This is a genomic window from Sphingobacteriaceae bacterium GW460-11-11-14-LB5 (genome assembly GCA_002151545.1).
Classification (GTDB): Bacteria; Bacteroidota; Bacteroidia; order Sphingobacteriales; family Sphingobacteriaceae; genus Pedobacter.
The window spans coordinates 807,402-922,744 of sequence record CP021237.1; the positions used below are offsets into that span (position 1 = coordinate 807,402).

Consider the following 115,343-nt stretch of genomic DNA (forward strand, 5'->3'; position numbering starts at 1 on the left):
GCCGACGTGCATCAGGATGTTTATTTAGATAATGAAAAACTAACCAGTGTAGCTTTAGCTTTTGGCGAAACCAGCGATTATGTAAAAATACCTTCAGGCAATAGAAGCGTTTCTTACGCCGGAACAAATAATACAACCACTGATACCTCGTTAAATTTTACACCATCTATTACCTATACTACTTTTTTGGTTACCAATAAAAAAGGAGAGTTGGAAATTGTAAGTTATGAGGATAATTTAAGTAATACAGAGGCCGATAAAGCCAAAGTAAAACTGATTAACCTGACGCCTAATTTTGCTACAGGCATCAATGTTATGGTACAGGGTGGTACCCAGTTTGTAAATGGACTGGCTTTTAAAGAAGCATCGAGCTATTTTACAGTAGATACGGGATTCAATTTAAGATATACGGTAGTCGGTTCTGGTAATGTTAAAACCATTGATAAAACGAGTTTAGAAGGCGGTAAAATTTATACGATTTGGTTCAGTGGTACTACAGCTGCAACATTAGAAGCACATATCATTACCGATAATTAATTTCAATGTTTAATATGCTTTCTGCTATCTTTACGTTTTATTAGCATCAGCGATTAATTATGAAAAACAAAGTATTGTTTCCTAAAATATTTCTTCTTCTTACACTTGCCATTTTAATCAGCTCATGCATCAAAAACGATAATTTAATTGAAGGTGATGCTAAAGTGCGATTTTTTCAAGCTGCTTCGACAGATACAACACAAACCTTCTATTTAAATGGAATCCAAATAGGAACACCCGTTGCTCACGGTACAAATACAAGTTATGTAGTCGTTGCAGGCGATGCTGCTTATAATATAACCACGCGAAATATAAATACTGGTGTTGATGTAGCTGCATTAGGAGATCAAACATTTAAAATCGGACAGAATTATTCTGTTTTTTATTATAAAGAAAAAACTGGCGATCCTGCAAAATTGAAAGTTTATACCGATGATGTAAAACCAGATCTTGATTCAGCTAAACTAACTTTTTTAAACCTTGGTTATACGCTAGGCTCTAGTGTTGTAATTACCGATAGCACAAATACTGCTAAACCTGTAGAATCTACAATTGCGTATGGAGCGATTAAAACTTTCAAGGTTAAAGTTAATAAAAACATGAAATTTGCCTTCAAATTAACTAGTCCTACTGCTACAAACCCTCCGCCTGCGGTATCACGCTTAGATTCTCTTAATATTAATAATGGTCGGGTTTACATTATATTATTTGATGGCGATAAAAAGGGCGAACTTAAAAATAGAATCATTTCATCCAACTAATTTTATTGCAATATACTAGCATTTAATCCCTTTCATATTCATACTTTTGCCCAAAATTAGATAAATGGAACTACTACAGCAGCTCATAGATTTTATTCTTCATATAGACGTACATTTAGCTGAAATTGTTAACGAATATCGTACCTGGACCTACCTCATTTTATTCCTGATCATTTTTGCCGAAACGGGGTTTGTGGTAACACCTTTCCTGCCCGGCGATTCATTGCTTTTTGCAATGGGCGCTTTAATTGCGGGCGAACATGAAACAGGTTTAAATATCTGGATTATGCTCATTATATTAATTGTAGCTGCAATTTTAGGAAATACCCTTAATTATAAACTCGGGAGTTTTTTAGGTGCAGGTGTGTTTAAAGAAAAGAACAAGATTTTAAAGCTTAAATATTATCATCAATCTCACGAATTTTTTGAGAAACATGGTGGTAAGGCCATTATGTTAAGCAGGTTTCTCCCAATTTTCAGAACCATTGCACCATTTGTAGCGGGAATAGCCAAAATGCCTTTCGGTCGTTTTACCTATTATAACATTGTTGGCGGAGTAGCCTGGATATTTGCATTATTGTTAGGGGGCTATCTATTAGGGCAAATCCCGGTAATTAAAAATAACTTCGAACTGGTTATTATTTTTATTGCTGTGGTAACTTTTGTTCCTGCCATCTGGGCAGCCATTAGAAGCCGTTTACAACCTAAAAAGATTGAAGCAATGATTGAAGGAGAGGATCCAAAGGCATAATTAAAGTTCCCTGCCAATGAGGGAACCATTTTGATATTTCCTTTCTACCTCTTCATTTTCTTTATTCTCTTCAGGTAATAATGATGTTTTAATCAGATTTTTAAGCACCGGCTGACCTGCATCAACCCAGGCAGAATACCAGAATGAACCCGTTTTTAATATGGCAGCACGCATTTGCTTTTCTACCATGTTATTCATTTTAGTATGGTAAGCTTTTGAATAGCCTGTAGCATATTGTTTCAATACGGTATGATTACGTTCAGAAAAGCTATACTTTTTGTCGGAAGGAAATGATGCGCTCAGTTCAGCTTCGAAAGTTAATACCGTATCAACTAAACTGTGCGTGTGTTTAAGTATTTTCCAGATTTCTAGCAATGGGTTTTCAATATAATCCGCCTGGCCAACAACAAAATTGTAATGGCTTGAATATAATTCGGGTAAACGGCTTTCCCAAAAAGCGTGGATGCCAACCTGATTGGTGAGTTGCCCGTTATGGTTGGCTGTAGTATGTAAAGGAACATGTGCATCGCCAATGTAATGGCCCAGGTCTGCAGAATATTTTAAAATCTTCACCGAATCACGCATTTTAAAAGCTTTAACTAAAGCATAATAACTACGCTGTACCTGCCAGGGAATAATGCCATCGGTATTCAGTTTTTTCAGGCCATATTTAGCCAGGGCATCATCCCATTTTTCGGGAATGCTATCAATATTTTTCTCGTAGTTTTCCACATCAAGGTAATGCCGTGGTGCTTCAAGGGTATCAGCATACCTGCGTTTATCGGGGTCGACAGCATGTTCGGTAATGTATTTGATATTCTTTTTATAGAAACCGATCATATCAGAAGGCAAAGTGAAAACAGCAAGGTTGTTTATCCTTTGATGCGCAAAGAAACCCCAGGAGGTGCAAAGAAATATAGGGATGATTAACGCGGTTAAAATCGTTAATCTTTTCATATATTGAAGATATGCAATTTTCTTGGTAACGCTCAGGGTTTCAAAGCAAAATATTATGCATTTTCCATTTTTTTCATATCCAGCTTTTTCATCTGCATAACCACTTCCATTACTCTTTTTGCTCTTTCGGGCACTGCCATAAGTTCGCCGATGTTTGATGGAACAATTTGCCATGAAAGTCCGAATTTATCTTTTAGCCATCCGCAAACGCTCTCTGTACCGCCATCATTTATGAAAGTATCCCAGTAATAGTTTATTTCGTCCTGATTATCGCAGTTTACCATCAGAGAAATCGCTTCATCGAATTTAAACTGCGGACCGCCATTAAGGCCCATAAATTTATTTCCATTTAATTCGAAAGTAACAACCATGGGTGTAACCTGCGTAATTTTAGAATCTTTAAAAACTGAACAATAGTATTTTGCTGCTGCTTCGGCTTGTCCGTCAAACCAAAGACATGTTACAAGTGGTTTTGCCATTTTATATATTTTTTTTGTTACTACAAGTTAGGCAAGATTTTTAGACGGTGTAAGGTTTAAAAGTGACGATTTAAGGGGGCGATTTCGACAATAATTTGCGCTTATATTCCCGAAATTTATGCTCCGAATTGTGCTAAATGATGATCCAGGTGTTTATAGAACATGTTGTTCCACTCCGTTTTTGCTAATGGGCCAAATGAATGTGATTCTTTGCCGTCGAAATAATCTTCGCCAAGCTGCTGGGTTTTGTTGATGTAATCGATTAAACGGGTCTTTTCTTTTTCGAAATCTCTATCACCTTTAATCATAAACTGTGGTGCCGTCTGGTTATTTTTAGGATAAGGTTTCTCGTTTACCACTTTGCTTTTAACTAATTTTTTCAGGATAAACTTCATTATTGGGCCTGGTTTTGGATGAATGTCATCATAAACCATTTCGTAAGTTACATTACAATGTGCCAGCATTTGTGCAACATTCATTTTGCCCCAAAGTTGAGTGGTAGCTGGAGTAAGCTGGTTAATTCTGTCAATAATTTCGCTAGTTACCGCGGGTTGGAAAATGTTCTTCATGGTTTGTTTTGTATCTGCTCGTGTGTAATTTTACTTTACTAAATATAAGAATGTATTTCTATTGGGTACAGAAAATTTTGCGAATGGGCTGAGGCAACGCGCTTACCACCCCTTGCCCCTCCTAAAATAGGAGGGAAGTAGGAAGTGCTGAGGCAAAGGTTAGTTCCTGTTGTTGGCGTTTGTAGTTTGAATCCTTTGGCTATACATTTTAATAGATGAAATAACTCTACTCTTTATTATAAGGATGTGCTGGTTAGATGTTAGTATGAACCTTTTTACTGCATATAATCTTAGCAGATAAATCAACTCCCCTCCTTATTTTCAAGGAGGGGTTGGGGGTGGTTATTTGTTTTTAAAATGATTTCTAATCCCTTCATATATCAGTTCTTCAGATTCAAAGACTTCAACATTATCAAATCTAATTACTTTAATTCCTTTGCTGTTTAAAAAGTCAGTTCGTTCTTTGTAGTATATTTCTGATGAATAATCATTATGACTATCACCATCAACTTCAATAGCCAGTTTTTCTGAAGGGCAGTAAAAATCCAAAATATAATTTCCGACACTGTGTTGGCGCCTGAATTTTTTGCCATCAAGTTTAGAATTTTGAAGATATTTCCACATGGTTGCCTCAGCAGGCGTAAGATTGTTCCTTAATTCCTTTCTGTAATTTTTCAGGTATTTGACATTATGGATCACCATGATTCAATATAACTATTTTTAAATTAATTTATAGCTTGTTTACCACCCCCTTGCCCCTCCTAAAACAGGAGGGGAGTAGGAAGTGCTGAGGCAAAGGTTAGTTCCTGTTGTTGGCGTTTGTAGTTTGAATCCTTTGGCTATACATTTTAATAGATGAATTAACTCTACTCTTTATTATAAGGATGTGCTGGTTAGGTGTTAGTATGAACCTTTTGCTGCGTATAATCTTAGTAGATAAATCAACTCCCCTCCTTATTTTCAAGGAGGGGTTGGGGGTGGTTTTTTATTTTTAAAATGATTTCTAATCGCTTCACATATCAGTTCTTCAGATTCAAAGACTTCAACATTATCAAATCTAATTACTTTAATTCCTTTGCTGTTTAAAAAGTCAGTTCGTTCTTTGTCGTATATTTCTGATGAATAATCATTATGACTATCACCATCAACTTCAATAGCCAGTTTTTCTGAAGGGCAGTAAAAATCCAAAATATAATTTCCGACACTATGTTGGCGCCTGAATTTTTTGCCATCAAGTTTAGAATTTTGAAGATATTTCCACATGGTTGCCTCAGCAGGCGTAAGATTGTTCCTTAATTCCTTTCTATAATTTTTCAGGTATTTGATGTTATGGATCACCATGATTCAATATAACTATTTTTAAACTAATTTTTTGCTCGCTTACCACCCCTTGCCCCTCCTAAAACAGGAGGGGAGTAGGAAGTGCTGAGGCAAAGGTTAGTTCCTGTTGTTGGCGTTTGTAATTTGAATCCTTTGGCTATACATTTTAATAGATGAAATAACTCTACTCTTTATTATAAGGATGTGCTGGTTAGGTGTTAGTATGAACCTTTTGCTGCGTATAATCTTAGTAGATAAATCAACTCCCCTCCTTATTTTCAAGGAGGGCTTGGGGGTGGTTTTTTGTTGGATTGTATAGACATTAAATTAATTCGCTAATTTTACGGCAAATTTAGCCCATGGAATTATCTTGCCCGGTATCAGCAGAAAGAGTAAATGAAAATGTAGTGCGGATTATTGCCTTTATGGTCGCAGTAATTGCAATTGCTTGTGTTGTGTTTTCAAATTATTGGGCAATTGTTTTTCTGATCTTTGATTTTGCTTTAAGGGCATTTACATCGGGCAAATTGAGTTTGTTGAAATTTATCGCCGTTAAAATAGCCAATGCATTTTCACTTTCGCCGAAAATGAAAGACCTGGCCCCAAAAAAGTTCGCGGCAACCTTAGGCTTTGGATTTTGCCTTTTGATTACCGCGGTATTTTTATTCAATTATTATAATGCAGCGTTGATTTTTACTTCCATCATGACCATTTTCGCTTTGTTAGAAAGTTTATTTGCCATCTGTGTAGGTTGTTATATCTATTCTTTTTTACAGGTTTTCGCAAAAAAAGACAACGCTTAATTTATTGCTTTAAAGCTTCGCGTACTTTGGGTGCAATCTTGCTTCCGAATAACTCAATTGATTTCATCAAAGCTGCATGCGATGGACCACCTACATCCATGTGTGCAGAGAAACGCGTTAAACCAAAGGTTTCTTCCATGGCTAAAATCTTCTCCACCGATTCGTTTACATCGCCAATAATTAACGCACCGCTACTGCTCCGGCCAGCATCGAACTGATTGCGTTGATAAGGTGCCCAGCCGCGCGATTTGCCAATTCTGTTCATCTGTGCCGAATAAAGCGGGTAATAGTAATCGGCAACTTCACTGCTGTTTTCGCCAAATAAAGAATGCATGTGAACGCCAACTTCAAATTTATCCATATCATGTCCGTAAGCCTGATAAACTTTTTTATAGTAATCGAAAAGGGGCTTAAACTGTATGGGTTGACCGCCAATAATGGCAAACATTACCGGCAAACCTAATCTGCCAGCACGTTCTACTGATTCTGGTGTTCCACCAACGGCCACCCATATTTTTAAATTGTCATTTATAGCTCTTGGTAATACTTCCTGGTTATTCAATTCTGGCCTGAATTTGCCTTTCCAGGTGATTTTAGGTGCTGCATTTATTTTAAGGAGTAAATCTAACTTCTCTTCGTAAAGCTCGTCGTAATCTTGGAGGTTGTAGCCAAACAGGGGAAACGACTCAATAAAACTTCCCCGGCCAGCCATTAATTCGGCCCTGCCATTCGAAATTAAATCTATTGTGGCAAAATTTTGATACAATTTAACCGGATCGGAAGAACTTAAAACCGAAACGGCACTGCTTAGTTTAATATTTTTGGTTACGGTGGCTGCTGCAGCCAATATAATTTCAGGGCTCGATACCGCATAGTCAGGGCGATGATGTTCGCCAATGCCATAAAAATCTAAACCAACTTCGTCCATTAGTTTTATTTCTGCTATAATTTCCTGAAGTCTTTGCTGAGCGGGTTGAATTTCTCCCTTTGCATTGATCTGCAAATCGCCAAACATACCGATACCTAATTCCATCATGATAAATAATTTTAACAAAGTTAAGGGATATGGGCTAAGCCATTTTTGATGTATGGTAAGAAAAGTGAAGAAAATTATTAGTCGGTAAATTTTCCCAGCGTGGTTAAAATGGTTTTTAGCTCATGATTGGAATAATCGAAGTTTGTGGATTCGATTTTAAACTTTTTGCCATTTTGTAAAACAATACTAATGGAAGAATATCTTCTGCGTCCAAATGACTCATCATCAATAGCTTCTATTGTTTTAATTTCAGTCCACTTAAATTTCCCTAGTTTTAATAAGGTGATTTCATTTTCATCCGCTATGATGGCGTATTCCTCTTGCTTAGCTATTAAGTTTTTAAAAAAGAAAATTAGAAAGACAACCGGTATCGACATTGTAATTAATGTTGATTGAAGATAACTCAGGTCAAAGATAAATGTGAGATTAACTAAAAATAATGGGAACAAACCAAAAACATAAAGTAATGGTACTAAATTGCTGTTGTCTTTAACTTTTATCGATTTAATCATAAGAAATGATCGTTATTTTTACAGCTTCATCTAAATAAATGCATTATAAACACCATCTTCTTACTTATTCTTGAGTGTATCGAGGGTTTCTGGCTTGTTTATGGGGTTGTTGTAATAGGAAAACTATTAATTAATTTCCAGGGGCTTTCGTCTACTTGTTCAATCAAAGTTATCTCATTAAAACTTATTTCATGAGGTAATTTATAATTTTTTATCTGTTTGAAAATTTCATCAGTACACTGCGAATTTCTAGGGTGCATGAGCGTAATGTGAGGCAGCTGGAATCGTGGTGGGCTGATTATTCCTTTTAAGATAGAAGCCCTTAATTGGTCGAAATCATGATTATGGTTTTTACCGGGAATAAACACACCTTGCCCATTTTGGAACCGTTGAACAGCTTGAAGCTTAATTTTGATGGGATTGTTAAGTTTAATCGACACTATATTCGTTATAACCTTTTCCAACGCTTCAATTTCATCTTCCCTGCACAAAGTAATGTGGGCCGGAATTAAATGGTATTGAATGGGATTATACTCTGCCCTGATCTTCTCGATATTTTCGTTTTGTTCGGTGAGAAATAATGTAAGCTGGCGTCTGATTTTAGGCATAACCGAAGATAAAGTGAGCTGAACTGTTAATTTCCTAATTTAAGTATTCATTCTGATTTGAAAACGAAAGTTCTGTAGTTGTTGGCCTTTATAACCGAACGGTTAGCTCCTGATATGGTGCCAAAAGAATCCCAACTTGGTTACTAAAGCAATTGTAGTGGTTCTCATTTGTCACCAGAAGGAACAGAACTTTAGGAACCGATAAGCATTGGTATTGCTTTCCAAATAAAGAAAATGTATCGATCCTAATGGCAGGAAAGATTCTGAGACAAGCTCAGAATGACGTATCTGTAGAAACAAGTTCAGCATGACGATCTCTGGCCCAAAACTAACAACTGGTAACTGTAGCAATAAACTGGCAATTGAAAACTGCCAACCAGTTACTCGATCTTCTTTCCCTTCATGGCCGTAGAAATCGCTGCATCCATTACACGCTCAGCAAAGGGACGCGTAAATTCGTTCAGTTCATCTGCTCTTTTCAGAATGGTATCTTTTTCCTGCGTAGCTAAAGCGGTTCTGAGCGCTTCTATATGTACTTTGGTTTCTGCAATTTCGGTTTCTGTTAAATGCTCAGCATGTTTTTCGATAAAACGTTCGGCGGTGTAAAGCAATTGTTCGCCCTCGCTTCTCGCTTCAATAAGCATACGTTGTTCTACATCACTTTTAGCATGTTCTATACTATCCAGGAGCATTTTCTCCACGGTATCGTCACTTAAGCCATAACTTGGTGTAATTTCGATCTCCTGTTTAACGCCAGAGCGTAATTCTATCGCCTGAACGGTTAAAATTCCGTCGGCATTCAATAAAAAATTAATGTCTACTTTCGGCAAACCGGCAGGCATTGCAGGAATTCCCTTTAAGTCGAACTCGGCCAATTTTCTATTTTCTTTCACTAAATCGCGCTCGCCCTGATAAACAGAAATTTTCATATTTACCTGTCCATCTATTGAAGTGGTGTACTGGCGACCCGCTTTAGTTGGTACTTTGCTGTTGCGGGCAATAATTACATCCATCAGGCCACCCATGGTTTCGATACCCAAAGAAAGAGGGGTTACGTCTAACAACAAGATATCAGAGCGGTTTCCGGCCAGAACATCAGCCTGAATTGCTGCACCAAGTGCTACCACCTCATCAGGATTGATATTATCCTGTGGTTTTTTGCCGAAGAAATTTTCTACCGCCTGTTTTACATAAGGCGTACGGGTAGAGCCACCCACTAAAATCACTTCGTCTATATCGCTTGCCGATAGATCAGCATCGCTTAATGCATTTTTACATGCGGTTATGGTTTCTTCAACTTTTGCCGAAATTAACTGCTCAAAGGTTTGTTTATCCAATGTGCACCAGATTTCGCCAACCTGCTCGTTATATAAATTTTGGGTAGATAATGCTTTTTTAGCAGCCTCAGCTTGTAGGCGTAAGGTTTGCATCAAAATATTGTCTTGGGCAACTACGGCTACATCGAGGTTGTTTTTCTCCAGCCAGTAATTTAAAATGGCCCGGTCAAAATCGTCACCACCTAAATAGGTATTGCCGTTGGTCGCCAACACTTCAAATATTCCGTTCTGGATCTGTAAAATAGAAACATCAAATGTTCCACCGCCTAAATCGTAAACTGCAATGGTTTTTTGTTGTGTTGGATCTAAACCAATTCCGTATGCCAAACTTGCTGCAGTGGGTTCATTTACAATACGCATCACGTCCAGGCCGGCCAGTTTTCCGGCATCTCTTGTGGCCTGGCGCTGGCTATCATTAAAATATGCCGGAACAGTGATTACCGCTCTGTTGACAGGCGTTTTTAAAGCGTGTTCTGCTCTTGCTTTAAGCTCTTTCAAAATTTCTCCCGATAATTCGATGGGCGTATAAAAGCGGTCGCCGGCATGGATTTTTACCAATGCATCGCTATCGTCGTCTATAATTTTGTAAGAGAAAATATCTTTATGTTCGGCCACATCTTTATAAGAGCGGCCCAGTAATCTTTTTACCGAAAAAATGGTGTTTGAAGGATCGGTGGTTAAAAATTCTTTCGCCTCATTCCCCACAATGGCTTCGTTCTGGTTATTAAAATAAACCACTGATGGTACCAAAATCCCTTTACCTGCATCGTTAATTACCTGCGGATTTTTATCGGGATTGATAAAAGCCACCAAACTATTGGTTGTACCTAAATCTATTCCAACTATAATTTCTTCCTTCTGAAACGAACCTGTAGCAAGGTTAATCGATATTTTTGCCATGGGCACAAAAGTAAGCAAATGTTGTACTAAAATTGTTGAAATGTTGTAAAGTTGAAATGTTAAATAGATTAAATTTGATTTCTTTCAAATACGGTTAGTATTAGGTAATGAACGCTCCGGTAATTCTTTGGTTGCAGCAGCCCTGCTGTCCCTCCCGCCGATTGAAGGATCGGCTCCGTACCATCAGGTTTATTTAACGAGGGTGCTGTTACCCGAGCGAAATTCGTCACAGATAAAATTTACTCCCGAATCTATACTAATGTTATGTTCAATATAAAAAGGCGCATATAATGTCCAGTAAATTCTGCAGAAAAGCGCTGATTTGTCATTGTATGCTGCGTTAATCTGTGTGATCAGCGGGAAATGAATAGCCACTATAAAATTAACTTATCACTAGTGGTCTTTGAGACACAGACCACGGAATCAGAATCTATACTAATTTCTTCTTCAAGCCACTATACTTCGGACCTCAGACTCCCGACTTCGGACTCTCGACTAAAGACTCCGGACTACTTTTTATTCTTCTCTTCGATCCACAAACTCATGTATTTGGTGCTCTGTACCGTGTGATGATTTAGGATTTGTCCGAAAAAGTTATTTTGTCGGTGTGTAATTAAATTTGAAGCCAATCTTTCAACTTCTTTAATAAATGGATCGGCAAAATATTTTGCTGAATACCTTTGGTTAATAATCTGTACGCCATTTTGCTGTGCCATTTGCCATGTATTTTTATCCTGATAGAGTTTTACAGCTTCTTCGATAAAAAGGTCCAGATCATCTTCGATACTGCCGTTCCAATCTAAATCTCCTTTCATGGCTTCTGCACCAACGGATGTGGTAACCGACGGCGTACCCACCTGCATGGCATCAATAAATTTACCTTTTACACCCGCGCCAAACTGAATGGGGGCAAGTAATATTCGATGTTTAGCAATGGTATCTTTGGCATCTAGAGCCCTTCCCTTAATTAAAAACTTTTCGTTTTTGTTATCCAACTGCAACACTTTTTGCGATGCATAAGATCCGTATACATTTAAATTAACATTTGGAAGCCTTTTTCTGAGTGTAGGCCAGATTTTGGTTTTTAAAACCTGTACGGTGTTCCAGTTGGGTTCGTGAAGGAAATTGCCAATGAAAACAAAATCTGCCCGATCTTCAAAAGGGATCCAGTTTTCGATCGCCTGCTGATCGATTTCGTTTTCCAGAAAGGGTAAATAATAAATCAGCGACGAATCAATTTTGAACTGCGTTTTCAGGATATTCATTTCCACTTCAGAAATGATCAAAGATAAATCGCAGCGTAAAATGGAAGCAATTTCTCTCTTCGCCGTATCCGAGAATAAATCTAAGGCTTGTTTCTTCTTGTCGCTTTGCTGGCGGGCACTCCTCAGGCAGTGTAAATCTTCAGTATCTAAAATTCTAAGGGCATTTGGGCATTCCTGCTGAACCCTCCAGCCATATTGTTCTTCTACCATAAAACGGTCGAACAGCACTATTTCCGGATTTAATTCTTTCAGAAATACGTTGAAGCTTTCGTCGTTCAGTTTGATTTGTTGTTCAACAACGCTAGTCTTACTAAAATCAAAACTGAAATCGCTTTTTGATGCTGCCGATGCAAATGTGATTTGATAACCTTCAGACAGAAATAGATCAACCAACTGGACCATCCTTGTACCGGCTGCCGATGAAGTGGGCTCGGGCCAGACAAATCCAATAATCAATAATTTCTTAACACTTGTATTCATTTACCTGCAAAATAAGTTCTTTTTTTTCGGCTCCCGCAGATAAATCTGATTTTCGTGGAGTGAAATGTAAAACCTGCATCATCTTTTAAATCTGCGGGAGATATTAAACGTATCTGAAATATTCCTAATTTTGCAGTTCAATTACAAGCACTACATGTTAGGATTAAAATTATTGACAGACCCACGTTGGGCAAATATTGCGGAATCGAATTTAGAAGAAATTTTATCTGACCATGCCTGGTGCGAACAAAAAGCGGCAACCAATGCCATTACGTTAATCACTCAAAACTCTGAACATCAGGATCTGGTAGATGAATTAACTGCGATTGCCATTGAAGAGATGCAACATTTCCAGATGGTTATTGAAATTATAAAAAAACGTGGTTATACCTTAAGCCGCGAGCGGAAAGATGATTATGTAGGCCGTTTGGTGAAATTCAGTAAAAAAGACGGAAGCCGCAATATGGCTTTTATTGACAGGTTATTGTTTGCGGCAATGATTGAAGCCAGAAGTTGTGAGCGTTTCAGGGTGCTTTCGTTAAATATAAAAGATCAGGAACTGGCTAAATTTTATCATGAGCTAATGGTTTCTGAAGCCGGACATTATACTACATTTTTAAATTTTGCCCGTAAATATAGTACCGATGTGGATGTAGATAAACGCTGGAAGGAATGGTTAGATTTTGAAGGAGAACTGATCCAGAGTTTCGGAACGAGAGAAGCGATACACGGATAATTCAGTTTGCAATTTTCAGTTTTTCATAACCAACTGAAAACATGATTAATTGCGTTGAAGATCTTTAGTGATCCAATTTTCTGATGAACCTCGGGATAAGCTTTTTTCTAAATCTTTTTTATGGTAGTTGTATAACCAGAGTACAATATCCTGATAGCTGTTAATTCCTTTTTTCTGGTTGTTTAGTTTCAATAACCGATCAAAAGCTACGCTCATATATTTCGACATATCGGAATTATTTTTTAGCCAGAATTGGTTTTCGGTTTTAAAATCTGCTAATACTGTAGGAGCAATGCGCTCAAAAATCATTTGGTAATCGTTTGGGGATTTTACTCTGATTTCCCACAAAATACTGCGGAACATACAATAATAACCCGCATATTGGAAATTGATATCATCGCTTTTGATGGCCGTGATATAGCCTAATAAATTGGCTTCATCTTCTTTTGCAATACCTGTTTGATGTGCAATCTCATGGCAAATGGTAAAAGGTAAAATAAATGGAGGTAGATTCATATTAATGTTAGCCTCTCCACTTAATGGGTTGTAATAACCTTCAATGCCACTTTTTGCTACGTAACCGGCAAATAAACACGGTTTTACGCTGGTTATAGCATAGTTAAAAGCAGTATTCTGTTTAGCTTGTAGTTGATAGCTTAGCGCTGCTGTTTTTGATAGACCCGCAACCGAATATAACTTTGGCCTGCTATTCATACTATCTATCTTAAGCTTTAAGTGCGTAATCCTGATGAGAAAGTATTTTCCTAACGTTACCAGCTGGGCAGTGTTGTATTTTTCGTTGGCTATACCCAGTTTTGTTGCTATTGCTGGTCGCGAGTAGTTTAAGGCCCAGCTTAATTTGAAAACAAGATAAAGTACTAAAATAAGGTTGAGGCATTTAATCCCAATCTGTTTTAAGCTGATTGCTTTTGCCCGATACTTTTTGAAGGTTTTGAAAAAATACCACAATAAATATGCAACCAACAGGATGTAGAGTATATCGCCAATGGCGAAGGGGAAAGGGGAGCTTAAAAACCTTAGCAGTTTAGAAATTAACGGATAGAAGTTGTTGAAATAAATTTTTTCGGTTAAGTTTTCACTTAATCCGATCAGAAAAACTAAAAAAGCGGCTGTTGCAATGATAAACGTTTTAGAACGAACTAACTTTTTAAATGAGATCAAATCACTTGTAGATTATAAAAAACAATAATATGGCAAGCAACAGGAAGAGTAATATTTTTCTGAACCATCGCTGCTGTTCTGCTTTTCTAAGGTATCCATCTTTTTTTAATTCCCAAGAAAAAATAATTTCGATAAAAGTTATCGGCTCAAAGATAAAATCAAAAACTGAGTACGATTCTTTTGCTCTTTTTAATTCTTCTAATTTAACTTTTTGTTTGGACAGGTGTTTGGCCTGTTTGATTTTTGATTCATCAACCTTCCTTAAAATTAGCACTGATTGAGCTTCCTGTAAAGCTGTTTCATTCCATTCATCGGGAGCGCCTACAATTAACAGGAGTTCTTCCGTTGTTCTATCTTTTATGGGTGGGGTGAAAGGGGGCATAACAAGAAATCACCTTAGTTTCTATTGTCGCATATAGGTTAAGCTAAGCAAATCTATCTTGCAAAAGTTAGGCGTTTTCCGATCTGATCGGTCGTGAATTTGCCATTTTGATAAGCTAAATTTCCTGATACGAAAGTGTGGCTAATACTGGCCTGGAAGGTATCTCCATCAAAGGGGCTCCAGCCGCACTTATAGAAATTATTAAGTTTAGTTACTTTCCACGAATCTTTCAGGTTTACCAGGACTAAATCTGCCCAGTAGCCTTCACGGATGAAACCGCGTTTTTCGATATCAAAACAGATAGCCAGATTGTGCGCGGTTTTTTCGACAATTTTCTCCAGAGAGATTTTACCCTGTAGATGCATTTCCAGCAAAGCGGGCAATGCATGTTGCACTAACGGACCACCAGATGGCGCTTGTGAATAAGGCTGCTGTTTTTCTGCCAGTGTATGTGGGGCATGATCTGTTGCAATCACATCGATATAATTTTCAAGAACACCTCTGAGTACGCCTTTTTGATCATCTTCCGTTTTTACTGCAGGGTTCCATTTGATGAAATTTCCTTTCGAAGCATAATCCTGGTCATTAAACCAAAGGTGATGTACGCAAGCCTCAGCCGTAATTTTTTTGTCTTTTAGTGGCGTAATGTTATCAAATAAAGCAATTTCTTTTGCTGTAGAAATGTGGAGGATATGCAGACGCGTTTGATAAGTTTTTGCCAGTTCGACTGCTAGTGATGATGATTTATAACAAGCCTCCGCGCTTCGGATTAAAGGATGCATCTCTATCGTTAAATCTTCACCGTATTTGGCTTTAAATTCGGCCAGATTATGGCGAATGGTCGCTTCATCTTCGCAATGGGTAGCCACCAATATTGGTGCTTTGCTAAAAATGTTTTCTAAAGTTTTTTCGTTATCCACTAGCATATTCCCGGTTGATGAACCCATAAAAACTTTAATGCCGCAAACATTTTTAGGATCGGTTTTTAAAACTTCTTCAATATTGTCGTTACTGGCGCCCATGTAAAAGGAATAATTGGCCAATGAGGTTTGGGCAGCAATTTCGTATTTATCAGCTAATAAATCCTGTGTTAAAGTATTGGGCACAGTGTTGGGCATTTCCATAAAAGAGGTAATCCCGCCAGCTACAGCGGCCATACTTTCGGTAAAAATATCGGCTTTATGGGTTAAACCGGGCTCACGAAAATGGACCTGGTCATCAATCATTCCTGGTAAAAGGTATTGTCCTTCTGCATTAATTTCTTGTGCATCAGGTGCAGACAGATTTTGGCCGATTTTGGCTATCAATCCATCTTTTATCAATACATCGGCAACAATTTTTTGTCCTTCGTTTACAATTGTAGCGGCTTTTATCAGGTAAGTATTCATGGTTTCAAAGGTAGTAATTTAGTGTTAAGTAGCTAGTATCAGGTATCAAGATTTTGATACTGTGGAAAGGGGAAATTGAGTTTTTATGCTAAGTTTTGAGTTAAATAAACCTGATAAAGTGGAAATACTTTTTGGTGCAGGTCTTCGACAAGCTCAGACTGACCATCGCAAAAAGATTGAAACGATAGCAGGACTATCAGAACCGAAGAATTACTGAAATTGTTTTACTCCCAATTCTGATAAAACGAAGCTTCAATTCTGCATGGGATTGAAACCTTCTGCCTTACGCCTTCAAACCCTCAACCTTAATCACTATCTTTGTGCGCTATGGCAAAATCGTTCGAAGAATTTAAGTTAAACAGGCAAATTTTAAATGCAGTTGCCGATGCAGGTTATACCGTTGCCACACCGATACAGGAAAAAGCAATTGCGCCAGTATTATCTGGACAAGATATTTTTGGTATCGCCGAAACCGGTACCGGAAAAACCGCTGCTTTTGTTTTGCCCATTTTAATGCAGTTAAAATATGCTCAGGGCGACAATCCAAGAGCACTTATTTTATCTCCAACGCGCGAACTGGCGATGCAGATTGCAGAACAGGTAAAGTTATTTTCTACCTATACCGATTTACGTTCTTTAGTGATTTTTGGTGGAATAGGTCCGAAAACGCAGAAAGAGCAAATTGCAAAAGGCGTTGATATTTTAATTGCTACGCCCGGAAGATTCCTGGATTTATATTTGGCAGGTGATATTAATACGCAGAGCTTAAAATTTTTGGTGCTGGATGAAGCCGATAAAATGATGGATATGGGTTTTATTGGCTCAATTCACCGGATTTTGGAAATTGTACCGCGTAAACGCCAGAATTTGTTGTTCTCGGCTACAATGAGCGACCTGGTGCAGAAAATTGCCGGCGATTTCTTGAATAATCCGCTTGTGATTGAGGCATCTGCGCAAGCAACCCCTGCTGCAAACGTAACGCAGGCTTTGTATTACGTTCCGAATTTCAAAACGAAAATTAACCTATTGCAGCATTTGCTGAAGAATGATGAGGCTTTTAACCGCCTGATTATTTTCTGTAAAACCAAAACGGTTGCAGATAACATTTACAGTTTTATTGAACGCAGATATGGTGCTGAGCATGTTCGTGTAATCCACGCCAATAAAGGGCAAAATACCAGGATTAACTCTATCAATAGTTTCAAGGAAGGTAATGTCAGGGTTTTAGTGGCTACAGATGTGGCGAGTAGGGGCATTGATGTAAGTGATGTAAGTCATGTAATTAATTTTGATGTGCCGATCATTATCGAAGATTATGTACACCGTATCGGCCGTACCGGTAGGGCTTTTGCCAAAGGTGATGCGATTACCTTTGCCACCGATGCCGAAAAATATTATATCCGCAAGATTGAAAAATTAATCCGCCAATATATTCCTGTCGCCGAAATTCCGGAAGGTGTTTTTATTGATGAAACCCCTTACGAGGAACGTCAACATATTGCGAAGGAAATTGATATGCAGAAACGCAAGGATGATCCTGATTTTAAAGGAGCCTTCCATGAGAAAAAACATGCTGCGGCGATAGAGAAAAAGGTGAGGGAAAAAGCCAAAGCAAAAGCCGGCAAGCAGGTAAAGAGTTTTAAAAAAGGTAAAAAATTCGATAAGAAAAAGTAATGAAGCTAAGGATTACCCCTTTAAATATTGTTACATCGCTCGCTGTGGCATTTCTGGTGGCTAGTATTTTTCAAAGCAAACCGGCTGGTCAGCATTTTGACCTGAGTGCTTTTTACAAATTCATTTTAGGGTGTTTAATTCTGGTTACTTTTATTACCGATTTAATTTTCCGCTTCACTTTAAAAGATATTAAGCGTATTTGGATAATTGAGCTGATTTTCATCTTCATTGCCGCAGTACTCATGTTAATCCTGCAGAAGTTAGCGTAATTAAACCGTAAAAATATCTGTACAATTCTGATCTGTTCAATCTACTCATCTGTGTAATCAAATTAAATAAGCATCTTTGCATCCGGAAAAATTAGTCGGTTTATATCGGAGGAATCTGTTAAATCGATGAAATCAATATGAATATGAAAAAAGCAGAAATAAAAATAACTGTTGAGTTAGACGAAGGAAATAATCCCGATAATATACTTTGGGAGAGTACAGATGCAGGAAATGCTGATAAAGTGCCAGCAAAGGCAATGTTTTTATCAGTTTGGGACCATAATTATAAAAATACTTTAAAGATAGATCTTTGGACAAAAGATATGCCCGTTGACGAGATGAAACGTTTTTTCTACGAAACCTTGCAAACCATGGGCGATAGCTTTTTAAAAGCCACAAATGAAACTTTGATCGTTGAAGATTTACGCGATTATTGTGCCCATTTTGCTGATAAGATGGGGATTATTGAAGGGCAATAGTTCAGTCATTAGTCATTAGTCATTAGTCATTAGTCATTAGTCATTAGTCATTAGTCATTAGTCATTAGTCATTAGTCATTAGTCATTAAAAAATGCCAGACAAGGTAGCGATTAAACCATTACTTCCATTACAAACAATTAACCAATTTATCCAGTTAACCGATTAACCAAAAAGATGTTAGTATTAAATAAATTCAGGGCCTGGTTAGGCATTTTGTTATGCGTTATTGCAGGTTTCTGCCCGATATTAAAAGTGCCGATTAAAGGCAACTGGAACTTGTATCAATCTGATGCACGTTTGTTTATGATTACTTATGCCATTATCGCCATTTCAGTGTTGTTTCTGTTTATTAGAAAAGTAGGGGCATTTAGGTTTATGAGTTTTGTAATGGCTATTTGGTACGTTTTAGCGGTGGTTGCTGTTTATTTTACCGCAAATAATTATACTAAATATGGCTTCGCCAATAAACTTATCGGTAAAGTTGTTCATTTCCAATGGGGATGGATCGTACTTTTAGTTGGCGTAATATTGATGCTTTTTAGTGTTAAACGCGGAGAGAAGATTAGCGCCTAAGCCTTTTCGTGCAACTGAGAGGTGAGTTTTGAAACCTCGTATCCCTTTGCCTTACACCTGGCTACAATTTCATCATGGGTTTTCTTCGGCATAGTCTGATTACGGCTCATGATGAACAAAAATTTGTGATCGGGGTGTCCTACCACCACATAAGAGTAATCATCTGCCAGTTCAATGATCCAGTAATCAACCTTTATCGGCCAAATAAACTGTGCCTGTAACTCTCCTTTATCTCCTTCTTCTGATGGATACATTTTAGAATTCCTGGAATAAACTTTATCATCGCCCGGTTTTTTATAGGTAGTTAAAACATTATAATAACCATCCTTATTCAAAGTGTATTTAGTAGTGGTTTCACGGCTCCCTTTATCAAAAATGGTAGGAATAGAATATAATGAGTACCAGGTTCCCGAATATTTTTTTAAATCTAATTTAGCCACAGGAATATTTTTTTCCATTGGCAGGTGAGTTAAAAAAATAAACAGGAATAAGCAGACCGTTTTCATAATATCAGGAGTTTTGATATGATTTACGAAACGGATAAAAAAACAGATTTTTTAGAATTTATTTTTTGCTTTCCAGATGAAGCCATCGAGCACATAATGTGTAGCTTGTGGTAAAGCTAGAAGTGGAACCAGCAGCGATAATAATTCCGTGTTGGTAACCTGCGGTAAGCCGGAAAAAAGTTTGAAAACCGATTGATGTTCTTTCCATACCAAGCCATCCCAAAGGCCTTCTTCCATGTACGCGAAAAGTACGAGAATCAATAAGAAATATAATATTCCGAATTTTCCGAAACAGAGATCCATGATTTTATTCTTAGCGGTTTGGCCTCCGATTTTTTTCTTTTCAAAAAACCAGACCAATGCCATATACGGAATACCATGCGAAATTACGTTTAAGGTAGTAAAGGCCATATCACCATTAAAATAAACGATACCGAAATACCAGGATAAAAATGTTCCGATTACGATTAAGTTGCGCGGAATATTAATCCACTTTTTGTTAATGATGAATAAAATTTCTTTGACGATATAAATGGCGATAATTAAGATGTACACCATGCTGGAGTATGTTAATAGCATATCGTTCTTAAAAGTAAAGAAATCGCCTTCTACAAACCAGTTGAAATTTCGCCCGCTGTTTAAATGCCAGAAAAGCAAAGGATATAAAGTTGCGGTATAAATGGCAATTTTATCAATAGTTGTTAACAGCCTGGTTGATTTTTCGTTACGGGAATACAGGCGCATAAAGCCATATTGCTGCCTGATAAAATGATAAACGGCCAAATAAGCCAGGATTCTCCAAAACCATAAACCATCAAAACGATAGAGCATAACACCTATAACATAACAGGCCAACGGAATAGAGATGAGCAATGTATACTGCTTTTTGAAATTACCCCGATTAAAATAGGTTCGGTATAAGGTGCTGTAAACATGTGCAACATCAATAAAAACAATTAAAAATACCCAATAGGCTAATGGAATACCTGTTGCGTTTTGAAACTGATCTGGAAAAAGTAAAACCAGCAATAAAGAGAGAAATGCCGGCGATATAATAAAAATAATATCAGTCCATGCCGAGTGAAGCCAGGGTTGGGTTGGTTTATGAGATAACATTTAAAACCTGTTTTGCTGCGTTTACGCCTTGATGAAAAGCTTCTTCAAATATAGAAACCCCACTCAGATCGCTGTGGGCAAAGAAAATTTTATGATCTATTGGTGCTCTGGCTTTTGCCAGGTTTTCACTCCAAACAAAATCTGTTGTAGGTGCAATCATCCCATGCCCCCAAACCCAGAAATCTATATTTTCAATAGCCGCTGTAATTCCCGGATGAATCATTTCCAATTCAGGAACAACAATATCAAGCCATTGTTCGTAACTCCTGGTATATGCAGCTAAGCGTGCAATTGCCGGTTCAAAATCGCACAGCGGCAGATAATAAGTAATTACTTTTTTATTCTCCGTGAGTTTTAAATGCTGCTGGGCCGAATTTACATAGCCAACAGATGCTGTATTATAGGCAACATTATCCCAGCAAAGATTAATACCTTTTGATTCCGGTAATTCGTTGATGGTAATATTTGCGATTAGCCAGGGCGAATAACTAAAAGACTGATAATTTATATGGCGGTTAAAGTTTTGGAGTAAACGGTTGTTTACAAATTGGGGTGCGCATAAAATAATCTTTGCAGCTGTTATTTCTTCGGTGATATTGGCTTGCATATTGAATATGGAAACAGTTATATCTCCATTGGCCAGCGATTTTAAACCATAACATAAGGTTGAGGTTTTGATATGATCTTTAAGCTGACTGGCAAGTTGTTTCATGATCCAGCCATTGCCTTCTGGCCAGGTGATTATGGCATTTTGTTCTGCATTTGCAGCTTTTCCTCTACGCGAAGCAAAATAGTGCAAACCAGCCCAGGCTGATATTTTATCTGTTTTCTGACCATAATCATCTTTGCAGGCATAATTCAAATACCATAGGAGATATTTCGAATCGTATCCTTTTTCTTCGAGATAGGCCTGAAAAGAAATCTTATCCAGTTTTCTGTAATTTGGATCGCTTGATGATGAACTTAACGGAATATTGAACAGGAACTTTCCATCGTTCCCTTTGGTATTTTTTAACTGATCTACCTCCAGTAAAAAACGCTTGATTTGTTCTTTATCGCTTGCAGGGACACCAAAATCTGGCACCAAACCTTCCTGCCACTCGCCATTAATCAGTAACCTTTCCTCCGGATCGAAAGTCAGGTAATAATCGTTGTAGTAGGGGAGTTCGTTTTCGAAGTGGGTGATGACATTAATTTCCTGCAAAAAATCGATAAGCAGATGATCATCATTGTTTGCGACAGTAATATAATGGGCGCCTAGAGGGTATGAGGATATATTATTGGTGCCAAAATAAGAATTTCCACCAGTATGATTTTCCAGTTCCAGAATCTCGAAATCTGTTTCTCCATTCTTTTTTAACCACCTGCCAGCTGATAAACCCGAGATTCCACCGCCGATAATTAGTGTTTTTACCTTTCTTGTTTTACTTGAGGGGGCTAGCTTGATCTTATCGCGTAAAATATGACCAGCTTTTGCATTCGGTCCCTGTAAAGTTCCTTTGATATTGTATTTGGTAGATCTGATTTTTTTATAACAGCTATTCAAAAAAATACCGCCAGTAATCAGGCCTATCCTCAAAAGAAAAGCACGTCGTTTTAAATATGCCGATAAATCATCTTTATAAAACGTTTGCCCACTCATCTTCGAAATATTTCACCAAAATCTGATTATTTAATTTATTTACATCAGTTTCTACCCTTGCCATATCTTTTGGAAAGAAGAGCATCAGGTCTAAACTTTCTTTCGAAACGAACCTTAAACTAGGTAAGTATTGCTGCGGTTTTTTGTAAACATTATCCGGATCGGTAGCCATAATGTAACCCCACTCGCCGAAAGAGGGCACATAATTGTGATACGGAATGGTTTTTAAACCCACACTTTCAAGGGTTTTGTTTACCGTCCAAAAAGATTTTGGCGCAACGTAAGGTGAAGTAGATTGGACAACCATTAAACCTTTAGGAGCAAGTATGCCCTTAACCAGTTTATAAAAAGCGTTGGTATATAACTTGCCAACGGCATAATTTGAAGGGTCTGGGAAATCGATTACAATGAAGTCGAATTTTTTATGCTGTGCTTTAATCCAGCTAAAGGCATCGGCATTAATTACTTTTACCTTAGGCGATAAGAGTGCGTTTTTATTTAAACCTAAAAGAATCTTGTTCGATTGAAAAAGGCTCGTCATCCCTTTGTCCAGGTCTACCAATATTACCGAATCTACATTAGGGTATTTTAGTATTTCCCGAACTGCAAGTCCATCTCCACCGCCCATTACCAGTACATGTTTTGCAAAAGGTAATGCCTGCAGTCCAGGATGTACCAATGCCTCGTGATACCGGTACTCATCATCAGAGCTAAACTGAAGATTTCCGTTTAAGAAAAGTCGTAAAACTTTATTTTTTTTAGTCAGGATTATGCGTTGATAAGGCGTGCTTTTCGAATATATGATGGTATCGCTATAGGTCTGACTTTCGGAGAAACTTGTAATTTTATCTGCATAAACAAAACCTGCCAACAGCAAAATAATACTGATAACGGACGCACTTTGTAAGTATTTGGAAGCCCTGATTTCTTTTTTGAAACTTAAGCATACAATTAAAGCCACTGCCACATTGAGCATCCCGAACAGATAAGCGGTTTTAACCAGTCCTAAATGGGGGATAAGCAGGAGTGGGAAAATGAGTGAGGCCAGTAGCGCGCCGATATAGTCGAATGTAAAAACCTTCGAAACCAGATCTTTAAATTCATAACGATCTTTAAGGATGCGCATCAACAGTGGGATTTCTAAACCCACAAGGATACCGGTCAGACTCACAAAGCCATACAACACAATTCGGAATGAAGCAATGCTTTCAAAAACGAGGAATAAAACCGTTGAGCTAAAACCCCCAACCAGGCCGACTAAAATTTCGATCTGAATAAACCACGAAAGGATATTTTTTTCGAAATACTTAGATATCCACGAGCCTATACCCATAGAAAAAAGGTAAACGCCAATGATGGTGGAGAATTGGGTAACTGAATCGCCAAGTAAATAGCTGGCCAGTGTACCCGCAATCAACTCGTATATAAGCCCGCAGGTTGCAACAACAAAAACAGAAATTAATAAAAGTGCCGGTAGCTTTTTGTTCATGCTAACTATGAATGGCTGAACTTATAATAATTGCTATTGCAATAATAAAAGCTGCAAAAACGATTGCCAATGCTAGATTTTGCTTTTCCAGTATCTCTTTCCAAAGGTTTTCTGGTGTAATTTTTTCAATAATCCAGAAAGCAATAAAAAGAACAATGATGCCCAATACGGAATAAACCAGTGATGCAATAATGTACTTGATGTTAATTAATTCATTTAAACTCATAATGTTCTTATTTATGGTAAAATCTATTTATGTGACCTGAATGACTTTTATTGCCATTAAATTCTGTGTTTTTTTCTGCTTTATCTGGAAAATAAGCATGCCCCTTTAAACCACTGTAGCCATAAAAACCTATAACAGCCAACAATACGATCAGGTAATATTTTATCGGTTTCAAATTCATTTATTCTCCGTTTACAAAAGGTGAAAAATCGCTGTTATTCCATCTTCTTTTTTCATAATCTCGCATTAAAAGCCAGCAGATTGCCGGAAAAATACAAAGCAATAATAGGGTGGTTACCGTATTGCCCCACATGGTTACATTGCTCACCGCTTTGATGTAAAGGTTATTTCTAAATATATCGCCTGATGATGGATACACATTTAAATGGTATTTTCCCTTAGGTATTTCTGATAGTGTAATCGATTCTCTTGTCGAACCCTCCGACCAGCTTTCGCCATCTTCAGTACCGTGATAATATTCGATCCCCTTGCTTACTTCCCAGGTTTTGTTATCGCTTTCATTAACCAATACAATGGTGGTTTCGAGCCAGTTATTATCAACTGCTGATGCAATTTCGAATTCAATATTTGATGATTCATCATCAAGCGTAAAAGATGGCGTAATAAATGATTTGAAAGTATCAGGACCACCTTTCGTATCGTAGACAATTAAAAAATCATCATTGATCAGCTCTTTTTCAGGTTTTACCAGGTTAAACAATAGATGGAAAACCAGGACTAAAACAATAGCTACACCGGATATATTTAACGAGGCTGTCCACCTTTCAAAAGCTTTTGATGGCTGGTTTGCACCAATACCAATTTGCTCGGGTAGGTCGTTTTTATCAATGTTGAATGCATTTGCAATCACTTCAGCATCTAGATATTCGCCAATGTAATAGTCGGTTTGGTGGCTGGTTTTGCCAACCTCCTTTACCACCATAAAAGGCGGGGCGATATACTCGGTAGCTTTAACCTTTTCATTCACTACATCCCAATCCACTTCACCAAGCATAGCGGTGACTACAGGTGTATATCTATTGAAAAGTTTGTACTCCACATCTTTATAACCAATACTTAACCCATACGATATAGGTTCTTTAAAGTCTGGAAGAAAATCTTTGCTGGCAATAAAATTCCAATGCCCATCGAATTCGGATAAGGTAACGTAACCTTTATCATGGCTGGTTAAGATATATTCCCTCCAATGGTAATCCGTTCCTGCTTCTTTTTTTTCGAGATAAGCAATTACCTTGAATGCTGTACCATGAATATTTCCTGTTGAGCCCAGTTTTAATACCAAAACTTTTTCAGGTTGATCTAATTTTCTATTCAACCTTGTTTCTGTCCTGGTAAAAATACGCAGGTAGGAAAAACAAGATGGGCAGACGATGTACTCGCTTTTAGCTGGCTCATAAAGCACAATATCTTGTTTGCAAATCGAACAAGTAATGGTCTCTGATAATTTAAAAAATGATTTTACTGAATTCTCCATTAGCGAACAACTTCAGTTTTTTGTATTTCTATACCCTCAAAAAATTGGAGTACAGCTTCATAAATATCTTTAACCTTTTGGGTATTGTCTTTTTGGTAGTTTGATAAAAAGATATCAAAAGTTGCCAGTTTAAACTCCGGCCATGTATGGATAGACAGATGCGATTCTGTTAAACAGATTACAGCCGTAAAACCCCCATTTGGAAAATCGTGATAAACCTCGCCAACTTTTTCCAGCGTATTTGACTTAATTAAGCTGTTAAATAGTGCTTTACAATCGTGAAAAGAAGAAAGTTGTTCAGTTTTTTCAGACGAGAACTCTGATAAAATATGTAAGCCAGGATTGTAGTTCATTGAGCGTTTGATATCTTCCAAAAATATAAATTATTTTAGATGTAAGAAGATTTTAAGAAGAGAATTTAAAATGGGCTGTCTGCGGTAAAATAATCGTCGGTATCATCTTCCAATGGAATGTAGATTCTTTCCCATTCATTGCCATCAACAACTTCCCAGGTGTGCCCTTCTCCGGCCGTATCATTGGCAATGAGGATAATGCCCGGCTCGATGATAAAAGTATCGCCATTACTTACTGTAAACCGGAGTTTGCCCTTGAGGGTAATTACATATTGACGCCTTGGTGCAGGGTGGGGGATTTTCTCTAAAGTTGATACATCGGTTTGAGCGAAAAAATAATTCGCATTAATATGCTGACGGATTGGGATTGTACCCGTTTCAAAGGCACATTTGTCACCTTCAATATTAATTAAGCGGATGGCTTTTATGTAATTTTTGGTTTCGGCTTGATCTGTATTCATCTGCAAAAAAAAGTATGTTTTTAAAATTTTAATTCGGTTTGTCCTTTTTGGGCAATTTCACGTTCGTGTTGTAGCAGCCATTGTTTACGCCATAAACCACCTGCATAACCAACCAGTTTACCATTACTGCCAATTACCCTATGGCATGGCACTATAATGGCGATATTGTTTTTTCCGTTTGCAGCAGCGATAGCCCGTATGGCTAGTGGATGGTGAGCAGAAAATTTGGCGTAGGAAGTGGTTTCGCCAAAAGGTATGGTTAATAAATGCTGCCAAACCTCCTGTTGAAATTCGGTTCCTTTTTGTTTCATCGGGAAATCGAAATCCTTTAAATCGCCCTTAAAATAATCCTTTAACTGATTGGCTACCTTTACCGTAAGTTCGTTTTCTGGTAATCCTGAGATGTCTTTCTCGGCAAAAGTAACTACATGCACAAATTCATCATCAGCTAAGATGGTTATTTTGCCAACCGGCGATGTTATAACTGATGCGTAGTTCATGTTTTTTTACCCCAGATTTTCACAAATAAACACAGATTTTTTAGTTAAAAGATAACTACTTAAAAAAACAGCTGTATCTAACACTTTTATCGGTTTTCTGTGTTTCTGTGGCTTATCTATAAACAAAATTACAACAATACAACAATTTAAGCGTGCAATATTTATCAATAAAAGTATCTTTGCGGTTATGCAATTGGCCAAAGAGGTTAAATATTTAATTCACAAGGAAGTATTGTTAGAGTGGCGCTCCAAATATACCATTAACGGTGTATTGCTCTATGTGGTTTCGACCATTTTTACCTGTTACCTCTCTTTTGTTAGCCTGGGCGATAAACTAACATGGAATGCCTTATTTTGGATCATCATGCTTTTTGCCTCCATTAATGGCGTATCGAAGAGTTTTTTGCAGGAAACTAAAGGCCAGCAGTTGTATAGTTATATCTTGGCAAGTCCTGCAGCGGTGTTAATCTCTAAAACAGTTTACAATACGCTTCTGATGTTGGTGCTCACCACAATTGCCTTAGGTTTTTATACACTGGTTTTCGATTCTTTTACCCCACCCGATTTAGCAATGTATTACGTTGCCGTGGTGCTGGGCAGTATCAGTTTTTCTACAGTATTTACAATGGTTTCGGCCATAGCAAGTAAAGCTGGTAACGGTGGAATGTTGATGGCGATTTTAAGCTTCCCAATTATTATTCCGGTGCTGATTTTATTAATTAAACTGGCTAAAAATGCTGTTGATGGCTTGCCATGGGAGAATAGTTACGATGAAATAGCGATGTTACTCGTGGTGAATGTACTGATGGTGGCAACGTCTTTATTGTTATTTCCTTACCTTTGGAGGGATTAAAAATGGAAGATGGAAAATGGATGATGGAATGAAAAAGCAACGATTCCCTCAGCCATTCAAAACTCAATAATTAAATAAACGTATGAATAAAACTTGGTGGAAAATTTTAGGTTCAGTTTTGGTGATTTATACTGCGATAGCGGGTTTGTTACTTGGTGTGCCACATCTGGCTATTTTGAACGAAACCATCCGTAATCTGTATTTCCATGTTCCGATGTGGTTTGCCATGATTGTCCTTTTTTCGATCTCTGTTTTTTACAGCGTAAAATCGTTGAGTACCAAAAGTGAAATCGACGATATTAAAGCGGTAGAGAGTGTAAATGCCGGGATTGTTTTTGGTGTTTTAGGTTTAGTAACAGGTGCCATCTGGGCTAAATATACCTGGGGGCAGTTTTGGAGTTTCGATCCTAAACAAAATTTTGCCGCCATTTCCATTTTGCTCTACTTTGCTTACCTTATTTTGCGTAATGCAATAGATGAGGAACAGAAAAGAGCTAAGATTTCGGCCATTTACAATATTTTTGCCTTCCCGATGATGGTGGTATTACTTTTTGTTTTACCCCGGTTAAAAGACTCCCTACACCCGGGTAACGGTGGTAATCCTGGCTTTAACAGTTACGATTTAGATAGCCGCATGCGGATGGTATTTTATCCTGCATGTTTGGGTTGGATATTAATTGGTTACTGGGTTTATACCATCCGTTTCAGAATACGTACTATAGAAAACAAACAACAACATAACTAAAATGAAGAAGATATTTTTCTCCCTGATATTAATGATGACAGCCCTGCAGTTATTTGCGCAGGATAATGGTGTAGAAATGGCTGATAGCCTTCGGAGCAATGGAAAGATATATGTTGTGGTAATCTGTATTGTGATTATCCTTGTCGGTTTGCTGGCCTATCTGTTCTCTATAGATAAGAGATTAAAGAAAATCGAAAAAGAAAACCAAACTGATAAATAATAGCGTAAACAAGAATTTTTGCTAAAATCCTAGTTGATTTTTAAAATGGATAAAAGTGCTATTTTAGAAGGATAAAAGATGCAATTATCGAAATTTATCTTGTTTATCTCGTTGTAATAGAGGTTTTTGCCGATTCAGAAATCCCTAATTAAAAATACAAACCAGTACATAACCAAAATACCTACATCACAGTATTGTTTTTTGGTAATTTATTGATCAAGTTTGGTTAGTTATAAATTAAATCAACGGGACGATTTAGATTAACTTTAAGAAGGTGATCAATACAATTGGTCACTTTTTTTTATGCCTTATTTTTGGTGTAAAACCCGTAATGAACCCAATTTTAAACCCGTTGAATTTTTTCTTTCTTAATTGCGCTTGCAAAACCTGGTTTTAAATATTTTTTTTATACTTTTTTTTAAATCATAATACGCCATAAAAAGCCGGTTAAAACGCTGCTTTAATCAAAGTATTGTTTTGTTATATCTGCCTTTAAATATGTTTAAATATTGTTTTTGTACATTCCCCCAAAACGGTATAAAATGGCCTTAACAGCCAAAATAAGGTGGTGTTTGCTTTACACTAAGTCTTTTTTCATTTGGATATGTGCGGTTTTTTTAGGCAATTTTGCAGCGAAAACTTATTCATAAAAAAAATAAATAATGGCTAATCTAGCAGACGAGAACAAGTTCTTTGCAGATGTTTGTAAGAACTTTGACAGTGCGGCTCAATTCACCAATCATCCAGAAGGTTTATTGAACCAGATTAAAACATGTAATAGTGTGTATCGTTTCCAGTTCCCAATCCGCCGCGGAAACGGTTTTGAAGTAATTGATGCCTGGCGTGTAGAACACTCTCACCACATGAGCCCTACCAAGGGTGGTATCCGTTACAGTGAAATGGTAAACGAAGATGAGGTTATGGCCCTTGCTGCCTTAATGACTTACAAGTGTGCCATTGTTAACGTTCCATTTGGTGGCGCAAAAGGTGGTATTAAAATTAATACTAAACAGTACAGTGTTGCCGAGTTAGAAACCATCACCCGCCGTTATACTACAGAATTAATTAAGAAAAACTTTATTGGCCCCGGTATTGATGTTCCTGCTCCTGATTATGGATCGGGTGAACGCGAAATGAGCTGGATTGCTGATACTTATATGACCATGAATCCTGGTCAGTTAGATGCTCTAGGTTGTGTAACGGGTAAACCAATTGCTTTACATGGTATCCGTGGCCGTAAAGAAGCCACCGGACGTGGTGTTGCCTATGCCGTACGCGAATGTGTAGAAGTGGCAGAAGATATGGCTAAAATTGGTTTTAAAGCTGGTTTAGGCGATAAAAGGGTAATTGTTCAGGGTTTAGGTAATGTGGGTTACCACTCGGCTAAATTCTTAGCAGAATTTGGCGCTACCATTGTAGGTTTATGCGAATTTGAGGGTGCCATTTACAATCCTAACGGATTAAATGTTGATGAAGTTTTTGCACACCGTAAAAACACAGGTTCAATTTTAGGTTTCCCGGGCGCTAAAGACTTTAAAAACTCGATGGAAGGTTTAGAGCAAGATTGCGATATCATTGTTCCTGCTGCTTTAGAAAACCAATTCACTGAGCTTAATATCCGTAATATCAAAGCGAAAATTATTGCTGAAGGTGCAAATGGTCCAACTACACCAGAAGCCGAAACCATATTTACCGAAATGGGTGGTATCATCATTCCTGATATGTATTGTAATGCAGGTGGTGTTACGGTTTCTTATTTCGAATGGTTGAAAAACCTTTCTCACGTGGCTTTTGGTCGTATGGAGAACCGTTATGCAGCCAATTCAAATGCCAATCTAATTAATACTTTAGAAAACTTAACGGGTAAAACGATCCTTCCTGAGCATCGTTTAATGATTGTTAAAGGGGCGTCTGAAATGGAACTGGTAAACTCTGGTTTAGAAGATACCATGATTCATTCTTATCACGAAATCCGCGAAACATTAATGAACAAACCAGCAACCCAAACATTAAGAACAGCTGCTTTTGTAAATTCAATTGATAAAATTGCAGTTTCTTACATGAACCTGGGCGTTTGGCCATAATACTCTTAGCTAGTCATCCTGAGCTTGCCGAAGGATAATGATCTAAATCAAAGCCCTACAGGATTTAAAACTGCAGGGCTTTTTTGTGCCCAAATCATTATTACCATTTAGGTTTGGTGGCTCCGCAGACCAAAGAGAATAAAATTGGCCATTGTCATCCTGGGCCTGTCGAAGGATAATATTGATATTATGAGGTTTCCGTAATTTTTTTTGGAAATGACGGGCCTGTGGTTCTTGGAAGGCGCCAGTCCTGCTTTACGCTTTATCCCGATGAAACCTGTGAAACAAGCAAGCACACCATAAAAAGCAAAAAAAACAGTGCTTTAAATCGGGATGTTCGCTCCAATCAGGTTTAGGAACAAGGGTTTGTGCACCTTGCAACCCGGCAAAAGAAATACTGCCGTGTCTCTTTAGCCCCCTGCCCGAAGCAGGCGGGCGGGTGAAGCGTTACCCTGTAGCAACGAGGCATGAGGAAGCGAAGCGTAAAAGCGCAAAACGGAATGAAACTTTTTGTTTTGTACTGGCCCTGTGCTTCGTAAATCTCCTTAAATCTGCGGGAAATACACTACCTACTTGCCGGCGTACCAACTGAGAAGTTAAAATTTAACGAACTATTGAAGCCATTTCTAAACGTTTTTAAAAGCTGGATCAAGGCGTTGGCATCTTCATTTAAAAATAAAAGTTCCGACTCCAGTTTGATTTTGTCTTTGCCTATACTTTTTGCTTTGATTTCCAACTGACTAAAAGTAGCCAGTTTATCTGCAATTAAGGGCATTGGTGTTTGTTTAATCAACTTTTTTAAATCTGCTTTAAAATAAAAGAAATCGTCGGATGATTCCCTTTTTTGATCGGGTTGAATGCTTGGCAGAGTACTCAATTGAACATGACCATTATTGCCTTTAAAGTAAACCTGGTACAATGGAATCATAGCACTGCTGATCTTTCCGGTAGATTGATCCAATGCGCCCAGCGATTTGAGATAATTACCCACTGCTTTATCATCAGCGCTTAGATTGATAACAATTGAAGGAATCTTCCGGTCCTGGAGTATTTTTTTCTCCACCTGCTCAAAATCATCATTGTATTCGTAGCCTACAATGGTATCTATCTGCGTAATGGTATTTGTCCACTCAAAATCCACGTAATCTTTGTAAAACCTGAAAAAATTATATTTCGAAAGGAGGGAAGGGCTTACGGTCTGATTTTGCTGAGGTGACTGGGCTTTAAATTTGGCGTTTAGCCACATGCTTACCGTACTTTCCGGATTTAGCGCCCGGTGCTGCGGCTTCGCGGCTGGTTCGATCATCTTATTGATAAATTCATTGCTGAAATTAATTTTTCCGTCAGTAAAATTAATTTTGCTAAAGTTTTCAATGTTTTGAAACGAAACATGATCGGAAAGATTTACCAGTTCTTTAAACTGGCTATCGCCAACTTTAATCATGTTTTTGCGGTTCAGTATTTCGGTCAGAACAGTTTTAACCTGTTCTTTTTGTGGTGTATAGGCTAACGCGACAGTTGTTTTGTTAAATAAGATACAAAGGGTCGAATCTTTGGATTGAAAGAAATTACTATCTGTTTTAATCAATGGCAAAGCAGATTTCTTTTGGATAAAACGGTTAAACGCTGCAGCATCTGCTATTTCAAAGCTCGAGAAAAAGGTAGTTTTTGCCTTTCCTTTTAAACCATACAGGTAAATGTTTGCCGGGATTTTCAATCCAGTGTTTAAATCATCTACCTTTTCCTTAATCCCTTTTTTATCTGCTCCAGCATATTGATTTGGATGTTTGATATAACTCAGCGCAATGGTTTTGTACAGTTCGTCAACATTTATTTTGAGTAAGGCATTCGTCGAAACAGGGATAGATACATTATTGGCCTGGATTTGTCTGTACTTGAAAAAGCCGAAATAACAAATAAGCAGCAATATTACTATCGCTGCTGTTATTTTTAAAAATTTCTTCATAGAAAAGGTTAACTGTTTAAGTGGGTTAACTGTATACGGCCAACTGATAATTGCCAGCTAAACTACTTAGCTGCATTTTCAATTAGCGAAAACAAGTATTTCAATGCATTTTCATGTCCGTTCGGAATCTCTGCACTAATATCAGCTGAAACCAATCTGCCCTTAATCGGGTTCGATTTCATGTAAACATTACCCATTTTTTCTAAAGTGCTGTTAAATTTCTTAGCGGTTTCTTCTCCACCAATTTCCGAATCCGGCACTTTGCCTACCAGGTTTTTGGCATTAAACAGAAAACTGAAATTGTTTTTGCTCAATAGTTGTTTATGCAGTTTACTTAATTTATTGCTGTTGTATTGATTATTGCTAATGCCCTGCATTTCGGTTAAGGAATTACCAAAAAATACAATGCCATCTTTAATCATAAAGTAAATATCAATCGGACTTTTCTTTTCCTGTATTTTATAAATGTTGTTCTCAACAGATACATAATTTTTGTTTACACCATATTTAATCAGTTTATTGATCAATCTGGTATCTTCAGAAGAAAACATGAAAAGGAAATCAGGCAAAGTTTCTTTTTTGGTTTTAACTATTTCTTTCTGTTTGTAATCATCATCATATTCGTAGGTGGTATAAGTAACATCTTTGGTGTTTAGTCCGTTAATTACAAATAGGGCATCACCTTTAACCACTTTGCTTACCGCTTCTTCATCTAATAAAAGAGAAATCAATTCTGCACCCAGGTCAATTTCTTCGTCCATTTTAGCACCCAGAAAAGAACCATAAGCCTGTTTCATTAATTTAGGGAATTCTTCGAGATACGCTTTGGTATCGATGGAGTAGCTCATAAAACCAAGGGCTTTTTCGCTGTTTACATATTTCAAAAAGTTTTTGTTTAACTTTCTGTTCATGATTTTTTTATAAGCATCTGCCTGTTCCTGGGCCAATTCCAAGCCTGTAGAGATGCGGAAACTTTTGTCATCCATAAAAAGTTTCGCATTTAAACTGCCATAACCTTTCATTAATCCCGCCTTACCATAAGCACCGAACTCGGGAGAAACCGCATTATAAACATCTTGAAGACTCGACACCCAAAGCTCTGCAATGGCTTTGTTATCTAAACTGGCTGTATATGATTTATTGTTTTCGATAGACTCGTAAGTACCATTAAAAATCTGATCCGCCTGGGCGGTCATCCAGGTAAAAGCCAATCTTTTTTTCTTTGCGTCTTGTTCTAAACGCTCTTGCTGGTAAGCATCGTATTGTTCATCAACAATGCCGTGAACAGGAGTCATGCTTGCAGTATCGACTGCGAATTCTCTTGTCTCTTCAAAATCCGGATCAGTTTTGGCGATTTTTTTAGATTTTTTGGCTGTTTTCTTTTTGCCGGTTTTTTTCGTTGCAACCGTTTTTTTAGTGTTCTTTTTAGCAACCGGCTTTTTCTGAACCTTCACTTTTGCTACAGGTGGGGCAGGCACTTCTTCATCCATCGATACTGTTGTAGCTACAGAATCTACAACTACTGCAGTGCTATCAATAGCTATTGCATCATCATTCTGGAACCTGATGTCCTTAATCCCATAACGGGCAGATTTAACTGAATCAGCAAAAAAAGAACTGCTGATGCTTCCTGTTACAAAATACAGCATATTGTTGTTCCATTTAATAATGCTGGTGCTATCAGGCAAAACCATCGTACGGATATCGCCCTGCTGGGTAAACTTTTTTTCTTTATTGTCAATCAGACTTTCAAATTTTTTAGCATCTTTTATCGGAATAAGAAAACAGTTATATGTAATGCTATCGCTTAACTGATTGAAGTAATACATATTTTTCTCCAGGTTTATACCGAAGTCTTCTATGCTGGTAAAGCTTTTATCAAGTGATTTTGAAGTTTCAGTCAATAATTTCTTGCCTAGAAAAGATTCGTTAAAATCTTTCACAAACATTAACTTAAATATATTATCACCTTTAATTGTGGCTACTGTGAAGGCATTAGATGGTATTTTCTTAACTAAATCCTGAGCTTTGGCCAGGTTAAACGATAAGAAAAGAGCGATGGCAATTAGAATTTTTTTCATTATGTAATTTGTTTTCAGTAAAGATGAAACTATCGTGAATTAGATATTGGTTTCATTTATTTAGATAGTTGTATGGAATTAGATACGTTAATTTTTCCGTTAATTAAATCCATGATGCTGCTTTTTAACATCACGGCTTTTTTAGATTTTGATACATTTGATGCCGGATTGGTACTACTTGTTACAAGCGATTCGAAACGATAAATGCTGGTGTAGGTTGCGCCGTTAAAAACGGCTTTATCTTTTGCTTTTAATTTATTGAATTCTGTTTTAGCGGTACCAATGGCCTGATATTTTCGGCTAAAGGTTTTAGTGGCCTTGTTATACGTATACGATGACGTGTTAGTCGCCTTAATTTTTTGCTGGGCAAGAATGTTTTTGGTGATGTTATTGATGTTTGAAACATCTTTAAAAGAAAAACTGATGGTGGCGATGTAATTATTAAAATCGCTCGTGCTTTTTACATTCGAAATTCCCTCCGATTTTCTTAAATAAGCAACGGCTTCATTTAATTCCTGTTGAATTTTTTGCTTACTGGGTACTTTATAGCCTTGTACGCTATCCAAAAGCATTACCGAAGCTACCTTGGTTTTGCTCTGGCTCAGGTTTATGGTAAGTACCACATCGCCGGTTCCATCATTTTTCAGGGCAATTTCTTCAATTACTTCAAAACATGAGCTTAAAAATGGGATCAAGACGATAAATGACAAAAGCTTATAAAACTGCTTTAATTTCATGTTAATCTGGTTTAGGTTTTACTGTGGGATGTAAAAAAGGAATGATTATCTGACAGGCCAAACTTAATAATTTCAGTCCGGATATTTAAACGAATTGAGATATTCCTTAAGATCGGTTATAAATAGTGGCTTTCGGAAAAATATTTTCCTTCAAAAATCAGATAATTGTCAATATAAAGACAAGAAAAATGTAAAAGAATGCTGGCTAAGCCGATTTTTCTATCTTTGTTGCCAGCTTTTACAATAAGTATAACCATGAAGAAAAGTGCAATCATTGGATTGATTACCATCGCGATTTCCGTAGGGATTTTATTTAGCTTAAACGCTAATACCGACACCTACTCTAATTTCAAACAGGCAGCTCTTTCCGAGAAAGAAGAACATGTGATGGGCTATTGGGTAAAATCAATGGGTACTTACTACGACGCCGTAAAAGATGCTAACCATTTTTCATTCCACATGAAAGATGAAAAAGGAGAAGTGAGAGAGGTAATTTACGCAGGTACCAAACCGCAGGATTTCGAAAAATCAGAAAAATTGGTGTTGATCGGCAAGATGAACAAAGACAAATTTTACGCATCGAAAATTTTAATGAAATGCCCGTCCAAATATAACGATAACCTTGTCGAAATAAATAAAGATGGTAAAGTAGACACCGTAGGTAAGTACGGCGAGAAAAAATATAACTAATTTTAATGGATATTCAATTTGTAGGCGAAAACCTGCTGCCGGGTAAAATCGGTCAGTTTTTTATTGTGCTGGCGTTTAGTGCATCGTTACTTTCAACCATCGCATACTTTTATGCCAGTCGCGAGAAAAATTTAGAAGATAAATCTTGGCGAAACTTAGGTCGGATTGGATTTCTCGTTAACTTTTGTTGTGTAATCGGTATCGGAGCAATTTTGTTCTACCTGGTACTGGGCCACTACAATGAGTACAGTTATATTTATTGGCACTCTTCAAAACAGCTTCCAATTCATTATATTATTTCTGCTTTCTGGGAAGGGCAGGAAGGAAGTTTCTTGCTTTGGGCTTTCTGGCAATCGTTTCTGGGTACTTTATTAATCTGGAAAGCGAAAACCTGGGAGCGCCCGGTAATGACAGTTGTTGCCTTCTCTCAAGTATTTTTAACTTCAATGCTTTTAGGGGTTGAGATTTTTGGTGAGCGCATCGGAAGTTCTCCGTTTATCCTGTTAAGAGATTCTCTTGATTTGAAATCAATGGCGCCTGTAGTTTTCGCAAACCCTGAAAACTTCGCTAATTATTTAAAGTTTATTACCGATGGTAGAGGATTAAATCCTTTGCTGCAGAACTATTGGATGGTGATTCACCCACCAACCTTGTTTTTAGGTTTTGCCAGTATGATTGTGCCTTTTGCTTATGGAATTGCGGCTTTATGGCAAAAAAGATATAAAGAATGGATTAAACCAGCTATGCCATGGGCACTTTTTGCCGTAATGGTTTTGGGTACAGGTATTATTATGGGCTCGTTCTGGGCTTACGAAGCGTTAAACTTTGGCGGTTTCTGGGCCTGGGATCCTGTAGAAAATGCTTCTTTAATTCCGTGGTTAACCCTAATTGGTGCAGTACACGTGATGATTGCCTATAAAAATACTGGCCATGCTTATTTCACTGCAATTGCTTTAGTATTCTTAAGTTTCTTACTGGTGCTTTATGCATCTTTTTTAACCCGAAGCGGAATTTTAGGTGATACATCAGTTCACTCATTTACCGATATGGGGATGTTTGGTCACCTGATTTTATACAATGTAGTTTTCGCTGTTTTAGCGATAGTGCTTATTGTAATCAGATGGAAAGAATTACCCATCACCACCAAAGATGAAGAAACCTATTCCCGCGAATTCTGGATGTTTATTGGCGCTTTAGTGGTAACCATCGCTTGTATCCAAGTCATATTCTCCACTTCAGTACCCGTATTCAACAAGGCTTTCGGAACAAACTTTTCTCCGCCAATTGATGCTGTGAAATATTACAACCAGTGGCAGGCACCATTTGCGGTATTAATTACGTTAATTTCAGGTTTCTCTCAATACTTAAAATATAAAAGGACTGATCCACGCAAATTTTATAGTAGCCTGGTTTCTGCAATTATTTTCTCTGTTGTGTTAACAGCCGGTTTGGTATATGTGGCTAACATATACACCAACACCATGTATATCCTGATTACCTTCAGTTGTTTATTTGCTGTGCTTTCTAACGCAGCGGTATTATATCAGGCTTTCGGTGGTAAGGCAAAACTGGCCGGATCGGCAATTGCACACATTGGTTTTGCTTTCTTAATTCTTGGTGCATTAATTTCTGCTGCTACCAACAAACCTTTATCGATCAATTCAAATAATTTTATCCCCGTAAAGGATTTCGAGAAAACAGAGAAGCCTGGCGAAAACATCATGTTATATAAAAACGAACCTAAAAAAATGGGTAAGTATACCGTAACCTATGTAGCCGATACCACAGTAGCACCCAATACGATTTATACCCTTAATTTTAAGGTTTTAGATAAAGAAGGAAAGGTTAAGGAAGATTTTAACTTGCATCCACATGTGCAGGATAACGAAAAAATGGGCTTAATTGCTTCTCCTGATACCAAACATTATTTAACCTATGATGTGTATACGCACATTACCAGTGCCGCTATTAAACAGGAATCGCATGGCGATCACGAAGGTCACTCTGATGATGAAAATTACAAAGCGCCACGGATTGTAAAAGTTTCGGTAGGCGATACCATTCATACCTCAAGTGGTATTGTTACGGTTAAAGATTTAAACAGAAAACCAACCGCTAAAGATTTAGTTTTAGGCCAGGGCGATTATGCTGTGGGTTTACCATTGGAAGTTAATGCTGCCGGCAAAATTTATAACACTGAGCCTATTTTCTTGATTAAAGGAAATAACACTTTCGATTTCGCCCGTAAGGTAGATGAGTTGGATTTGAAATTCCGTTTCTCCAGAGTATTGCCAGATGAGAAAAAAGTGGAGCTTCAGATTTTTGAAAAACCTCAGCAGGCTAAAGACTGGGTGGTTTTTAAAGCAATAGAATTTCCTTTCATTAATTTATATTGGGCAGGTACCATTATCATGGTTGTTGGTTTCTTACTTTCAATTTTTAGAAGGAGAAAAGAGGCCAAAGCCGCATAAAATCATGAAGATTGTTTTATTAGGTTCGGGAAATGTTGCCACACACTTAGCAAAAGCATTAAAAGCGAAAGGTGAAGATGTGGTACAGGTGTACAGCCCCAATCTCAATAATGCAAGGTTACTGGCTGATTTAATCGCAGCAGAAGCCGTAAACGATTTAAATGCGGTTTACCAGCATGCTGATTTATACATTATCTCAGTAAAAGACGATGCCATTGAAGAAGTGGCCAAATCATTAAAAAACGTAACCGGTTTGGTGGTGCATACCTCAGGAACTACAGATATCAGTATTTTATCAACGTATGTGAAAAAAGCTGGTGTTTTTTATCCTTTGCAAACTTTTTCAAAAGGTAAAGAAGTTTCATTTGAAAATATCCCGCTTTGTATCGAAGCGAATGATGAAAGCGAATTAACGATTTTAAATAAACTGGCAGCAAAAATTAGCCGTCAGGTATATCAGTTAGATGGCGATAAGAGAAAAGTATTACACCTGGCAGCAGTTTTTGCCTGTAATTTTCCGAATCACCTGTACGCTTTAGCCAATAAGATTTTAAACCAGAATGGTTTAGATTTCGAAATCATCAGGCCATTAATTGCCGAAACAGCCGATAAGGTGATGAGCAATCTACCTGAAAATGTGCAGACTGGGCCAGCAGTTAGGGCCGACGAAAGCACTTTAAATAAACATTTGAGCATGTTAACAGATATGCCCGAATTGCAGAACATTTATCAAACATTGAGCGATAGCATAAAATTAACGCTGAAATAGCATAATTACGGCTTTTGCTTATTACTTTTGCAAAATAATTATGAGCATTTTTAAACTAAAAATAAATTTTGAAGAAGCAGATCACGAATCTATTGAATTACCAATAGCAGCCGGCGAATCTGTTTTAGATGTTTGCCTGGATAACGGAATCGAATTACAACACAACTGTGGTGGTGTTTGTGGTTGCAGTACCTGCCATGTATACGTAACAAAGGGTATGGATAATATCGAAGAGATTTCTGATAAAGAAGAAGACTTTATCGATAGAGCTGTTCGTCCAAAAATTACTTCCCGCCTGGGCTGCCAGTGTGTAGTGATTAACGGCGATATCGAAGTAACTATTCCAGATCAGTCTGACTTTATGGGGCACTAGTTAGTCTGGAGTCCAAAGTCTTTAGTCGGGAGTCGATTAACCATATAGAACAGTTAACCGATTAACCAGTTCAAACAATTAACCAAAACAACAACAAACAAAACATGAATAACGATAAATTTGCTTTACCTTTTTACTGGAACGATTATGAAGATATTGCAATGTCTTTATATGAGAAATTTGGTGATGATTTTACAGAAGCCAAAATCTACCGTATCCGTTTTACCGAACTTTTAGATTGGGTTTTATCATTGCCTAACTTTAAAGGAACCCGTGAGGAAAGCAGTGAAGGACATTTAGAGCAAATTCAATCTGCCTGGGTATACGAGTGGAGAGATAATCAGTAATTAGTCCTGAGTTCGGAGTCCTCAGTCTTGAGTCAGCACCGAGCGCTTAACCCTAAACGCCAAACGCGCCAATGTTTCTCCAAAAGCTAAAAGAGATTACCACTTTCATTTTTGATGTAGATGGTGTGCTTACCGATGGATCTGTTCAGGTAACTGATAATGGTCAGTCCTTACGCACTTTTAACATTAAAGATGGTTATGCCATGCAGTTGGCGGTTAAAAGAGGCTACAACATCTGCATCATATCTGGTGGGGATGGTATTGCCATGGGGAAGCGTTTTTTTAACCTGGGGGTTACCGATGTTTTCCTCGGAACAGGTGATAAGGTGGCCATCTTTAATCAATATCTTCAGGATAAAAACATTACTGCAGGAGAAGTGCTTTACATGGGCGACGATATCCCTGATTTAAAAGTAATGAAACTCGTAGGCCTTCCAACCTGCCCGGCCGATGCCGTAGAAGAGATAAAAGCGATATCTACATTCGTTTCTCCTTACAATGGGGGTAAAACTTCCGTTCGCGACATTATCGAAAAGGTAATGAAAGTACAGGGCAGATGGCATGATGAAAATCCAAACGCCGCCGATTCGGGGATGTAGGTGGTTCATTAGTTCAGTTGTCATTAGTGCATTAGTAGAAAGTCTCTCGGCGAATCGTCATCCTGAACTTGTTTCAGGATCTTTCTGGCGATAAATTCTTCACTACGTTCAAAATGACAGCATATTCAGAATGACGTTACCATTATAAATCTCAATCATTAAAATTTGCAATAAACCGTATTATATGCGAAATTTACATTGATAAATTAATCAATCGATTGATTAATTTATCAATGTAAAAAACGTTAATTTTAATCATATGAGCACATACCTTGTACCAGTAGATTTTTCGAACACGGCAGATCATGCAGCCAAATATGCTGCCAGGTTGAGTTTTGCGATGACGAACGCAAAAATTATCTTGCTTAATGCCTATTATGTTTCTGCATACGAAAGCATTCTGCCAACACCTGATTTAATTGTTACTACAGATGTTCATATTGCTGATGAAATGACCAGAAGGCTTGAAGCACTCGAAAAACTGAAGGTAAAAATGTTAGCGATTAACCCCAGTGCTGAAATAGAAATTTACCTCACCAGAGAAACACTCTTGCGTTCTATCATCGATCGGGTAAATAGGGAGGAAATAGAACTGATCATTATCGGCAGCAACGGTAAAAAAGCGAAAGATGAAAGCGATATCGGCTCTAATGCCATCAAAATTTCTAAATCAAGTCCGGTTCCTGTGTTGGTTGTTCCGCCAAAGGCCGATTATCAATCGATTCGAAAAGCCATTTTGGCCTGCGATTTTAAAAAGGTTAAAGAGGTGATTCCCATGCACGCACTTAAAAATATTTTAAGCAAACATGCCATAAAACTTTTGGTACTCAATATTAATTCAGGTCATGTTATTGACGCGCAGGAAGAACACTTTTTACACCAAATGCTCAAAGATTTTTCTCCCGAATATCATTATGCTGATCATCCCGATGCGATTAAAGGAATCGTAAAATTTGCCAAAAGTGAAGAAGCCCAGCTGATTATTGCGCTGCCTAAGAAATATAGTTTTTTCGAAAGTTTATTGCATGAAAGTGTATCTCAAAAGCTAACCATTAAATCGCATGTGCCGGTATTATTGCTGAAAGATTAAGCCATTTCATTTTGCAACAGCTAAGTTACATAGCATCGTTAAACTTTTATTTTCTTTTGCACTCCAACTAGCTCAATTTTCAACCAAAAACAACAAAAAGAACAACATGAAAAAATTAATGATGATTTGCGGATTAATGCTAGGTATAGCTGGTTTCGCTAACGCGCAACAAGGTGGTGGACAAGGAAGAATGATGATGAAACCTGAAGAAAGAGTAAAACAGTTAGACGAAAAATTAAAATTATCTGATGATCAAAAAACAAAATTAACCACTGTTTTTACTGAGCAGGCAGAAACCATGAAAAAAATGCGTGAAGAAATGCAAGGTGGTGGCGATAGAGATGCAATGAGAGAGAAAATGCAAAAAATGCGTGCTGATAATGATGCAAAAGTAACTGCAGTATTAACTGACGATCAGAAAAAAACTTACGAAGCTTGGCAAAAAGAGCAACGCGCCGAGATGGAAAAACGTAGACAAGGTGGTGGAAATAACTAATCCTGGTAAAATATCAAATAAGAAAAGCGGCTTTATGTCGCTTTTCTTATTTTAGCAAAAAAAATAAAATATGCCTGCCAATTTCCCTCCCATTATTTTAGCATCTAAATCGCCACGTAGACAGGAACTTTTAACCCTTATGGGCTTAGATTTTAAAGTCGAACTCAAAGATGTAGATGAAAGCTACCCGCCAGATTTAAGTCCTGCAGAAATTGCAGTTTACATTTCAGAAAAGAAGGCTAAGGCTTTTACAGCTGATGGTGAAATCGTGATTACAGCCGATACCATAGTTGCCTTAAACGGAGAAATTTTAGGTAAACCCGAAGATAGGTCCCACGCACAGGAAATGTTAGCTAAACTCTCAGGCAGCAAACATGAAGTTTTTACCGGTGTAACACTTGTTAAAGGCGACAAAATTCATTCGTTTTACGATAGAACAGCAGTTTACTGTAAATCGGTTACCGTTGATGAAATCGACTTCTATATCGATAATTATAAACCTTTTGATAAGGCCGGAAGTTATGGCGTGCAAGATTGGTGGGGTATTGTAGTGGTAGAATGCATAGAAGGCTCTTATACAAATGTTATGGGTTTGCCAACAGAAAAACTTTACAACGAACTGTTGAAATTTATTTAAACCGTCTTGTGGAATTCTCGTAAAAGTTTCATCATCTAAGAAAATCAGCACGATGAAAACGAGAATTAACGAAGTTACCATAGCCGAACCCTGTTTACAGAACTGGGATGAAATGGATAAAGGAGAGGGTTTTAATTTCTGTAAAGCCTGCAGCAAAAATGTAATCGATTTTTCAGGTTATACCAATGCCCAAATCATAGGGGTTTTGGCTAATGCCAGTGGTTCGATATGTGGTCGCTTAAGTCAAACCCAATTAAACCAGCTCAATTATCATTTATCCATTGTTCCTACCAGCAATAGAAACTGGATGAAATACCTGGGCGTATTGGCCATAGGGATGAGCATTTTTGTAATGGATGCCAAAGCAGAAAAATCGAAAGTACCAATTGAAATCACAAGAAGCATAAATAGCATACCAGCGATTAAAAAGTCGGTTATACCCAAAAAAATATATGGTTATGTTCTTGGAGCAGATCGTAAGCCAGCAGCAGGAATAAGATTGGTTATTGTTAATACAAAGTTTTTCGGGGTGACGGACAAAAATGGCCGCTATGAAATTACTTTAGATGAGAAATTTGATGTCAGTAATAATCAATTGGTGGTTGATAGCATCCAGTATAATGCTTTTATAACACTCAATTTTTCTAACGAAAAACAAAATAATCTGACCCTTAAAAAAGCTGAACACATGATTGTGGGCAAGATAATGATTGCACCGAAAAAGAAATAGCCTACGTGAATAGAGGTTAATACTTAAAGTGGTTTATACATTAAATATAGAATTGTCATCCTGAGCTTATCGAAGGATTTAATTAAATACCTTTTATGTGGTTCGATTACTTGTCTCGGTAAAATAGGGAGGATCAACAGGATAAAATCTGAGGAGAAACTACCTTTGTAATCTCACTCATTTTACATCAGGCTAGCCAAAACACCCATTTTTAAATCGTAAGTAGAAAGCGTTAAGCGATTAATTTTACACCGGCCTAATACATAATTGGTAATTAAGGAGGCAATCACAATCATATCTACCCTCAGGGAGATCATGCCTGGCATTGCGGCTCTCTCTTCATGTGTAGCATTCAATAGCCTGATGGAAGTTTCGATATAATTGTCGAAATTGAATGCGAAAGTTTTGGCAGTACTGATATCTGCTTTCAGGTTATTTTTTCGGATAATGAGTTCGGCAAAGGTTTCAAAGGCTCCCGCCGAACCAATTAAGGTTTTGGGCTGGTATTTTTCACAGATGTCGAAAAGATCGCTCAGTTGATTTTGAATGTGAAATAAAATGGCATTCTTTTCCTCGTCGGCTATAGGATCTGATTTGAAGAACTGCTGCATTAAACGTGCTGCGCCAATATTATAACTTTTCTTCCAGATCAGTTTTTCAGGATCACACAGAATAAATTCGACGCTTCCACCACCAATGTCCATAATCAGCGATCGCTCAGCAATAGCTCCGCTCAGTTTTACACCCTGGTAAATTAATTCAGCTTCTACCTCACCACTAATCGTTTCAATGTTTATCCCGGTTCTTTCTTTTACCACATCTACAAAATCCTGACCGTTTTCAGCACTTCTCACGGCTGAAGTTGCGGTAGCCCTCACCTGATCAACCTGGTATTCAGCAATGGTATGGCTAAAGGTTTCAAGGCAATTCAGGCCTCTTTCAAAGGCTGCCGGGATAATGATATTGTCGTTTATTCTCCCTTCGCCCAGCTTAACGGGAACGTTGGTTTTGTATAAAATTTCCAGCTGGTTTCCTGCTGTTTCAGCAATGAGTAAGTGGAAGGTGTTTGTACCGAGGTCGATAACAGCAATGCGCATATTTGATGTTTTTGTTTTTTTGAAAAGCAAGGTCAGCAGCTCTTGGGTGCCGATTTCCTGCTATCCATTAAATTTCGTTAACGTTTTTGCTAAATTAAGGGTAGTAATGCGAAATACCATTGCGATTAGGTTTATTTTATTCAGGTTTGTAGTACTTCGGTAAAAAATCAAGTCGCTTAGGTTTTTTTCATAAATCCCTGCTGTCAGATACTACCGTCAAATAGCTTTGATGTTTGGTTTTTTGAAAAGCAAGGTCAGCAGCTCTTTTGTAACTGTAGCCCTGCTATCCATTAAATTTCGTTAACGTTTTTGCTAAATTAAGGGTAGTAGAGCGAAATACCATTGCGATCCAGGTTTATTTTATTGAGGTCTGTGGGGTTTGGCAAGATAGCGAAGTGCTCAAATGCTTACTGGCCTGACTACGCAACTATTTTGTTAAGTCCTGCAGTTGTTTCGCGTTATGTAATGCACCAACGCCCCAGGTATTATTAAAATAGACAAACACTTCATTTACGCTAGCTTCAATCTGGTTTTTGAAACCTTCTATAACATTAATATCGTATTCTGATTTATATAATACAGGCTTTCCGTGAAAACGGTAATAAACGGTTTCTGTGTTCCGGATTACATCATCAGGCAGGGCAGAAGGGTAGCTCTGGCCACTAAAAATGATATTGTTTTCGGCGAGTTTTTTATAAATTTCTTCTTCAAACCAGCTGATGTGGCGAAATTCTACTACATTTTTAAAATCTGGATTTAAGTTTTCCATCAACAGATTTAACCGTTCTGCACTATAATCGAATTTTGGCGGAAACTGAAAGAGTACACAGCCTAATTTCTCTTTTAGTCCGGTTTGAATAGCCTCGTAAAAATCGCTGATGAGTTGCTCACATTCATTGAGCTGTTTATAATGTGTAATTAGTCGCGGGGCCTTAATCGTAAATAAAAAACCATCAGGACTTTCATTATACCATTTATCAAACGATTTTTGAGTTGGCATTTTATAAAAGGTAGAATTGATTTCTATGGTATTGAAATGTTCACAATAATATTTGAACCAATCTTTTTGTACCAAGCCTTTAGGGTAAAAAACCTCTTTCCATTCGCGGTAATAGAAACCCGAACAACCAATTCTCCATTTCATGCATATAAAACAGGTTATATGAGGAAAGGTTTATCATCAGTTATAAATGGCAATAAAAATATAAGTGAAATACCGTTAATTTGTTATAAAACAAAAAACCGATGCTTGTGGCACCGGTTTTTCAATTTATATTTAATTAATTACTCGAAGTATTCTTTCATTCTTTCGAAGAAACTCTTATCATTTTTACCTGGCTGAGGCTTAAAGTTTGGCGATTCGCGTAATTTCTCTAAAGCATTACGTTCGTCGCTACTTAAAGCTTTTGGTGTCCAGATATTGATGTGGATAATCTCATCACCTCTGTGGTATGAGTTTACTTCAGGCAAACCTTTACCTTTTAAGCGCAATAATTTTCCGCTTTGGGTACCTGGTTCTATTTTTATTTTTGCTTTACCATCAATGGTTGGTACTTCGATACTCATTCCTAAAGCAGCATCAACAAAACTTAAATGTAAATCGTACACAATGTTATTGCCTTCGCGTTTTAAAGTTTCGTGCGGGGTTTCTTCAATTAAGATAATTAAATCGCCCGGGATACCGCCATTAGGTGCCGCATTTCCTTTTCCGCTCATGCTTAACTGCATACCTTCACTTACACCTGCAGGAATATTGATGGTAATGGTTTCTTCGCCACGTACCACACCATCGCCATGGCAAACTGAACATTTAGCCGTAATTTGTTGACCGCTACCGTTACAGGTAGGGCAGGTAGATGCCGTTTGCATCTGGCCTAAAATGGTATTGGTTACTCTACGCACCTGGCCGCTGCCACCGCAGGTACCACAGGTACTTACCGATGATTTATCTTTTGCGCCAGAGCCATCGCAGGTTTTACAAACGATTAGTTTATTAACCTTGATTTTCTTTTCTGCACCATGTGCAATTTCTTCAAGTGTTAATTTAACTTTTATGCGCAGGTTGGAACCTTTAGCTACCCGACGACCGCCACGTTGCTGACCGCCACCGCCGCCACCAAAAAAGCTTTCGAAAGGATTGTGACCACCAAAAACATCGCCGAAATTGCTAAAAATATCGTCCATGTTCATGCTGCCACCGCCGTAGCCGCCACCGCTTGCGCCACCAACACCAGCATGACCATATTGATCATAACGCTGTTTTTTCTCCGCACTACTTAAAACCTCGTAAGCTTCGGCAGCTTCCTTGAATTTATCTTCAGCAGCTTTATCTCCCGGGTTTTTATCTGGGTGATATTTAATCGCCATCTTGCGATAAGCTTTCTTTATCTCATCAGCGGCTGCGCCCCTAGTTACGCCTAATACGTCGTAATAATCTCTTTTACTCATCTTCTTTATAAAATGATTAAATGATTGAGTAATGGCATGAGAGAATGTTAATTCAATCATTCAAAATTCAATCATTCAATAATTATTTCTTACGCTCCAACTACAACTTTGGCGAAGCGGATTACATTATCATTTAAGGTATAACCTTTTTCAACTTCATCAATCACTTTCCCTTTAAGATCATCGCTAGGCGCAGGGATATTGGTAATTGCTTCGTGGAAATCGGTATTGAAAGGCTGACTAATACTTTCTACATCTTTCAAACCTTTTTGTGCTAAGGTGTTTTTAAGCTTGGTGCTTACCAGTAAAATACCTTCTTTAACCGGGGCAACGTCAGCAGCAGTTTCCATTGCTTTTAATGCGCGGTCGAAATCATCTAAAACAGGTAAAAGTGACACAATTACATCTTTACCAGCAGTTTGTAATAATTCTACGCGTTCTTTTTGTGTACGACGTTTATAATTATCAAACTCAGCATATAAACGTAAATATTTGTCGTTAAGCTGTTGAACTTCGGCTTGCAACTTTTCTTCTGCAGATAGTTCAGGTGCCTGTTCTGTTTCAGCGGTAGGAGCATCAGTATTCTCTACATTCTCAGCAGTATTTTCTGATGTATTTTCAGGATTCATTATATTTTCTTCTTTATCGTTATTTTTCTTCTTATTAAACATAATACTGGGCTGAATTTTTTTGTGTTAATCTCAACTATTTTGCCATAAACGGAAATCAGCCAAGCTGTCAGATTTATTTGTATTTATCTGAACAGATTGGCTGATTAGCTGACGGATGTCAGAATTTTTTATACGATTTGTGCATCTTCATGCACCACTCCATTCTCACATTTAATAATGCGCGAAGGGAAAGTGCGGATGATGTGGTAATCGTGTGTAGCCATTAACACCGCAGTTCCGGCCTGGCTGATTTGTTTTAATAGGGTTACAATTTCTTCTGATGTTTCCGGATCTAAATTCCCGGTAGGCTCATCAGCCAGGATTATTTCCGGATCATTTAACAAAGCCCTGGCTATAACAATACGTTGCTGCTCACCACCAGAAATTTCGTGCGGCATTTTTTTGATTTTAGAACGTAAACCTACTTTGTCCAAAACATCTTTAATGCGCTCATTAATTAGTTTTTCATCTTTCCAGCCTGTTGCCTTAAGCACAAATTCAAGGTTTTTTTCGATGGTTCTGTCGGTAAGCAATTGAAAATCCTGGAAAACTACACCCAATTTACGGCGTAAAAACGGCACCTGACTTTCTTTTAGGTTTTTAAGGTCGAAACCGGCAATATTGCCTTCACCATTACCAATATGTAGGTCGCCATATAATATTTTAAGCAAACTACTCTTGCCCGAACCTGTTTGACCGATTAAGAACACAAATTCGTCTTTTTCGATGTGTAAATTTACGTTTGAGAGGACTAAATGTTTTTGTTGAAAAACATCAACATTGCTTAAATGAATTACTGAGTTGCCTGCCATATTATATTTCTAATTTTGCAATCTGCCCGAAAGGCAAATCTTTAACCATTTCCATAATGTAATCTTGCTTGTCGCCAAGTCCGAGTTTTTCCAGCGATTTATCAGGTCTGTCCACCCTAAAATAAGCTAAAAGTGTAAACTTGTCATCTCTTAACTGTACGTAATCTGGAATTTTGGCTATGCCTTTAACTTTAACGATATACATTGTGTCCAAAAATAGCATTTCCAAATGATAAGCGAAAGTAAGAAGTCCTTTTTATCTCATCAGCATTACCCAGCCGGTATAGGTTTTAAAATCTTTATTTAAATAAATGCTGTAATAATAGGTTGCCGGAGGAAGATCTTTTCCATTCATTTTACCATCCCAGGGCTTAAAGGTACCTGTACTTTGATATACTAGCTGACCATAACGGTTGCTTACTCTTACAATCGGATTCGGGAAAGACGAAACAGTTGGAATATTCCAGGTATCGTTTACATTATCACCGTTCGGACTAAATGTGTTGGGAATGACTACTTTTGGATAAACCTTGATGAAAACCTCATCATTGCTACTGTTACAGCCTAAATTTGAACTGGCATGTAAAGTATAGGTAATGTCTTCAGTTGGGGTAGCAATGGGATGGAGTTTGGTCGGGTCGTCAAGATAATCTGATGGTGTCCAATAATAACTGACGTTATCACCGCTTATTTTGCCATTTAAGGTGATGTTTTGTCCAGTTACGATCTTCTGATCTGTACCTGCATCAGCTTTTGCATTTTTATTTACATTGACGGTAATTTCTGCTTCAGCCGAACATCGTCCGTCTGAAACCTCAACAGTATAGGTAGTTGTTTCAGTTGGTGAGGCTATTGGGTTTGCGATTTGAGGATCTGACAAACCTTTTGATGGGCGCCAAAGATAGGTTGAGCCACCTGACGCTTCTAACTGAACAGATTTACCTTCACAAATGCTTGCTGTTTGGATGTTGGTTATTGGGATTATTGGATCTAAAACCTCAACAATTGTTGTTGCCGGAGATGTACACCCATTTGTAGTCACCTGAACAGTGTATGTACCTGCCATTAATTTGGTTGCATTGGCAATTGTTGGATTTTTCTCTGCAGAAAGAAATTGACCATCCGGACCATACCATTTATAACTTGTTCCGCCAGATGCATTTAGCTGGATGGTACCACCACTGCAAACTGGACTAATATTTTCTGCTTTGGCTATTGGAAGTGGGTTTACCGTAACCTTTATCGGCTCCGATATTGCCCTGCAGTAAGTTCTGTCAATATTGCCATTCATAGCTGTAATTAACCGATATTGATAAGTGCCTGGTATTCGATTTGAAAAATCTATCGAAGCTTGTTTGGTGGTTTTGCCAACGATGTCAGTCCAGCCGCTACCCGTATTTTCCTGCCATTGGTAAACTGCGTTTGCATAACCTGCAGTAATATTCGCATCTAAAATGAAATTGCTGGTATTTCCTTCACACATACTTAATAATGAGACATTCGAGTTGAAAAATGGGGCGATGGCTGGACCGCAAGCTTGTACGGTGATATCATCCAAAGCAAAATCGTTGCCGCTATTTGTTGGTGTTCTGTTAATGAGTTGTAAGGTTATGGTGGAGCTGTTGCCATTGGTAAAGTCGATAGAATATTGATGCCATGTAAGATCTGCGGGTACATTTCCGGTGGGTTGCTCGTTTAATACATTGCCATTGGGATCGGTGATCCGCAAGCTCATGTTTGGGGTTTGGGCATTGGCAGTCGGCGAATTTGCATTTAACACCCAGATTGATAAGCGCAAAATAGTATTTGGACAAAGATTATCCATTTGCTGCTCAAAAAATACAGTTTGCGTAGCAATTCCATCAATTAGAAGCATCAAACCATTAGGATCTCCGGTATGATCGGCATGCGGCTGCCAATAAATGGGGTATGGATTACCAGGAGTAGCAGGTGTTTTAACCAAGCCCGATTGGTTGGCCGTTAAATTACGTGGGCTTACTCCCGGAGGACCAACAAAAGTTGTATAAGTAGAGGCGCCTGGTGCATATTGTGCTAATGGGCCATACCAGCTATCTGTACTATTTCCCTGCCCAAAGGTTTGACTAATAAGCGGTGATCCGAAAGTCCCACTACAAAGCTGCGCTTTTGCAAAATTTGCAAACAGGAGGATAGTAAGAAAACATAACGCTTTTAATAGAGAGTGCATCTACTGGCTCAGGTTTATGCAATATTAAATAAATTTAGAATTTAAATTGCCATCAATAAGCAAAGTCACTCAGCAATATTAGTTTAAACCATTCAAAAACGCTACGGTATTTACATTATCTGCATAATCCCAAAGTTTTGGATGCTGGCTTTGACCAAAACCAAAAGTGTTTAAATTTAAAGGCAATTGGCTTATCACACACTGGATGTTCTCTAATTTATCCTTTAATTTATCTTCTACTTGCTGGAGGTTATCATATTCTTCATAAAAAAGAACGGCTAAAGGTGATGTTAGGCTTTCATCTTCTTTTAATAACAAAAAACCATTATCGAAGTGTTTAGCCGCATTAACGAGATAGATCGACTTATTGTAATCGTAGTTATTATTGTATTTAAAGTGGTTAATAATTGGCTGAAAACTTTCTATGCCTTCGTAAAAATTAGCAATATGGTACCCTTTTGGGAAATAGATTTTAGAAACATTTCTACAGCCTAAACCAAAATAATCAAAAATATCGTTGCCCAGGTTTTGAATATCTTCGAAACTTTCCGAGCCATCTAAAACTGCAACACTGTTTCTGTTTTTTCGGATAATGTTGGGTACTTTACTGAAATAATAATCAAAATAGCGTGATGAGTTATTGCTTCCGGTAGCGATAACAGCATCAAAGTCTTTTAAACGCTCCACATATTCTATTCTATCTTCGAAAGATGGTTCTATTTTAATGAGTTCAGCAATTACAGCTTTAATTAATTTATCATCGGCTGAAGAAAGTTTGATTAAAGCAATATTACCTGTGGCCAATACACTTAAAACATCATGCAAACCCACCAGTGGGATATTGCCTGCCAGGATTAAACCAACCTTTTTTGGGGATGTGCTAAACCTGATCGATTTAAACCAAACCGTCAAATCGACATCATTTAACTGCTCAGCAAAAGATAAAATAGATTTTTTTATGTTTTCTGCAGTAAACCATGCATTAGTGCTTTCAGCACTATAAAACGCATTTCCTAGTATGTCAGTAGGGTTTGTAAGCAATTTACCTAGTTTGCTAAATGCGGTTATTGCTTTTTCTTGAGTTAATGCTGACATATTTAGAATTATTATTAAGTGATTATATATTATATTTGCATCGCAAAGGTAAACTAAGCAAAAGAATTAGACGAAAACATGGCGATTAAAATAACAGATGAGTGTATAAATTGTGGGGCTTGCGAACCGGAATGTCCTAACAACGCAATTTACGATGCCGGTACTGCATGGCGTTTTTCTGATGGTACTAACTTAAATGGTATCATTGATTTTGGTAATCAACAAATTGAAGCTGATGCCGCTCAGGAAGCAGTTTCTGATGAAGTTTATTACATTGTATCCGACAAGTGTACAGAATGTAAGGGCTTTCATGATGAGCCTCAGTGTGCGGCAGTTTGCCCGGTTGATTGTTGTGTAGATGACGAAGACATCCGCGAAACAGAAGAAGAATTATTGGCTAAAAAAGCCTGGTTACACCAGGAAGGATAAGCCTTTATTAAATATTTACAAGGAAAGTCTCGCATAATGTGAGACTTTTTTGTTTAAGAGAATTGGAGGTTTTCAGTTTGCCGTTTTCAGTTAGCAGTTTGCAATTTAGCTAAAACAGACTCACAAATTAACAAGGAGGTGTTTTTCTGTCATGCTAACTTACAAATGACAATGTTCAATGCCATCACTAAACCTTAATGTTCTTAACTTCTTAATGGTCAAAGATTGAAACAGCAACTAATAAGGAATAAAGCAGTTTTCAGTAAGCAGTTTGCAATTGGCAGTTTAAAGTTACCATAACTAATGGCTAATGAACCAATGAACTAATCTACATCACATTTATTCGGGATAATCAAAACAGGGCAGGCAGATTTACGTGCTACGTGTTCCGCAACGCTACCCATTAAAAAGTGATACAAACCCGTACGGCCATAAGTACCGATTACAATTAAATCAGATCCCCACTCATCAGATTGCTGAATAATGCCATGTGCTGCGGTATCAACAATACTTAAATATGTGGTTTTTGCACCTTTACTGTATTTGGTCTCCATTTCTTTCAGCAGAATATGGCTGTTCTCTTCGCTGTTATCATAAGTTTCCAAAAAAACCGGTGCCAGGGTTAAATCAGGATTTACATTAGCCGGGATAGGTTCGATAATATTAACCAAAGCTACTTCTGCTCCAAATTTTTCAGCCATGTCGTAACCGGCTTTTGCCGCTTTTTCTGAGCAGGTACTATTATCAACGGCAATTAATATTTTTTTAAAATTCATGGCGAGCATATTTAAAAGGTGATCATCATAAAAATAACAAATTTGCAGGCAAAATGTTAGGCAATGGATGTATTTTATTAGTTTTACAATAGTTTCACGAGCATATTTAAATGGAAAATCAATACGGTATTTGCAGGGTTGCTGTAGCACCCTTAAGAGCTGATGCATCAGATAAAGCAGAAATTGTTTCGCAATTGTTATTCGGCGATCATGTAGAAGTTATTCAGAAGGAAGATCGCTGGTGGCTCATTCAAAATGGCTATGATGGTTATAAGGGTTGGATGGATTTCAGACAATTGGCTCCGATTTCAGAAAACCAGTTTGCAGCAATGCACGATTGTAAATTACTTGCTCCGCTCAGCTTCAATAATGTGTTAACCGCGGCCGATGGAAGTTCGTATCATTTAAGTCCGGCAAGTAACCTCCCTTTTTTAAAAGATGGTTCTTGTTATGCAGGTGAAGAAAAATTTAAAGTGAATTTCGAAGCATACGATAATAGTGCTGTTAATTTTACTGATCAGGTAACCGAAACAGCTAAATTCTTTCAAAACATTCCATATTTATGGGGCGGAAGGCATTTGTTTGGCTTAGATTGCTCTGGTTTTGTACAAACCGTATTTAAAATGTTAGGCATTAAGTTAAATCGCGATGCTTCACAACAGGCAGAACAAGGCGAATTAGTGGGCTTTCTGGCCGAATGTAAAGCCGGTGATGTTGCTTTTTTTGATAACGATGAAGGCCGGATTACCCATGTGGGCATTATGTTGAGCCCGAATGAAATTATCCACTCCTCAGCAAAGGTTAAAATTGATCCGATTGATGACCAGGGGATTTTTAATAAAGAACTGGGTAAATATTCTCACAAGCTGAGAATTATTAAACGCTTTGTGGAATAGTAGGGGATAAAGCGACCTCACCCTGGATTTATTTCAGGGTCTTTATTATATCAGGAAAGATGCTGAACTAAATTCAGCATGACGATAGCTTATCGATATTACAATAACTAGCCTTCCATTTCCCAAATCATTACCTGTCTGTCGTCTCCAGTAGAAATGAGGCATTTACCATCGTGGCTCCAGATAATTTTATTAATAGAATGGGTATGACCGGTACCTGCCTTTTCTAAGCTTAAAATCTTGTACAATTTAAAATTTTCTGCATCCCACAGTTTAATGCTTTTATCCTGACTGCTTGTAGCGAAATAGGGAAGGGAAGGATGAAAGGCAATGTCGTAGACAGTAAACATGTGCGCCGGAACGGTTTCCCTAAGTTCGTAATTGGGCAGATCCCATATTTTTAATTGGGCATCCCTGCTTCCCGAAATCAGGTATTTACCCGTTGGATGATAAGCCAAAGAAGTAACAGGTAATGAATGTCCTTCCAGAGATTGTTTTAAGCTGTAGTCTGCGAGGTTATAAATCCTGATCAGATGATCCTTACAACCAAAAGCCACTTCGCTTTCATTAGGTGTAATGGCAATGGCCCTAACCGTATCATAGGCCACCTGAAAACGGTAGATCTCCGTGAAATCGTTCAGCGACCAAACCGCAACCGTTCCATCTTCGCCGGTGGTTAAAAGTTCATTTTTACCTTTTACCGTTTGTATGTTGAAAATGGGTTTGGTATGCGCATTTATTCTGGCAATTACTTTCTGATCATTGAAGTCATAAACGCTAAAAGCACCACTACGTTCTCCAATAAATAATTGCTTATTGTAATAATGTAAACAATAAACCGAGCTCTGTACTGGCATTTTCACCTTTACAAAAGCCATGGTATGTAATGACCACTCTACAACACCCTTATCGTTCCCTGCGCTAAAAAATATACCATCCTCATCCGAATTGGCTAAAGCGTAAACAGGGTTTTGGTGTCCGGGAAGGGTTTGTAGGTGTTTGAGCATTTCTTGAGGTTTAGGGTTTAAGGTTTAGGCTATAAGGTTAGGCAGCTAGCACCTTAAACCTTAGGCCTTTTACCTCAAACCTTTATTGGTGTCTTTTTTCTAAATTCTTAGCTATATCCTGGATAGATAAGCCTTTTTCTTTCAATAAAAACAATAGGTGAAAAACAAGATCTGATGCTTCTCCAATGAGTTCTTCTTCCGTTTCAGCAAGTGCAGCAATAACCGTTTCTACACCTTCTTCCCCAACTTTTTGGGCAATCTTATTCAAACCTTTGTTGCGCATTTTGTTGATATAAGATCCTTCAACGGGGTTTTCGTATCGATCGTTGATGATGTTTTCGAGTTCGAAAATGAAATTCTGGTTGTAATCCGTTTTAAAACAGCTGCGGCTACCTGTATGGCAGGTTGGACCAACAGCGTCGGCTTTAATCAGGATTGTATCATGATCACAATCTACAAAAAGCTCTTTTACATAAAGAAAATTGTTGCTGGTTTCACCTTTAGTCCAAAGGCGGTTTTTAGAGCGTGAGAAGAATGTTACTTTGCCTTCGGCCTGTGTTTTTTCCAGCGCTTCGGCATTCATATAGCCCAGCATTAAAACCTCCAAAGTTTTGTAATCCTGAATGATTACAGGGAGTAAGCCAGCTGTTTTATCCCAATCAAGAGATGATGTATCGATATTCATTTTTATGATGTTTCCGTCATTGCGAGGCACGAAGCAATCTTACTACTTTTGCAGGTTTCGAACCCATAGCATTAGGATTGCTTCGTGCCTCGCAATGACGAGTTAACTATTATATTCTTACCGGAATGTTATTCCTTTTTAATTCTTGTTTTAAATCAGGGATCAGGATTTCGCCGTAATGAAATACCGAAGCTGCAAGTGCGGCATCAACATTGGCTTTTTGAAAAACCTCGGTAAAATGCGCCATGTTGCCTGCTCCACCTGATGCTATAATCGGGATATTGATCATTTGGTTTACTTTACTAAGCAATCCACAATCAAAACCAGCTTTGGTACCATCGTGATCCATCGAAGTTAAGAGGATTTCTCCTGCGCCTAAATCTTCTGCCTGTTTAATCCAGTTTTCGGTTTCCAGCTCGGTAATTAGCCTTCCTCCATTTAAGTGAACCATGTTTTTACCATCCACATATTTGGTGTCGACAGCTAAAACCACAAATTGTACCCCGAAAGTTTTAGCGAGGTCTTCAATTAACTTTGGATTTCTAACCGCGGCCGAATTGATACTGATTTTATCTGCACCCGCATTTAATAAAGCTTCGGCATCAGCAATTTCGGTTATTCCCCCGCCAATGGTAAAAGGAATGTTTAATTGCCTCGCAACCGATTTAACCATTTCAATCATCGTTTTACGACGCTCGTGCGTAGCCGTAATATCCAGGAAAACCAATTCGTCGGCACCTTGTTGTGCATATTGCGCCGCCAATTCAACCGGATCACCAGCATCGCGTAAATCAACAAAGTTTACACCTTTTACCGTACGGCCATCTTTAACGTCTAAACAAGGGATTATTCTTTTACTAAGCCCCCCGCCCCCTAAAGGGGGAGATGCAAATTGCTTAGCCTGTATGGCTTCTTTTATCTTTTCCAAAACTGAGTCTAAATTATTGTAAAGTTCAGCGTTTTTAAATCTAATTACCCTAATCCCAAATTGCTCCAGAGCTTTTTGCCTTTCAATATCATTATTGAGGACTTCTGGCAGGTCATGAATGCTCCCGTCTAATTCAATGATTAATTTTGCTTCATGACAGTAAAAATCAGCTATAAAGTATGAAATAGGGTGTTGTCTTCTAAATTTAACGCCTAATTGCTTGTTACTGATTACTTGCCATAGTAAATTTTCGGCTTCAGTGACCTTATTTCTTAAGCGTTTCGCATTTTCAAAAATTATATGTGACGCACCATAAAACATATTGGGCTCATTAACTTGTAAAAAATCAAAATCGTCCTCATATATTTCGTAGTTCATCTTTTGTTGATGCTATTAGCTCCCCCTTCAGGGGGCTGGGGGGGTTAGATACTAGACAACGCCTTCAAATTCCACTCTTTAATCTCTTCGATGGTAATGCGGTCTTCGTAAATTGCTTTTCCAACTACTACACTTCTAATCGGGTACTTGGCCAGGTCGTAGATATCCTGCATCGAACTTACACCACCTGAAGCAATCAGTTTAATCATCGGCGAATGTTCAAGCAGTTTTTCGTATAAATCGATAGCAGCCCCGCCTAATTTTCCATCTTTGCTGATATCAGTACATAAGAAACGGAAAAAGCCTAGCGAGAGACATTTGTCAACGTAATCCATCAGTTTAATCGGCGAACTTTCCATCCAGCCAGAATATTTTATGACTTCATCCAAAACATCAATTGCAATCACAATACGGTTGGCGTAATCGTCTTTTTTAGCAAAAGCCTCGCTGAGTTGAGGTAAGAAATCAGGATTGGTAATGGCCTGTGTACCTACAATTACGCGGTGAATACCAGCATCAAGCAAATTGGTCACCTGCTCTATGGTTCTGATCCCACCACCATACTGCACTTTCATTTCGGTTTTTTTAATAATCTCGAAAAGTGTTTTTTGATTGCTAAAATCTCCTTTGGCGCCGTTTAAATCGATAATATGAATGAAATCGGTGCCATTTGAACGGTATTTCTCTATCATTTCGGGGATAGAAACAGCATACTCTGTTTTTTGGTTGTAATCGCCTTCACGAAGACGGACAACTTTTCCATCCAAAATATCAATAGCAGGTATTATGTACATTTTATAAGCTTAAATTTGAAAAATTTTTTAATACTAGTTCGCCGGCTTTTCCCGATTTTTCGGGGTGAAATTGAACGCCGTAAAAATTATCTTTTTGTACCGCTGCCGAAAACTTTAAACCATAATCAGCAGATGCGATGTCAAAAGTAGGGTTATATTCAATAAAGTACGAATGCACAAAGTAAAATTGTGTATTATCTTCAACACCTTCAAATAATGAATTGTTTTTCGGACTCACGGCATTCCAACCCATGTGTGGTATTTTGATATTCAGTGATTTATCGAATTTTTTGGTTTTAACCGGAACGATATTTAAAAGCGCGGCATCGCCCTCTTCCGAATGTTCGGTAATGAGCTGCATGCCCACACAGATACCGAGGACTGGTTTTGTTAGTTTTTTAATCGCCTCTACCAAACCTGTTCCTTTCAGTTTTTCCATGGCAGCACCCGCATGACCAACACCAGGGATGATGATGTGGCTATATTTTTCGAGGTCACTTTCTGTATTTACCATGCCATAGGTTACATTTAAGCGATCTAAAGCTGCGGTAAGGGAGAAAATGTTGCCCGCTCCGTAATTTACTATTCCAACCCCTAAATCCCCTGAAGGGGACTTTGAATTTCTATCGTTCATGTTATTGTTTATAACGAATTTATCTTAACGTCAATTTGCTGTCTTCTCCCCTTTAGGGGCTGGGGGTTACAAGAGTCCCTTTGTGCTCGGCAATACCATTTTCTCGGCATCGCGTTTAATGGCCATTTTAATGGCTTTGGCGAAGGCTTTAAAAATAGCTTCAATTTTATGGTGCTCGTTATCGCCTTCTGCTTTCACATTTAAGTTGCATTTTGCGGCATCGCTAAACGATTTAAAGAAGTGATAGAACATTTCTGTCGGCATATCGCCAACTTTTTCGCGTTTAAATTCAGCATCCCAAACAATCCAGTTTCTTCCACCAAAATCAATGGCTACCTGTGCCAGGCAATCGTCCATTGGTAAGCAAAAACCATACCTTTCAATGCCTAATTTGTTGCCTAAACCTTTGGCAAAGGCTTCGCCTAAGGCAATACCCGTGTCTTCTATGGTGTGGTGCTCGTCAATATGTAAGTCGCCTTTTGCAATTACTTCTAAATCTACACTTCCATGTCTGGCAATCTGATCAAGCATGTGATCGAAAAAGTTTAAACCCGTTTCAATCTTGGCCTTTCCTGTGCCATCCAGATCGAGGTTGATGGTAATATCAGTTTCATTGGTTTTGCGTTCGTGGTGAATTTTTCTGCTTCCTGCTTTTAACAGGTTGTAGATATCTTCCCATTTCTTGGTTTCCAGAATGATCACATCCAATAAAGTTTCGTGTTTATCCAAGGCTTCTGTCGAACCTAAGGCATCATTCTGGCGGAGGAAAATTGCTTTAGCGCCTAAGTTTTTGGCCAAAACCACATCATTCAAACGATCGCCGATCACGAAAGAGTTTTTCAGGTCGTAATCTTCACTGAAATATTTGGTTAATAAGGCCGTACCTGGTTTACGCGTAGGGGCATTGTCTTTAGCAAAAGTTCTATCAATTACAATCTCACTGAAATGAACGCCTTCACCTTCAAAAGTATCCAACATAAAATTGTGGATCGGCCAGAAATTTTCTTCAGGATTTGAAAGTGTTCCCAATCCATCCTGATTGGTCACCATCACCAGTTCGTAATCTAATTCGGCCGCAATTTTCGATAAATAATATAAAGAGCGCGGATAAAATTTAAGCTTTGCAAAACTATCTACCTGTTCATCATCAGGCTCGATGTTTAACGTACCATCGCGGTCTATAAATAATACTTTCTTCATTTTAAAAATTTTCTAGAACAGTTAATAGTTTATCGTTTTCTTCTTTTGTACCCACGGTAATCCTTAAACAGCCTTCGCATAAAGTTACTTTAGAACGGTCGCGAACGATGATGCCCTGATCAACCAATGTATCGTAAATTTTTAATGCATCGGTAACTTCTGTCAGGATAAAATTAGCATCAGAAGGATATACTTTTTTAACAATATTGAGTGCAGTTAAAGCCTTACTTAAACGGTCTCTTTCTGCCACAGATTCTTTAATCCAATCGTTCACCTGAGCGATGTTTTTTAAGGCTTCAAAAGCTAAATCCTGAGTGGCCTGATTGATGTTGTAAGGTGGTTTGATTTTGTTCAAAACATCGATCACTTTCGTGGAAGAAAATGCCATGCCTAAACGTAATGCGGCAAGTCCCCAGGCTTTCGAAAAAGTTTGTAAAACCACCAGGTTTCCGTACTCGGTTAGCTCCTGAATAAAGGTCTTCTGACGGGCGTAATTAATGTACGCTTCATCCACCACAACGATGCCATTAAAGTTGGCTAAAATGGTTTCAATATCTTCACGGTTTATCGAATTTCCGGTTGGATTATTTGGCGAACAAATGAAGATTAATTTGGTGTTTTTATCAATCGTTTCTGCAATCTTTTCCATGTCAAGTTGGAAGTTAGGAAGCAGGCTCACTTTGCGTATTTCAACATCATTTATGTTAGCCGAAACTTCATACATTCCATAGGTTGGTGGCAGCACAATGACATTGTCTTTTCCAGGGTTACAAAAAGCGCGGAACAATAAATCTATCGCTTCATCGCTACCGTTTCCTAAAAAAGTGTTCTCAATGGGCACGCCTTTTATTTTGCTGATTGCATCCTTCAAATCCAGTTGTAATGGATCAGGATAACGATTATAATTTGCTGGTAATGGCGAACCATAACTGTTTTCGTTTGCATCTAAAAATACTGATGCCTGACCTTTGAATTCGTCCCTGGCGGTAGAGTAGGGGCGAAGGTTTTTTATATTTTCTCTTACTAAATCGTTAATGTCCATTTTAATATTTTTATTCCTCACCCTGAATTTAGTTCAGGGTCTTTTTATTATATAGATGCTGAAATAAATTCAGCATGACGGCCTCACTATATAGGTTTACCTTAATTTAATTCTTCAATCTAATACTCACCGCATTCTTATGCGCTTCTAGTCCTTCTGCTGCGGCAAGTATCTCAACTGTACGGCCTATGTTGTTTAATCCTGTTGCAGAAAGGTGCTGAAAGGTGATTTTTTTCAGAAAAGCATCAGTAGATACACCCGAATAAGCCTTTGCGAAACCACTGGTTGGTAAGGTATGGTTCGTTCCGGAAGCATAATCGCCAGCACTTTCTGGTGTAAGGTTACCCAAAAACACCGATCCTGCATTGGTAATCAATGGAATAAGGCTTTGAAAATGTTCAGTAGCCAATATTAAATGCTCTGGTGCATATTCATTTGAAAATTGCATCGCCTCTTCCAGGTTTTTAGCTAAAACCGCATATGAATTGGCTATTGCCTTAGCTGCAATATCCTTTCTAGGGAGCACATTAAGCTGATTTTCAATTTCTTTTAAGGTTTCAGCGATGATCTGATAAGAAGTAGCCACTAAAATAGCCTGACTATCAGTTCCGTGTTCTGCCTGTGCAAGCAGATCAGCAGCAATAAATGAAGGGTTGGCAGTCTCATCAGCGATAACCAGTACCTCTGATGGTCCGGCAGGCATATCGATAGCTACTTTATTTTGAACCATTGTTTTTGCTGTAGTGACATAACGGTTGCCGGGACCGAAGATCTTATATACCTGTGGTACGCTTTCCGTTCCGAAAGCCATTGCAGCAACCGCTTGTGCGCCGCCAATTAAGAATACTTTTTCGATACCCAAAAGCACCGCGCAGTAGGCCAGATAACAATTGGTTTTGCCATCATTTTGTGGAGGAGAACATACCACAATTTCTTTACAGCCGGCAATGATTGCAGGGGTAGCCAGCATTAAAAAAGTACTCGGTAAAACGGCTGTTCCTCCCGGGATATAAAGGCCCACTTTTTCAATTGGCCTCGATTCGCGCCAACACATAACGCCTGGCATCGTTTCGATTTTATCTTCAGTTTTTAACTGCGACTGGTGAAAAGTTTTAATGTTTTGATAGGCCGTATCAATCGCTTTTTTTGCTTCAGCCGGAATGTTAGAGGCAATTGATTTTAATTCTTCAGCATCCAAAAACAGCTTCTCCAAATCAACTTTATCAAACGCTTTTGCGAAGTTGAAAAGTGCCTGGTCGCCATCTTTTTTTACCGTGCTGATGATGTCGGTTACCCGTTCTTCAACCAGTTTGTCGTCTTCAATCTGCCTTGAACAAAGTTCTTCAATTTTTGATTTAGATAAATCTGTATAATTGTAGATTTTCAATGTTTTATAATTTAAAATTAACTAATAGTTAATGTGAATTTAAACGATTTTATCTGATTATTTTCTCGATTGGCATTACTAAAATACCCTCAGCACCTGCTGCTTTTAAACTGTTGATTTTATCCCAGAAGTCTTCTTCAGCAATTACAGAATGAACGGCTACCCAGTTCGGTTCGAAGAGTGGAACCACGGTTGGACTTTTTACACCTGGCAGTAAATCGACTACCTTTTGAAGGTTATCTTTTGATACATTTAGTACCACGTATTTGTTCGATTTTGCACTAAGTACAGAGCGGATGCGTTGAAGCAATTCTGCAACTTCAGGATTATCAGCTATCGATTTATTTCCAATTAAAACGGCTTCCGATTGCATTACATCAGCGAATGGTTTTAGGCCATTGCTCTTTAATGTTCCACCGGTTGATACGATATCAAAAATGGCATCACTTAAGCCTAAACCCGGACCAATTTCTACCGATCCTGAAATGGTTCTGATATCAGATTTGATACCTTTTTCCTGTAAGAATTTTTCGAGGATTACGGGATAAGATGTCGCAATAGCTTTGCCATTTAACTCCTCTAATTTTTGGATATTACTGGTGGCCTGAACCGCGATTTTTAAAGTGCATTTTCCGAAACCTAATTTTTGCAGATAATCAACTTCTGCTTTGGTTTCTACAATTACATTTTCGCCAACGATACCCAGATCGGCAATGCCATCTTGTACATATTCAGGAATATCATCATCGCGAAGGAAAAGAATTTCTAAAGGAAAATTGGTAACGGTTGAGATGAGTGAGCTTTTGTAGTTTTCGAAAGATAAACCACAGTTTTTAAGTATTTCTACAGATTTTTCGTTTAACCTACCCGACTTTTGGATAGCGATTTTAAGTGTTTTCAAAGTATTGAATATAGAGTGAACAAGAAATTATTTTACGGAAAAAAGTTTTGAAGTACAAAACAAACATATCATATCGCCTATCGGCGATGGTGTAAATGTAAGTGATGGTTCAAAGTTAAATTCATAAATTATTTCTGCCAGTATCAATGCTTTAGCTGATAAGCGCTGGCAAATATAGTGTTTGAAATGGGAAAACAAAAAATAATGGCACTTAATTTGCCATTATGCTGTTTTTATTGCCAATAACCCTTATTTTGTATTAAAATTTTACGTATTTGAAAAAGTTCCGCTTTCTAATTCTGCCCTTTATTTTATTTATTTCTGCCTGTGGATGGTTTAAAAGCCCACCAGAGATTGGGAAAGTACTGTCTGAACATTTTAAGAATAAAATCTACAAAGATTTCGATACTGTAGCTTATGATAGCATTTTTGTGAAAACAATGGACAGTCTTTCGGGTAAATTCGTTAATCCGAAAACTATTAAAGCTTTTTATGCCGATAATTATGCTCAACCTAAGCTGGTTACACAATTTTATATTAATGGTGAGCTGGATTCGTTAGTGAACTATTTAGATCAGAGTGAGGTGCATGGCTTTAATCCAAAGATTTTTAAAGGAGATGAAATTAAAAGCTTGTTAGCCGTATTAACAGCCAATAAGTTTAAAAAGGTAGAGGAAAGTTATCCCGTAATCGCGAAATTAGAGTTATTGTCGGCTAATGCTTATCTGAATTATAATAATTACCTTAAATATGGGGTGGTAAATCCCCGCACCATTTTTTCACGTTATTACATTAAAGTTAGGCGTCCGGATAGCTTAGGAATGTCTAATCTTTTAAATGGTAAAAGTCTTGTGGATACCTTAAGATCCGTTCAGCCAAAATCAGTTCAGTATAAAGCATTGCAGTCGGCCTATTTAAATGCAGATGCTGAAAGTGAGAAGCGGATTTTACTGTTGAACATGGAACGTTTCCGCTGGAAAATGCCGGAGACCGGAGACAATTATGTGCAGGTAAATATTCCTGATTTTAGGTTGACCTGGCTGGACAAAACCGATACGGTAATTACGATGAAAGTTTGTGTGGGTGGGAAGCGTGAAAACGGTTATGAAGATAAGCTAAAAGCCTTTGCAAAATCTGGTAATTTAGATGACAAACCGAAGAACCATGAGACGCCTTTATTGTTCAGTAAAATCAACTCCATTCAGGCCAATCCGATCTGGAATATTCCGGTAAGTATTGCGCAAAGTGAGATCTATTGGATGGCTCGAAAAGATCCATATTATTTATCAAATAGCAACATCAAAGTTTACTATAAAGACAAACTAATTGGTGAGCCTGATACCATCAATTGGAACAGGTATTCGCGTGATAAATTACCCTTTAAATTTAAACAAGGATCTGGTGGAGGAAACGCTTTAGGAAAGTTCAAATTTATCTTCGATAACAGCTCGAGTATTTACCTGCACGATACCAATAACAAGAACGGTTTTAACTTAAGCAATCGGGCAATCAGTCATGGTTGTGTTCGTATTGAGAAGCCTTTGGAATTTGCCGAACTTTTGGTGAAAGATTCTTACACTTATGATAAACTCAGGGCTGAAGTAGATTTGCCGCCGATAGATAGTACACATGTAAAATGGTATAAAAAACGCATGGCACAAAAGGCTGATACGCTTAAAACTTTTCAATTAAAACCAGCTTGGTTTGCGCCAAAGAAAAATGTTCCGTTAATTATTACCTATATCACGGCATGGGCTCAAAACGATAGGATCGAATACAGGCCTGATGTTTATGGCATGGACGAAAAACTTTGGGTTGCGATGAAGAAGTTTAGGTAGAATTTAATCAACAGTTTCAATCTTCTTCGTTAAAAGGATTAACTTTGTGTTGTTTTAACACAAATTAAGAATGATCGATCAAAATATCAAAATCGCTGTTGATGCTATTGTTTTTGGCTATGAAAAAGGAACGCTTTATGTACTGGCTGTTCAGCAACGTTTTGGTAAGTTAGCCGATCGCTGGGTTTTACCAGGTGGATTTATTTTAAATGATGAGCCTTTAATAAGCGCTGTAGAGCGGGAGCTGAAAGAAGAGGCGGGTATAACCGTAAATTATCTTGAACAGTTAGGAACTTTTGGTGATGATATCAATCGTGATGAACGCTTCAGGGTAATTTCTGTAACCTATTTTGCTTTAGTAAATCCGAAAAACTTTGTGTTAAAGGCCGATACTGACGCCAAAGATGCCAGGTGGTTTCCGGTTGATGAAATTCCACAGTTGGGTTATGATCATAATGAAATGGTCAACCTGGCGCACCAGCGGCTAAAAAGCAAATTGACGTATCAGCCAATCGGATTTGACTTATTGGATCAGGAATTCCTCTTCTCCGATCTGGAGAATTTATACTGTTCCATTTTAGAAAGAGATATCGACAGAAGAAATTTCAGAAAAAAAATTCTAAGTTTTGGAATTGTTAAAGAAACTGATAAAGTGGTTAAAATCGGAGTTAGTGGTAGACCAGGGAAGCTTTTTACTTTCGATAAGCCGAAATATAACCAACTTTTAAAAGAAAATTTCCAGTTTGACATTAGGTTTGCGTAAAATAAACACAAATTATTTTTTGGATTCTGAAAATGATTTTTATATTTGTGTAAATAATACGCAAATATATGTTAAATCTAAATCCGGGTTTTACTCCGCTAGGCGAAAATAACTTAATCGAATACAAATCTTTCTTGTTTGCAGGTGGCGAACCACATATTAAAATTTCAAATAATTTTGATGCTGCCCTGCCTATTACCATTACGCACCGAATAAATTCCTTTAACGATTTAGGCCTGATCTGTATTACAGTTGATGCGCTCAAAAGAATGGGGGTGAAGGAGATTCATCTTTTTATACCATATTTTCCTGCAGCGAGACAAGATCGCGTCATGATTCCAGGCGAGCCCTTGTCGGTAAAAGTGTATGCCGATATTATTAATGCAATGGCATTGGCAAATGTTACCATTTTTGATCCGCATAGCGAAGTAAGCCCGGCATTGCTCAATAACTGTGTTACCATTTCAAACCATGAATTTATAAAACAGGTAATTGCAAAAATTGGAACTGATGTAAAACTTATATCTCCAGATGGTGGCGCGTTAAAGAAAATTTATAAAGTTTCTGAGTTTTTAGATGGTGCAGAAGTGATAGAATGTTCAAAAAGCCGGGATGTGAAAACAGGAAAGCTTTCAGGATTTAAAGTATATGCCGAAGATTTAGCCGGTGCTGATTGTTTAATCGTAGATGATATTTGTGATGGTGGTGGGACTTTTATTGGTCTGAGTGAAGCGCTAAAGGCTAAAAATGCTGGGAAATTATATTTAGCCATCAGTCACGGTATATTTAGCAAAGGCTTTGATGAACTAGACAAATACTTTGAGCAGATTTTTACTACTGATTCGATCAAAGAGGTTGATCATAAAGGGGTAACACAGATAAAATTACAGAAGATATTGTAAGCCTAAATATATTACTTAAGTAACATGAAATGAAAAGCAAAATTGTTCATAATGCCCTCTTTGGTTTAGCTGTTGGTGATGCACTTGGTGTTCCTGTAGAATTTAAATCGAGAGCATATCTAACGCAAAACCCTGTTGAAGATATGAAAGGTTATGGAACCCATAATCAGCCTACTGGAACTTGGAGCGATGATAGTTCACTCACCTTTTGCTTAGCTGAAAGCCTCAGCTATGGGTATGATTTGCAGGATATATCCCAGAAATTTCTGAAATGGTACAATGGTAATATCTGGACCCCACATGGAGAAGTATTTGATATTGGGATTGCAACCGGCAAGGCAATACGGGAAATTGCTAAAGGAGTTGATCCGGTTTTATGTGGAGGTAGTGGAGAAACGGATAATGGAAATGGATCTTTAATGAGAATTCTGCCTCTGCTATTTTATCTTCAAGGTAAAAACGACTTGCAGTATATTTTTCAGCTGGTGAAAGAAGTTTCATCCATTACTCATGCGCACTTTCGGTCGGTTTTTGCTTGCTTTATTTATATCATTTATGGTGTGGAGCTGTTGGAAGGTAATGATAAGGATCAAGCATATCATAATATGAAGTTTAAGCTCAAAGATTTTATTGCACAAAATAATTTCGAGTCAAAGGAAATCAATCTATTTAATAGAATTTTAATAGATGATATATCAACAGTCACTGAAAATGAGATTTATTGTTCAGGTTATGTGTTACACAGTCTCGAAGCTAGCTTATGGTGTATTCTTACTACTAAATCTTATGAGGATGCTGTTCTAAAAGCAGTTAATCTTGGTGACGATACCGATACAACTGCGGCTATTGCAGGTGGTTTAGCAGGTTTGGTTTATGGTTTTGAAGCTATACCTGAAAAATGGATAAGCATGCTAGTAAGAAAAGGTGATATTGAAAATCTATGTAACAAGTTACAGAGTAAATATGAGCAGATGCAAAGCTATACAATAGCGAAACTGGTATCAAACACAAAAAACAAGAGTATTTTTTCTTTTGGGGGCATCAGGTTTCAAAAGATGGTGTTCTTTCTAAAGCTTGCTTAAGCCAGTGGTGGCATTCTCCTTTTGTGGTACATAAGATTAAATATAAAACTGCTGAACATTGGATGATGAGTAAAAAAGCTGAATTATTTAACGACAGTGAAACATTAAATAAAATTTTAGCTTCAAAATCCCCGGAAGAAGTTAAAAAACTGGGACGTGAGGTTAAAAATTATGATGAATCCATTTGGTCAAAAAACAGATATGAAATTGTGAAAGAGGGCAACTTTCATAAATTTAATCAAAATAAAGAGCTAAAAGAGTTTTTAATCCATACAGGAGATAAGATTTTAGCCGAGGCCAGTCCGGTTGATACGATTTGGTGAATTGGGTTGGCAGAAGACAATGCTGATGCAAAAATACCCAAGAATTGGAAAGGATTAAACCTTTTGGGCTTTGCATTGATGGAAGTTAGGGATGAGTTGTATAGGTAACTTTAAATAAAAAATAATGATCTTAGAAGTAATCAAAGCCGATATAACAGAAATTAAGGCTGATGCAATCGTTAATGCGGCAAACAGTTCTTTGCTTGGCGGCGGTGGGGTAGATGGTGCCATTCACAGAAAAGGTGGTAAAGCCATTTTAGAAGCTTGCGTGGCCATCAGAGATAAACAGGGAAAGTGCAAAACTGGGCATGCCGTAATTACCACGGCAGGCAATTTACCGGCAAAATATGTGATCCATACGGTTGGGCCTGTTTGGAATGGTGATAGCGAAGAAAAAAATGCTTTGCTTGCAGATTGCTATCGCAACAGTTTAACCTTAGCCGTTGAAAATGATGTTAAGATTATTGCTTTTCCAAACATCAGTACAGGGATTTATCATTTCCCTAAAGATATAGCAGCAGATATTGCCATTACCACGGTAAATAATTTTGCTGAAAAAGAAAAAATAGAAAAGGTAATCTTCGTTTGCTTCGACGATGAGAATTACAGGCTCTATGATGAGAAACTCAATCGCATTAAACAATGATATGAGTTGTTAATAGAATTACAAAATGAAAATAACAGTAAAAAAATATAAAGAACAGCTATTAGAATGGCCAACTTCAGGATGCCATATTATGGCGCAGTATGATGATGAAAAAATAATCGTTTATCAGGCTTACCGAAAAGAAATCGGTGAATTTGCAGTCAAAAATCAATTTTTTGGAGGTGAATTCAGTTTAAGCAGAATGACATGGATCAAACCTAATTTTCTATGGATGATGTACAGAAGTGGTTGGGGCAAAAAAGAAGGACAAGAAGTTACTTTAGCAATACACCTTAAAATTTCTGCATTTCGTAATTATTTAGAAAATGCGGTGTACTCTTCTTACGATCAAACGAAGGGAATTTCTCACGAAGAGTGGAGAAATGAACTGGAAAACTCTAATATTCGACTTCAATGGGATCCGGATCACGATCCTTATGGTGCAAAGCAGGAAAGAAGGGCAATTCAGATCGGATTGAGAGATAAATTCATTAATTCTTTCGCTAAAAATGATATTTTGTTAATAGAAGATATTAGCATGTTTGTAAAGGAACAACATGCATTTGTTCAGAATCATCAGCTGGAGAATTTAATGATCCCGATAGAAAAACCTTTTGTCTTTGAAGATGATGCATTGAACAAAAAGTTGAAAATTAATCTGATAGCTCATGGACAATAAAATAACAAAAGGAATTAGTAAGCTTTTAAGTTACGTTTTGAGGCATTCACCAGAAACCATAAGTCTAAAACTGGATGAAAATGGCTGGGCAGATGTGAATGAGCTCATAATCAAACTCAACCTCTATGATAATCGAATAGATTTTGAACTGCTTGAGTACATTGTTGAAAATAACGACAAAAAAAGATTTGCCTTCAATGATGATAAAACTAAAATAAGGGCAAATCAGGGACACTCTATTCCTGTTGAATTAAACTTGAATGAAACAGAGCCATTAGCATCCTTATATCATGGTACAGTTGAAAAATTCTTATCAGCTATTAAAGCGCAGGGCTTGCAAAAAATGGGCAGACAGCACGTGCATTTAAGCGCTGACAGAGAAACGGCGAATAAAGTAGGCAGTAGGAGAGGAAAACCCGTTATACTCACCATTAACAGTGGGGCTATGCACAAGGCCGGGTACAAATTTTACTTATCAGATAACAATGTCTGGCTTACAGATGTTGTGCCTGCTGAATTTATAGCGTTTTAGAGATGGGCAGAACATTAGTAATAGGAGATATTCACGGCGGATTGAAAGGCCTAAGCCAGTTATTCGAGCGTGCAGAAGTAACAAAAGCTGACAAACTGATTTTTCTTGGCGATTATGTGGACGGATGGAGCGAATCGGCACAGGTAATTGATTATCTGATCCAATTGGAAGAAAACCATCAAGGCATTTTTATCAAAGGTAATCATGATGCCTGGTGTATCGATTGGCTCGAAAAAGGTATTGTAGATGAGGTTTGGTTTGTTCATGGTGGTAAATTAACTATGGAGAGTTACCAAGATACTTCTGATGCGATCAGGCAGGAACACTTAAACTTTTTTAGGCGGATGAAAGATTATTACGTGGATGAGCATAACAACCTCTTTATTCACGCTGGTTTTTCTTCCATGCATGGTCCTGAAAAAGAACGTTATTCTTCCAATTATTCGTGGGATAGAACGCTTTGGGAAATGGCCCTGACTATGGATAAGAGGATCAAAAAAGATTCGGTACTTTATCCTAAACGTTTATTGCTCTATCATGAAATCTACATCGGCCATACCCCAACGCTCTATTATAATATGAACGTACCCATGCAGGGTTGTAATGTTTGGAATATCGATACCGGTGCTGCATTTACAGGAAAATTAACTTGTTTGGATATCGAAACCAAAGAATTTTGGCAAAGCGATACTCTACAAAGCCTGTATCCAAACGAAAAAGGAAGAAATAAATAATTAATAATAACATAAAATACCATGATGAACCCATTATTATTAACAGACGGATACAAAGTAGATCACCGCAGACAATACCCTGAACATACCACATTGGTTTATTCTAACTGGACACCCAGAAAAAGCAGGCTCGCAAACGTAAACCATGTGGTACTTTTTGGTTTGCAATATTTTATCAAAAAGTACATTATTGAAGATTTTAACCAAAATTTCTTTAAACAGCCAAAAGAAGAAATTTTGAAAAAATACGCCCGTAGGATCAATAATTACCTGGGAGAAAATTTAGTAGGTACGCAGCACATCGGCGATTTACACGATTTGGGCTATATTCCTATGGTTTTTAAATCACTACCAGAGGGGGCTGAAGTGCCATTGCGTGTACCCATGTTTACCATGTACAATACCAAACCTGAATTTTTCTGGTTAACTAACTATTTCGAAACATTATTATCAGCTGTGGTTTGGTTGCCATGCAATTCTGCTACCATCGCTAAACAATACCGGCTCATTTTGGATAAATATGCAGCAGAAACTTCATCCGTACCAGAATTTGTAGATTGGCAGGGACACGATTTCTCTATGCGTGGCATGGGTGGGATAGAAGCTGCAGTAACTTCAGCAGCTGGCCATTTACTGAGCTTCACCGGGACGGATACCATTCCGGCTATTGACTTTTTAGAAGAATATTATCATGCAGATTCGGATAAAGAGCTCATCGGTGGCTCCGTAGCCGCTACGGAACATTCTGTGATGTGCATGGGAACCAACACCGGGGAACTTGAAACCTTTAAACGCTTGATTTTAGAAGTTTACCCAAAAGGAATTGTATCCATCGTTTCCGATACCTGGGATTTATGGAAAGTACTGACCGAATATCTTCCAGTTTTAAAACATGATATTACCGCTCGTTCAGGTAAAGTAGTAATCAGGCCAGACTCGGGTGATCCGGTTGATATCATCTGCGGAAACCCCAACGGTAAAAACGAAAACGAGAAAAAAGGTGTAATCGAGTTGCTTTGGGGTGTATTTGGAGGGAAAGTTAATGATAAAGGCTTTAAGGAGCTTGTCCCACAAATTGGTGCCATTTATGGCGATAGTATCACCACAGAAAGAGCTACTCAGATTTGCGAACGCTTAAAATCGAAAGGTTTTGCCTCTACCAACGTAGTTTTTGGTATTGGTTCATTTACGTATCAGTACAATACACGCGATACTTTTGGTTTTGCCATGAAAGCTACATATGGTGAGGTAGATGGTATTGGACGTGAAATATTTAAAGATCCGATTACCGACGACGGAACCAAGAAATCGGCGAAGGGATTATTGCAGATTTTTAAAAACGACAAAGGTGAATATGAGCTGAAAGACCAATGCACCTGGGAGGAGGAAGCACAAGGCGAATTGAAAGAAATTTTTAGAGATGGAAAGTTATTGTCCGATTATTCTCTCGCAGAAATTAGAGAAAGGCTAAAGAATAATTAACTTCGCCAAGTTTTTAATCGACTAGTCAAAAGCTAGTCGGTTAATTTTTAAAGATACAATGCAGAGCAACCCCACATTTAACCATCAGGCTGATATCGTAAATAGTGCCATTAGGTTTATAAACGCATGGTTTAAGCAATCTAAGGCTATTACCGACGAATTGAATGATTTTTTTATCCTTCCAGGTAATAAAATAATCGGTAAAGATGTAATTATCGGGAGATTGAAAGGTATTTTTGGTCAATCTGATGAATATGTTGGTGGCCGGTACGATATTATTGATGTTAATTTTGAACTGCTGAACGATGGTAAGGGCATGGGCTTTGTTGAAGGCGTTGCGGGTTACAGAGATGTGATTCGAAAACAATCGAAAATCGTTAGTGGACCCTTTAAACTGTATTTTGCGTTGCATAACAATAGCTGGAAAATTGTAAATATCGAATTTCCTGGATTTGCATATTGAAAATCGAATTGTTAGATAAATTATTATTAAAAAAATTTCCATGCTTTCTTTTTTTAATAAAATAGTAGACGTACTCCATGAAAATAATATTCCCTACATGCTTTCGGGGAGTATTGCGATGGGTGTGTATATAGTTCCAAGAGCTACCCGTGATTTTGATTTTGTTGTTCACCTGCAACCTAAAGATATAGATGGTTTTGTTGCTAACTTTAAGGATGGTTATTACTGTAATATTAATTCAGTAAAGGATGCTGTAAGGCAGCAAAGTTTGTTTAATATAATAGATCATACATCAGGGTATAAAGCTGATTTTGTAATCTTAAAGAATGAAGATTTTCGACAAGAAGAATTTAATAGAAGAGTCGAAATGGAATACTTTGGAAAATCAGTATATTTGGTTACAGTTGAAGATTTATTAATATCAAAATTGATTTGGATTCAAGTTTTGCAATCTGCAATTCAAATTCAAGATATAAAAAATCTAGCTGAATTAAATACATTGGATTGGGAGTACATCAACAAATGGGTAAAAGTACTTAAGCTTGCAACATTTAATCTGTTAAAGAAATGAAAGATACTTCAGAAGAAATTAAAGAATTACAGCTTAAATTATGGTTATCAAAAACACCAGATCAAAGATTGTATCAAATGTTGATTGATAATGAATCATTATTTAAGTTTTGGAATAATATAAAACCTGTTATTAAAAAGTAACATTGATAATAATAAATAAGGAATGTTATACCCAATTCCATAATTTTTCTATCTTTGGTTTTTAATGAATTTCCTTTATCCGGGCTTTCTTTTCGCACTAATATCGGTTGCCATCCCGGTTATCATTCATTTATTCAATTTCAGGAAGTTTAAAAAGGTTTATTTCTCTAATGTTCAGCTTTTAAAAGAAGTTGAGCAACAAAACTCTTCTAAAGAAAAACTTAAAAACCTGCTCATACTGTTGTCGCGGATTTTGGCGATTATCTTTTTGGTGCTGGCATTTGCCCAGCCCTACATCCCGGTGCACAACCAAAAAACGACGGCTTTAAACAATATAGTAAGCATTTATATCGATAATTCTTACAGTATGGAAGCCATTAATAAAGATGGCAACCTGCTCGATGAAGCCAAGCGCAGGGCAAAAGAACTGGTTAAAGGTTTCGGTATGAACGATCGTTTTCAGTTATTAACCAATAATTTTGAAGGAAAGCATCAACGCCTGTTAAATGAAGAAGCGTTTTTAAAAGCGCTTGATGATGTTAAAATCTCTGCAGCAAACCGAAACCTGCAACAGATACTAAACAGACAGGGCAATATTTTAACCGGTTCTGCAAATAAGTATAGCTTTTTGATCTCCGATTTTCAAAAGAATATTTCAACCACCAATAAACTCGATACAAAAGCCGACATTCAATATTCATTTTTGAAACTGAATGCCAATACGCTGCCCAATATTGCTGTAGATAGTGTTTGGACGCTTTCCCCGAATCATCAACCAGGTGCGAATGAACGATTAGTCGTACAGTTAAAAAATTACTCAGAAGAAGAAGCGAAAAATATTCCCTTAAAGCTGAGTATCAATAATCAGCAAAAGGGATTAGGGGCAGTAACGATTCCGGGCGGTAAAACAGTTAAGGATACCTTGAACTTTTCGGGACTGAGCGCAGGATGGCAAAAAGGCGTGATCAGCATTAAAGATTTTCCGGTGACTTTTGATGATACACTTTCTTTCAGTTTTAAAGTAGATGAAAGCTTCCCGGTTTTAAGCGTCAATGGCACTAATGCCGGTAATTATATTAAAGCATTGTTTGCAGCCGACCCTTATTATAAACTTACTGAAAATGCCGAGAGTAATGTAAATTATAGCAATTTTGCCAGTTATGGGCTGATTGTGTTAAACGGATTAAAAAATCCGTCAACAGGTTTGGCGCAGCAGCTAAAAACCTATCTGAATGCAGGTGGTACGGTGGTGCTTTTCCCTGATTTAGATGCCGATATTCAAACTTACAATTCGTTTTTAGGTGGATTGTCACTCCCTGCCATTCAAACACTAAATACCTCAGCAAGCAAGGTTGACCAGATTGACCTGCAAAATCCCATTTTCAAGACCGTTTTTGAAGAAATACCTAAAAATTTAGATTTACCAGCTGTTTCGCGCTACTATTCATTTGTAGAAAAAAATATCTCGGCCAGGGAGGATATTATGCTATTGCCGGGCAGGAAGCCTTTTTTCTCTAAATATGGGGTCGGGAACGGACAGGTTTATTTATCAGCTTCAGGATTAAATACAAGTGATGGGAATTTGGCCCGTCATCCGGTTTTTGTACCCTTAATCTACCGTATTGCACTTAGTGGTGGAAATGAAACTCCATTATACTACAATCTTGGCAATGATAATGCCTTAGCGAGTAAAAAGATCACACTTGGTAAAAACCAAAGCTTAAAAATAACAGCCGATCGTTTTGAGGCCATTCCTGAAATCCGACAGGCAGATGGAAAAACATTGATTTACATTGCCGATCAGATAAAAAGTGCAGGCTTTTATAACCTGAAGCTTGCAGATTCCCTGCTTGCCGTTTATAGTTTCAATAATGGCAGAACAGAATCTGATATGCATTATTTAAGCAAAACCGAACTCGATCAGTTGGCTGACAAAAGTAACCTCAAAGTTTTCGATACCGATAAAGATGCTGTTAAATTAATTGCGGGCACCGATAAAATCGGGCAGACTTTATGGAAACTTTGTCTAATTTTGTCGCTGATTTTTATTGCAGCAGAAATTTTGCTCATCCGATTTTTTAACAACACAAAAAAAACAATATGAATCTCCTAGTTAAAAATGTAACCATTGCCGATCCGCAAAGTAAATTTAATAACCAGCAATGCGATGTTCGGGTAGATAATGGTAAAATTAAAAACATAGGTAAATTAACTGCCGATAAAAACGAAACTGTTTTTGATGCTCAGGGTGCTTTTTTAACGCCAGGTTTTTTCGATTTAAACTGCGTAGCCGGCGATCCAGGTTTCGAAACTAAGGAAGATATTCAAACGTTAACGGCAACGGCAAAAGCTGGTGGTTTTACAGGTTTAGCTTTATTGCCGCAAACCAGTCCGGTTGTACAGTCAAAATCCCAAGTAGAATACATTATCAATAGGGCCAAAAACAATTTGGTTGATGTGTTGCCAGTTGGGGCCATAAGCCAGAACCGCGAAGCGAAAGAACTTGCCGAACTTTTCGATATGCAACAGGCTGGTGCAGTAGCTTTCTCTGATGGGGATAGGGCTTTGCAGGATGATGGTTTTATGAGTCGTGCTTTACAATATGCCAAAGGTTTCGATGCACTTTTAATGGTTTATCCCGAAAATAAATCGATAGCTGGCAAATCTCAGATTAACGAAAGTAAAAACTCTGTTCTCTTGGGCATGAAAGGTTTACCTGCATTGGCCGAAGAAATGCACATCGCCCGCGATATTTTCCTGGCTTCTTATAATGAAACCAAAATCCACATCAGTAATATTTCAACTGCAGGGGCTGTGGCTTTGATCCGTAAGGCAAAGAAAGATGGCATTCAGGTTTCCTGCGATGTAACAGCGCATCACCTGGTGTTTACAGAAGAACTTTTAAACGATTTTGATAGCAACTACAAGGTTAAGCCACCACTGCGTGGAAAAGCAGATGTAAAGGCATTATTGGCTGGTTTAAAAGATGGAACCATCGATGCCATTACTTCACAGCACCGTCCGGAGGAAATCGAATTTAAAAATGTAGAGTTCGAAATTGCCCACTATGGCATTATTGCTTTGCAAACTGTATTGCCATTGTTATTAAAGGCCGGATTGGATATCACTTTAATTGCGGAGAAATTGGCTATTAATCCACGTAAATTGTTAAATTTAGCTGTTCCGCTAGTCGAAGAAGGCGCTGAAGCCAACTTTACTGTTTTTAACGCAACAGAAAAATGGTTATACAATGCCGCAAATAACCATTCAAAATCGGCAAATAGTCCGTTAATAAATACAGAACTAACGGGAAAAGTAAAATTGGTTTATAACAATAATCAGTACTGGGAGAATTAGTTAAAAATAACTTATAAATGCTGAACCCGAAGTTTCGGGACAGCATGACTATTGATGTAATAATCCTTAAATACTAAAAATATTGATCCTATGGATAACAGAGTAAAAAAAGCACTAAGTGCAGCCATTAATAAGTACGCTGAAGTTTCGGCTACCAATGTAGACGGTTTTGAAACAGAATTATTGGCTGCTTTTGAACTTGATGTTAACTTTTTAGATAAGGCTACTGCTTTTGATGCTGTTTTCGATTCTCATCCGAAATTTGAAGAATTACGCGAAGTATTTTTCGATTTATTGATGGTGAATTTCTTTAGCAGTGATGTGCAGAAACTGGAAGACGACTATTTAGAAAGTGATGAGTGGGCGAATATTGAAGAAGAAACCATTGACAGAGGTACGGAATTGTTAAATCTTTTGCTTTACATTAAAGAGTGTAAGGACGAAGATTTGGATCCTGAGTTGGGCGATTTCCTAAAGGAGTTTTTATTGGTAGAAGACGATGAGTTTCAGGATGAATTCGAAATTTATGAAGAACTGATCAGCAACCAGCAATTGGCAGAAACTAGCGTGGAAGAAATCTGCAAAACAGCAGCGAAGTTGAATGTCAGTGAAGAAATGCAAGAATTATTTGTACCTTTTATGATCTTTTTCCTTGATGTTGAGGGAAGTGCAGAAACAACTAAAGAAATAATTCAGTATAGTAGTAACAAATCGTTCGATTCTGCTACTTATATATTAATTACAACAATTAATAATTAAACTAAAATTTAAAATTATGGACAAAAGTGCTCTTATTTCCAAATTAGCTATTAAAAATGGATTAATGCTCGCTGCGGTTTCGATAATTGTATCGTTAACCCTGCATTTTATAGATCCGGTATTGATTTACACAAGTTTTGTGGCTCAGATAGGTATATTCGTTTTATTCATAGCACTATTAGTAGTGGTGGGCATAAATATCCGCAAAGAAATAGGTGGGTTTTGGACGTTTGGAGAAGCTTTTAAAGCATTTTTAATCATCTCCCTTATTCTGGCCTTAACCGCAACACTTTACAATGTGATACTCATGAAATTTATTGATCCCGATCTTCCGCAAAAGGCTGCTGCTGCAATTGAAAGTGCACAGCGGGCAATGATGGAAAAATTTGGAATGGCTAGTGAACAAATTGATGAGGCAATAGCTAAAGGTGGCAATATGCAGGAGAAACTTGAGCCTACTTTTAAAAACATCTTCACCAGTTTTGGAGTTTCACTGGCATTATATGGCGTTCTTTCTTTAATCCTTTCCGCTATCTTGAAGAAAAAACAACCTGTTGTATTCGACTCGTTCCCGAAAGAATCTTAATTTCCTTTATAAAATTTTGAACGTGCAGGTTTTATCATTTAATTTGATGAAATTTGCACGTTTTTAATAATGCGTCATTGCGAACGAAGCGCGGAAAGCGCATAGGGGTGTAGCAATCTTATAATAGATTGCTTCGTCGTTCCTCCTCGCAATGACGATAATACTCAAAAATGGATATATCAGTTGTAGTACCCTTATTTAATGAAGATGAATCTTTGCCGGAATTAACGGCCTGGATTGATAAAGTGATGATTGCCAATAATTTCAGTTACGAAATTATTTTGGTTGATGATGGTAGTACCGATAGATCATGGGAGGTGATTGAAGATTTAAGACTTCAAAACCCTGCAATAAAAGGCATTAAATTTAGGAGGAACTACGGTAAATCTGCAGCCTTAAATGTTGGTTTCGAAGCTACTCAGGGCGATGTGGTCATTACCATGGATGCTGACCTGCAGGATAGTCCGGATGAAATTCCTGAATTGTACCGCCGGATAAAAGAAGAAAAACTTGATATCATCTCAGGTTGGAAAAAGAAACGTTACGATCCGATCACAAAAACTATCCCGACTAAATTGTTCAACGCCGCTACGCGCAAAATGAGCGGCATAGAACTGAACGATTTTAACTGCGGGTTGAAAGCTTACCGTAGCGATGTAATCAAAACGATCGAAGTTTATGGCGAAATGCACCGTTATATCCCGGTAATTGCTAAATGGGCCGGATTTAGTAAAATAGCCGAGCAGGTGGTAGAACACCGTGCACGTAAATATGGCACAACCAAATTTGGCTTCAGCAGGTTTATAAACGGATTTTTAGATTTACTCTCTATTTTCTTTGTGGGTAAATTCGGCAAGCGCCCGATGCACTTTTTTGGTTCATTAGGCGTTTTAAGTTTCTTTATCGGCATCATCATGGCGCTATATATTTTATTCGAAAAGAAATATTTGATATGGCAAGGCCAGGCTTACCGTGATGTAACCGATCAGCCCTTGTTTTATTTATCACTGGTTGCCATTGTAGTAGGTTCGCAGATGTTCCTGGCAGGTTTTATTGCCGAATTATTATCGCGTAACGCGCCAGAAAGAAATCAATATTTAATCGAGAAGAGGGTATAAGGCAAAAGGTTTAAGGCGTAAGGTTTTATACGCCATAAACCCTCAACCTTTTACCTTCTGCCTTTTACCTTTAAAAGCATGTTTTTCTCCATCATCATTCCACTTTACAATCGTCCTCAGGAAATTGACGAACTATTAAACACCCTAACCAAACAAACTTATTTACAGTTTGAGGTTTTGGTTATTGAAGATGGTTCGAAAAACGATGCAAAGGCTATTGTTGCCTCTTATGCTGATAAACTGGATATTAAATATTACTTTAAGGAAAACGCCGGACAAGGTTTTGCCCGTAATTTTGGTTTCGAAAGGGCTACTGGTGATTACTTTGTTATTTTCGATTCAGATTGTTTAATTCCTGCAAATTACCTCGAAACAGTTAAAAACTATTTGTACGAGCATCATTTAGATGCTTACGGAGGTCCTGACGCTGCACATGACAGTTTCACGCCTGTACAAAAAGCCATCAGTTATGCCATGACTTCGCCTTTCACCACTGGTGGTATCCGTGGAAACAAGCAACACGTAGGACAATTTCATCCACGTAGTTTTAACATGGGGGTTTCACGCCAGGCCTGGGAGAAGGTAGGAGGCTTTATTTTAACCAGATTGGGTGAAGATATTGAATATAGTATCCGCATCCACGAGAACGGTTTCAAGATTGGTTTGATCCCAGATGCAAAGGTTTACCATAAGCGCCGGACAAGCTTCAGTCAGTTTTACAAACAATTACATTTTTTCGGGAGAGCAAGGATCAATATTTACAAACATTTCCCAAAAGAATTAAAACTCGTACACTTTTTTCCAGCCTTGTTCACATTGGGTTTTGGTTTTACTATTTTATGTAACTTTATATATCCTCCATTGGCATATGTTTGTAACTTCTTCTTATTGATTTACTTTATGTTGATATTTTTTCATTCATGGTCTGTAAATAAATCGTTAAAAGTTGCATTTTTGAGCATTATATCTTCATTTATCCAGTTAACTGCTTATGGTTTAGGATTTATACAGGATTTATTTAAACGTGTGGTATTCAAACAACAATGATAAATTATCTAAAAGAAAGTACGTTCGCCGTTAATGATGTAATTCAAAAGGCATGGAGCATTACCAAGAAACACTATTTCTCGATTGCTACGCTATGTTTTTTGATGTTTATCACTGCAAGTGCATCGAGCTTAATGGCCTTTTTTATTAAAGACGTAAGCAAAGCTTTAAGCGTTATAATGGTGATTATTTTCGTTTTGCTCTACTTTACCATCAACCTTTCGCTGTTTAAATATATTTTCCATTTAATGGACGATGAAGAAAACGACGTTAAAATCGTGGATACGCTTCCAACCAGACAACAGATTATTAGATTCTTGCTTGCTACCCTTTATTTTGTGGCCTGTATCCTTGGTGTTTACCTGGTGGTAATTCTGGTTGCTTTTCCTTTTATTTATACAGGAATTAATGTAACCATTGTTAAAAACGTAGCCATTTCAGTAGGAATTATTGCGATTTTTATCACCTGGTTAAGAATTTCATTCTTCCCGTTTTTTATCATTGATAAAGGTGCAACGCCATTCGATTCGATCAAATTGAGTTTGGCTACTACTAAAGGAAATTTCACCAAAATTTTATTGTTATTGGTCGTTTTAGGAGGCGGATATTTAATTTATCTATTGCTCAACTACCTGCAATGGCCATTAATCGCCTTTATTGTAAATATTTTAAGTTCATTTATCATCGTTCCGTTATCGAGTGTAGCCTTAACGGTTGCATACCGAAAAATTTCGAGCGAATATAAAGGCGATGAGCATCCGGATATTTTACATAATATCGTTTAACCCCCAGCCCCTGAAGGGGAGTTAAAAATCAGATTTAAATTTATGGAAAAAGAAAAGAACGGTAGAAAGGGAAAGTCTCCTTCAGGGGGTTGGGGGCTTAAAGCAGCACTAAGTAAACCCTTTGCGGCATTTGCGGTTTGGCAGATTAACAAATGGAAAAATAATGCCGTTAATGCTCAGCATAAAATATTAAGGAAGCTGGTTGACGAAGCTAAGCATACTGCTTTTGGGAAAGACCATCATTTCGCTGAGATTAAAACCTATGCCGATTTTAAAAAACATGTTCCGGTTCAGGATTATGAAGGATTAAAACCTTATGTAGACCGTGTAGTAGCAGGTGAAGCTGATGTGCTTTGGAAAGGAAAGCCGCTTTATTTTGCCAAAACCTCAGGTACCACTTCGGGGGTAAAATACATTCCATTATCTAAAGAATCGATGCCCGAGCACATAAAAGCTGCCCGGAATGCCATTTTAACTTATATTAATGAAACAGGTAAGGCCGATTTTGTAAACGGAAAGATGATTTTTCTGCAAGGGAGTCCGGTTTTAAGTGTAAAACATGGAATCAATGTAGGGCGTTTATCAGGCATAGTAGCACACCATGTGCCAGCCTATCTGCAAAAGAACCGATTACCTTCTTACGAAACCAACATTATCGAAGATTGGGAACAAAAAGTTGATGCCATTGTTGAGGAAACCATCAATGAAAACATGACTTTGATTTCGGGCATCCCGCCCTGGGTACAAATGTATTTCGATAAACTTTCGGAGAAATCGGGCGGAAAGAAAATCGCTGAAATATTCAGAAATTTTAGCCTGTTTATTTATGGTGGTGTAAATTTTGAACCTTACCGGGCAAAAATTGAACAGAGTATCGGTAAAAAGATCGATGCTATCGAAACTTACCCGGCTTCAGAAGGCTTTATCGCCTATCAGGATTCGCAGCAAGATAAAGGACTATTGTTATTGGCTGATGCAGGGATTTTTTACGAATTTGTTCCGGCAGATGAATACTACAATGATAAGCCAACCAGATTATCGCTGGGGGAGGTAGAACTAGATACGAATTATGCCCTGATTTTAAATACCAATGCAGGTTTGTGGGGTTATAGTATTGGCGATACCGTGAAATTTGTTTCAAAAAATCCTTACAAAATCGTAGTCACCGGACGGATAAAACATTTTATTTCTGCTTTTGGCGAACACGTAATAGGAGAAGAGGTAGAGCAGGCGATTTTGAGTGTAGCCAACGAAGAACAGGTCGAAATTACCGAATTTACCGTTGCGCCTCAGGTTAACCCAGATGCCGGACAATTGCCTTATCACGAATGGTTTGTCGAATTTTCATCTGCCCCAAAAGATATGGCTGCTTTTAGCAAAAAGGTAGATGAGGCTTTGCAAAAGAAAAATATTTATTACTTTGACCTGATTGAAGGAAACATCCTCCAGCCGTTGATTATACGTACTTTGCAAAAAGAGGCTTTTGTAAACTACATGAAAAGTGAAGGAAAGTTAGGCGGACAGAATAAAGTACCGCGTTTGAGCAATGATAGGAAGCTGGCTGACGCTTTGGAAAGGTATATTGTTTAATTGCTGCATTACTAAGCAATGAGTTTTAAGCATGGCAGATAGAATATTGTTGAATTGTTTAGCGTGAGCTACATGAAAATTGCTAAATTGTTAGTAATAAAATTCGTCAATAAATGGAAAGGAATTATTTACAATTAAATCAGATAACGGCTTATACAAAATCCTTTCATCTGAGCAATTTTGTATGGGATTTGGTATCTGGTTGGGAAAGCTTTGCAAAATATACCGTCGGGCAGCAGTTTGTTGATGCTCTTGATTCGATTTCAGCTAATATTGCTGAAGGTTTTGGCCGATATCATAAAAAAGATAAGGTCAAGTTTTATTATTATAGCTTTGGTTCGGTTAAGGAATGCCTAGACTGGAACGAAAAAGCAAGAGTTAGAAAGTTGGTGAATGAAGAAGCATATTCAAAGATTTTTGCAACTTTGGAAACTTTGCCGAAAGAAATTCATCAACTAATAAAATTTACAAATGAAAAATTGAAGATTTAATTAAAAGCTACTAAAGCAATTAAATTTTTAGTACGAGAGAAAGAAAACAATTGAGCAATATAACAATACAGCAATCTGTAAGAAGAATAACCATATTAGGTTCTACAGGAAGTGTAGGTACACAAGCACTGGAAGTGGTAAGGGATCATCCCTCAACATTTAAAGTTGTTGTCCTATCTGCATTAAAGAATTCGGAATTACTGATTCAACAGGCAAAGGAATTTAAACCAGCTATTGTTGTGATCTGTGATGAAAACAAGTACAATGAAGTAAAAAATGCTTTATCTGCTTTTGATATTAAAGTTTTAGCGGGTGAAGATGCTTTATCAGAAGTTGCGGCTTATGGTGACAGCGATGTCGTGTTGACCGCATTAATGGGCTCGGTAGGACTAAAGCCTACTATTGCTGCTATTAAGGCAGGAAAAAATATTGCTTTGGCCAACAAAGAAACCTTAGTGGTTGCTGGTGAACTAATTACACAACTGGCAACAGAACATCAGGTTGAAATTTTACCAGTCGATTCGGAGCATTCGGCCATATTTCAATGTCTGGTGGGTGAGGAGCAGAATGAAATCGAGAAAATTTATTTAACAGCTTCTGGCGGGCCATTTCTAGGCAAAACAAAAGATTTCTTATCTACAGTAAAAAAGGAGCAGGCTTTAAAACATCCCAACTGGGTGATGGGCGCAAAAATCACGATCGATTCCGCATCCCTAATGAATAAAGGTTTGGAAGTAATTGAGGCAAAGTGGTTATTTAACCTGGATGTAGATCAGATTGATGTGATTGTTCACCCGCAGTCTATCATTCATTCAATTGTTCAGTTTACCGATGGCTCCATGAAGGCGCAGATGGGCGTTCCGGATATGAAACTGCCCATTCAGTATGCTTTAAATTATCCCGATAGGCTAAAAAACAATTTTAAGCGTTTTAACTTCTTAGATTATCCAAACTTTAGCTTTCAAAAGGCCGACATGGAAACATTCAGGAATTTAAATCTGGCATTCACTTCTTTGCGAAAAGGGGGGAATATGCCATGTATTTTAAATGCGGCGAATGAAATTGTTGTAGATGCATTTTTGAAGGATAAAATTGGTTTTCTGCAGATGAGTGAGGTTATAGAACAGTGTATGGAAGAAATCAGTTTTATTGAAAAACCTCAATTGAGTGATTATTTAGAAACTGACAAACATAGCCGTATCTTAGCCGGCGAATTAGTAACAAAAAGTATAGTTTAACATCTAACATAAAAATTTTATAAGAAAATATGAATGGATTGATTATGGCGGGGCAGCTGCTGCTCGGATTGTCTTTATTGGTAATATTACACGAATTAGGGCATTTCCTGGCAGCCAGAGCATTTGGTATTAAAGTAGAAAAGTTTTATTTATTTTTTGATGCATGGGGTTTCAAGCTTTTTAGTTTCAAAAAAGGTGATGTTGAATATGGAGTGGGATGGTTACCACTTGGTGGTTATGTGAAAATAGCCGGAATGATTGATGAGAGTATGGACACAGAGCAAATGGCTCAACCTGCTCAACCCTGGGAATTCCGTTCTAAACCAGCCTGGCAACGTTTAATCGTGATGTTAGGTGGTATTATTGTTAATGTGATTGTAGGTATTTTTATCTTCTGGATGTTAACCTTCAACATCGGACAAAATTATACCGTTAATGGCAAGCTAAACAATGGTATTTCTGTAGGTGCAATTGGTAAAGAAATCGGTTTAAAAAATGGAGATAAAATTTTGGCTATCAATGGCAATAAATTAATCCGTTTTGAAGATGCGATATCGAGCAAAGTATTGTTTGATGGTGCACAATTAACCATCTTAAGAGAGAATAAAACCCTTTACATCTCTGTTCCCGATACCATTTTAAATAAAATATCGAAGAACGATAAAGAGAATTTCATCACGCCGCGATATATCATGGAGCGTGTTGATAAGGTCAGTGCACCTGATGAAAAGGCTGATAAACCATCATTTTTTGATAAACTGTTTGGCAGAAAGTTCGAGAAACCGGTATATCCGGCTTATGCCGCAGGTATTAAACCCGGCGATAGTATTTTAGCCGTTAATGGTAAGCAGATTACTTTCTTCGATCAGTTTAAAGAAGAGGTTTCTACAAATAAGTTAAAACCTATTACCGTTAAAGCATTGCGCAAAGGTAAGGAGGTAACATTCGACCTTAAAGTAAGTAAAGAGGGGACAATTGGTATTATCCCTAACCTGAAGATGCCAGAAACTGCACATGTAGATTTTGGCTTCATAGAGTCGTTACCAGTTGGCGCCAGCATGGCATGGAGCACTTTTGTAGATAATGCAAAAGGTATTGGTAAAATGATAACCGGAAAGTTAAGTGCACGTAATATCAGCAGCCCGATTGGGATTGCAAAGGTTTATGGCAGTACTTTCGACTGGGTTAAATTCTGGACTTTAACAGGTTTGATTTCGATGGCCCTGGCCTTCATGAATTTATTGCCTATTCCAGGCTTAGATGGAGGTCACGTCGTGTTTCTTTTGATCGAAATGGTACAACGTAAGCCGGTAAGCGAAAAAGTGCTGGAAAAAGCACAGATTGTAGGTTTTGTAATCTTAATCTGTTTGATGGTGTTTGCTTTTGGTAATGATATTCTAAAATCCTTCGGTAAGTAAAACCAAATTTATATCATTGCCGCAGATGCGCAGATTTGACCATTCGGATCTGTACATCTGCGGCTTTTTAATTTAATACATCATGAGTGTTGTAGCATCAGATACTAATTATTTCGATTTTTACGAGTTACCGATTCTGTTTAATCCAGATCAGAATGCGGTAAAAGCAAAGTTTTATGCTTTAAGCAAACAGTTTCACCCCGATTTTTATGCCAATGAAAGCGAAGAGAAGCAGCAGGAAGTGCTTAATCTGTCAACGCTGAACAACAAGGCCTATCAAACACTAAGCAATGCTAAGAAACGCTTAAAATACGTACTGGAATTAAAAGGGATTGTAGAAGCTGATGAAGCTTATCAATTGCCACAATCTTTTCTGATGGAAATGATGGATATTAACGAGGCTTTAATGGATTTGGAATTTGAGCCAGATGCCGAAAAGAGCGCACAGGTCAAACGCGATGTTGAAGTGATAGAAAAGGATTTAGCCGATGAACTAAAGGATCTGATGAGTCAGTTCGACAGCAACCCTCAAGAATCAGATGCACTGTTGCCTGCTATAAAAGATAATTTTTACCGACAAAAGTATATCGATCGGATTAGAGAACGATTGGTGAAATAGAATTAAGTCCGAAGACGGGAGTCGGAGGTCCGAAGATAATGATGCAAAACGCTAGGTGCCTGAGCTTGTAATCGCTATCTCTTTGTTCAGTGTTTCCGTGGCAAATAACAACAGCGGATTGTAAAATCATTTTTTAGTTTTTGACAGGTAAAAGCTTTGTTCTACTTTCGGAGCAAACAATCAGATCAATGAATAGCTCCCTTTCTATTTTCCGTAAAGTAGCCGTAGCAGAAGGAATATCCTACCTGCTTTTATTATTTGTAGCCATGCCTTTAAAATACTTCGCAGATCTTCCTTTGTATGTAAAGTATACCGGATGGGCACACGGTTTGTTATTTGTATTGTATGCCGCTACCTTAATTTTGGCCTGGCAAGAGCAAAAATGGAAGTTTGGCAAAGCTGTTTTAATTTTCCTGGCTTCTTTACTTCCTTTCGCACCTTTTATCGTCGACCGAAAGCTAAAAGACGAAAAAGCACTAAACTAATTGTCCATTACACAAATTACTTACCTTAGGGTTATATGTGTTTGACAAATGATCGCCAGGGGTAGGTTAGATATTCGTTTTACCGAACTTTTTAAGGGTGCATTATACTGTATAGGCAGTGCTTGCGGTTTTAAAAAAGAACAGCTCTTTTTCTCTGAAGGGCAGTTGCCTTGTCTCTCTGTTCGTACAGGCTTACATCTCGTATTAGACTCACTAAATCTTGAGCCTGGTGACGAAATACTGGTTGCAGATATTAACATCCCGGATATGTTTGCCATTATCGCTGCCCATCAGCTAAAAGTGGTACCTCTAGCTATAGATAAAAACACGCTTGGCCTATCCACTGAGCAGATAGCGGCTGCTGTTACGCCCAAAACGAAACTGCTGCTAATTACCCATTTATTTGGTGCCATAATGGATACTGAAGCACTGCTTCACGTAGCCAAACTGCATAACCTGATCGTAGTAGAGGATTGTGCACAAGCTTATGACGGAGTTTATGAGGGTAATGTGAAATCAGATGTAGTATTGTTCAGTTTCGGACTAATTAAGACGAATACCGCTTTAAGCGGCGCGATACTTTGTATTCGAAATGAAGAACTATTTGCTGCGGTAAAAACATTAAACAACAGGCTGCCGGTACAAAAAGGTAATCGATACTTCAAAAAAATAATCATTGCTACCCTGATTAACATCCTAACCGCAAGATGGCTATTTACCCTGGCTTATTGGCTTTGCAGGCAATTTGGTAAAGACTTTGATGCTTTTATTACGGGTTTTACAAGAGGTTTTCCAGGTGCGGATGTAATGAAGAAAATTAAATACAGACCATGTTATGCTAATTTGCGGATGTTGCAGCATAAATTGAGTAATTTTAATCAAGCTCATATTCATAAAAGAAAGATCCTGGCAAATCAATTATTGCAGGATGTAGATTCGCGAAATATTATTGGAGGTGGAAACCTAAGGCATACACATTGGGTAATCCCGATCGTGGTGGCTAATCCATCACTGTTAATCGATAAATTAAGGGCAAAAGGATTCGATGCCACGTCAAAAGCCTCCAGTTTAGTTAAGATCGGTTTCACCAGTTTGTTGTCAAAAACCTCAAATGAGCTAACACTTCAAAATTTAGTTTATCTGCCAATGAATATGGAAATGACTAAAAAAGAAGTTAAACAATTGAATCAGTTGTTATTAGATAATCTGTTAAACTGAAGGTATCCTCTTAAATCAGATTAAAAATAAAAAGAAGCAAATAAAATTTGCGAATGAATTGCTTAATTTATACATTTGCATCCCGCTGAATAAGCAAATGCCCAGCTGGCGGAATTGGTAGACGCGCTGGTCTCAAACACCTGTGGGAAACCGTGCCGGTTCGACTCCGGCGCTGGGTACAAACCCTCTTTACATTGCGTAGAGAGGGTTTTGTTTTTTAGAACAAGTTCTCAGCAGGAAGATTAATCCTAAACGCCAATTTCAAGCCTGTATCCTTTGCCCCGTATCACAACAATGTTGATATTGGGATCGGGCTCCAGTTTTTTTCTAAGTTTTGATATGAACATATCCAGACTACGTCCCACGATCACCCCTTCATCTTCCCATATCTCTTTTTGTAGTCGGTTTCGAGCGATGGTTTCGTTAGGCGACAGTGCAAAAATGAGCATTAAACGGGTTTCAGTTCCGGTTAAGTCTGTTGGTTTTCCATTTAAGATAAGCTTACGGTTTTTCGCATCAAACAAAACTGAACCCAAGGTAATTATATCTGAATGCTGATCATCATCCGATATAGTTCTTCGCGGCTTAACAGATCTCAAAAAAATAAAACCAATAAATGCTAAAAATGGCAGACTGCCCAGCAAATACCCATTCTTTGCGGTGATTATGCCGGTAGGTTTGAATTTAATATTGATCATGTAACATGCTTTGGGTTGCTTTCTTCCCAGGCATGTTACAATATCATCTTTTTTATTTTGGGATATCGCATAGCTGTAAGCTACACTGGAATTGCCACAATTCAGCACTTTAACAACATAATCATCTGCCATTGGGTCTTTGGCCAGCACGCGACTGGTAATATTCACCAGCGCACCTGGTTGAAAAGTTAGCGCATGTTCAAACCCAACCTGGTATTCATTTGCCGCGATCTTTTTTACCGGCAGCACCCTTGATGTACTGTCGCCCGACTGTAAGAGGAGTTCATGTCCTATTCTGCGAAGTAAAACTTCTCTCCTGGCCATATCAAAATCGTCACTGCCGGTTATACTGAAGGCTGCGCAAATTACAGCAATACATAAAAGCATGAATCCAAATAGATACTTGCTATTACCGGATAGTAGATTTCGACTAAGATGCATAGTGTCAATATTTTATTTTACAAAGTTTACATTTTTATTTACAATAAAAGTTACGCAGGCCGAAAAATATCAAAGTAATTTTACTGAATCAAGTTTGATCGCATATGAAAAATAAATGATGGCTTATCCGATCTGACTGATCAAGAAAATTTATATAATTTAATAAACCCATAAAAATGATGAAAAAAGTAATTTATGCGCTGATATTACCATTGGTTGTGGTGAGCGGACTAGTATTTGCGAATCGTGAAATCAAGAATGAAACGACTAATAAACCATCGCCAAAGCCGCTTTCTGCTGCTGAAAGGAATGCCGAAAAGAAAAAGTGGGAGGCTAGTCCTGATGGTATAAAGTTCAAATCATGGGAAGCGTCTCCCGGAGGGCAAAAAGTGCTTAACGGTGCTGCTAAAATAAGGGAACATCTCAGCGCTTTTAGCAATATGGAGGCTGTGGTAACCTCGCTTTCTCTTCCGCCAGGATCAAGATTAGGTTTCGGTGTTATGGCCAGGATTAATGGTGACGATTATATTGTAAAATTTGAGCCGGAAAAATCTCAGCTGGAGCAATTGCATAGCCTGAAAGTTAACGACAAAATAATAATAAGAAGCCATGTCGTATCGTACGCACCTAAGTATTCCTATCCGATAGTATCCTGCGAATATGCAGAACGAGATAGCAAAGTGATTTTTAAACGTATCCCCCGCAAAGGCGGTTGCTAAATAAATTAAATAACGTTAGAGAGTATTTACTCCCATAAATGGATCTTACTACTAATTTGTTTAAATGAAAAAAGCCAAGTGATTACTTGGCTTTTTCTAGTGTTTCAAAGCGCTGCTTCAGCCTGCGCTTCAAAATAGATGTCAAATCGTTAATATCACTAAGCCCAGTATATGGATTAGTTAGTACAAGTCTGTCTTTTAGTGACTTCGGTAGGTCATTTAGTGATTTGTCATCATCTATAATAACCAAATCTTGATACCTTATATTATTTTTCATAATCCATTGTTCAATCTCCATTTTACGATTGATTCTTGTGGAAGTAGAATAACTGGTCTGAATAATGGATATATGGTTCATCTCTATGCCCCTAGATTCAAATATCTCTTTCCATCTTAGGGTTGAAAATTTGAACCTATGTGATGTAGACAGAATTACCTCATCCTTTGTCTTATAAAGAACACATTTTAAAATGGTTACAGCGAGCGCATTGAATTTATAAAATCCATCATCCTCTAATTCTACAGGACGATGTGGATTAGCGTGAACCATTACACCATCAATGTCTAAGAAAAATTTCATATGACTTTAATAACTCTAGTTAATTCATTTAAGTGCTCATCACTTTTACATTTCCTGCCATGTTCGGTAAAATCATCCCAGTCATGTATTTCATCTATCTCAACAGTACCATAATGCCTTTTCATGTCACAATGAGAACTTGTATAGTCAGATTCATCATTCAAGATACCAGCTAGGGAATAAGAAATATAGGTATGATTTCCATCCACTACCATGTTTTTATATCTACAAATTCGAATTTGCCCAAATCTATATCCTTGACATACACGCCTGTACATACGCTTTATTATCGCAAAACACAGTCGTTGTTGCGCCGTTTGATATTTATGTTCGTTATTGTTCAGGAAATCCCTTAAGTATTCTATTGTAAGTTCTTTAAATTCGTCCAAAAGCGTTTTATAATTTTATTAAAATTATAAAGAATCTTTTAAAGATACACTAAAACTATGCCATATCAATATTAGATCTATAATAACTTCTCTAGGTGCTGTCAGGTCTTTTGTCTTTTTTGTATAGTGATAACGATTTAAAGTGATTAATTCAGGTGTCTATAGTTTGGCATCTCAGTAACAGACGATATATTGAAAGCCGTCACAATATTCATAGCTTTGTAAAGACAAATAGGTAAAAAACTACTATCCATTAAACTGTCAGTACGAAGATCTCTCACTATGGAGCTTCATAAGGAAAAAAATCTTTTAAATATTGAAAGTTCCAATTATGATTACCTACAGGGTAGAAAGTTTTTCGAAACATTCACCTTGTTAACCAGATTTTTACTCGTAAGTTTTATCAATCAAAAACGAAATAGCATCTTCAATTTCCGATCTTCCTTCCTTACTTTTTACGTCCAATCCGCAGAAAGTGCAGTCATTTGTAGTGGCGTAAATGTCTAAATAGTAAATTCCCGATATCAGGAGCGCAATAATGGCCCGGTATCTTTTCGCATTTTCCTTAAAATGTGGATCGGTAATGCTTTCAAACAAGAGGGCACCATTTTCTTCGCGGTCATTTGCGAGTTTTTTTAACGATTTCCTGTTCTCTATTAATCCCCAGAGCAGGATTTTCTGCAGCTCCTTATTTTTGAAAACATAATCGAATTGGGAGCGCAACATGGCTTTAGAAAATGCTTTTCCGCCATCATTCAACATAGTACCTCCCGATTCATCTTTTACATTGCTCCAGAAATCCTGCGAGCGGATATATTCATCAATGAGTTCATCCTTTCCCCCAAAATAGTTATAGATCAGTTTTTTGTCCAGGCCTGCAGTGCGTGCGATATCGTTAACCTTGAGACCTGAGAAACCTTTGGTATGGAGTATTTTCTCCACCGCATCTAAAAATTTCTGTTTACTTTTTTCCTTGTTTCTTAAGGATTTAACCCCTGTTTGTTGTTCCATATGATGAAAAATAAGCGTGCTGGAAAATTACACAATCAATTTTAAATATTTTTGTCACCAATTGGTGATATATTGTATATTTGTTCGGCAAAAGAGGCATGCGGAATAATTGTATAGCTCTTTGCGATAACCAAACGACGTTAAATCACCACAAACGATATGAAAAAGGCCATTCCGATTACCGAATTATCTGTACAAGAATTATATAAAAAGAAGCAAAGTTTGCAAGGCGTGATGATTGGACTAGGCCTGGTGCTGCTTGCTGCCAGTGTGATCATACTTTATCTTGCCTTCTCATCCAAAATGCCCAAAGTGCTTATTATAGTTCCTATTTGTTGTTCGCTAACCTTTTTACCGGCTTTTATTAGCCTGGGGCAGATTAATACTGAAATTAAAAACAGGGACGCTAAAAAATAGTTATCGATGTTAACTGATTGTCTAAATTGTGCTGCTCCGGTTACGCAGAATTATTGTGCGAACTGCGGACAAAAATCTACTACACACCGTTATTCCATTAAACATTTCCTTGCACATGATTTTATTCATGGTGTTTGGCATGTAGATAAAGGCATCTTATTTACCCTAAAAGGCCTTTTCACCCGGCCAGGGCACAGTGTCCGCGAATTTATTCAGGGTAAAAGGGTACCGTATTTTAGTTTTGTGACGCTCATCCTGCTCATACTGACGGTATCAGGTCTTATTGCGCCGTATACACACGGCAATATGTCTGATCTGATGCCTCAGGGAAGCAGATCGATGATGAATGATCTTGAAAAATTTATCTCTGGTCATCCCAAGCTGGTCCTCATTATTGCCATTCCTGTTTAATCTTTTTTTAGTTTTATCTGGTTCAGAAAAGCGAAACTTAATTTTTCCGAACACCTGGTTCTAAATTCAAACCGGATTATCGTTGAACTGATCATTGGCCTGTTTGTTGCTGCACTGATCATTTTTTACACCAATACCAAAGTGCTGGTATTTTTGTATTTCGGAGTATTGAGCTTTTTTGGCTTTTTTTATAGCATCTGGTTTTATTATCAGTTTTTTTCCGGATTTAACTATAGTAAAAAAGCATTGTTATTCAGAAGTATCCTCGTTCCGGCTTCATACTACGTTTTGTCATTTTTGATCGGCGTGGTATTTGCCATTGTTAAAATGAGCCATTAATAATTTTTCATCTACCTATGAAAATTATGCTGCAAGTTTCAGGCTTGCATTTTGGTGAGGCTATATTATAAATAGATTGTCATCCTGAGCCTGTCGAAGGATCGGTAAATCCACACCTTATGATACAGCCTCTATTTTAATTTTAGCATTCGCAACCTGACTAATAACGTTGCTCCATTCATTTTCCATCTCCTTTTTTCGTAACTTCTATTCAAAATTGGTATTTTTCGTTGATGGATGTGATTGCAAATTTTCCGACACTGGATATCAGTGAATTTTGGCCCCGGGAAGATTCGGGAAATAATTTGCTTTATCATGAAATAATTGGGGAAAGGCATATCGAAAAACCGCACAAGCATGATTTTTTTCTTTTTATGCTTTTTGAGCAGGGAAGTGGCCTGCATACCATCGATTTTTCAGATCATCAGGTTGCCGGTGGTCAGTTGCACTTATTGTTTCCTGAACAGATCCATAAATGGGAATTGGGGAAAGAAACCCATGCCCATCAGCTTATGATTAGTAGGAGCATATTCGAAACGCTGGCCAATTCTTTACGTTTTTCATTGATCTTATATCAAAATTATCCGGTTATCAACTTAAGTGCCGAAGCTTACGGAAAAATCCTGCACGAATTTCGGAGCATCAAATTGGAACTCGCAAAACCTGCGATACTTTGGGAAATTATCAATACCAGGATCAGGCTTATTGCCCTGATGCTTAGTCAGGAAGCAGAAACGTTGTTCAATAACCAAACGGTTTACCAAAGCAAACCTGTGTTGTTTAAATACCGCTCGCTGATTGATCTGCATTATAAAAAGGAAAAACTTGTGGCATTTTACGCCGATCAATTGAATATTTCGGCAAATTACCTGAACATGCTCTGCAAAAAGCATTTTCATGTATCCGCTACCGCCTTGATTCACGAACGTTTAATCCTCGAAGCAAAACGGATTTTACTCACCACCGAAAGGCCCATTAAAGCCATTGCCTTCGATCTGGGTTTTTATGATGTGGCCTATTTTTCTAAATTCTTTAAAAACCAAACCCGTATGACACCTCGCGCATTTCGCGAACAGTTATGAATTGCACAAAATATAGCCTGAAAAACCGATCAATGAACACAGGTAGTTATAAATCGTACAATTTTTAATATAAATCCTACCATTCATAAACATAACAGAACGTTATTTTTGTAGGAAAGAAATCCTGTTATGATAAACCCAAATTCGATCTCAAGAAAAGATTTTATTAAAAGCTCATCTATTTTGCTTGCCAGTAGTTGTTTACTATCAACAGAACAGGCAATTGCCGAAGAAAATGTAGCAAGTAATTTTGCTGGAAAAACCCTGACCCTAAAAAATGTAAGGCTTGAAACAGGATTTGAGTATGATGAAGATGAAGTAATCAAAACAAAAACCGATCTTTTTATCATCGAGATCGAAGATGGTAAGGTGAAGAATGTGCTTCCCAATAATGCTCAGGCAAAAGCGATTGATGCAAAAGGATTGTTAATGCTTCCTGCTTTCAGAGATATGCACATCCACCTGGATAAAACCTATTATGGATTGCCCTGGCAGGCACATTTGAAGAAAAACAGATCAGTGAAAGATATGATCGCTTTCGAACAGCAGATCATCCCTGAGCTGTTAAAAACTTCTATACCACGATCCGAAAAATTGATTGAATTGCTCCAGTCGTACGGAACCAGTTACGCCCGTTCGCATGTAAATATTGATCCTACCTCGGGATTAGATTCCCTGAAACATTTAGAAACCGCGTTATTGCATAAAAAGAAATCATTTCAGGCAGAACTTGTGGCTTTTCCTCAACATGGAATTTATTATACCAAATCGGCAGATTTATTGAAGGAAGCTGCACAAATGGATATCGATTTTATTGGGGGTTTAGATCCGACTTCTATTGACGGTGGCATTGAAAAACACATGGATTTTGTGATACAGCTGGCGCTGGACCATGGAAAGGGGATAGATATCCATCTTCATGAATCGGGCGAATCGGGTGTAAAAACAATCGAATACCTGATTGATAAAGTGATGGAAAACCCGGCATTGAAAGGAAAAACCTATGTGAGTCATGCTTTTGCACTGCGGTATCTCGACAAAATCAAAACGGAAGAAATAGCCGAAAAGCTTGGTGCGGCAAAAATGGGAATAGCTTCAACCATTCCGCTTTCTGGTAACCCGATGCCTATCCCCGCATTGTACAAACATGGTGTAGAAGTGGTGGCAGGTAATGATTGTATTGTCGATCATTGGAATACTTTTGGTACTGGAAGCATTCTGCAAAAGGCCAATATCGCTGCCCAGATTTACGGCTATCGTACAGAATTTGAACTTTCTAGGATACTGAAACTGGCTACCGGCAATATTCTTCCTTTGGATGACAAAGGGAAAAAACAGTGGCCAAAAGCGGGGGATAAAGCGAATGTGGTACTGGTTGATGCCAGTTGCTCTGCAGAGGCTGTATCCAGAGTATCACCAGTTAAAAGCTTAATTCATGATGGTAATTTAGTTTTCTGATCAGGTCAAAATGAATTGCAATATTTCCGATAGAATGAAGCGGTAACCCTAGTCTTTCGTAGAAAAATCTTATCTTGATTTTACACACAAATAAATCTTAAGGATATGAAAATTACATTAGACACAAAATCCCTTTTGCTGGGATTTCTGGGCGCAGGCTTAATGTTTACCGCCATCAGTTTTAAAAATGGACAAGATCAGAGTATTGGAAGATATCGCACCCAGGTAGGGGCGAGTGATTTAGTCGTAATTCTGGATTCTCAAACAGGAAATTACATTATTGCGCCTGGTATACGAGATTTTGGAAAAGTACAATGGGTAAAGGGAGAGTTTGATAAAACATTTGGCACTGCGATAGACAATAAAAGAGAGGCGAAATAATTGTTATGGACAGTGTTGATGATTGAAGTATAATATTTCGATTATTTTACGCTTATCCGCTCAACAATAGCTTTTCCTGTCGATTCTTCAATGCCTTCAATTTCGCCATATTTTACATTCGGGAGCCAGAAGCTGCCGCCTTGAATCCTGATAAACAACCGCGTAACTCTGATTATCCGGTTGTTTATCGTTACCGAAACATGGTAACTTTTATCGCTATACTTTTGCAGGTAAAAAGGCAGTTTTTTATGTGATACAAACCTAAATTCATATTTATCAGCTCCAAGCGCTTTCGTATCGATGCCGTAGGCGAACTTTCGTTGGATATAACCGAGTTCTTTTTTCTGTCCTTTTTCACCATAACGGATCCAGTAAACCTGAATAGGCGCATCAGGATTAATGCTGCCGTTTTCCTTGAGGTTTAAGGCATAAATTAAGGTATTGGTATTTGGATCGCGCTGGAGGTAAAATAACATATGATCTACATTTTTAGGCGTAGGAAAACTGAGGGGGGATGGATCTTTCGATTGCGCCCTGCTTTGATTGGGAAAATGAAAGAAAATTAAAGTGATTAGAAATATTTTAATTACCGTTCGAATTTTATGGTTTACTGAATGCATGCTAGGTTTTTAATTTATAGATAAGCGCGATTGTATCGATTTCAAGTGTCTGTATTTTGTTCATCTTGATCATGAATTTCTTCTTCAGTTTGCTTTAACTGCTCATTGTAAAGCCGATCTGATTCGGCCCTACAATTTTCATAATCATCTAATTTTTCTTTCGAAGTGTTTCCATGGATCTCAAAAAAATCCCTGATCGATGGATAATCAAAATATACCGACATATGAATGAATTTTAATTACAAGTTTCAGAAAGGATAGCCATTGATCGTCCGTCGAATACAGTAAATACCTGCGTTCAAACTCATCTTTTCTGCAATTGCAGAAGGAATTAGCACCTTGTAGGGTAACAGGTTGCTAAGACATCAAAGGGCCATTCCCTCCGTCTTTCTTGATAAGTGTATTAAACAATTAAAATGTTTAGACGTCATGGACGGAATCGAACCGCCGTACCAGGTTTTGCAGACCTTTACCTAACCACTCGGCCACATGACTATAAATCTCTTCTATATACCCCTAAAAGCAGCTATTTGAATAAGATAAAACAAAGGTATAAAATAATTACTATAAAATCTATAGAAATAGTAGTTTTATTTATATTGGTCTGAAAATCTGAATAATATCTATGCTAATTAGCGTTTTGGACAGCGTGAAAAGCCTTCGTATAGAAACACCAAAGGACAAATCTATTAAGCTTTGTCCTTTGGTGTTGATGAAGCAAAAAGACGAGTTTTAGCCTAACTTTCTGCCGGTATTAATTACGTTAACCCCATTAAACCGGGTGGTGGCACTTCCGTGCGAAACCGCACTGACTTGCCCGGGCTGGCCTTTTCCATCGGAAAATGTACCACCTAGCCGGTAATCGTTTTTATCACAACGTTGCACGCAGGAGTTCCAGAATTCCTGGGTATTGGCCTGGTAGGCCGCGTCTTTAAGCATGCCAACAATTTTACCTTCTTTAATTTCGTAAGCCAGCTGTGCGCTGAACTGGAAATTATATCGCTGCTGATCGATGGAATAGGAATTCCTCCCGAACATGTAAATGCCTTTCTCCACATTTTTCACCATATCAGCCGCACTTAAAGCCGCATTCCCAGGTGCCAGTGAAACATTTGGCATTCTTTGAAACTGGATACTTTCCCAGCTATCGGCATAACAGCAGCCTTGCGATTCTTTCAATCCTAAAATATGCGCCTGGTCGCGGATGGTCTGGTAATTCACCAAAATCCCATCTTTAATGATATCCCACTGCCCACATTTTACACCTTCATCATCGTAACCTACTGCACCTAAGGAGCCAACTTCGAGCTTATCGGCAATGATGTTTACCTCTTTGCTGCCGAAGTTGAATTTTTTACTTTCCCATTTATCCAGGGTTAAGAAACTGGTGCCCGCATAATTGGCTTCGTAACCCAAAACGCGGTCTAATTCGGTTGGGTGACCAACAGATTCGTGGATGGTTAAAAACAGGTGAGAGGGGTCTAAAACCAGGTCATATTTGCCTGGAGCGATGGGTTTTGCTTTTAGCTTTTCGTCAACGTGTGCGGCGGCTTCGCGTACATCTTCCAGCATATCGTAACGCTTTTTGTACATCGTAACCGGGCCACCTTTAATTTTTTCTTCGTCTTTTGGTTTCAGGTATTCAAAACCCATACCCATTGGAGCGCTTAAGGCATTTCTGGTTTCGAATTTGCCACTTGCTGCATCCGTTTTGGTTAAGGTAAAGGTTGGCCATATCCTGTGGATATCCTGATCGATATAGGAGCCTTCGGTTGAAGCAAAGTATTTCTGCTCATTAATCATAAAGAGGTTGGAACTGATGTACTTTGCCCCACCTTTCATGGCCTCGCTATTTACTTTTAGAAGGAGATCAACTTTATCTGCAATAGGTACTTCAAAGGCATTAATTTCAACTGGTGTTTTCCAGCTTACGTCGCCATATCCTTTTTGCGCGGCCAGTTGGACCGGTTGATCCATCAGTTTTGAATTTCCTTTTGCAATGGCTACGGCAGCCTCGGCAGCTTTGGCAATACTGCTATTATCCAGGTTATTGGTTGCCGCAAAACCCCAGCTTCCATTGGCGATAACACGAACACCTAAACCATAAGATTCGGAATTAGAGATGTTTTCTACCCTGGTTTCTCTGGTGGCCACTACCTGATTTAAATACCGGCCTATACGTACATCAGCATAAGTTGCGCCTTTGCTTTTTGCAGCGTTGAGCGCAACATCGGCCATTTTTTTCTTTAGTGCAACATCAACAGGTGTTAAAGATTCTTCAACAGAAATTATTTTGCCAAAAGCAGGTATATTGGGCACCATGCTGGCACCGAGGCCAACACCTGTCATATATAAAAAATCTCTTCTTCTCAATTTTGTATATTTTTAATAAAAAGGTCGTCATCTCGACTGGAACGCAGTGGAAAGGAGAGATCTATCTAGGCAGATCTCTCGACTTCGCTGCACTCCGCTCGAGATGACGGTATTTAGAGGGAATTCCTTAAATCGCATCTGATAACGAAGTGAACGTAAAATCGCGGATTTTCATCGGCGGAATTAAGCCACTTCCTGTTCTCACTGGTTTACCTAAGGCTTCAACATTGTTGAGCATAATGACCGGACTTTCGTTGAACCTGAAATTTTTAATCGGGAATTTTATCTCACCATTTTCGATATAAAAAGTACCATCACGGGTTAATCCGGTCAGTAATAATGTCTGTGGATCCACTGAGCGGATATACCAGAAACGGGTAACCAATATTCCTTTTTCCGTACTTTTGATTAAGTCTTCCAGGGATTGTGTTCCGCCTTCGATAATTACACTGCGGCTAAATGGAATAGGCTCGACATTTTTTTGTGCTGCCCAATACCTCGAATAGGAAAGATTTTTTACAATCCCTTTTTCTACCCATTGTGTGCGCTTTACGGGCAAACCATCTCCATTCCATGTTGCTGATGGGATTTCAGTATTCATGGGATCAGAGTAAATGTTTACATTCTCCGAAAACAACTGTTCTCCTAAGCGCGTCCCACCGCCCTTTTTGCTCATAAAACTTCTGCCTTCATCAGCACTTCTGGCATCGAAACCCCTAAACATATTGCTTAAGATGTCGCTGGCTGCGAGAGGCTCTAAAATCACCGTATACTTGCCCGGCTCAATGGCTTTTGCACCTGCAGAGCCATTGGCTTTACCTGCCGCAATTTTACTTAGCGCAAGTGTATCCATTTTGTCTAAATCGTTGAAATCCTGCTCCACATAACCCGAACCGGTACCTTGCTTATTTCTAACCGTTACCGAGAAAGAAACGTTTGTACCCTTGTTGTAAGCGAATAAACCTTTGGAGTTCATGATGGCATTAAAACGGGTTGCATTTTCCAGGAAACCTGCGGCATCTAATCCGGCAGCTTTTGATACGCTTAAACTTTTACCCACCATTTCGGCCCTGGTATCGGGTGTCATGGCAGCTGTTTTTGCATTATAGGTATTTGATTCTGCAAAGGTTTGCGGACCTAAAAGGGGCATAAACTCTGGGTTTTCTGGTGCCAGCATCGCCAATTCTTCTGCTCTTTTTACTACTTTTTGCAAAGAGGCATCATCAAATTCGTTTATTGTGGCTGAGCCAGTTTTTTTACCAAAGGTTGAACTTACGCCTAAACTCATGGTGCTGATCTGACCTGCGGTAGAAACTGCATTACGGGCGTAACGGATATTTCCACCGTCAGAACCGTTTAAACCTACTTCGCAGAAATCGGCTTTCGAATATCCGATTACTTTTTTTAATATCGCCTGGGCTTCTTCTTTACTTAATATGGCCATAATTATATTTTTCTTGCTGTATTGATAACATTAACTCCATTAAACCGGGTAGTGGCACTGCCATGCGAAACAGCACTGCTTTGCGAAGGCTGCCCTTTTCCATCATTGAACGAACCGCCTAAACGATAATCGCTTTCATCGCAAATGGCATTGCACGAATTCCAGAACTCCTGGGTATTGGCCTGATAGGCCACATCGTTAAGCATGCCTGCAATTTTACCTTCCTTAATTTCATAGAAAATTTGTCCGCCGAACTGGAAATTGTAACGTTGCTGATCGATAGAAAAACTTCCATCGCCGATGATGTAAATGCCTTTTTCAACGTTTTTGATCATATCATCCACACTTAGTTTTTCTTTGCCTGGCTGTAATGAAACATTTGGCATGCGCTGAAACTGAACATCATCCCAGCCCTGCGAATAACAGCAGCCATTAGATTCTGTTAAACCGATAATGTGCGCCTGATCGCGGATGGCCTGATAGCTTGTTAATACGCCGTTTTTGATCAGGTCCCATTTTTTGCATTTTACACCTTCATCATCGTAACCAACAGCGCCCAGCGATCCAACCTGGGTTTTATCGGCCACAATATTTACTTTATCGCTGCCAAACTTAAATTTTTTCGATTCCCATTTGTCTAATGTAAGGAAACTGGTACCCGCGTAATTGGCTTCGTAGCCTAAAACACGGTCTAATTCAGTCGGGTGACCCACAGATTCGTGGATGGTTAACCAAAGGTGGGAAGGATCTAAAACCAGATCATATTTACCCGGCTCAACGGATTTAGCTTTTACTTTTTCGGTTGCTACTCGGGCGGCCTCTTTTACATCTTCCAGCATATCGTAACGACCTTTGTAGCGGGTTACAATCCCGGTAACCTTATCCTCAGGGCGGGCATGCATATATTCATATCCTTTGCCTGAGGGCGCACTCAATGCATTACGGGTTTTAAATTTACCCGATTCGCGATCGACTTTGGTTACATTAAAAGTTGGGTAAATGCGGTGAACATCCTGATCGATGTAAGAACCATCAGTAGAAGCGAAGTATTTTTGTTCATTAACCGCGAAAATAACGGAGTTTACAAAATTGGCTCCATTCTGCATGGCCACGTCGTTCACATTCAAAAGCAGGTCTACTTTTTCCTTTACCGGAACTTCGAAAGCATTAATTTCGATCGGTGTTTTCCAGCTTACCTCACCATAACCTTTTTGGGGAGCCAGCTGAACCGGTTCGCCCTGTATTTTAGCATTGGCTTTTGCAACGGCCACCGCTTGTTCAGCGGCTTTGGCAATGGCATCTTTGGTTACATTGTTTGTGGCAGCAAAGCCCCAGCAACCATTGGCTAAAACGCGAATACCCACACCATACGATTCGGTATTGGCTACGCCTTGAACACGTTTTTCGCGGGTGGCTACAAACTGGTTCAAATAACGGCCTATGCGGATATCGGCATAAGTTGCACCTTTTGATTTTGCTGCATTTAAAGCAACATCAGCCAGTTCTTTTTTAATTTTTACATCTACTCCATCTAGGGCCTGTAAAGGGTCTATGGGAGTTCCGAATGCAGAAAGGTCGGGCAGGAGCAGGGCACCCATACCCATTCCGGATAAGTAGAGGAAGTCTTTTCTTTTCAATTGGTTGAATTTAGTTAGTTTACGATTTCAATATAGCCAATTATGAGGCTAAAACTGGAAATTGATTATAACATTTTAGTTTCAAAGGCCGATATTTAAGTATAAATGATTTATTAGGTGATTTTAGCGACTAATAAACGCAGGTTTTAGTGCCTTAGGTATGGTATTTGGTTTTTTTTGCCACGGAAACACTGAAAGCACGGAGCTGATTTGTATGGTATTGCGGCGGTTTGTGATAGTGTGCAACGACCAATCATGTTGCTAAGTAGATTTTTCAAGAAGTCAAGTTTTAAAAACTTGACTTCTTTCTCGGAAATAGCCATACAATTTAAACAGTCAAAATCCTTGCTTCGTACCATAAAAAAGCAGCAGCAAGCACAAAACCTGTAAAGAACCACCAGAGTGATATTTCCTTCTCCAGAATGGTGTCTGTTAATTTGTTATTGGCTTCAGTAGTATTCTGGTTTTTGATAAACTGACGGGTCTCGTCTAATTTTTGCTGATTTTTGTGTGCTTTCCAATCGGTTTTTTTATAAATGTATACTGGCTCGATGGTTTGATTTATTTCCAGGTTTGTCCAGCCTGAATTTTGAGGCCAGTATAAAGCATCCCATTGGAAAGGAAGTGCCATATTTTGCCGCGGACTAAGTGAAATGTTATCAATTTTTAATACTGGTACCTTATTTGACGCTGCCAGATCTGCAATAATCTTCGTTTTTTGATGAATAACGGGAAATTGAGGAATGAAGCTTACAGACTGAATATCGTTTCTTTTTCTTGCGGCGTTAGCCAAAAGTTTAGACCAATAGCTTGCATAATCAGTTTTTTGCCCAGATAATAGCCAATTGTATGTAGCGGAAAGTGTAGAGACCAATACTTTACCAGAACCGCTGATGTTGCTATTGACCACTGTTTTACCATTGGCATCAACAATAAGTGGTTGATCACTTTGATTGGCCTTTAAAAACAATGTTTGCTCGAGGGGCAATGGATTAAACTTCAGGTGAGCTTCTACAAGCGTTAAATTTAGCGGTTTCCCTTTTAAGACAGGCGATTCGAATCGGCTAAACCTGCCACTGAGTGTAGTTGTAGCCTTTAAATTAGTCACCCTGATTAATAAACCCATTCCGTTATTAACGGCAAAATCTATTGAAAACCGTTCGCTGGGGCTGATGGCCGCTAACTCTTCTTCATCAATGATCATCATGTCGAATTTTTTTAATGACGATGCATTGATGCGATTAAGGTTAACGCTATCGATGTTCAGAAAGTCGAAAGCATATTTATTTTTACTGATCTGACTTCTGAAAGCCAGCGGGTATTGATTTTCGTATAACCAGTTTTTTAAAAATTTGTATTCGAAATCAGGAAAAGATGCCAGGATTAAAACTTTCATGGGCTCCTGGTCGCCAAGTTGTACAGGAACCGGTTCTTTAGCCAAAGTATCCTTTTTATTTAAGGATATTAATTCGTAAACTGCCTTTCCTGTTTGCTTTGGGAAAGTTTTAAAGGAGAAGGTTTTGTTCGCTTTGGCTTCAATACTGATTGAATCTACGGTTTTGCCTAAACCTTTGAGCAAAAGTTTAATTGTTTCATCGCCTGAATTTTGATAAGTGCCCTGAACCTGTAATAATTCGGTCGTTTTTAATTGAGCTGGCCAATTTGCCGCGATGATTCCTCGAGGATTGGCGGTAGGGTGGAAAGTGATCTGATATCCTTCCAGCAGCTCCAATTCAGCAGCATTTAAGCCATAACCATAAATATTCAGTTTTCGGATATTGGGGTTCGATTTTAGGAAATAAGAAAGATCGGGAATAATTATGGCCTTCGTATTTTTTAAATCTGGAGAATAAAGCGCATATTTCTTTCCTTTTAGGCTGCCAATCGAAGCAGGATTAGCACCTTCGGTGAGTAAGATGATTTCATCGGTGTTTTGTGGCAGGTGTGTTTCGTATTTGATCGGCACGATTAATAAGACAAAACAACTCACGGCAATTATACTTGCTATAATCCGCCACACTAATCTGGCCCGATTGGTTCTGCGTACCTCTTTGTATAGCAAAAATGCCAATAAAATTAACCCAGTCAGAATAGCGATGTATTTAAATTCCATATCTATCTGCCGGTTTTGTTGAGGTTATTAAAATAGTTTTGGTACAAAGCCGAAGCCGGGCCAGCGCTTTGTGTCTGTGGTTTGGCCGATTCGGTATTGATCATTTTTTGTATGGCTTGCTGAACCAGGTCGATGTCTTTAACCACCAGCTTATTACCCGTACTTAACTTCCTTAAACTACTTAAGGCATTTAAATAAGTAGCAGGATGATCGGCTGCAGCCCCAATCATGTATTTCTCTGTTTCGCTGAGTAAAAATTGATCCTGTTCACTAAACTTTTTGCCTGCTTTTCTGCTTTCCAGCAAGGCAAGTACTGTTTTTAAGGAAGCGGTCCTTTTTTCTTTTTGCTCAAACGACATTTTCTGTACGGGTTGCGTAATCTTATCCAGTTCGCCGGTTAAGCGTTTTTCGGGTTTTAATGCCGATGTTTTTACGGTAGTTTTAGCCACATAAGCACGGGATTTTTGTTGCAGGTCTTTGAGCAGCCTCAGCGCTTTATATTCGTATGGTAATGCTTCCTGGGGTTTATAGGTTCTCAAACGAAGTTCGGCATTCCACATTTCAGTTAAAACAGCCTTTAACTGTGCCTTCATTTCCGGTTCAAAAAAGGTAGCATCTTCGGCAATGTCATGTTTGTGGGCGTATTTATCCATAATTTCAGTCACATCCCCAAATTTTTCACCCTCTCCCTTTTGTCCGGCATGTTCATCGTGGTCATCATGATCGCCGCCGATTTCGGTTTCGTTTTCTTCACCCAAAAACTGTCCATACCGCAATCGCAACAGCTTTTGATCGATACCCAGATCATTGCTTCTGGTTTTGAAAGTTGCAACAGGCAGCGTCGATTGTTCTTTGAGCAATTTTTCAGTATCAATAATGATTTGCCTTTCGCTTCTGAAATATTCCGGAACCAGGTTAACACCATTGGTCATGCCTGCTAAACTCATTAACTCTGCGGTATCCACAATTGAAACAAAATAAACATCCGACCGGCTCGACTGACCATGGTTATCCATCGCTTTGATGAAAAAGTAAAGCTCATCACCGGGTTTCATGCCGAGGCTTTTCAGGTCAATTAATCTACCTAACGAAATGTTCTTCCGGTTGTCAAAACTGGTATTGAAGGATAATTTTTTTTCGGTAAAACTCACGCCCTCGCCTTTGCCACTGGCCATGGTTGCCGATATAAAGGCATCGCTAATACCGTAATCATCTGTAAGTGATACCTGTAGGTTAATTTTTTGTGGCTGACCGATATCAATTGTGGTATGCTGTTTGGGTTGTGTAATTTTAATCGTAACGGGCAAATCGGGGATGATCTCCATCTGGTAGAGATCTGATTTTTTGCCATCCAGTTCCAATTGATAAAAGCCTGATTTATTAATGGTTTTGGCATAAACCCATTGTGTATTTGATTTATTTAAAGGTTTTAACGAAACAATTTCATTGTCGTTAAAGATCAGTTTCAGTTTTTTGATGCCAATATTCGTCTCTATTTTCCAGTTTATTTGAGCACCTGTTTCGGCGGTGATGGTAAATTGTTTCTGTTTGCGTTCTCCTTTCCCAGTATAGGCTGGGGGAATAATGGTTGCGCTGAAATCGGAAATCTCAGCCGGGATATTTTCTTTGATTGTGGGAATTTGGTTAAGCTTTTCGTGAAAGTTTAAAGGTTCTTTTTTGAGCAGGGGGATTTTGCTAATCCCAAAGCTGATGAATAAAGCCGCAAGCAAAATGCCCAAACCCAGATATAATTTCTTGGCTGGTTCTTTAGGTTGTGGAAGGCCTGGGAGGATATTTTCAATCTTATTGCGTTGCAATTGTTGTAAGATCGATAATTCAGTCTCCTGCTGAAGCAACAGATCGGCACTTTCTTCCAGTTCAGGATATTGATTATTGACGAATCTCGAAACATCATGGTTGGTGGTTTTCCAAATGGGTTTCCTGAACAAAAGAACAGCCAGAGCCGCAGGAAAAACAATTGCAAAAAGCCATGGTGAAAAATGCAGCAGGTACACGCCAATAACCGATATAACCAGTGCGATAGCCAATGCAATTGCAAAGGTGCTGATCAGGTAAAAGCTAATCCACTTTTTCCTTAGGTTACTGATCCAGTTTTGTCCTTCAGCTTTTAACATAATTCGGTTTTTTTCTGAATGATAAAATACGTTCGGTAACCAAAATCAATAAGGCAGCGATCCAAAATAAAGTGCCAAGCGCTTTATTTTGAGTACTTTTTGTGGCCGATTGGGCTTTGTTGATCTCGAAGACATTATTTTGAGCGGTAGATAAACGTCGCTGATCATTAGGATGGTCTTCAAAACCAAAATCATTTGGGGTTTTATCTTGTAAAAGCAGGGGCATTAATGCTTTTACAAATATACCATCCCAAACCAGTTCATTCCATTGCGGATTAAACCGGCTATAAAAATGAAATGTATTTAGATTATTTACCTTTTCATTGGTCAATATTGCATTTCCAAAGCCGTCGGTCCATATTTTTTCTGATTGATTATTCGAAACAACCTTTTTACTCCATTTAATGTGGCGACCATAAAGGTTAAGGGCAGATGGTGAGGTGATTACTTTCCCTTTTTCATATTGAAACAAGTTTCCACTGGCTGCGATTGAAGATTTAAAAATTGGAGTAACCGGATCATCCGATAACCAGAAACCAATAGCTACCTTTCCGGAAACAGGATTAATGATGATTTTCCGTTTCGTAAAGCTGCCAATGGCCTTTAAAGCCGCAATGAGGTATTTACCATCTTCAATGCCTGAGCCTTCATGTATAGCGATGTTTACTGGCACTTCATCTGCCGGGTTTAAAGCTTCGTAGGTGGTATTGGATGGATTCGATTTTGCCTCATATTTCTTTCCTGCGTAGCTGGCAATCCAGCTGCTCAGGGTATCCGTTTGGTTTAAGGGGATGTATTTGAGTTTGCAGCTAAGGCTTGGCCATTCGTTCCCAAAATGGTTTAAGCGCCGGTCTGCAAAAAGATAAACGCTTGCACCTGCGGGAACAAAATGATTCGCCGCAGTCAGTAAGGTCGTGTAATTTAAGCTATTGCGCTGTTTTACTTCAGCAGTAGTATCTTTTAAGGTTAATGGCGCAAAACCCATATTAAAATCGTGGATTTCATAACCCTTTTTTAGCAATGAATCGATCGTTTTTTTATGTGTTTTGAAAACCTGTGGAAAAGTGGCTTTATCTGCCAGAATCCATCCATTTTTACTATTGCCTGAAATATTTTTTTTTAGATATGGCTGCGCCAGCAGAAATGCCAGTAGTGCCAAAAGCAAACAGCGTAAAACCAATAAAAGCCAGTCGTTAATTCTGAAGCTTTTTGAACTTGCCCTCGAGCTTTCGCCCAGCAATGCAATGCTGCCAATCTTAACCGTTTTACCCTGTTTAACGTTCCACAAGTGGATTAGGAGCGGAATAATTAATCCTGCCAGCGCCACTAAACCTATGGGATATAAAAATTGCACCGTTTAAATTCTAAGTTTACTTCTTTGTTTTAAAAAATCTCTTAATGCCTGATCTAAAGGCTCATCGGTACAAATGGTTCGGTAGAAAATTCTTCTGTCGAGCATTTTAACTCTTGTTTCCTCTAAATAAACGGCCAGTTTGGTCTTATAATTTACCCGGGCCTTTTCCTGATCGATCTGAATGGTTTCGCCTGTTTCCAGATCTTCGAATGTACTATACCCTTTAAAATCCAGGTCGAGTTCATTTCTTGAGAGCACATGAAAAACTACAATTTCGTGCCGAAGTGTATTTAAAGTATCCAGCAATTTAATAATCTCATCATCGCTTTGATAAAGATCGGTAACGAAAATAAGCAGTTCGCGTTTTTGAGTACCTGTAAACAGCTCTTTGTAGTGAATGGGTTTGGTGAACTTTCCTTCAGGATTAATCTGCTCCAACTGGTAAAATAACCTGGCCAAATGCTGATAATCCTGTTTGGCTATCATGGAAAAGATGCTGGAATTTTTAAGCACATATAAACCAATGGCATCGCCCTGTAAATTTGCCAGGTAGGCTAACGAGGCACCAAGATATCGCGCATAATCTATTTTGGTAAAATCGCCGTCGCTGTGGCTCATCGAAGCACTAGCGTCTATGATTATTCGTATGGCAATATTGGTTTCTACTTCCGATTCGCGAATGTAATAGCGGTCTGAGCGGGCAAACATTTTCCAATCGAGCGAGCGGAGGTCATCACCTGGCTGGTAACTTCTGTATTGGCTAAACTCCAATCCCGGACCTTTTACGGTACTTTTATTAATGCCATTCATAAACCCGTCAATCGTCATTTTAGCCGATAACGACAGGTCTTTAATGGCCATCAATATTTTCGGATCAAGCAGTTTTTGCATTAAATATTCGATTTTGGTTTCGAAATGGCTTTAATCAGTTCGTCTGTTACTTTGTCTGACGAAACATTTTCCGCTTCCGCTTTAAAGTTCATTAATACCCTATGGCGCAATACCGGATAAGCCATGGCTTGTAAATCTTCCATGATTACAGCATACCGGCCTTTAAACAGTGCCCTTGCTTTAGCCGTTAAAATCAGCGCCTGTCCGGCACGTGGGCCAGCGCCCCAGCGTACCCATTCTTTTACAAAATTTACAGTAGTGGTATCAGGACGTGTGGCACGGATCATTTCGCTTACATAAGTAATCAGGTCATCGCTGATGCTTACTTCGCGGGTAATGGCTTGCAGTTCCTTAATTTCTTCAGCTCCAACAATCGGGTTGATTATTGCTTTCTTGCTGCCTGTGGTACTGCTTAAAATTTGTGTTTCTTCTGCTGCGGTAGGGTAACCGATTTTGATATATAACAGAAACCGGTCTAACTGAGCTTCAGGCAGGGGATAAGTACCTGCTTGTTCAATGGGGTTTTGGGTGGCCAGGATAAAAAATGGCCGATCTAAGGGGTAAGTTTGCCCGCCATAGGTTACTTCAAATTCCTGCATGGCTTCTAATAAGGCCGATTGTGTTTTTGGTGGCGTTCTGTTCACCTCATCCGCCAGAATAATATTGGCAAATAAGGGGCCTTTATTAAATTTAAAAAAACGTTTTCCGGTTACATGGTCTTCTTCCAGTATTTCGGTGCCTACAATATCGGTGGGCATTAAATCGGGCGTAAACTGGATTCTCCTAAAAGAAAGATCTAAAGCTTGCGACATGGTTCTTACCATTAAAGTCTTTGCCAGGCCTGGTACGCCTTCCAGTAAACAATGTCCGCCAGCCATTAATGCAATCAGCATTTCTTCAATGATCACATCCTGGCCAACAATTACTTTCTGTATTTCGCTTTTTAACAGGGAGATCTTATCGATCAATATTTTTATGTTGCTTTCTGAACGCTCCAAAACGGTTGATTTTTTAGTATAACGATATTGTGCTTCAATATAGCGCATATTGGCAGATAGTTTTAGCCCTGTGGAAAGAATATCAAAAAATTTACAAGATAATTTGGTTAAAAAATACAATTAATGAAAAATGAAGGTAATTTTAGGCTGTGCAAAGAGCTAAATTTACATTTGCGAGGTTAAAATATAATTCTGGCGATTGGGATACCGATCAGCGGATGCCTTCTAATTTGTTGAATTCTTTGCTGGAGTATACCACTATTCCTTTAGATGAAGAGGAGAAAATTGTAGAATTGAGCAGCCGCGATTTATTTAAATATCCTTTTTGTTATTTAAGCGGACACAAACTGGTTCAATTTAGCCAGCAGGAAGCTGTAAATTTTAAAACCTATGTGCACAACGGCGGTTTCGTTTTTGTAGATGATTGCAACCACGATATTGATGGTTTATTCGCCCGCTCGTTCGAAACACAGATGAGCAACCTGTTTGGTCCACAAGCTTTGAAGAAAATCCCCAATAACCATGGCATTTATAGTTCTTTTTTCAAGTTTGAGAAGGGACCGCCTACCACTTCTTTTGAGTTAAACGGTTGGGGCGACGATCTGGTGCACGATTACTTGAAAGCCATTACCATTAACAATAGGATAGGGGTGTTGTATAGCAATAAAGATTATGGCTGCGAGTGGGACTACGATTTCAGGAATAAACGCTTTTTAGCTGAAGACAATACCAAATTTGGGGTAAATATTATCCTGTACGCCATGGGCATTAACAGTTAACAATTGGCAATTTTCAGTTGGTTATTTCTTTAAAATAATGCGCAATTAAATACATTACTAGTTAACCACTACAAGGCGTAAGCCGTTTCGGCCTTTGATTGATTCAGCACTAAAAAGCTCTGGATATTTCCTACATAAGCCAGGGCACCTATATTGTCTCTGAGGAAATTGTTGTAAGAAACCATATCAGGCATGGCTACCTTAAGCATAAAATCGAAATGTCCGGTAAGATGATAACATTCCATCACTTCGGGGTATTTTTCCATTTCGGCCTTAAATGCCCTTACAATATCTTCTGAATGCATGGTAAGCTGTATGTGCGGAAAGGCTATAAAATGCGACCTCAGTTTATCGATATCTACAATGGCAACTGTTGATTTGATGTAGCCGTTTGTCCGCAGTTTTTTAATGCGCTCTACAATATGGGTCATGCTTTTTCTAAGCTTTCCCGAAACTTCTTTATAGGTTAATAATCCATCACGTTGTAAAAGATTTAGGATTTCGATATCAGTCTGATCAACTTTTTGAGGTTGCATGTAAAATACTTAGTGTATAATTGTTTCTATTTTGTTCGCTTTTGTGAAGCCTAAAAATAGTTAAAATAAGGTATATTTAAGTTAATTTATGGTTCTTATTTAAAAAGCTACTTAGTGTATATATTACAATAATAGTGAAAATTATGGAGTGCAAATAAAAATTATATTCTGTCAACTTATTTTCCTGATGTGCTAAACCAAATTTTTAGGATGTTAAGGGTTTGATAAAAAATAATTTTTACCAAATAAATAAGTTGTTGCGGTATAATTTGCTTAACTACTGATCTTTACATTGTAATTAATTTAACCGAATATTATTTTTCTCATGCATAAAAAACACAACTTCGGTGCCGGCCCGTGCATATTGCCGTCATCTGTAATGGAGCAAGCTGCTCAGGCCGTAATCAACTGGGGTGGGATGGGTTTATCTATTTTAGAAGTTTCTCACCGATCGCCGGAATTTGAAGATGTGGTACTTAAAACCCAGCTTTTGGTTCGCGAGTTATTATCTGTTCCCAATCACTATTCCGTGCTTTTTTTACAAGGTGGGGCCAGTACACAATTCGCTATGGTGGCCATGAATTTTTTGAGCGCAGGAAAAAAGGCTGCTTATCTTGATACTGGATATTTTGCACAGAAAGCTATTAAAGAAGCCAAATTATTTGGTGAAGTTGAGCTGGTTGCTTCTTCGAAAGATAAAGATTACGCTTATATCCCTGATCAGTTTAATGTTGATCAAGAATCTGCTTATATACACTATACTTCAAACAATACGATTGAAGGAACAGAGATATTTGATTTTTCTCCTAACGGCGTTCCCGTGGTATGCGATATGTCATCAGATATTTTTTCCAGGAAGATTAATGTTAGCGATTTTGATCTCATTTATGCAGGTGCCCAAAAGAATATGGGGCCGGCAGGGATGACACTCGTGATTGCTAAAAATGAATTTCTTAATCAGGCCAAAAAGGAAATCCCATCAATGATGGACTACCGGATATTTCGCGATAATATGAGCATGTACAATACACCACCGGTTTTTTCCATTTATGTAGCCATGCTTAATTTATTGTGGCTTAAAGATCAGGGCGGTGTAAGCGGGATAGAGCAGAGAAATATAGAAAAAGCAAAATTATTATACGCTGAAATAGACCGAAATCCACTTTTTTATGGCACGGCCGATGTTGCACACCGCTCCCGAATGAACGTTACTTTTCTGGCGGTTAATAAAGATGTAGAGGGCGGGTTCTTAAAATTTGCGGCAGATCAGGGAATTGTAGGCATAAAAGGTTACAGAACAGTTGGTGGATTTAGGGCTTCGCTTTACAATGCACTCCCATTATCGAGTGTTGAAGTATTGGTAAATGCGATGGCCAGTTTTGAAAAAATATACAGCGATAAAACAGTTCTTGAACTCGAATAATCAGTTAAAAGATGATAAAAATCTCTCCACTAAAGGCATTACAGCCAGGCAAAGACATATTTGACCTGATGATTTCTGATCAGGTAAATGGTAAGGTGCATAAAAATGAACAGCTTTCTTTTGAAGACCTGCTCAATTTATTTGGATGTCCTTTGGATGAGCGGCCGGCTATTTATGTTTACGAGTTTCGTGGTGAGTTTGGTGCAATGCGGGGAATTTGGGCAGCAACCGATCTTTCTCAAACACCCGTAAATGCCATTAAAAGGCACGAAGAAACCGTATCGTCGAAAGTAGAATCACTTAAAACAGATCGGAAAAATAAGGCAACGCAAAAATCACCAATCTTATTGGTGCATAAAAAAGACAAAACCTTAGATACGCTTATTGATTTTGTGGTGCGTACGCGTAAACCTTTGGCAAGCGAATGGTCACAGATGGAACATTTTCTTTATCAGGTACTGGAAGAAGATGTTATTGAAAAATTTGTGCAAGAATTTACGAAACTTGAAGCGGTTTACCTTGCCGACGGCCATCATCGCCTGGAAGCAGCCTGTTCATTGCAGAAAAACTCACCTCAGCAGATCAGTTCGCTATTTGTGTCTGCTGATGTTATTTCGATAGGTGCCTTTCATAGAGTGGTTACGGGGGTAGATATTTCTTACTCACTGTTGATGGAAAAACTCCAACAGTATTATTATGTTTCAAAAATCCCCAATAACAAAGCTTATAAACCTGATCAGAAGAACAGGTTAGGGCTTTGTTTTAAAGGCGAATGGTATCAACTGGATTTAAATCAGGCTTCTATGGCATTATCAGCAGTGCCTGATACGGTTATTTTACAAGATAAAATCTTGTCAGCTGTGCTGGGGATTAATAAACCGAAGGAAGACGAAAGATTAACCTGTTTTCCGGATTGTAAATGGGCTCAATTTCTTGCAGCGCTGAACAGTGATGAAAGCGCCATTGGCTTTTCTCTTTTTCCGATGACGGCAGATGCGTTTATTACAGCTGCAGAAAATGCTGAGTTTTTGCCACCGAAATCTACCTGGATAGAACCGAAGGTTCCTCAGGGATTTATGGCAAGTAGTTCAGTAGCCATAACGGCAAAAGCTGAGCAGGTACGGGTAAATTAGTGTTAAACTTATAAAACTAAGCATATGTTCGATCTCGATTTAGAAAGTATAGCTCAAATAGGCGCTACCTTTCTGATTATTGCTTTCTTTATCGTGGCTTTATTCAAAAAGCGACTTAAAGTAAACAAGAAAAAAAATGACGGAGAACACGATTATCTGCATTGGCTCTAAACCGGATAATCGATTTTAACTGTGTCGGTGTATTTTTTTTGTTGTGGTAAATCAATTTAGTTTAATATGGCGTAAGTTTTATATCTATTAAGCCTTTGTAGGTTGATTATAACAATTTGATTATAGTTAAATTTTATACTTTTGGGCTATTGATATTTACAATTTAACCCGATATGTTTTATGAAAATGCTTTTTAGAGTTTGCATACTTTCTGTTTTAACCTGTTCATCTATCCTGGCAAGTGCACAAACTGTTACCTTAGATTATTTTTTTAATCGTGAAACCCGTAAAGATAAGCAGGGTAAAGAAATTCGTTTTCATTACCTGTGGAGTGAGCAGGCAATGAGTGGTTTTTCTATTTTCGGCAATGCATTTAAAAAACAGGGTTTTAAGTTAGATTCTTTAGAAACAGCACCTACTGTAGCCAAATTAAAAGGAACTGATGTATATCTAATTGTAGATCCTGACCGACCAAAGGAAAACCCAAAACCAAATTATATACAGGCAGCAGATATCACCGAAATTTCGGCGTGGGTAAAGCAAGGCGGTGTATTGGTGATGTTTGCCAATGATAGTGCAAACGTAGAGTTGCCACACTTTAATAAACTAGCCAATGTATTTGGCATGCATTTTACCAATGAGATGCAAAATCATGTTATTGATGACAAACATTTTGATGATGGTGCCATTTCAATCAAGAACAATCCTGTATTTAAAACGGCGCAGAAAATATTTATGAAAGATGTTTGCTCCATTGAAACCAAAGCCGGTGCAAAACCGGTGTTGAAAAATGCAGCTAACGCAACAGTGATTGCTTCTGCTAAATATGGTAAAGGGACCGCAATTGCCATTGCCGATCCATGGTTGTATGACGAATATGTTAACGGACGTTTACCAAAAGAAATGGGTTTCGAAAATGATAAAGCAGCCGCTGATTTAGTGGCATGGCTAAAAAAACTGTCGAAAAAATAACCCTGTAATACTGTTAAAGTTTATCCAGTTTAAAATAACCCAAATGAATTTCATCTTCAGGTAAAGCACCTGAAGATGGTTTTATTTCGATATGGTATTTTTGTTTCGATTCTTCGCTTAAAATATCTTCAATTTTATAAATATCATCCACATCAATGCCATACTTTTCGTCAATATGCGCATTGGCACCTTTTATCGAATTTGTTTTAAAAAATACAGTTTTCTTTGCCTCTTGTATGGCTTTTGCTCTTTCGTCATGAACTGATAAAACAATATAATGTTGCTCGTATAGTTTGTTCGATTGGTAGCCGCCAAGGTTAATAAAAAAGAGTTTATCAGTAGAAAGAGGCGTGTGGCCGTCTCTTAATTTAATGTTGATTTCATAGTTGTCAACCTTGTTCACTTCCCGCCAGCCATCTACATGGATGCTGGCTCCTGCTTCTGGCCAAAATGTTTTAATTTCGGGAACCAGTGCTTTAAGCGAATGTGCAATGCCGAAGAAATAATCGTGCTGTTCTACATTTCTTTTTGGTGCTTTCGATCCCAATAAAAGCATATATAATTTTGGTTGCGGTGTATCCATATTTAATTTATTGACTTTTCTTTTAACAGTAATAAGCAGAATTGGTTCTTGGTAATTGTGATTTTCTCTTAACCACAGGGGATGACAACACCTAAAACCGATCGTCTGACCTCTACCATTGACAGTGTTAAAAAAGATAGCGTCATCTCGACCGAAACGCAGTGGAGCGGAGAGATCTATTAAGACAGATTTAGCTCCGCTGAGCACAACGTGGTTCTCGACTGCGTTGCACTCCGCTCGAAATGACGGTAACTTATTGGAGTTAGATGCAGAGACTTTCCTGTCATTTATATTAATGTTTATAGAATAAATTACTCCTCAGGAT

Annotated in this window: 117 protein-coding genes, 2 tRNA genes, 3 pseudogenes and 1 riboswitch (1 of these 123 only partly in view); of the genes and pseudogenes, 62 read left to right on the forward strand and 60 right to left on the reverse strand. The window is 38.1% G+C overall.

The window, feature by feature from the left end:
* From CA265_03305 to CA265_03315, 3 genes are all read left to right on the forward strand, one after another.
* Positions 1–537 carry the 3' portion of a hypothetical protein gene (locus CA265_03305; GenBank protein ARS38757.1) on the forward strand. Its footprint begins 141 nt before the window's first position, so 537 of the gene's 678 nt are visible here — the last part of the coding sequence; its start codon lies beyond the left edge, outside the window; it ends in the stop codon at positions 535–537.
* 59 nt (positions 538–596) lie between these two features.
* Positions 597–1,298, forward strand: coding sequence for a hypothetical protein (locus CA265_03310; GenBank protein ID ARS38758.1), 702 nt, complete (start codon positions 597–599; stop codon positions 1,296–1,298).
* Between the two features lie 64 nt (positions 1,299–1,362).
* Entirely contained in the window at positions 1,363–2,049 is a 687-nt protein-coding gene (locus CA265_03315; GenBank protein ARS38759.1) for a hypothetical protein, read from the forward strand.
* On the opposite strand, the gene CA265_03320 is transcribed toward CA265_03315, so the two are convergent.
* From CA265_03320 to CA265_03340, 5 genes are all read right to left on the reverse strand, one after another.
* Positions 2,050–3,006, reverse strand: a complete 957-nt coding sequence (locus tag CA265_03320; GenBank protein ID ARS38760.1) for a S1/P1 Nuclease — start codon at positions 3,004–3,006, stop codon at positions 2,050–2,052.
* Between the two features lie 53 nt (positions 3,007–3,059).
* Positions 3,060–3,485 carry a hypothetical protein gene (locus CA265_03325; GenBank protein ARS38761.1) on the reverse strand — a complete coding sequence of 142 codons (426 nt, stop codon included), beginning with the start codon at positions 3,483–3,485 and terminating at the stop codon, positions 3,060–3,062.
* A 116-nt stretch (positions 3,486–3,601) separates the two neighbouring features.
* A complete protein-coding gene (locus CA265_03330; GenBank protein ARS38762.1) occupies positions 3,602–4,054 on the reverse strand; it encodes a hypothetical protein in 453 nt (150 codons plus the stop codon).
* 342 nt (positions 4,055–4,396) lie between these two features.
* Entirely contained in the window at positions 4,397–4,756 is a 360-nt protein-coding gene (locus CA265_03335; GenBank protein ARS38763.1) for a cytosine methyltransferase, read from the reverse strand.
* Positions 4,757–5,014: 258 nt separating this feature from the next.
* On the reverse strand, positions 5,015–5,395 hold the full coding sequence (locus CA265_03340) for a hypothetical protein (protein ID ARS38764.1): 381 nt from the start codon (positions 5,393–5,395) through the stop codon (positions 5,015–5,017).
* A gap of 338 nt (positions 5,396–5,733) precedes the next feature.
* Between CA265_03340 and CA265_03345 the strand changes: the two genes are divergently transcribed.
* Positions 5,734–6,177: a hypothetical protein gene (locus CA265_03345; protein ID ARS38765.1), complete on the forward strand. Its 444-nt coding sequence runs from the start codon at positions 5,734–5,736 to the stop codon at positions 6,175–6,177.
* A gap of 1 nt (position 6,178) precedes the next feature.
* Here CA265_03345 and CA265_03350 read toward each other — a convergent pair whose 3' ends face one another.
* The 5 genes from CA265_03350 to CA265_03370 all read right to left on the reverse strand — a co-directional run bounded on the left by CA265_03350 (position 6,179) and on the right by CA265_03370 (position 12,315).
* Positions 6,179–7,210, reverse strand: a complete 1,032-nt coding sequence (locus tag CA265_03350; GenBank protein ARS38766.1) for an LLM class flavin-dependent oxidoreductase — start codon at positions 7,208–7,210, stop codon at positions 6,179–6,181.
* A gap of 80 nt (positions 7,211–7,290) precedes the next feature.
* On the reverse strand, positions 7,291–7,725 hold the full coding sequence (locus CA265_03355) for a hypothetical protein (protein ARS38767.1): 435 nt from the start codon (positions 7,723–7,725) through the stop codon (positions 7,291–7,293).
* A 98-nt stretch (positions 7,726–7,823) separates the two neighbouring features.
* A complete protein-coding gene (locus CA265_03360) occupies positions 7,824–8,333 on the reverse strand; it encodes a hypothetical protein (protein ID ARS38768.1) in 510 nt (169 codons plus the stop codon).
* Positions 8,334–8,713: 380 nt separating this feature from the next.
* Positions 8,714–10,570 (reverse strand): molecular chaperone DnaK, encoded by a 1,857-nt coding sequence (locus tag CA265_03365; GenBank protein ARS38769.1) that lies wholly within the window; start codon positions 10,568–10,570, stop codon positions 8,714–8,716.
* Between the two features lie 509 nt (positions 10,571–11,079).
* Positions 11,080–12,315, reverse strand: coding sequence for a glycosyltransferase (locus CA265_03370; GenBank protein ID ARS38770.1), 1,236 nt, complete (start codon positions 12,313–12,315; stop codon positions 11,080–11,082).
* A 154-nt stretch (positions 12,316–12,469) separates the two neighbouring features.
* Between CA265_03370 and CA265_03375 the strand changes: the two genes are divergently transcribed.
* On the forward strand, positions 12,470–13,051 hold the full coding sequence (locus CA265_03375; GenBank protein ARS38771.1) for a tRNA 2-methylthio-N6-isopentenyl adenosine(37) hydroxylase MiaE: 582 nt from the start codon (positions 12,470–12,472) through the stop codon (positions 13,049–13,051).
* Positions 13,052–13,096: 45 nt separating this feature from the next.
* Here the strand turns inward: CA265_03375 and CA265_03380 are convergent, their stop codons facing one another.
* Genes CA265_03380 through CA265_03390 form a run of 3 tightly spaced genes read right to left on the reverse strand, consistent with a single transcriptional unit; the run spans position 13,097 to position 16,003 of the window.
* Positions 13,097–14,233: a hypothetical protein gene (locus CA265_03380; protein ARS38772.1), complete on the reverse strand. Its 1,137-nt coding sequence runs from the start codon at positions 14,231–14,233 to the stop codon at positions 13,097–13,099.
* 1 nt (position 14,234) lies between these two features.
* Positions 14,235–14,615 carry a hypothetical protein gene (locus CA265_03385; GenBank protein ARS38773.1) on the reverse strand — a complete coding sequence of 127 codons (381 nt, stop codon included), beginning with the start codon at positions 14,613–14,615 and terminating at the stop codon, positions 14,235–14,237.
* 53 nt (positions 14,616–14,668) lie between these two features.
* Positions 14,669–16,003 (reverse strand): dihydroorotase, encoded by a 1,335-nt coding sequence (locus CA265_03390; GenBank protein ARS38774.1) that lies wholly within the window; start codon positions 16,001–16,003, stop codon positions 14,669–14,671.
* 327 nt (positions 16,004–16,330) lie between these two features.
* On the opposite strand from CA265_03390, the gene CA265_03395 reads away from it, so the two are divergent.
* The 4 genes from CA265_03395 (at position 16,331) to CA265_03410 (ending at position 18,999) form a co-directional block, all read left to right on the forward strand.
* Positions 16,331–17,677 carry a DEAD/DEAH box helicase gene (locus CA265_03395; protein ARS38775.1) on the forward strand — a complete coding sequence of 449 codons (1,347 nt, stop codon included), beginning with the start codon at positions 16,331–16,333 and terminating at the stop codon, positions 17,675–17,677.
* Positions 17,677–17,946 carry a hypothetical protein gene (locus CA265_03400; protein ARS38776.1) on the forward strand — a complete coding sequence of 90 codons (270 nt, stop codon included), beginning with the start codon at positions 17,677–17,679 and terminating at the stop codon, positions 17,944–17,946. The genes CA265_03395 and CA265_03400 overlap by 1 nt, the downstream gene beginning before the upstream one ends.
* 143 nt (positions 17,947–18,089) lie before the next feature.
* Entirely contained in the window at positions 18,090–18,425 is a 336-nt protein-coding gene (locus CA265_03405; GenBank protein ARS42874.1) for a gliding motility protein GldC, read from the forward strand.
* A 175-nt stretch (positions 18,426–18,600) separates the two neighbouring features.
* Positions 18,601–18,999, forward strand: coding sequence for a hypothetical protein (locus CA265_03410; protein ARS38777.1), 399 nt, complete (start codon positions 18,601–18,603; stop codon positions 18,997–18,999).
* Here the strand turns inward: CA265_03410 and CA265_03415 are convergent.
* The 9 genes from CA265_03415 to CA265_03455 form a co-directional block, all read right to left on the reverse strand.
* Positions 18,996–19,505 carry a hypothetical protein gene (locus CA265_03415; protein ID ARS38778.1) on the reverse strand — a complete coding sequence of 170 codons (510 nt, stop codon included), beginning with the start codon at positions 19,503–19,505 and terminating at the stop codon, positions 18,996–18,998. The genes CA265_03410 and CA265_03415 overlap by 4 nt on opposite strands.
* Before the next feature lie 51 nt (positions 19,506–19,556).
* The gene (locus CA265_03420) at positions 19,557–20,621 is read right to left on the reverse strand and encodes a hypothetical protein (protein ID ARS38779.1); all 1,065 of its coding nucleotides are present in this window, start codon (positions 20,619–20,621) and stop codon (positions 19,557–19,559) included.
* A complete protein-coding gene (locus tag CA265_03425) occupies positions 20,608–22,263 on the reverse strand; it encodes an FAD-dependent oxidoreductase (protein ID ARS38780.1) in 1,656 nt (551 codons plus the stop codon). The genes CA265_03420 and CA265_03425 overlap by 14 nt, the downstream gene beginning before the upstream one ends.
* The gene (locus tag CA265_03430) at positions 22,241–23,752 is read right to left on the reverse strand and encodes a spermidine synthase (GenBank protein ID ARS38781.1); all 1,512 of its coding nucleotides are present in this window, start codon (positions 23,750–23,752) and stop codon (positions 22,241–22,243) included. Before CA265_03430 ends, CA265_03425 begins: the two co-directional genes overlap by 23 nt.
* A gap of 1 nt (position 23,753) precedes the next feature.
* Positions 23,754–23,978: a hypothetical protein gene (locus CA265_03435; GenBank protein ARS38782.1), complete on the reverse strand. Its 225-nt coding sequence runs from the start codon at positions 23,976–23,978 to the stop codon at positions 23,754–23,756.
* A 181-nt stretch (positions 23,979–24,159) separates the two neighbouring features.
* Positions 24,160–25,473, reverse strand: a complete 1,314-nt coding sequence (locus tag CA265_03440) for a hypothetical protein (protein ID ARS38783.1) — start codon at positions 25,471–25,473, stop codon at positions 24,160–24,162.
* Entirely contained in the window at positions 25,473–25,826 is a 354-nt protein-coding gene (locus CA265_03445) for an S-adenosylmethionine decarboxylase (GenBank protein ARS38784.1), read from the reverse strand. The genes CA265_03440 and CA265_03445 overlap by 1 nt, the downstream gene beginning before the upstream one ends.
* Positions 25,827–25,891: 65 nt before the next feature.
* Entirely contained in the window at positions 25,892–26,287 is a 396-nt protein-coding gene (locus CA265_03450; GenBank protein ARS38785.1) for a hypothetical protein, read from the reverse strand.
* A 20-nt stretch (positions 26,288–26,307) separates the two neighbouring features.
* Entirely contained in the window at positions 26,308–26,787 is a 480-nt protein-coding gene (locus CA265_03455) for a cysteine methyltransferase (GenBank protein ARS38786.1), read from the reverse strand.
* A gap of 187 nt (positions 26,788–26,974) precedes the next feature.
* Between CA265_03455 and CA265_03460 the strand changes: the two genes are divergently transcribed.
* The 4 genes from CA265_03460 to CA265_03475 all read left to right on the forward strand — a co-directional run bounded on the left by CA265_03460 (position 26,975) and on the right by CA265_03475 (position 30,689).
* Complete coding sequence (locus CA265_03460; protein ARS38787.1) at positions 26,975–27,640, forward strand: ABC transporter permease; 666 nt, start codon at positions 26,975–26,977, stop codon at positions 27,638–27,640.
* A gap of 82 nt (positions 27,641–27,722) precedes the next feature.
* A complete protein-coding gene (locus tag CA265_03465; GenBank protein ID ARS38788.1) occupies positions 27,723–28,385 on the forward strand; it encodes an ABC transporter permease in 663 nt (220 codons plus the stop codon).
* A gap of 31 nt (positions 28,386–28,416) precedes the next feature.
* Positions 28,417–28,605: a CcmD family protein gene (locus CA265_03470; GenBank protein ID ARS38789.1), complete on the forward strand. Its 189-nt coding sequence runs from the start codon at positions 28,417–28,419 to the stop codon at positions 28,603–28,605.
* 662 nt (positions 28,606–29,267) lie between these two features.
* Positions 29,268–30,689, forward strand: a complete 1,422-nt coding sequence (locus CA265_03475; protein ID ARS38790.1) for a glutamate dehydrogenase — start codon at positions 29,268–29,270, stop codon at positions 30,687–30,689.
* Between the two features lie 565 nt (positions 30,690–31,254).
* Here the strand turns inward: CA265_03475 and CA265_03480 are convergent.
* The 3 genes from CA265_03480 to CA265_03490 form a co-directional block, all read right to left on the reverse strand.
* A complete protein-coding gene (locus CA265_03480; protein ID ARS38791.1) occupies positions 31,255–32,655 on the reverse strand; it encodes a hypothetical protein in 1,401 nt (466 codons plus the stop codon).
* Positions 32,656–32,717: 62 nt separating this feature from the next.
* Positions 32,718–34,736, reverse strand: a complete 2,019-nt coding sequence (locus CA265_03485) for a hypothetical protein (protein ARS38792.1) — start codon at positions 34,734–34,736, stop codon at positions 32,718–32,720.
* Positions 34,737–34,792: 56 nt separating this feature from the next.
* Complete coding sequence (locus tag CA265_03490; GenBank protein ID ARS38793.1) at positions 34,793–35,473, reverse strand: hypothetical protein; 681 nt, start codon at positions 35,471–35,473, stop codon at positions 34,793–34,795.
* A 255-nt stretch (positions 35,474–35,728) separates the two neighbouring features.
* Here CA265_03490 and CA265_03495 point away from each other — a divergent pair, with 255 nt between their 5' ends.
* The 10 genes from CA265_03495 to CA265_03540 all read left to right on the forward strand — a co-directional run bounded on the left by CA265_03495 (position 35,729) and on the right by CA265_03540 (position 43,675).
* A complete protein-coding gene (locus tag CA265_03495; protein ARS38794.1) occupies positions 35,729–36,163 on the forward strand; it encodes a cytochrome C biogenesis protein in 435 nt (144 codons plus the stop codon).
* Between the two features lie 5 nt (positions 36,164–36,168).
* Entirely contained in the window at positions 36,169–38,634 is a 2,466-nt protein-coding gene (locus CA265_03500; GenBank protein ARS38795.1) for a cytochrome C biogenesis protein, read from the forward strand.
* 4 nt (positions 38,635–38,638) lie between these two features.
* On the forward strand, positions 38,639–39,403 hold the full coding sequence (locus CA265_03505) for an oxidoreductase (protein ARS38796.1): 765 nt from the start codon (positions 38,639–38,641) through the stop codon (positions 39,401–39,403).
* A gap of 40 nt (positions 39,404–39,443) precedes the next feature.
* The gene (locus CA265_03510; protein ARS38797.1) at positions 39,444–39,776 is read left to right on the forward strand and encodes a ferredoxin; all 333 of its coding nucleotides are present in this window, start codon (positions 39,444–39,446) and stop codon (positions 39,774–39,776) included.
* Between the two features lie 104 nt (positions 39,777–39,880).
* Positions 39,881–40,123 (forward strand): Fe-S assembly protein IscX, encoded by a 243-nt coding sequence (locus tag CA265_03515; protein ARS38798.1) that lies wholly within the window; start codon positions 39,881–39,883, stop codon positions 40,121–40,123.
* 71 nt (positions 40,124–40,194) lie between these two features.
* On the forward strand, positions 40,195–40,722 hold the full coding sequence (locus CA265_03520; protein ID ARS38799.1) for a 3-deoxy-D-manno-octulosonate 8-phosphate phosphatase: 528 nt from the start codon (positions 40,195–40,197) through the stop codon (positions 40,720–40,722).
* A 259-nt stretch (positions 40,723–40,981) separates the two neighbouring features.
* Positions 40,982–41,812, forward strand: a complete 831-nt coding sequence (locus CA265_03525; protein ARS38800.1) for a hypothetical protein — start codon at positions 40,982–40,984, stop codon at positions 41,810–41,812.
* 106 nt (positions 41,813–41,918) lie between these two features.
* Positions 41,919–42,308, forward strand: coding sequence for a hypothetical protein (locus tag CA265_03530; GenBank protein ARS38801.1), 390 nt, complete (start codon positions 41,919–41,921; stop codon positions 42,306–42,308).
* 70 nt (positions 42,309–42,378) lie between these two features.
* A complete protein-coding gene (locus CA265_03535; protein ARS38802.1) occupies positions 42,379–42,945 on the forward strand; it encodes a septum formation protein Maf in 567 nt (188 codons plus the stop codon).
* Between the two features lie 52 nt (positions 42,946–42,997).
* Positions 42,998–43,675 carry a hypothetical protein gene (locus tag CA265_03540; GenBank protein ID ARS38803.1) on the forward strand — a complete coding sequence of 226 codons (678 nt, stop codon included), beginning with the start codon at positions 42,998–43,000 and terminating at the stop codon, positions 43,673–43,675.
* Positions 43,676–43,857: 182 nt separating this feature from the next.
* Here the strand turns inward: CA265_03540 and CA265_03545 are convergent, their stop codons facing one another.
* From CA265_03545 to CA265_03580, 8 genes are all read right to left on the reverse strand, one after another.
* The gene (locus CA265_03545) at positions 43,858–44,772 is read right to left on the reverse strand and encodes an exopolyphosphatase (protein ID ARS38804.1); all 915 of its coding nucleotides are present in this window, start codon (positions 44,770–44,772) and stop codon (positions 43,858–43,860) included.
* A 427-nt stretch (positions 44,773–45,199) separates the two neighbouring features.
* The gene (locus CA265_03550; protein ID ARS38805.1) at positions 45,200–45,916 is read right to left on the reverse strand and encodes a hypothetical protein; all 717 of its coding nucleotides are present in this window, start codon (positions 45,914–45,916) and stop codon (positions 45,200–45,202) included.
* A gap of 140 nt (positions 45,917–46,056) precedes the next feature.
* On the reverse strand, positions 46,057–47,220 hold the full coding sequence (locus CA265_03555; GenBank protein ID ARS38806.1) for a molecular chaperone DnaJ: 1,164 nt from the start codon (positions 47,218–47,220) through the stop codon (positions 46,057–46,059).
* A gap of 89 nt (positions 47,221–47,309) precedes the next feature.
* On the reverse strand, positions 47,310–47,891 hold the full coding sequence (locus tag CA265_03560) for a nucleotide exchange factor GrpE (GenBank protein ARS38807.1): 582 nt from the start codon (positions 47,889–47,891) through the stop codon (positions 47,310–47,312).
* 128 nt (positions 47,892–48,019) lie between these two features.
* A complete protein-coding gene (locus tag CA265_03565; GenBank protein ID ARS38808.1) occupies positions 48,020–48,703 on the reverse strand; it encodes a phosphonate ABC transporter ATP-binding protein in 684 nt (227 codons plus the stop codon).
* A 1-nt stretch (position 48,704) separates the two neighbouring features.
* Entirely contained in the window at positions 48,705–48,908 is a 204-nt protein-coding gene (locus CA265_03570) for a fructose-6-phosphate aldolase (GenBank protein ARS38809.1), read from the reverse strand.
* A 51-nt stretch (positions 48,909–48,959) separates the two neighbouring features.
* Entirely contained in the window at positions 48,960–50,909 is a 1,950-nt protein-coding gene (locus CA265_03575; GenBank protein ID ARS38810.1) for a hypothetical protein, read from the reverse strand.
* A 78-nt stretch (positions 50,910–50,987) separates the two neighbouring features.
* On the reverse strand, positions 50,988–52,004 hold the full coding sequence (locus tag CA265_03580; protein ARS38811.1) for an acyl-CoA reductase: 1,017 nt from the start codon (positions 52,002–52,004) through the stop codon (positions 50,988–50,990).
* A 78-nt stretch (positions 52,005–52,082) separates the two neighbouring features.
* Between CA265_03580 and CA265_03585 the strand changes: the two genes are divergently transcribed.
* On the forward strand, positions 52,083–52,433 hold the full coding sequence (locus CA265_03585; protein ID ARS38812.1) for a ferredoxin: 351 nt from the start codon (positions 52,083–52,085) through the stop codon (positions 52,431–52,433).
* 323 nt (positions 52,434–52,756) lie between these two features.
* On the opposite strand, the gene CA265_03590 is transcribed toward CA265_03585, so the two are convergent.
* The gene (locus CA265_03590; protein ARS38813.1) at positions 52,757–53,209 is read right to left on the reverse strand and encodes a universal stress protein; all 453 of its coding nucleotides are present in this window, start codon (positions 53,207–53,209) and stop codon (positions 52,757–52,759) included.
* Between the two features lie 110 nt (positions 53,210–53,319).
* Between CA265_03590 and CA265_03595 the strand changes: the two genes are divergently transcribed.
* Complete coding sequence (locus tag CA265_03595) at positions 53,320–54,105, forward strand: hydrolase (GenBank protein ID ARS38814.1); 786 nt, start codon at positions 53,320–53,322, stop codon at positions 54,103–54,105.
* 107 nt (positions 54,106–54,212) lie between these two features.
* On the opposite strand, the gene CA265_03600 is transcribed toward CA265_03595, so the two are convergent.
* The 9 genes from CA265_03600 to CA265_03640 all read right to left on the reverse strand — a co-directional run bounded on the left by CA265_03600 (position 54,213) and on the right by CA265_03640 (position 63,061).
* Complete coding sequence (locus tag CA265_03600; GenBank protein ID ARS38815.1) at positions 54,213–55,112, reverse strand: hypothetical protein; 900 nt, start codon at positions 55,110–55,112, stop codon at positions 54,213–54,215.
* An 82-nt stretch (positions 55,113–55,194) separates the two neighbouring features.
* Positions 55,195–55,797, reverse strand: a complete 603-nt coding sequence (locus CA265_03605) for a bifunctional phosphoribosyl-AMP cyclohydrolase/phosphoribosyl-ATP diphosphatase (GenBank protein ID ARS38816.1) — start codon at positions 55,795–55,797, stop codon at positions 55,195–55,197.
* A gap of 109 nt (positions 55,798–55,906) precedes the next feature.
* On the reverse strand, positions 55,907–57,046 hold the full coding sequence (locus CA265_03610) for an imidazole glycerol phosphate synthase subunit HisF (GenBank protein ID ARS38817.1): 1,140 nt from the start codon (positions 57,044–57,046) through the stop codon (positions 55,907–55,909).
* A gap of 101 nt (positions 57,047–57,147) precedes the next feature.
* Positions 57,148–57,897: a 1-(5-phosphoribosyl)-5-[(5-phosphoribosylamino)methylideneamino]imidazole-4-carboxamide isomerase gene (locus CA265_03615; GenBank protein ARS38818.1), complete on the reverse strand. Its 750-nt coding sequence runs from the start codon at positions 57,895–57,897 to the stop codon at positions 57,148–57,150.
* Between the two features lies 1 nt (position 57,898).
* Positions 57,899–58,531 (reverse strand): imidazole glycerol phosphate synthase subunit HisH, encoded by a 633-nt coding sequence (locus tag CA265_03620; GenBank protein ARS38819.1) that lies wholly within the window; start codon positions 58,529–58,531, stop codon positions 57,899–57,901.
* A gap of 66 nt (positions 58,532–58,597) precedes the next feature.
* The gene (locus CA265_03625) at positions 58,598–59,731 is read right to left on the reverse strand and encodes a bifunctional imidazole glycerol-phosphate dehydratase/histidinol phosphatase (GenBank protein ID ARS38820.1); all 1,134 of its coding nucleotides are present in this window, start codon (positions 59,729–59,731) and stop codon (positions 58,598–58,600) included.
* 1 nt (position 59,732) lies between these two features.
* Positions 59,733–60,773 carry a histidinol-phosphate transaminase gene (locus CA265_03630; protein ID ARS38821.1) on the reverse strand — a complete coding sequence of 347 codons (1,041 nt, stop codon included), beginning with the start codon at positions 60,771–60,773 and terminating at the stop codon, positions 59,733–59,735.
* A 106-nt stretch (positions 60,774–60,879) separates the two neighbouring features.
* A complete protein-coding gene (locus CA265_03635) occupies positions 60,880–62,160 on the reverse strand; it encodes a histidinol dehydrogenase (GenBank protein ARS38822.1) in 1,281 nt (426 codons plus the stop codon).
* 49 nt (positions 62,161–62,209) lie between these two features.
* A complete protein-coding gene (locus CA265_03640; protein ARS38823.1) occupies positions 62,210–63,061 on the reverse strand; it encodes an ATP phosphoribosyltransferase in 852 nt (283 codons plus the stop codon).
* 275 nt (positions 63,062–63,336) lie between these two features.
* Between CA265_03640 and CA265_03645 the strand changes: the two genes are divergently transcribed.
* The 27 genes and pseudogenes from CA265_03645 (at position 63,337) to CA265_03775 (ending at position 88,112) form a co-directional block, all read left to right on the forward strand.
* Positions 63,337–64,899, forward strand: a complete 1,563-nt coding sequence (locus CA265_03645) for a L,D-transpeptidase (GenBank protein ID ARS38824.1) — start codon at positions 63,337–63,339, stop codon at positions 64,897–64,899.
* A gap of 70 nt (positions 64,900–64,969) precedes the next feature.
* Entirely contained in the window at positions 64,970–65,662 is a 693-nt protein-coding gene (locus CA265_03650; GenBank protein ID ARS38825.1) for an NUDIX hydrolase, read from the forward strand.
* Between the two features lie 68 nt (positions 65,663–65,730).
* Positions 65,731–66,564 (forward strand): phosphoribosylpyrophosphate synthetase, encoded by an 834-nt coding sequence (locus tag CA265_03655; protein ID ARS38826.1) that lies wholly within the window; start codon positions 65,731–65,733, stop codon positions 66,562–66,564.
* A 29-nt stretch (positions 66,565–66,593) separates the two neighbouring features.
* Positions 66,594–67,526 (forward strand): annotated as a pseudogene (locus CA265_03660) (hypothetical protein).
* A gap of 38 nt (positions 67,527–67,564) precedes the next feature.
* Positions 67,565–68,077, forward strand: a pseudogene (locus tag CA265_03665) (hypothetical protein).
* A gap of 16 nt (positions 68,078–68,093) precedes the next feature.
* The gene (locus CA265_03670) at positions 68,094–68,615 is read left to right on the forward strand and encodes an O-acetyl-ADP-ribose deacetylase (protein ID ARS38827.1); all 522 of its coding nucleotides are present in this window, start codon (positions 68,094–68,096) and stop codon (positions 68,613–68,615) included.
* Between the two features lie 25 nt (positions 68,616–68,640).
* Complete coding sequence (locus tag CA265_03675; protein ARS38828.1) at positions 68,641–69,294, forward strand: hypothetical protein; 654 nt, start codon at positions 68,641–68,643, stop codon at positions 69,292–69,294.
* The gene (locus tag CA265_03680) at positions 69,284–69,826 is read left to right on the forward strand and encodes an RNA 2'-phosphotransferase (protein ARS38829.1); all 543 of its coding nucleotides are present in this window, start codon (positions 69,284–69,286) and stop codon (positions 69,824–69,826) included. Before CA265_03675 ends, CA265_03680 begins: the two co-directional genes overlap by 11 nt.
* Positions 69,827–69,828: 2 nt before the next feature.
* Positions 69,829–70,560: a serine/threonine protein phosphatase gene (locus CA265_03685; GenBank protein ID ARS38830.1), complete on the forward strand. Its 732-nt coding sequence runs from the start codon at positions 69,829–69,831 to the stop codon at positions 70,558–70,560.
* A 24-nt stretch (positions 70,561–70,584) separates the two neighbouring features.
* Positions 70,585–72,042, forward strand: coding sequence for a nicotinate phosphoribosyltransferase (locus CA265_03690; GenBank protein ARS38831.1), 1,458 nt, complete (start codon positions 70,585–70,587; stop codon positions 72,040–72,042).
* A gap of 58 nt (positions 72,043–72,100) precedes the next feature.
* Positions 72,101–72,505, forward strand: coding sequence for a hypothetical protein (locus CA265_03695; GenBank protein ID ARS38832.1), 405 nt, complete (start codon positions 72,101–72,103; stop codon positions 72,503–72,505).
* 40 nt (positions 72,506–72,545) lie between these two features.
* Complete coding sequence (locus CA265_03700; GenBank protein ARS38833.1) at positions 72,546–73,076, forward strand: hypothetical protein; 531 nt, start codon at positions 72,546–72,548, stop codon at positions 73,074–73,076.
* A gap of 207 nt (positions 73,077–73,283) precedes the next feature.
* Entirely contained in the window at positions 73,284–75,323 is a 2,040-nt protein-coding gene (locus CA265_03705) for a hypothetical protein (protein ID ARS38834.1), read from the forward strand.
* A complete protein-coding gene (locus CA265_03710; protein ARS38835.1) occupies positions 75,320–76,576 on the forward strand; it encodes a dihydroorotase in 1,257 nt (418 codons plus the stop codon). Before CA265_03705 ends, CA265_03710 begins: the two co-directional genes overlap by 4 nt.
* 90 nt (positions 76,577–76,666) lie before the next feature.
* Positions 76,667–77,335: a hypothetical protein gene (locus tag CA265_03715; GenBank protein ARS38836.1), complete on the forward strand. Its 669-nt coding sequence runs from the start codon at positions 76,667–76,669 to the stop codon at positions 77,333–77,335.
* A 16-nt stretch (positions 77,336–77,351) separates the two neighbouring features.
* Complete coding sequence (locus tag CA265_03720) at positions 77,352–77,921, forward strand: DUF4199 domain-containing protein (protein ID ARS38837.1); 570 nt, start codon at positions 77,352–77,354, stop codon at positions 77,919–77,921.
* Positions 77,922–78,091: 170 nt separating this feature from the next.
* Complete coding sequence (locus tag CA265_03725; protein ARS38838.1) at positions 78,092–79,039, forward strand: glycosyltransferase; 948 nt, start codon at positions 78,092–78,094, stop codon at positions 79,037–79,039.
* Between the two features lie 78 nt (positions 79,040–79,117).
* Complete coding sequence (locus CA265_03730) at positions 79,118–80,086, forward strand: glycosyltransferase (protein ARS38839.1); 969 nt, start codon at positions 79,118–79,120, stop codon at positions 80,084–80,086.
* Positions 80,083–80,871 carry a hypothetical protein gene (locus CA265_03735; GenBank protein ID ARS38840.1) on the forward strand — a complete coding sequence of 263 codons (789 nt, stop codon included), beginning with the start codon at positions 80,083–80,085 and terminating at the stop codon, positions 80,869–80,871. Before CA265_03730 ends, CA265_03735 begins: the two co-directional genes overlap by 4 nt.
* 42 nt (positions 80,872–80,913) lie before the next feature.
* On the forward strand, positions 80,914–82,461 hold the full coding sequence (locus CA265_03740) for a hypothetical protein (GenBank protein ARS38841.1): 1,548 nt from the start codon (positions 80,914–80,916) through the stop codon (positions 82,459–82,461).
* 113 nt (positions 82,462–82,574) lie between these two features.
* Positions 82,575–82,952 (forward strand): hypothetical protein, encoded by a 378-nt coding sequence (locus CA265_03745; GenBank protein ID ARS38842.1) that lies wholly within the window; start codon positions 82,575–82,577, stop codon positions 82,950–82,952.
* Positions 82,953–83,017: 65 nt separating this feature from the next.
* Positions 83,018–84,190 (forward strand): 1-deoxy-D-xylulose-5-phosphate reductoisomerase, encoded by a 1,173-nt coding sequence (locus CA265_03750; protein ARS42875.1) that lies wholly within the window; start codon positions 83,018–83,020, stop codon positions 84,188–84,190.
* Between the two features lie 29 nt (positions 84,191–84,219).
* Positions 84,220–85,608 (forward strand): RIP metalloprotease RseP, encoded by a 1,389-nt coding sequence (locus CA265_03755; protein ARS38843.1) that lies wholly within the window; start codon positions 84,220–84,222, stop codon positions 85,606–85,608.
* An 82-nt stretch (positions 85,609–85,690) separates the two neighbouring features.
* Positions 85,691–86,227, forward strand: a complete 537-nt coding sequence (locus tag CA265_03760; protein ID ARS38844.1) for a Fe-S protein assembly co-chaperone HscB — start codon at positions 85,691–85,693, stop codon at positions 86,225–86,227.
* 188 nt (positions 86,228–86,415) lie between these two features.
* Positions 86,416–86,712 carry a hypothetical protein gene (locus CA265_03765; GenBank protein ARS38845.1) on the forward strand — a complete coding sequence of 99 codons (297 nt, stop codon included), beginning with the start codon at positions 86,416–86,418 and terminating at the stop codon, positions 86,710–86,712.
* A gap of 48 nt (positions 86,713–86,760) precedes the next feature.
* Entirely contained in the window at positions 86,761–87,930 is a 1,170-nt protein-coding gene (locus CA265_03770; protein ARS38846.1) for a hypothetical protein, read from the forward strand.
* A gap of 99 nt (positions 87,931–88,029) precedes the next feature.
* Positions 88,030–88,112 (forward strand) — tRNA-Leu (locus CA265_03775).
* Between the two features lie 66 nt (positions 88,113–88,178).
* Here the strand turns inward: CA265_03775 and CA265_03780 are convergent.
* Positions 88,179–89,069 (reverse strand): transcriptional regulator, encoded by an 891-nt coding sequence (locus tag CA265_03780; protein ID ARS38847.1) that lies wholly within the window; start codon positions 89,067–89,069, stop codon positions 88,179–88,181.
* A gap of 179 nt (positions 89,070–89,248) precedes the next feature.
* Here CA265_03780 and CA265_03785 point away from each other — a divergent pair, with 179 nt between their 5' ends.
* Positions 89,249–89,788: a hypothetical protein gene (locus CA265_03785; GenBank protein ID ARS42876.1), complete on the forward strand. Its 540-nt coding sequence runs from the start codon at positions 89,249–89,251 to the stop codon at positions 89,786–89,788.
* Between the two features lie 82 nt (positions 89,789–89,870).
* Here the strand turns inward: CA265_03785 and CA265_03790 are convergent, their stop codons facing one another.
* From CA265_03790 to CA265_03800, 3 genes are all read right to left on the reverse strand, one after another.
* Complete coding sequence (locus tag CA265_03790) at positions 89,871–90,368, reverse strand: hypothetical protein (GenBank protein ID ARS38848.1); 498 nt, start codon at positions 90,366–90,368, stop codon at positions 89,871–89,873.
* The gene (locus CA265_03795) at positions 90,365–90,757 is read right to left on the reverse strand and encodes a hypothetical protein (protein ID ARS38849.1); all 393 of its coding nucleotides are present in this window, start codon (positions 90,755–90,757) and stop codon (positions 90,365–90,367) included. Before CA265_03795 ends, CA265_03790 begins: the two co-directional genes overlap by 4 nt.
* 387 nt (positions 90,758–91,144) lie before the next feature.
* On the reverse strand, positions 91,145–91,768 hold the full coding sequence (locus tag CA265_03800) for a TetR family transcriptional regulator (GenBank protein ID ARS38850.1): 624 nt from the start codon (positions 91,766–91,768) through the stop codon (positions 91,145–91,147).
* A gap of 159 nt (positions 91,769–91,927) precedes the next feature.
* Here CA265_03800 and CA265_03805 point away from each other — a divergent pair, with 159 nt between their 5' ends.
* The 5 genes and pseudogenes from CA265_03805 to CA265_03825 all read left to right on the forward strand — a co-directional run bounded on the left by CA265_03805 (position 91,928) and on the right by CA265_03825 (position 95,856).
* A complete protein-coding gene (locus CA265_03805; GenBank protein ID ARS38851.1) occupies positions 91,928–92,185 on the forward strand; it encodes a hypothetical protein in 258 nt (85 codons plus the stop codon).
* A gap of 6 nt (positions 92,186–92,191) precedes the next feature.
* A pseudogene (locus CA265_03810) lies at positions 92,192–92,935 on the forward strand (hypothetical protein).
* Between the two features lie 233 nt (positions 92,936–93,168).
* Complete coding sequence (locus CA265_03815; protein ID ARS38852.1) at positions 93,169–94,017, forward strand: AraC family transcriptional regulator; 849 nt, start codon at positions 93,169–93,171, stop codon at positions 94,015–94,017.
* A gap of 129 nt (positions 94,018–94,146) precedes the next feature.
* Positions 94,147–95,475 carry a deaminase gene (locus CA265_03820; protein ARS38853.1) on the forward strand — a complete coding sequence of 443 codons (1,329 nt, stop codon included), beginning with the start codon at positions 94,147–94,149 and terminating at the stop codon, positions 95,473–95,475.
* Positions 95,476–95,580: 105 nt separating this feature from the next.
* Entirely contained in the window at positions 95,581–95,856 is a 276-nt protein-coding gene (locus tag CA265_03825; GenBank protein ARS38854.1) for a hypothetical protein, read from the forward strand.
* 41 nt (positions 95,857–95,897) lie between these two features.
* Here CA265_03825 and CA265_03830 read toward each other — a convergent pair whose 3' ends face one another.
* The 11 genes from CA265_03830 to CA265_03880 all read right to left on the reverse strand — a co-directional run bounded on the left by CA265_03830 (position 95,898) and on the right by CA265_03880 (position 109,469).
* Positions 95,898–96,476: a DUF4833 domain-containing protein gene (locus CA265_03830; protein ARS38855.1), complete on the reverse strand. Its 579-nt coding sequence runs from the start codon at positions 96,474–96,476 to the stop codon at positions 95,898–95,900.
* A gap of 41 nt (positions 96,477–96,517) precedes the next feature.
* Positions 96,518–96,700: a hypothetical protein gene (locus CA265_03835; GenBank protein ID ARS38856.1), complete on the reverse strand. Its 183-nt coding sequence runs from the start codon at positions 96,698–96,700 to the stop codon at positions 96,518–96,520.
* Positions 96,701–96,777: 77 nt separating this feature from the next.
* Positions 96,778–96,877, reverse strand: a riboswitch (SAM riboswitch).
* A gap of 20 nt (positions 96,878–96,897) precedes the next feature.
* Positions 96,898–96,971 (reverse strand) — tRNA-Cys (locus tag CA265_03840).
* A 237-nt stretch (positions 96,972–97,208) separates the two neighbouring features.
* Positions 97,209–98,849 (reverse strand): TldD protein, encoded by a 1,641-nt coding sequence (locus CA265_03845; GenBank protein ID ARS38857.1) that lies wholly within the window; start codon positions 98,847–98,849, stop codon positions 97,209–97,211.
* A 127-nt stretch (positions 98,850–98,976) separates the two neighbouring features.
* Positions 98,977–100,293 carry a peptidase C69 gene (locus CA265_03850; protein ID ARS38858.1) on the reverse strand — a complete coding sequence of 439 codons (1,317 nt, stop codon included), beginning with the start codon at positions 100,291–100,293 and terminating at the stop codon, positions 98,977–98,979.
* 2 nt (positions 100,294–100,295) lie between these two features.
* A complete protein-coding gene (locus CA265_03855) occupies positions 100,296–101,930 on the reverse strand; it encodes a TldD protein (GenBank protein ARS38859.1) in 1,635 nt (544 codons plus the stop codon).
* 328 nt (positions 101,931–102,258) lie between these two features.
* Entirely contained in the window at positions 102,259–104,043 is a 1,785-nt protein-coding gene (locus CA265_03860) for a hypothetical protein (GenBank protein ARS38860.1), read from the reverse strand.
* Between the two features lie 2 nt (positions 104,044–104,045).
* On the reverse strand, positions 104,046–106,178 hold the full coding sequence (locus CA265_03865) for a hypothetical protein (GenBank protein ID ARS38861.1): 2,133 nt from the start codon (positions 106,176–106,178) through the stop codon (positions 104,046–104,048).
* The gene (locus tag CA265_03870) at positions 106,165–107,532 is read right to left on the reverse strand and encodes a hypothetical protein (protein ARS38862.1); all 1,368 of its coding nucleotides are present in this window, start codon (positions 107,530–107,532) and stop codon (positions 106,165–106,167) included. Before CA265_03870 ends, CA265_03865 begins: the two co-directional genes overlap by 14 nt.
* Before the next feature lie 3 nt (positions 107,533–107,535).
* Positions 107,536–108,393, reverse strand: a complete 858-nt coding sequence (locus tag CA265_03875; protein ARS42877.1) for a DUF58 domain-containing protein — start codon at positions 108,391–108,393, stop codon at positions 107,536–107,538.
* 29 nt (positions 108,394–108,422) lie between these two features.
* The gene (locus CA265_03880; GenBank protein ID ARS42878.1) at positions 108,423–109,469 is read right to left on the reverse strand and encodes an AAA family ATPase; all 1,047 of its coding nucleotides are present in this window, start codon (positions 109,467–109,469) and stop codon (positions 108,423–108,425) included.
* Between the two features lie 101 nt (positions 109,470–109,570).
* On the opposite strand from CA265_03880, the gene CA265_03885 reads away from it, so the two are divergent.
* Complete coding sequence (locus tag CA265_03885) at positions 109,571–110,200, forward strand: twin-arginine translocation pathway signal (protein ARS38863.1); 630 nt, start codon at positions 109,571–109,573, stop codon at positions 110,198–110,200.
* A gap of 68 nt (positions 110,201–110,268) precedes the next feature.
* Here CA265_03885 and CA265_03890 read toward each other — a convergent pair whose 3' ends face one another.
* A complete protein-coding gene (locus tag CA265_03890) occupies positions 110,269–110,736 on the reverse strand; it encodes a hypothetical protein (protein ARS38864.1) in 468 nt (155 codons plus the stop codon).
* A gap of 325 nt (positions 110,737–111,061) precedes the next feature.
* On the opposite strand from CA265_03890, the gene CA265_03895 reads away from it, so the two are divergent.
* The 3 genes from CA265_03895 to CA265_03905 all read left to right on the forward strand — a co-directional run bounded on the left by CA265_03895 (position 111,062) and on the right by CA265_03905 (position 114,435).
* Complete coding sequence (locus tag CA265_03895) at positions 111,062–112,159, forward strand: phosphoserine transaminase (protein ARS38865.1); 1,098 nt, start codon at positions 111,062–111,064, stop codon at positions 112,157–112,159.
* Between the two features lie 11 nt (positions 112,160–112,170).
* Positions 112,171–113,292 (forward strand): hypothetical protein, encoded by a 1,122-nt coding sequence (locus tag CA265_03900; GenBank protein ARS38866.1) that lies wholly within the window; start codon positions 112,171–112,173, stop codon positions 113,290–113,292.
* Positions 113,293–113,649: 357 nt separating this feature from the next.
* Entirely contained in the window at positions 113,650–114,435 is a 786-nt protein-coding gene (locus CA265_03905) for a hypothetical protein (protein ID ARS42879.1), read from the forward strand.
* 13 nt (positions 114,436–114,448) lie between these two features.
* Here the strand turns inward: CA265_03905 and CA265_03910 are convergent, their stop codons facing one another.
* Positions 114,449–115,018, reverse strand: coding sequence for a hypothetical protein (locus tag CA265_03910; GenBank protein ARS38867.1), 570 nt, complete (start codon positions 115,016–115,018; stop codon positions 114,449–114,451).
* Between the last annotated feature and the right edge of the window lie 325 nt (positions 115,019–115,343).

What these genes read in the sequence shown, in the direction of transcription:
- CA265_03310 (ARS38758.1), top strand. Translation starts at nt 597, where the DNA reads ATGAAAAACAAAGTATTGTTTCCTAAAATATTTCTTCTTCTTACACTT.
- CA265_03315 (ARS38759.1), top strand. Translation starts at nt 1,363, where the DNA reads ATGGAACTACTACAGCAGCTCATAGATTTTATTCTTCATATAGACGTA.
- CA265_03320 (ARS38760.1), bottom strand. Translation starts at nt 3,006, where the DNA reads ATGAAAAGATTAACGATTTTAACCGCGTTAATCATCCCTATATTTCTT.
- CA265_03325 (ARS38761.1), bottom strand. Translation starts at nt 3,485, where the DNA reads ATGGCAAAACCACTTGTAACATGTCTTTGGTTTGACGGACAAGCCGAA.
- CA265_03330 (ARS38762.1), bottom strand. Translation starts at nt 4,054, where the DNA reads ATGAAGAACATTTTCCAACCCGCGGTAACTAGCGAAATTATTGACAGA.
- CA265_03335 (ARS38763.1), bottom strand. Translation starts at nt 4,756, where the DNA reads ATGGTGATCCATAATGTCAAATACCTGAAAAATTACAGAAAGGAATTA.
- CA265_03340 (ARS38764.1), bottom strand. Translation starts at nt 5,395, where the DNA reads ATGGTGATCCATAACATCAAATACCTGAAAAATTATAGAAAGGAATTA.
- CA265_03345 (ARS38765.1), top strand. Translation starts at nt 5,734, where the DNA reads ATGGAATTATCTTGCCCGGTATCAGCAGAAAGAGTAAATGAAAATGTA.
- CA265_03350 (ARS38766.1), bottom strand. Translation starts at nt 7,210, where the DNA reads ATGGAATTAGGTATCGGTATGTTTGGCGATTTGCAGATCAATGCAAAG.
- CA265_03355 (ARS38767.1), bottom strand. Translation starts at nt 7,725, where the DNA reads ATGATTAAATCGATAAAAGTTAAAGACAACAGCAATTTAGTACCATTA.
- CA265_03360 (ARS38768.1), bottom strand. Translation starts at nt 8,333, where the DNA reads ATGCCTAAAATCAGACGCCAGCTTACATTATTTCTCACCGAACAAAAC.
- CA265_03365 (ARS38769.1), bottom strand. Translation starts at nt 10,570, where the DNA reads ATGGCAAAAATATCGATTAACCTTGCTACAGGTTCGTTTCAGAAGGAA.
- CA265_03370 (ARS38770.1), bottom strand. Translation starts at nt 12,315, where the DNA reads ATGAATACAAGTGTTAAGAAATTATTGATTATTGGATTTGTCTGGCCC.
- CA265_03375 (ARS38771.1), top strand. Translation starts at nt 12,470, where the DNA reads ATGTTAGGATTAAAATTATTGACAGACCCACGTTGGGCAAATATTGCG.
- CA265_03385 (ARS38773.1), bottom strand. Translation starts at nt 14,615, where the DNA reads ATGCCCCCTTTCACCCCACCCATAAAAGATAGAACAACGGAAGAACTC.
- CA265_03390 (ARS38774.1), bottom strand. Translation starts at nt 16,003, where the DNA reads ATGAATACTTACCTGATAAAAGCCGCTACAATTGTAAACGAAGGACAA.
- CA265_03395 (ARS38775.1), top strand. Translation starts at nt 16,331, where the DNA reads ATGGCAAAATCGTTCGAAGAATTTAAGTTAAACAGGCAAATTTTAAAT.
- CA265_03400 (ARS38776.1), top strand. Translation starts at nt 17,677, where the DNA reads ATGAAGCTAAGGATTACCCCTTTAAATATTGTTACATCGCTCGCTGTG.
- CA265_03405 (ARS42874.1), top strand. Translation starts at nt 18,090, where the DNA reads ATGAAAAAAGCAGAAATAAAAATAACTGTTGAGTTAGACGAAGGAAAT.
- CA265_03410 (ARS38777.1), top strand. Translation starts at nt 18,601, where the DNA reads ATGTTAGTATTAAATAAATTCAGGGCCTGGTTAGGCATTTTGTTATGC.
- CA265_03415 (ARS38778.1), bottom strand. Translation starts at nt 19,505, where the DNA reads ATGAAAACGGTCTGCTTATTCCTGTTTATTTTTTTAACTCACCTGCCA.
- CA265_03420 (ARS38779.1), bottom strand. Translation starts at nt 20,621, where the DNA reads ATGTTATCTCATAAACCAACCCAACCCTGGCTTCACTCGGCATGGACT.
- CA265_03425 (ARS38780.1), bottom strand. Translation starts at nt 22,263, where the DNA reads ATGAGTGGGCAAACGTTTTATAAAGATGATTTATCGGCATATTTAAAA.
- CA265_03430 (ARS38781.1), bottom strand. Translation starts at nt 23,752, where the DNA reads ATGAACAAAAAGCTACCGGCACTTTTATTAATTTCTGTTTTTGTTGTT.
- CA265_03435 (ARS38782.1), bottom strand. Translation starts at nt 23,978, where the DNA reads ATGAGTTTAAATGAATTAATTAACATCAAGTACATTATTGCATCACTG.
- CA265_03440 (ARS38783.1), bottom strand. Translation starts at nt 25,473, where the DNA reads ATGGAGAATTCAGTAAAATCATTTTTTAAATTATCAGAGACCATTACT.
- CA265_03445 (ARS38784.1), bottom strand. Translation starts at nt 25,826, where the DNA reads ATGAACTACAATCCTGGCTTACATATTTTATCAGAGTTCTCGTCTGAA.
- CA265_03450 (ARS38785.1), bottom strand. Translation starts at nt 26,287, where the DNA reads ATGAATACAGATCAAGCCGAAACCAAAAATTACATAAAAGCCATCCGC.
- CA265_03455 (ARS38786.1), bottom strand. Translation starts at nt 26,787, where the DNA reads ATGAACTACGCATCAGTTATAACATCGCCGGTTGGCAAAATAACCATC.
- CA265_03460 (ARS38787.1), top strand. Translation starts at nt 26,975, where the DNA reads ATGCAATTGGCCAAAGAGGTTAAATATTTAATTCACAAGGAAGTATTG.
- CA265_03465 (ARS38788.1), top strand. Translation starts at nt 27,723, where the DNA reads ATGAATAAAACTTGGTGGAAAATTTTAGGTTCAGTTTTGGTGATTTAT.
- CA265_03470 (ARS38789.1), top strand. Translation starts at nt 28,417, where the DNA reads ATGATGACAGCCCTGCAGTTATTTGCGCAGGATAATGGTGTAGAAATG.
- CA265_03475 (ARS38790.1), top strand. Translation starts at nt 29,268, where the DNA reads ATGGCTAATCTAGCAGACGAGAACAAGTTCTTTGCAGATGTTTGTAAG.
- CA265_03480 (ARS38791.1), bottom strand. Translation starts at nt 32,655, where the DNA reads ATGAAGAAATTTTTAAAAATAACAGCAGCGATAGTAATATTGCTGCTT.
- CA265_03485 (ARS38792.1), bottom strand. Translation starts at nt 34,736, where the DNA reads ATGAAAAAAATTCTAATTGCCATCGCTCTTTTCTTATCGTTTAACCTG.
- CA265_03490 (ARS38793.1), bottom strand. Translation starts at nt 35,473, where the DNA reads ATGAAATTAAAGCAGTTTTATAAGCTTTTGTCATTTATCGTCTTGATC.
- CA265_03495 (ARS38794.1), top strand. Translation starts at nt 35,729, where the DNA reads ATGAAGAAAAGTGCAATCATTGGATTGATTACCATCGCGATTTCCGTA.
- CA265_03500 (ARS38795.1), top strand. Translation starts at nt 36,169, where the DNA reads ATGGATATTCAATTTGTAGGCGAAAACCTGCTGCCGGGTAAAATCGGT.
- CA265_03505 (ARS38796.1), top strand. Translation starts at nt 38,639, where the DNA reads ATGAAGATTGTTTTATTAGGTTCGGGAAATGTTGCCACACACTTAGCA.
- CA265_03510 (ARS38797.1), top strand. Translation starts at nt 39,444, where the DNA reads ATGAGCATTTTTAAACTAAAAATAAATTTTGAAGAAGCAGATCACGAA.
- CA265_03515 (ARS38798.1), top strand. Translation starts at nt 39,881, where the DNA reads ATGAATAACGATAAATTTGCTTTACCTTTTTACTGGAACGATTATGAA.
- CA265_03520 (ARS38799.1), top strand. Translation starts at nt 40,195, where the DNA reads ATGTTTCTCCAAAAGCTAAAAGAGATTACCACTTTCATTTTTGATGTA.
- CA265_03525 (ARS38800.1), top strand. Translation starts at nt 40,982, where the DNA reads ATGAGCACATACCTTGTACCAGTAGATTTTTCGAACACGGCAGATCAT.
- CA265_03530 (ARS38801.1), top strand. Translation starts at nt 41,919, where the DNA reads ATGAAAAAATTAATGATGATTTGCGGATTAATGCTAGGTATAGCTGGT.
- CA265_03535 (ARS38802.1), top strand. Translation starts at nt 42,379, where the DNA reads ATGCCTGCCAATTTCCCTCCCATTATTTTAGCATCTAAATCGCCACGT.
- CA265_03540 (ARS38803.1), top strand. Translation starts at nt 42,998, where the DNA reads ATGAAAACGAGAATTAACGAAGTTACCATAGCCGAACCCTGTTTACAG.
- CA265_03545 (ARS38804.1), bottom strand. Translation starts at nt 44,772, where the DNA reads ATGCGCATTGCTGTTATCGACCTCGGTACAAACACCTTCCACTTACTC.
- CA265_03550 (ARS38805.1), bottom strand. Translation starts at nt 45,916, where the DNA reads ATGAAATGGAGAATTGGTTGTTCGGGTTTCTATTACCGCGAATGGAAA.
- CA265_03555 (ARS38806.1), bottom strand. Translation starts at nt 47,220, where the DNA reads ATGAGTAAAAGAGATTATTACGACGTATTAGGCGTAACTAGGGGCGCA.
- CA265_03560 (ARS38807.1), bottom strand. Translation starts at nt 47,891, where the DNA reads ATGTTTAATAAGAAGAAAAATAACGATAAAGAAGAAAATATAATGAAT.
- CA265_03565 (ARS38808.1), bottom strand. Translation starts at nt 48,703, where the DNA reads ATGGCAGGCAACTCAGTAATTCATTTAAGCAATGTTGATGTTTTTCAA.
- CA265_03570 (ARS38809.1), bottom strand. Translation starts at nt 48,908, where the DNA reads ATGTATATCGTTAAAGTTAAAGGCATAGCCAAAATTCCAGATTACGTA.
- CA265_03575 (ARS38810.1), bottom strand. Translation starts at nt 50,909, where the DNA reads ATGCACTCTCTATTAAAAGCGTTATGTTTTCTTACTATCCTCCTGTTT.
- CA265_03580 (ARS38811.1), bottom strand. Translation starts at nt 52,004, where the DNA reads ATGTCAGCATTAACTCAAGAAAAAGCAATAACCGCATTTAGCAAACTA.
- CA265_03585 (ARS38812.1), top strand. Translation starts at nt 52,083, where the DNA reads ATGGCGATTAAAATAACAGATGAGTGTATAAATTGTGGGGCTTGCGAA.
- CA265_03590 (ARS38813.1), bottom strand. Translation starts at nt 53,209, where the DNA reads ATGAATTTTAAAAAAATATTAATTGCCGTTGATAATAGTACCTGCTCA.
- CA265_03595 (ARS38814.1), top strand. Translation starts at nt 53,320, where the DNA reads ATGGAAAATCAATACGGTATTTGCAGGGTTGCTGTAGCACCCTTAAGA.
- CA265_03600 (ARS38815.1), bottom strand. Translation starts at nt 55,112, where the DNA reads ATGCTCAAACACCTACAAACCCTTCCCGGACACCAAAACCCTGTTTAC.
- CA265_03605 (ARS38816.1), bottom strand. Translation starts at nt 55,797, where the DNA reads ATGAATATCGATACATCATCTCTTGATTGGGATAAAACAGCTGGCTTA.
- CA265_03610 (ARS38817.1), bottom strand. Translation starts at nt 57,046, where the DNA reads ATGTTTTATGGTGCGTCACATATAATTTTTGAAAATGCGAAACGCTTA.
- CA265_03615 (ARS38818.1), bottom strand. Translation starts at nt 57,897, where the DNA reads ATGTACATAATACCTGCTATTGATATTTTGGATGGAAAAGTTGTCCGT.
- CA265_03620 (ARS38819.1), bottom strand. Translation starts at nt 58,531, where the DNA reads ATGAACGATAGAAATTCAAAGTCCCCTTCAGGGGATTTAGGGGTTGGA.
- CA265_03625 (ARS38820.1), bottom strand. Translation starts at nt 59,731, where the DNA reads ATGAAGAAAGTATTATTTATAGACCGCGATGGTACGTTAAACATCGAG.
- CA265_03630 (ARS38821.1), bottom strand. Translation starts at nt 60,773, where the DNA reads ATGGACATTAACGATTTAGTAAGAGAAAATATAAAAAACCTTCGCCCC.
- CA265_03650 (ARS38825.1), top strand. Translation starts at nt 64,970, where the DNA reads ATGATCGATCAAAATATCAAAATCGCTGTTGATGCTATTGTTTTTGGC.
- CA265_03655 (ARS38826.1), top strand. Translation starts at nt 65,731, where the DNA reads ATGTTAAATCTAAATCCGGGTTTTACTCCGCTAGGCGAAAATAACTTA.
- CA265_03670 (ARS38827.1), top strand. Translation starts at nt 68,094, where the DNA reads ATGATCTTAGAAGTAATCAAAGCCGATATAACAGAAATTAAGGCTGAT.
- CA265_03675 (ARS38828.1), top strand. Translation starts at nt 68,641, where the DNA reads ATGAAAATAACAGTAAAAAAATATAAAGAACAGCTATTAGAATGGCCA.
- CA265_03680 (ARS38829.1), top strand. Translation starts at nt 69,284, where the DNA reads ATGGACAATAAAATAACAAAAGGAATTAGTAAGCTTTTAAGTTACGTT.
- CA265_03685 (ARS38830.1), top strand. Translation starts at nt 69,829, where the DNA reads ATGGGCAGAACATTAGTAATAGGAGATATTCACGGCGGATTGAAAGGC.
- CA265_03690 (ARS38831.1), top strand. Translation starts at nt 70,585, where the DNA reads ATGAACCCATTATTATTAACAGACGGATACAAAGTAGATCACCGCAGA.
- CA265_03695 (ARS38832.1), top strand. Translation starts at nt 72,101, where the DNA reads ATGCAGAGCAACCCCACATTTAACCATCAGGCTGATATCGTAAATAGT.
- CA265_03700 (ARS38833.1), top strand. Translation starts at nt 72,546, where the DNA reads ATGCTTTCTTTTTTTAATAAAATAGTAGACGTACTCCATGAAAATAAT.
- CA265_03705 (ARS38834.1), top strand. Translation starts at nt 73,284, where the DNA reads ATGAATTTCCTTTATCCGGGCTTTCTTTTCGCACTAATATCGGTTGCC.
- CA265_03710 (ARS38835.1), top strand. Translation starts at nt 75,320, where the DNA reads ATGAATCTCCTAGTTAAAAATGTAACCATTGCCGATCCGCAAAGTAAA.
- CA265_03715 (ARS38836.1), top strand. Translation starts at nt 76,667, where the DNA reads ATGGATAACAGAGTAAAAAAAGCACTAAGTGCAGCCATTAATAAGTAC.
- CA265_03720 (ARS38837.1), top strand. Translation starts at nt 77,352, where the DNA reads ATGGACAAAAGTGCTCTTATTTCCAAATTAGCTATTAAAAATGGATTA.
- CA265_03725 (ARS38838.1), top strand. Translation starts at nt 78,092, where the DNA reads ATGGATATATCAGTTGTAGTACCCTTATTTAATGAAGATGAATCTTTG.
- CA265_03730 (ARS38839.1), top strand. Translation starts at nt 79,118, where the DNA reads ATGTTTTTCTCCATCATCATTCCACTTTACAATCGTCCTCAGGAAATT.
- CA265_03735 (ARS38840.1), top strand. Translation starts at nt 80,083, where the DNA reads ATGATAAATTATCTAAAAGAAAGTACGTTCGCCGTTAATGATGTAATT.
- CA265_03740 (ARS38841.1), top strand. Translation starts at nt 80,914, where the DNA reads ATGGAAAAAGAAAAGAACGGTAGAAAGGGAAAGTCTCCTTCAGGGGGT.
- CA265_03745 (ARS38842.1), top strand. Translation starts at nt 82,575, where the DNA reads ATGGAAAGGAATTATTTACAATTAAATCAGATAACGGCTTATACAAAA.
- CA265_03755 (ARS38843.1), top strand. Translation starts at nt 84,220, where the DNA reads ATGAATGGATTGATTATGGCGGGGCAGCTGCTGCTCGGATTGTCTTTA.
- CA265_03760 (ARS38844.1), top strand. Translation starts at nt 85,691, where the DNA reads ATGAGTGTTGTAGCATCAGATACTAATTATTTCGATTTTTACGAGTTA.
- CA265_03765 (ARS38845.1), top strand. Translation starts at nt 86,416, where the DNA reads ATGAATAGCTCCCTTTCTATTTTCCGTAAAGTAGCCGTAGCAGAAGGA.
- CA265_03770 (ARS38846.1), top strand. Translation starts at nt 86,761, where the DNA reads ATGATCGCCAGGGGTAGGTTAGATATTCGTTTTACCGAACTTTTTAAG.
- CA265_03780 (ARS38847.1), bottom strand. Translation starts at nt 89,069, where the DNA reads ATGCATCTTAGTCGAAATCTACTATCCGGTAATAGCAAGTATCTATTT.
- CA265_03785 (ARS42876.1), top strand. Translation starts at nt 89,249, where the DNA reads ATGAAAAAAGTAATTTATGCGCTGATATTACCATTGGTTGTGGTGAGC.
- CA265_03790 (ARS38848.1), bottom strand. Translation starts at nt 90,368, where the DNA reads ATGAAATTTTTCTTAGACATTGATGGTGTAATGGTTCACGCTAATCCA.
- CA265_03800 (ARS38850.1), bottom strand. Translation starts at nt 91,768, where the DNA reads ATGGAACAACAAACAGGGGTTAAATCCTTAAGAAACAAGGAAAAAAGT.
- CA265_03805 (ARS38851.1), top strand. Translation starts at nt 91,928, where the DNA reads ATGAAAAAGGCCATTCCGATTACCGAATTATCTGTACAAGAATTATAT.
- CA265_03815 (ARS38852.1), top strand. Translation starts at nt 93,169, where the DNA reads ATGGATGTGATTGCAAATTTTCCGACACTGGATATCAGTGAATTTTGG.
- CA265_03820 (ARS38853.1), top strand. Translation starts at nt 94,147, where the DNA reads ATGATAAACCCAAATTCGATCTCAAGAAAAGATTTTATTAAAAGCTCA.
- CA265_03825 (ARS38854.1), top strand. Translation starts at nt 95,581, where the DNA reads ATGAAAATTACATTAGACACAAAATCCCTTTTGCTGGGATTTCTGGGC.
- CA265_03830 (ARS38855.1), bottom strand. Translation starts at nt 96,476, where the DNA reads ATGCATTCAGTAAACCATAAAATTCGAACGGTAATTAAAATATTTCTA.
- CA265_03835 (ARS38856.1), bottom strand. Translation starts at nt 96,700, where the DNA reads ATGTCGGTATATTTTGATTATCCATCGATCAGGGATTTTTTTGAGATC.
- CA265_03850 (ARS38858.1), bottom strand. Translation starts at nt 100,293, where the DNA reads ATGGCCATATTAAGTAAAGAAGAAGCCCAGGCGATATTAAAAAAAGTA.
- CA265_03860 (ARS38860.1), bottom strand. Translation starts at nt 104,043, where the DNA reads ATGGAATTTAAATACATCGCTATTCTGACTGGGTTAATTTTATTGGCA.
- CA265_03865 (ARS38861.1), bottom strand. Translation starts at nt 106,178, where the DNA reads ATGTTAAAAGCTGAAGGACAAAACTGGATCAGTAACCTAAGGAAAAAG.
- CA265_03875 (ARS42877.1), bottom strand. Translation starts at nt 108,393, where the DNA reads ATGGCCATTAAAGACCTGTCGTTATCGGCTAAAATGACGATTGACGGG.
- CA265_03880 (ARS42878.1), bottom strand. Translation starts at nt 109,469, where the DNA reads ATGCGCTATATTGAAGCACAATATCGTTATACTAAAAAATCAACCGTT.
- CA265_03890 (ARS38864.1), bottom strand. Translation starts at nt 110,736, where the DNA reads ATGCAACCTCAAAAAGTTGATCAGACTGATATCGAAATCCTAAATCTT.
- CA265_03895 (ARS38865.1), top strand. Translation starts at nt 111,062, where the DNA reads ATGCATAAAAAACACAACTTCGGTGCCGGCCCGTGCATATTGCCGTCA.
- CA265_03900 (ARS38866.1), top strand. Translation starts at nt 112,171, where the DNA reads ATGATAAAAATCTCTCCACTAAAGGCATTACAGCCAGGCAAAGACATA.
- CA265_03905 (ARS42879.1), top strand. Translation starts at nt 113,650, where the DNA reads ATGCTTTTTAGAGTTTGCATACTTTCTGTTTTAACCTGTTCATCTATC.
- CA265_03910 (ARS38867.1), bottom strand. Translation starts at nt 115,018, where the DNA reads ATGGATACACCGCAACCAAAATTATATATGCTTTTATTGGGATCGAAA.